Genomic DNA, 115,343 nt, shown 5'->3' with positions numbered 1-115,343 from the left:
AGCGATTAATCCAATGGGTGCAGCTGTAGGAGCGGTCCCGCTTGGTATCGATGAATCGGTCGAACTTAATTACGGGGAAACATATACGCTGAAGGTGGATTCAGGAGATGTGGACCATGGGAATTTTGGAGTGCTTGCATTGGATGGACCGGGTGCAAAAAATTATGAACAAACGTTAAAGTACGGTTTTGATGAGCAGTTGGAAGTTGGTGATGTTATTGAAACAGAAAGCGGTAATATGGCTGGTCCAACTAGTGAAGGGGTCGATTATCGTATTGATCAATGTCCAACGCCAGAGGGAGATTATACCGACCGGAATTGTCCACGAATTATTCTGGTTGTTGTCTACAAACCGCATGATGTACACAATGGTAAATTGAACAGTGTGGAGGTAACGGGATTTGCATATTTTTATCTGAAAGAAAGAATGTCAGGACACGAAGATGAAATAAATGGTGTTTTTATAAAGCGAACGGGAAGAGGAAGTACGGTTGATGTTCCCGCAACCGATAACGGGGCATACACAGTCAGTCTGACAGAGTAGGTGAACTAGATGAAAGCTAAAAAGATACTGTTATTGGCACTTCTTTCTGGAATTATTACAACAGGAATTTTTTATCTGGTTGTTATCCAGAATTCCTCTGCAGATTCTGCACAAGCTGAAAAGCCTGAGATGGAAACAGTGGTTGTTGCCAGTACCGATATAAAACAGGATGAGAAACTAACCGAAGAGAATACCACTGTGAAGGATATGGTAAAAGCGGATGTCCATTCGGATGCTGTCAGGAATAGAGAGGAAATTGTTGGAAAATACACTGCATCAGCTATAAAGTCGGATGAAGTTCTTTTACAGCATCGTATACGGGAGCAAGGTGAAACGACGGAATTTTTATCCCGGAAAATAAACGAAGAGATGCGTGGGGTATCCATTAATGTAAAATATGATGCTTCTGTTTCCAATCTTACTGTACCGGAAGATTATGTGGATGTATATTTAAATACAGTAGAAAAACCAGATGCTACACCAATTATGGTTAAAACCGAGTTGTTATTTAAAAAATTGCGTGTCCTAGCTGTAGGTGAACGGATTATTGAAAAGGGAAAAACTGAAGGAGAAGAAAAATATATAACCGTTACCTTGGAGGTTACACCAGAACAGGCGCTGGAATTGATAAATTCCGCACAGGTTGGCACTTTCCACTTAGCCCTTCACAGCAGGCTAAAATCAGACGAAAAAACAAAAAAAAATGATACTGATGAAGAAAGTGCAAATGCTGAAACAGATCAACCAAATGAACACTCTAAAACGAGTGAGGATAAAAAGGATTCTCAGGCTAAAGAATCTGCAAAAAAGGAAAATAAAAAAACAGATGATAATAAGAATGACGATAATAAATAATGTGAGGCCATGCAGGGAGAACACAGCGTAGAAGGAGGGATCGCAGTGGACGGATTTACAACAAGTAACAGACAGGTAGTTGCGGTATGCAGTCCGACAGGCGGGCTTGGCCGTACGATAATCACTGCTAATCTCGCCATTTTTCTGGCGATGCGTTACACGCGTGTAAGTGTGATGGATGGGGACTTTCAGTTCGGGGATTTAAGCATGGCTTTTAACCTTGACCCGGAACTGACCATAAAGGAACTTGTTGAAAATGATGATTACCGTAATGTTCCCAAATACCTAACTTCCCATATGACTGGAGTTAATCTGCTTGCCGCTCCGAAGCGTCCTGAGTTTGCCGATGTGATTCAACCGTATATGGTTTCTTCTGTCCTTAAGCAATTGCAGAATAGTTCGGATGTTATTTTAATTGACGCTCCAGCTGGGTTTAACGACCACTCGCTCCGGATTATGGAAGAAGCAGATATGATTTTAATTGTTACAAATCCGGGGTTGGCAGCATTGAAAAGTATTCGGTTAATGATAGAGACGCTTGAAACATTGGGCTTAAAAGAAAAGATACAGCTCGTTGTGAATCGTTCAACATTGCCATCGGTTATTAAAAAAACTGAAGTGGCCAATTTAACTAAATTGGAACCGGTCTGCTATTTATTGGATGATTCCAAAAATGTTCCATATTCCATGGATGTTGGTATACCGCTAATCCGAACTAAACCTGATACGGAATTTTCAAAAGGAATTGAGGATATGGCGAAGAAACTGTTTATGCTTGAGCGGGGTACTAAGGATAGAAAGCTGGAAAAAAAGGGGCTGTTTTCATCTTTGAAAAAGGATAAACAGTCTGGAGGGAAGAAACATGAGTCTGCTGGAAAAGCTAAAGGAAAAAAACAGCGATATGTACCAGGAAGTCAAACCTGAACCGAAAAATGACAAACATGAAGAAATTACTTTTGCAGTGAGTACTTCCGATAAAAAAGAAAATGAGAAATCAGAGCCGCGACCAGAGATTCCTGATAGATCAGAGGAAGTTTATAACCTGAAGCCTGTTTTGTCAAAGAAATCCAATCAAAAGAAGTCAACCCAAAGTGAGAATACAGAAAAGGAACGGGAATTCAAAAGCCTCGTTTTCAAGCATATTTTGCGAGAGCGCAGAGATGATGATGTTGAATCTGTCATTGATGACCTTGGTGAAATTATGCAAGAAATTTATGAGGAGAATCCTTGGCTTAAAAAGGGGCACGATCTGGAGCGGTTAAAATTTGAAATTCGAAATGACCTTACCGGGTATGGACCAATTACCCCCTTACTGGAAGATGATAGTGTTACAGAGGTTATGGTGAACGGTCCGAATAAAGTTTATGCCGAACGTGATGGAAGGCTTGTCCTGACTGATGTCATGTTCCGGGATAATGATCATGTGATGGCTGTGTTGGAAAAGATTGTTGCACCGCTTGGCCGCCGGATTGATGAAAGCAGCCCGATGGTGGATGCACGTTTGCAGGATGGTTCACGTGTAAATGCAATTATTCCGCCGCTTGCGTTAGTAGGCCCAACCATCACGATTCGTAAATTTGCCAAGGAACCTTTTACAATTCATGACTTAATTAATTTCGGGACATTGACCGAGGAAATGGCTGTATTTTTGCAAGCGTGTGTCGATGCAAAACTTAATTTATTTATAAGTGGTGGAACAGGTTCAGGGAAGACAACCACATTAAATGTTTTGTCATCGTTCATATCAAATTCTGACCGCATTGTTACGATTGAGGATGCTGCTGAGCTCCAACTCGGTCAGGAACATGTTGTTTCACTGGAAACCAGACCGCCGAACATGGAAGGGAAGGGAGCTATTTCCATCAGGGATCTGGTTCGGAACTCGTTAAGAATGCGTCCTGACCGAATCGTAGTTGGTGAGGTTCGAAGCGGTGAAGCATTGGACATGCTCCAGGCGATGAACACCGGGCATGATGGTTCGTTGGCAACCGGTCACTCGAACAGTCCACGTGATATGGTATCCCGACTGGAAACGATGGTGTTAATGGCGGGGATGGATTTGCCGGTTAAAGCGATCCGGGAACAAATTGCCGGTGCGCTCGATGTCATTATCCATCAGTCACGGCTGCGTGATGGTACTCGGCGAATCACTAATATTACGGAAGTCCAAAGCCTGGAAGGTGATATCATTGTACTTCAGGATATTTTCACATTCCGGCAATCGGGTGTTGGTAAAGACGGGAAAATCCAGGGTAAGCTGGTGCCTACTGGTGTGCGGCCAGGCTTTTATGAGCGCATGAAAGATGAAGGTGTGGAGTTACCGCCAACTATTTTTGTGGAAAAATCGGAGTGATGACGATGGTTTGGGCATTGTTTATAAGTATGTGTTTAACCATTTTTCTTTTTCTGCTTGGAATAAGCCTTTTGAAAAGGCCGGTTGATGAACAGTATCGTGAGAAAAAATCTCGTTCTTTTCCGGAAATGTTAAAAGATGCGAATCAGGCTTTAAAAAATATGTTAATTCGTAAAAAGAAACCCGGTAAAAAACGAAACTCACTGCAGGAACAGCTTAGTATAGCCGGTGTATTAGCAAAGCCGGAAGAATTCACTATTTTTCGATGGATGTTTGCTGTGATTGCGGCAGGAGTTCTGCATTTGGTTATGGGTAATATGATGATGCTGCTGATTGGGTTTTTGGCAGGATTTGTTTTTCCAATGGTGTGGTTGAAAGGTAAACAGAAAAAACGCATTAAAGCATTTAATGACGGGTTGCCTGGTATGATTACTTCGATTATCGGGTCACTCCGGGCAGGTTTTGGATTTTTACAGGCATTGCAGATGGTTGCCAGGGAATCGTATCCTCCCATTAAGGATGAAGTCGAGCTTGTGCTGAAGTCACTGCAGTATGGAACGAGTATGGATGATGCTCTGCTGGAATGGAAACGCCGTATGCCAAGTGCGGAACTTGGATTGCTTGTCGATGCAATTATTATTCAGCGTCAATCGGGTGGTAATCTTGCCTATTTGCTCGACAAAATTCTTGAAACAAACCGTGCTCGTACAAAAATTGAGAATCAGATTAAAACATTGACAGCTCAGGGAAAATTATCTGGACTAATTATCAGTTTGCTGCCGATCGGACTTGGTATTCTTATTTTTATTATAAATCCGGAATATATTTCGACGCTTTTCACCAATCCGATTGGAATGCTGATGTTGGGAGTTGCGGGAGTCGGCTTTATTATCGGTTTCATATTTGTTCGTAAAATCACGACGATTGAGGTGTAGGGATGCTTGTACTTTATATTAGCTTATTTATAACCGTAAGTCTGTTTTTATATGGCATCACCAGTATTTTCAGAAAAGAACGGGATATAGTCCAGCAACGGATTGATACGTATTTAATAAAAAATCATAATGAAGCTGCTGCAACCGAAGCGTCTTTTAAAGAGCGCATTCTTGTTCCTGTTTGGGCTGACTTAAAAAAGAATTTCAGAAAAAAGCTAGGCAGAGAAAAGGCAGCGAAAATGGAGCTAAAACTCTTGCAGGCTGGTGAGCCATTTGGGATGGGGCCGGTTGAGTTTAAAATTATTCAGATGCTGCTGATTATTTTGCTGACTGTGGTTGCCGTAGTGTACAGTCTCGCCCTACAATTTAATGGGGGCATTGTGCTTTTGGCAGCTGTTATTGGATGTGCTGTTGCTATTCAGCTGCCAAATTCCTATTTGAAAATAAAGATTGATAAACGAAGCCGCCTGGCAATCAAAGAACTTCCGGATGTACTTGATTTGCTGACAATCAGTTTGGAAGCAGGGCTGGGTTTTGATTCAGCGGTAAGCCAGGTGGTTAAAAAGAAAAAAGGTATTCTTGCTGAAGAGTTTAAAGTGATGTTGGAAGAGATGCGTTTAGGAAAAATCCGCAAAAATGCGTTGAACGATTTAAGCAGGCGTATCCAATTGGAAGAATTGAAAACAATCGTTTACAGTATTGTCCAGGCAGAAAAGCTTGGTGTCGGAATGGTCTCGGTGCTCCGCGTGCAGACGGAAGATATGCGAGAGCGGCGCCGCCAACAGGCAGAGGAAAAGGCAATGAAAGCTCCTATTAAAATGATGTTCCCGCTTGTAATCTTTATTTTTCCAACATTGTTTATTATTTTGCTGGGACCGGCAATTTTACAGTTCATGGCTAATTTTTAAGATTGGTCCAGACAGTGTAGAAAGAAGAATTCGCGCGACACCCAATGTGACGCGCGATTGCCATTGAATTATTCATCATCTTTACGATCCGTATCAGAAATTTCCTCACTGAATTCTGTTTGCAGTTTAGACTGTTCGACATCTCTTTCCTCATCCGTTACAAATCGGTCACGGTCATCAAGCACTTCACGTTCCATGTATTTATGGAAAAAGTATTCACCAACTGCAATGATGATGGCCGTAATGACTGCTGCGGTTCCAATCTGGAGATTTTCCTCAAACAAGAGCGGGCCGAGAAACCAAATTCCTACGAACGTAATACCTAAATCCGCTAGTGTTGCACCCCAGTTTTCGAAACGGGGGAGCAGAAAAAGATCTCCAATGATATACGAAATGACGGTTAGCAGTACACTGAGCATGAGAATATTTCCAAATTCAACCCCGTAAAAAGCTCCGAGTACCAACCACAAAACGGCTGTGCACATAATGAACTTAATAATTAATGCCTTTACATGATCCATTTTTTTACTACCACCTTTCTGATTTTGCCCTTATTTTGCCCGGAATGTTAATTTTTATCAGAGAAATATTAATTGAAATGGATTCGGCGTTTGAAACGATTAACGCAGTAAAATATTTAAAAGCAGGTGGCAGCGAAATATGAAAGCTTAAGTTCGTGACGGGGTTGGAAAACGACATAAATATGATTTAGACATTGTAATAAGCTTGTAATAAGCTCAATATAAGAAGGATAAAAAGTAGGTAGTGGTTTTTAAAAATCGAACACTTGTTTTATTTCTGAATTGTGGTACAATAAAAGAATCCCCTGTAAGAAAGGGGGTGATGGGTATGGAGACGGTGCTTTTTTTGACAACGGCGCTCATCAATTTAACGGTTGCGATGATTAATTTCGTAATGGTTATATTGAATCGACGTGAAAAACAAAAAGACTCCCGCTCAGAAAAGCGAAAGTCTTAAACACCCTGGGAGCAGAGTGAATACTCTGTTCCCATACCCATATTCTATTCACAGTATATAACAAATATACGAATTATACAAGGAAAAGAGGCTGATTTTAATGTTATGGACAGCTTTGATTGTTTCGCTTGTTGCCTTAGTCATATCCATATACACATTGAGATTGACACTGAAAAAATAATGCTGTTGTTAAATGATAGCGGTTGATTTGTGCAGATCCTTTTTTCGTGAAAATAAATGTTTCGTAACAAAAACACCGCACTCCAACGAAGAAGTGCGGTAACGACTCAACTATTGGCCTTAATTAAAATTCGGCGCGAACTCATTCCGTACCGCGCATTATCCATATTTGGAAAAAATTATGCGTCTCGCCGATAAGGAAGGGATTGTGGTTATTGATGAACCACCTGCTGTGGGAGTGCATCTGAACTTTGCTGCAGTCCTATTTGACCCACGGGCGTTCCGTAATACATGGGAGCACATTTAAACGTATGAACATCATCGGGATGTAATGAAAGATATTAAAAATAAACTAGAAAATGAGGATGTTCTGTAGTAGGGCAACCTTTTTAGTGATGATACATGTGAACGCGGAACTGAGTTTGAGAGATTGGAGAGTACTTTCGAGAGTTCGAAGCCCGCTTTCATCTTTATAGCTGAAAGTGGGGTTGTCACAGCAAGAACGGCCCCACTTCCAGTACAATCTTCCTTTTTACATATGTGCTTTCCCAAAAGCGTTATTCTTCTGAGACTTTAACCAATTGTTTCCCCAGATTATCTCCTGAAAATAAGCCAAGAAACGCATCGGGAACATGTTCAAATCCCTCTACAATGTTTTCTTTGTACGTAAGTTTTCCTTCTGCCAGCCATGTTGAAAGGTCACGCATACCTTCACCAAATTGTTCGCTGTAATCGCCAACGATAAAACCTTTGATCAGGGAGCGGGATTTAATCAGCTTCGGCTGAATTCTTGTTCCGAAATCGCCGTCTGTCCGGTTATAGGATGAAATGGCACCACATAATGGTATGCGTGCAAAATCGTTCAGATGGTTCATAACGTCATCGGAAATGGATCCGCCGACATTGTCAAAATAAACATCAACACCATTTGGACAGGATGCAGCAATTGCTTTGGACATGTCGTCTGTTGTTTTATAGTTAATTGCTTCATCAAATCCGAGTTCTTTTTTCAAAAAGTCTGTTTTGGCATCTGTCCCGGCAATTCCGACAACGTGTGTGCCTTTCAGTTTGGCAATTTGTCCGGTAATCATACCAACAGCACCGGCTGCACCTGAAACGACAACAGTTTCACCTTCTTTCGGCTGACCAATGTCGAGCAAGCCAAAGTAAGCGGTCAGTCCGTTGATTCCGAGCACACTTAAATAGGCTGGGAGCGGTGCACCGTTTTCGTCTATTTTACGTACATTGTTAATGTCTGCGGTATTGTATTTCTGCCAATCAAGCATACCGACAACTTTATCGCCAATATGAAGTTGATCTGATTTCGATTGCAGCACTTTTCCAACAATCCGCCCGTTCATGGGCTCGTTCAGCTTGAATGGTGCAACATAGGACTTTTCATTGCTCATTCGTCCCCGCATGTACGGGTCAACGGAAATATAAAGTGTTTGAATCAGAACCTGTCCATCTTCAGGATGTGGAAGTGGTGCATTCTGAAATGAAAAATGCTCCATTGTTGGCATGCCAGTTGGTCTTTTGGCAAGGAGAATCTGCTGATTTTGCAAGTTGTGTGTCATATTAACAACCTTTCTAACAATATATTTACCACTATTGTATTCCTGAAAAAACATGGCCGTCAAAGTAAGCAGTTTTTGCTGCTTGAACCCAAAATTCCGGAGTGCCGTTCCAATAACGTATACCCCCGAATAATGATAGAAATTGACGAAAAACAATGGTATACTGTAAAAGTGTATGAAAACAGATTTTGGAGGTAATAGAATGGCAAATGAACCACATGGCGGTACGTTAATTAACCGCGAACTGGAAGGACAGCAAAAAGAAGAAGCGATAAAAAAAGCAGAATCACTCCCATCACTGACGGTGAATCCGTGGGTCGTTTCCGATATTGAACTGATTGGTATTGGGGGATTCAGCCCACTGAAAGGATTTATGAGTCAGGCTGATTATGAGAGTGTTGTTAATAATTACCGTTTGGCCGATGGAACGGTTTGGACAATTCCAATTACATTGCCGGTAACTGAAGAGCAAGCTGATGAACTGAAAATTGGCGATGAAGTTGCGCTTAAAGGGGAAGATGGCGTTATTTACGGAACCATCCAGCTGGAAGAGAAGTTTACATATGACAGTAAACTTGAAGCACAAAATGTTTATGGAACAACGGAAGATAAGCACCCTGGTGTCAAAAAGCTGTATGAGCGCGGTGATGTTTACCTGGGTGGACCTATTACACTGCTGCAGCGTCCGGATCATGGTGAATTTAATGCATTTTACATGGACCCGACAGAAACACGCAAAATGTTCGATGATTTGGGATGGAAAACAATTGTCGGGTTCCAGACACGCAATCCAGTACACCGTGCCCATGAGTACATTCAAAAGTGTGCCCTGGAGGCAGTTGACGGTCTTTTGTTGAATCCGCTTGTTGGTGAAACAAAATCCGATGATATCCCTGCCGATGTACGGATGGAAAGCTATCAGACCATCCTGAAGCATTACTATCCGGAAGATCGTACACGCCTGGCAATTTATCCGGCCGCAATGCGTTATGCTGGACCAAAAGAATCTGTTCTGCATGCGATTGTGCGTAAAAACTTCGGTTGCACACACTTTATTGTCGGCCGTGACCATGCTGGTGTAGGTGATTATTACGGCACTTATGAGGCACAGGAATTTATTTCCCGTTTTGAAGAAGAACTGGGCATTCAAGTATTTAAGTTTGAGCATGCTTTCTTCTGTACAGTATGCGGAAATATGGCTACCGCAAAAACTTGCCCGCATGATAAAGAAAACCATGTCCACTTGAGTGGTACAAAAGTTCGTGGATTGCTGCGTGATGGAGAGCGTCCTCCAAAAGAATTTTCACGTCCTGAAGTTGCCGACATTCTAATTAAAGGAATGAAGCAAAACTAAAAGGGGAAAACTCCCATGACTTTTCAAATGATATTTGTTTTGATCTTAATAATTGCCATGCTGGGGGCGCTGCTGTTGGATGTAGCGCGCCCAGATATGGTTGTATTTTCTGTATTGGTTATTTTGCTGATATCGGGAATTTTAAGTCCGGACCAGGCATTGAGTGGTTTTTCCAATGAGGGAATGCTGACAATCGCGCTCTTGTTTATTGTTGCGGGTGCGGTTCAAAAGAGCGGGCTTATTGATCAGATGATGACAAAATGGCTCAAAAACAGTAAAACACAAGCAGGTTCGATGGTGCGTTTTTTCGTGCCAGTATCTGCTTTTTCCGCTTTTTTAAACAATACTCCGATTGTTGTCACGTTCACACCAGTAATTAAGAAGTGGTGTGAAGACCGGGGAATTGCACCGTCCAAGTTTCTGATCCCGCTATCGTATGTAACAATTTTGGGTGGAACGATTACCTTGATCGGTACGTCCACCAATCTGGTTGTGCATGGTATGCTGACCGGAACGTATGGGATGGAAGGATTTTCACTGTTTACGCTTGCGGTCGTCGGGATTCCGATTGCAATTGTCGGGATGATTTATCTATTTACGATTGGTCACAGACTTTTACCGGATCATAAAGGATTCAGTCAGCGTGTAAAAGAGGATTCCAAGGAATATATTGCGGAAATGCATGTCTCACGTTCATTTCAGCATATCGGCGAAACTGTTAAAGATGCAGGACTTCGTGATTTGAAGGGGTTATACCTGGTTGAAATCATTCGCGGATCGGACCATATTTCCCCAGTAAAGTCAACCACAGTCATCGAAAAAGGGGATCGGCTGATTTTTACCGGGTTGATTTCAACAATTGCCGATCTGGAAGAAATAAAGGGGCTTGAACTGGAAACCGGTACCAATATCGGATTGAATGATCTCAAAAACGGAACATCCAATCTGGTGGAAGTGGTTGTTTCACATGACTCATCACTTACAACGAAGACGATTAAACAGTCCCGCTTCCGATCAAAATTTGATGCCGGGGTCATTGCTGTCCACCGTAACAATGAGCGTATTAAGAGTAAAGTCGGTGACATCGTGCTCAGACCTGGCGACACATTACTGTTGCTTGCGGGAACCGACTTTTTGGAAAAAAATCAGCAGTCGAACGATTTTTACGTGGTATCGTCTTTGGATACTCCGGAAAAACTGAAAAAAAACCCTGTAAAAGGATGGTTTTCAATCGGTTTGCTGCTTGTTATGATTGCTTTTGTTACAGCAGGTGTTTTCAGTATGTTCAAAGCAATGGCGCTGGCAGTGCTTATATTGCTGGTTACAAAAATTGTCTCACCGCAGGAGGCGAAGCGCTATATTCAATTCGATGTCCTGCTTTTAATCGCCAGTGCACTTGGAATTGGTGTAGCGATGCGGGAAACCGGACTTGCGGAGTGGATCGCAACAGGTTTGGTCAGTTTTGGAAAACCACTGGGAACGTTGGCGATTATTTTTATGATCTATTTTTTAACGAATTTGTTTACCGAACTGATTACAAATACTGCAGCTGCGGTATTGATGGTTCCGATTGGGATGTCACTTGCCGAACAGCTGGAAGTCGCGCCGATGGGGTTTGCGGTAACAATTGCAATTGCCGCCTCAGCAAGTTTTATTACCCCGATTGGCTACCAGACAAACTTGATCGTGTATGGTCCAGGGGGCTATACGTTCAAGGATTATATTAAAGTGGGGACGCCCTTAAGTATTCTGGTTATGATCACGTCGGTTTTAATCATTTATAATGTGTGGTTTTAGGAGGAAAAACGATGGCAAAATCTGATAATATCGTATGGCACGATTCAAAAGTAACAAAAGAAGACAGACAGAAATTGAACAACCATAAGAGTGCAGTTATTTGGTTTACTGGTTTATCCGGGTCCGGAAAATCAACCGTATCTGTTGAGCTGGAAAAAGAACTGCATGCACAGGGTGTACGCACTTATCGTCTGGATGGTGATAATGTTCGCCATGGTTTAAATAAGAACCTTGGCTTCAGTCCGGAAGACCGTAAAGAGAACATCCGCCGCATCGGGGAGGTTGCCAAACTGATGGTTGATGCAGGCCTGTTCACACTTACAGCATTTATTTCCCCATATCGTGAAGACCGTGATGAGGTTCGTGAACTGCTGGAAGATGGCGAGTTCATTGAAATATTTGTTAACGCCAGTGTTGAAACGTGTGAATCCCGTGATCCAAAAGGCTTGTACAAAAAAGCACGCGCCGGTGAGATCAAAGGCTTTACCGGAATCGATGCTCCATATGAAGCGCCGAAAAATCCGGAAGTGACCGTTGATACGGATAAACAGAGCCTGGAAGAGTCCGTTCAGCAGATTGTTGCTTATTTGAAAGAGAAAGGATATGTAAAATAATGGCTGAAGTTAGTTTGAAAAAGCTGTTGGACATTTCCTTGAAGGCAGGACAGGAAATTTTGGATGTTTATCAAAAAGACATCGAGGTTGAGGTCAAGGAAGACGACTCTCCGCTGACTCAGGCTGACCAGCGTTCACATCAGGCGATCATGAAAGGGTTGCAGGACGCATACTCCGGTATCCCTGTTCTGAGTGAAGAGGGACGCGATATTTCGTATGAGGAACGAAAAGATTGGAAGCAGTTCTTTTTGGTTGATCCACTCGACGGTACAAAAGAATTCATCAAGAAAAACGGTGAGTTCACGGTGAATATTGCGTTAATCGATGGAAAATATCCGGTCATGGGTGTCATCTATGCGCCGGTGCTGGATACGTTTTATTTTGGGCGTGAAGGATTAGGCGCGTTCAAATTGGAAGGTGCATCGACGGCGGACATCACCGGTGAAGATGATTTGGTTGAAAAAAGTGTTCGTCTTCCTGAAGTAAAAGAAGGCAGTATCGTCAATGTGGTGGCCAGCCGCTCCCACATGTCCACTGAAACCGAAGAATTCATTGACGGATTGCGTGCAAATCATGAAGTCGATGTTGTTTCCGCCGGGAGTTCACTAAAATTTTGTCTGGTTGCTGAAGGAAAAGCCGATTTCTATCCGCGCTACGCCCCAACAATGGAGTGGGATACTGGCGCCGGACAGGCGATTGTCGAATCAGCAGGCGGACAGGTGTTGCGGCACGAAGATAAGCAGCGCTTTCACTACAATCGTGAAAATTTGAAAAATGGATGGTTTTTGGTTAAACGAAAAGCGTAATTAAACTTGATGATGGGCCTTGTTACGAGGCATATAAAAAACCTGCACTTCTCAATAGATGTGCAGGTTTTTCCAGTATTAAAAATCCCGTTGGAAAATACGCATCATAACTGCATCATGATAGGTGCCATCGACAAAAAAGTGTTCTTTTAACTCTCCTTCAATTTGAAAACCAATTTTTTCATAAATGTGGATGGCTTTTTCATTCTTTTTGGCAACAAATAAAAAGATTTTATGCAGATTCAGCTGTTGGAACCCGTATTCCAGTGCGAGCTTAGTTGCTTTTCCTGCATAACCGTTTCCCTGAAATTCTGGGTCAATCATGATGCCAAACTCAGCATTACGGTGTCTTTCCTCCATATCGAACAGTCCGACATAGCCAATTTTTTCGTTATCTAACGCAAGGATGAACTGCCGATGCTGGGTGCTGTTCTGACTTTTTTCATGTGCTTCTTTCAGTTTTTCCATGGACATGTATGGCTCCTCAAACCAGAACTTCATCACATCGGGGTCATTATTAAGTTTGTGCAAAAATTCCAGATCGGTCTTCTCAATTGTTCGTAATCGTAATTTTTGTTCCATTGGTTCTCGCTCCCCGCTATTTTTCTTACCATTTTATCGTATCAGAACACAGAAAGCGAGTCATGAATTGTTATCTTGGCGGACGGTTTTGATGTGCTTTATTGTCTTCGCGCATTGCATTCAGTTCCTTTTTGCTTTTGTTCTTTTTCTTCTTGCCTTTATCCTGGCTCATATAAAATACCTCCTTTTTCATTAGCATGAGCAAATTCCGGTCAAATAATTATGCCGAAACGTGGCAAAATAAATTAGTATCACCAAGCTTTTAGGTGAGCCATCGTTGCACTTATGCAGTAAGAAAGGATTTTATCCCTTCTTAACTGCTAAAAAAGGAGGCTATCCCAAGTGTCAGAGCAAAATAAAAATCGCAATAAAGATAAGGGTAAACAGCGAAACGTCATTAAATATGATACAAGTCCAAAGCAGCACAATGAGGAGTTTGCTGAGGACAAGGAATTTTTGAATCTGGATAATAAGCGGAATAAAAGAAAGCGGTAATGTTAAAAGCTGCACATTGCGAAAGGCATGTGCAGCTTTTCTGATCAATCCACTTTTAAAATGATTTTGCCGATGTTTTTGTTGCCTTCCATGTGCTCATGTGCCTGCTGGACTTCGTTAAACGAAAATATCTGATCCACGATAGGACGGACTTTTTCGTACTTGAAGAGTGGCAGTGCTTTAGAGACAAATTCTGCGGTTAGATCCGCTTTATACTGGTCATCTCTTGGGGTAAGAAGGGTGCCGGTCAGCTGAATCCGTTTGGACATCAATTCCCACAGGCTGACTTCTTCCAGTTGTGCACCGCCCAACATGCCAATCAGGATCCAACGGCCGTCTACTGCAATACTGTTCATGTTTTTTCGCCAGTATGAAGCGCCGATAAAATCCAGAATGACGTCTGCACCGTGATTTTCAGTTGACTGTAGAACGTCGTCGTCAAATGTCTGTTCTTTATAATTAATGCATACATCTGCTCCCAATGATTTGGTAAAATCCAGCTTTTCCTGTGAACCAGCCGTTGTCAGTACCTGTGCATTGCTTATTTGTTTTGCCAATTGAATGGCTGCTGTTCCAACACCACTTCCCCCGGCATGAATCAATACTTTTTCACTTTCTGCCAGTCTACCATGCCAGAACAATGTCTGATAGGCTGTCAAAAATACTTCGGGAATTGCCGCTGCCTGTTCGAACGACAGGTTTTCCGGAATTTTCATCGCACGGTTGGCCGGCATGACAGCATACTCTGCATATCCGCCCCCGTTAACAAGCCCCATCACACGTGTACCCGGCTGAATGGTGGTTTCAGTTCCAGCTTGTTCAACTATGCCGGCAACTTCCACACCTAAAATCGGGATATTCAAATAACCTGATTCGCTTTGCCTATTGATGATGTCCGTCCGGTTGACTGCTGCTGCTTTTATCTTGATAAGCAGTTCATTTTGATTTGGTTCTGGTTTTGGTCGCTCTGTAACGGCTAATTGTTCCGCGCCGCCAGGTTGATTTGCAATGATTGCTTTCATGATTTTCCTCCTTCTTATTTTTGCGTTTGAATTGCCTTTCGTGCCAGTCTGTCTGCGTTGCCATTCTGTTTTTCCGGGATCCATTTTATAAAAAAATACGGAAAAACGTCTGCTGCTGTGCGTATTTTTTCCAACAGGGGAAGAAAGCGCTCGTTTTTTGTGAAGTCTTTTTCAATTGTATCGACCGCGAGCTTGGAGTCGGATCGGAATGACAAAATTTCATCCGGGAATTCTTTCAGACATATTTCCAGCGCGTTTACGATTGCATAAAATTCAGCCTCATGATTGGACATAATGCCAAGGGGAAGCGAATATTCATATGTCCTCTCAGCATCTTTTATATAAATACCCGCTCCACTGAGTCCAGGGTCACCGCTTGAAGCACCATCTGTATAAACTTCAATCAATATGTGAACCCCCTTTACTAAACCAATTGTATAAAAAAATTCTGTTGATGACCAGAAACTGCTTTTTGAGTGAAACGGAAAAAGAAAATAAACAAAACTGAAAAATTCACAAATGTGCGGGTAAAATGATCTTTTAACGGTGAACCGGACGACAATATAAATTGTCAACAACAAAAAGCCTTTTTTTGGAGCAGAAAAATAAGACAAAATGGATTTTTAACAATTAGCCTTTCATTTTGATTCAAGGTATAATGAAGTCAATAGATATCGGAAATCGCAAATTATCACTGGAGGTGAGAATGTGAATGAGTCATTGAAATTATTACTTGAGGAAATCTCTAATTTACGGACCGATGTGGGTGATTTAAAGAAAAACATAATCAATTTACGTACAGATATAAACGGAGTACAACGTGAAATGACCGGAATGCGCAAAAATATGTATGTCCTTCAGGGTGAAATGACCGAGCTGCGTTCAGACGATAATGGTATTCAGGCAGGAATGTCAGTCATGCGTTCGGATGGAACTGGTCTTCAACCCGAAACGTCAGAGATGCATGAAGTTGTGAATGGCCTGCAAAATGAAATGAATGGACTGAAAAATGATGTTGGGGATCTTTACGGGGATGTAGGTGAGCTCACAGACAGTCAAACTCGGATTGAAAATACCCTTGATAACCTGCAAAAAAATTTGATGAATCGTGTTGGGGATTACACTGAAGACCTTATCGATCTTATTGATAACAGGACGGAAGCTCTAAACAAACGGGTTTTTAAGACAGAGGTAAAAATAGAAGCGTTAAATAAACATTAAAAGGCTGGATGGGGAGGAGGTTTTGTTTTGGACAACAACGTATTTTTGGAAACGATTCTGCAGCAGCAAAAAGAATTTCAATCAGAATTCAGAACCGCAATGAAAAACCAGGACGAACGTTTTGACAAATTGACGGTAGAAATGAACGATCGTTTTGCAGCGCAAGATAATCGAATTGAGAAACTGACAGTAGAGATGAACAATCGTTTTGCGGCGCAGGATAATCGAATTGAGAAACTGACAGTAGAGATGAACAATCGTTTTGCGGCGCAGGATAATCGAATTGAGAAACTGACAGTAGAGATGAACGATCGTTTTGCGGCGCAGGATAATCGAATTGAGAAACTGACAGTAGAGATGAACGATCGTTTTGCAGCGCAAGATAATCGCTTTGAAAAATTGACAATAGAGATGAACAACCGTTTTGTAGCACAGGGTGACCGATTTGGGAAGCTGACCGAAGAAATGAACGAGCAGTTTAAATCCATAGATGAACGATTTGCAGCGCAGGATAATCGTTTCAACAGGTTTGCAATGGATGTATTCAAGGAATTTGAAAAACATGAAAAACGGTATGATGAGTTGGATCAGAAGATAGAACTATTAACAACTCAAACCACATATGCCATTGCAGAGATTTCGAATAAAGTAACTGAAATAGGTAAAAAACTTGATGATACAATTGTCGCGAGATATGAAATGAATTTTGTTAATGAAAAAATCAATCATCTGGAAAAAGAGATTTACCGGCTGAAAAATAATCAATGAAATTCTTTTAAATAATCCTCCATTGAACAAAATAAGGTAAAGGATGGAGGTTATATAATGGAAAATGAAAATCAGTCTCTAAGCAAAAAAGATATTCTGGATCAGAGCAGACGCTCCGGAATGTCATATAATGAGGCAAAAGAATTTATTGCCCGAACAACCGGTGGACACGGTACGGAAATATACAGTGATACCGATGCCGAACATGTTAAAAGGAAAAATCGGGAGTCCATGAACAATCGAAAATCATAAATGTTGGAGCTCTTTCTTAGAAGGGGCTCTTTTTTGATGGATGCTAATTTGATTACAGAACAGCCGCGTTCAGTTCTGTTCTCGCGTTTTTTTGAAATGGGGCTGTAAGGCATATGGAAAATTTTGAACCCGCCGAACTTTTAAGGAAACCCACCGAACAAACGCTGTTACCCGCTGAATAAAAGCCCAAACCCGCTGAACAAAATCTAAACCCCGCCGAAAAAAGCGCCAAAGCCGCTGTATAAAAACAAATTATCGCCGTAAAAAGCACAAAGAGTCACCGGATTAGGCAATTATTTTCTGAATGGAACCAAAATCCCCTTAGACTTCCGATCAAATAGCACCAATCCAGGGCAGCATACAAAGCACAACAGCTGGACAAAGAATTACGAACCCAGGCACACGCTTTTGTACGGAGCAAAATGTAAGCTATACTGGAGTAAATCGTTTGAAAAATTGAAAAGGGTGGGAGTTAACTTGGTAACAGCAAATTCAACAATTGGTATGATCGGCTCCGGAGTGATGGGGAAAAGTATGGCGCGGAATCTGCAGCAGGCAGGATATTCGATCAATGTGTATACCCGGACAAAGCGGAAGGCCGAGGAACTGCTGGACGCTGGTGCCGGTTGGAAAGAGTCAGTGGCTGATTTAGCAGCTGTATCGGATATCATTATTACCATGGTAGGCTATCCGACAGACGTGGAACGTGTTTATTTTGGCAGTGATGGCCTGATTGAAAATGCCAAATCGGGTGCGTATATAATTGATATGACCACATCAAAACCTGCACTGGCTCAAGAAATTTACCGGAAAGCAAAGGAACGGGGCATTTATGCAATCGATGCACCTGTTTCCGGCGGGGACATCGGCGCGAGAAATGGGGAACTGGCTATTATGGCAGGTGGTGATCAGAAAATATTTGATGATATTTACCCTGTTTTTGATGTTCTTGGTGAAAATATCATGCTGCAAGGTGAGGCAGGTGCCGGGCAGCACACGAAGCTGGCAAATCAGATTGCAATTGCCACTAACATGATTGGGGTTTGTGAAGCGATTGTTTATGCTAAGAAGGCAGGGCTGAATCCATCTCGGGTTCTTGACAGTATATCAACTGGAGCAGCAGGCAGTTTTTCATTATCGAAGCTTGCACCGCGAATGCTGGAAGGAGATTATGCGCCGGGTTTCTATGTGAAGCACTTCATTAAAGATATGACAATCGCACTTGAATCGGCTCAGGAAATGGGCTTTTCTACACCGGGCTTAGCGCTGTCACTTGAACTGTATAAGCAACTTGCCGAAAAAGGCGAGGAAGACAGTGGTACACAGGCACTAATTAAATTGTTTGAGGCGTAAACGAAAAATGGGGCTGACTGTAAAAGCAGTCAGCCCCAATGTTTTTAATTTATATGATTATAACGCTTCCTCTGTTTTATCGTTGGAAATGGTTTGTTTTTTGTCAGGCATCAGCAGACTGAAAATAATTCCGAAAAACGCAGCGATGAAAAATGTCGTGAACTTGGAAGTGATGATACTTTCAAGTGGCGTGCTGATCCAAATGACAGTGGAAATCAGTCCAGCCAGGATAGTTGCAATTACACCGGCGCCGGAATATCGTTTCCAGAAAAAAGCCATCAGAATTGCTGGTGAAAGTGTACATCCGACCCCTGCCCATGCCCAGCTTACTACCAGGTAGAGCAAGGATTCCGATACAAGTGCTATCGTCATCCCAATCAGTCCGAAAAAGATAACGGAAATCCGGGAAACCCAAATCAATTGTTTTTCCGTTAAATTAATCCCCATTGATTTGTTAATGATATCTTCACTTACCGAACTTGTCACAACCATGAGCTGTGAATCAGCAGTTGTGATGATTGCGGCAAGAACTCCTGCCAGCAAAATACCGGCTATCCATGGCGGCATCAGTTCCAGAATCATTGTGGGAAGAATGATTTCAACATCTGCAAACGAACCCTGGCTGTACATGGTAATCGCGCAAATACCGATCATAAATGCACCGCTGTATGCCAGGATTGTCCAAATTATCGCTACAATACTGCCTTGCTTAGCTTCTTTGTCATTTTTAAGTGCCATGAATCGGGTACTCAACTGTGGTTGTCCACCCAAAAACCCGAAAAACCATGAAAAATTGTTAAAGAATAAAACACCAATTGCGAAACCGGTTAATCCGCCAAACCAGGAATTAAACGAACTGCCTGCATCTGCGAGGGATTGACTAATCGACAAATCATTCGTGTTAATGTAGATCAGTGCAACAATCGGTAATACTACCAGTGTAACCAGCATCATGATACTTTGAATCATGTCTGTCCAGACGACTGAAATAAACCCTCCTGCAAAGGCAATTGCAATGATGACGACGGTTGAAAGGACTACACCTGTTACAGGTGACATATCAAAGGTGGTGAAAAGCATTTTACCGGCACCTGCCATTTGTGCCCCTACATAGAACATTAAAAATCCTGCAATAAGAAGGGTTGACAGCCATCTGATTGTATTGGCTCTTTCGCTGAAACGGGCCGCCAAATAATCGGGCAATGTCAGCACACCGTATTTGTCGGTTTCCCGCATGAATTTTTTGGCAAGAAACAACCAGGCAAATATGATTCCGGAAGCAATTCCTGCTGCCACCCAAATACCGGATAATCCGGACATGAAAACAAAACCGGTATACCCCAATAATAACCAGGCTGACTCACCTGTTGCACGTTCAGAAAAGGCGAGAGCCCAGCCGGGTAGTTTTTTCCCGCCCAACAGAAAGTCTGAATGTGTTTTGCTTTTTTTGCTGAAAAAATAACCAATCCCCAAAATTGCTACACAATACAATATGAACTCAGTAATAATAATGCTCATTGTTATCCTCCTCAAATTGGGTGTGTTATGTTAAAGATGTTCCAATTCCTTTTTCTATGGCACGCTGATAAATAAGGTTAGCGGTTACTGTGTCGAATAACGCCATACCTGTTGACTTGAAAACGATTGTTTTGTCATGTTGGGAGGCTATTGATGCATTGGAAGTTATCAAATGTGCCATTGTTTTAACCGATGATCCGGAAATCCAATTCTCGGCAAGTGGTGTTGAGATGTCACCGGATTCCGTGATGGCATCTTCCGTGTCAATGAAAATATCGTCGGCTAGCTGGTAGAGTGACCGGGGGAATTCGCGCATTGCAGGCTGAAAAGACCCAACGCCAATTATTAACTTTTTTTTAAGTAAATTCTTATCGTCCGGCAGTACCGGTGTTTTTGAGGTGGTCGCCGTAATAATAACGTCAGCTTTATCAATGGCAGCAGCAGCTGAATCCATTGTATGGATATGAATCTCATGACCTATCCATTGCTGCAGTGAATGTTTATAGGCGGGAATTTTTTCAGCTGTTCGGTTAAATACATAAATGTCAGTAACCTTGCGCTCGGTGCAGGCTGCGATTGCCTGATATAACCCCTGTACTCCGGTTCCGATAACTGCTATGGATGAGACGTCCTTTCTTGCCAGATGCCGGACTGCGGAACCGCCAATTGCCCCGGTTCTGAAGCCTGTTATGAATGATCCATCCATTAATGCCTTTATTTCACCGTTTTCCTGGCTGTTTAAAATGACAAGACCGTGCAAGACCGGGCTTGTGGTATTGTTTGGAAATGATGATACCAGCTTCGTAGCTATCACATCATCGGTAATACATGGCATAAGCAGCAATGTGTTATCATCATCCGTAACTTGCATGCGTGTTGGCATCGTAAATTGCTTAGACTGATAGATTTCATATGATTGATCGATGGCGTTAATCATGTCCTTCATGGAAACAGCGTCCCGGATGTTTTGTTCGTGTAAATATAACATCGTATCTTCCTTTCTTTTGAAAAGATTACATTAAACAATGGCGCCTTCAATTAGCAGATCTTTTTCAATGAATCGTTCAAACCGGAGCGGAGACAAGTCCAGTGTTTGGTATTTTCCAGTCATGATCAGTTCAGCCAACCCTTTACCAACTGCCGGGGCTTGCTGCATACCATGTCCGCTGAATCCGCATGCCATGAAGTACCCGTTTATACCCGGATGCTCGCCGATAATCGCATTCTGATCCTCGGTGTTATGGCTGTACATGCCTGCCCACCCGCTGACGATTTTTGCACGCATAAAATTGTCAATCCTGTTGCCAAGTACTGGCCAAAGCTCTTCCATGAAAAAATCACGCGACCACCTGAAATCGATGCCTGGTTTTACTTTTTCCGAGAATCCGGCAATCAGACTTTTTCCTTCATGCCGAAAATATACACCGGCTGGGTCAACCGTTAATGGCAAATCGTGTGTCAGCGGATTAGCAATATCGAATTGAATAATTTGCCGCTTCAACGGAGTAATAGGGATGGGACAGTTAAGTCGTGCGCTTAAAGCAGGTGCCCATGGTCCGGCGCAATTGATAACAATCGGTGCCTTATATGTCTCACCGGTGGCCAGTTTCACCCCGGATACACCATTCTCATCCTGTAAGATGGTTTCTACTTGTTCATATTGGTAGTTTGCACCAAGCTGCTTTGCTTTTTTGGCATAGCCCTGCATGACGGAGTAAGGGTCAAGATAGCCATCCTCTGGACTGTATAATCCGCCCTGGAGATCATTTATGTTTAATTCCGGGATGATGGTCAGTAATTCCTCGGGGGATAGAAGGTTGGAGTCAACACCATATTGCCGCTGCAGTTTAGCCTGGTTTTCCAATTGGGTCATATTCTCATTTTTTGCTAAAAACAAATAACCGCGTTGTCTGAAATCAATTTCCGATTTTTCGCCGTTAATGGCCATATCATCCGGGAAGGTTTTATACTTCTGAAGACTGTATCTGCTAATTTGAATATTGATTGCCGTCGTAAAAAGTTGTCTTATTCCGCCTGCACTTCTAGGTGTTGAGGAAAATTCATAAATCGGATCTTTTTCAAAAACGGTAATTTTACCGGTATATCCATCATTTAAGAGATTGTAGGCTACGCTGGAGCCAATAACGCTTCCGCCTACAATGATGATATCAGCTGCTTTTTTCATGTACTCACCTCATTAAAAAGTTTATCGATAATTGCTAAGATTTTATTTATTTATAACGTACTTTTGATCGCTGCGTCTATGGGCAGCTTATACAAAAAATAATGCCTGTTAGATGCGATACCGAAATTATTTTACGTATGTTACTATAGAATTAGCTGCAAATGATGGGAGGGGGAACCGTGTGGAGGGGTTTGTTCAATTTGCACAAAAAACAGTGAAAGCGGTTTCAGACATTATTCCATTTTCAATAAGTGTCAGCAATGATGAGGGAAATATTATTGGCGATTCTGATTCATCACGAATCGGAACCATGCATAGGCCCTCTGTGGAAGTTATCGAGGAGAATAAGGTAATCCGATTTACGGAAGAAAAAGTTGCATCGATGGAAAACGTATTGCCCGGCGTTGCAGTTCCGCTCATTTTTGATGACAAGCCGGTTGGGGTGTTGGGTATCATTGGAGATCCGGATGACGTGGAATCATATGCTCATCTGGTTAAACAGTACGTGGAGATGATGTGGCAGGAAACCCTTCATGTTCAACTGGAGAATTTGAATGCAATGACGCTTGAATCCTTTGTTCAATATGTATTGCTAAATGAATCGGTCAGCCAGGAGCAGGTAAATCATTATTGCAAATTGCTCCGGATTGAACATGATTGTATGCGATTATGTATTGTGATAGATATTGGAAATCACTTGTTGGACCGGATGGATGCCGGTCAAAAAATACCCTCCTCTGAAAGCTTGAAAAAAACATTATTGAATTGTGTTGTCAGAGCCTTTGATGGGAACGGAGACAGTGTCTGCGCATTTTTAAATGCACAGCAAATTGTTTATTTGAAGCCGTTGGACGATGAGGACAGCTACCGTTATTTTATGGATGAGTTTCGTAACAGGGGTCACCGCCTTCAGGAGATGCTGCAGGTGTATGGTATTGATCATGTAACGATTGCTGCCGGAAATTGTTGTACATCTCTTGAATGTGTCTTTCAATCTTACCGGGAAGCGGCGCACTTGATGTCGTATGGCCGCAAGCAATCCATCACACCCGGTATTTATAATTATTATGATTGGGACGTGTTGATTAACATGCTGCCGCACCATATTGATACAAATATTAAAGAAATTTTAATGCAGCGCCTGAGACCGTTGATTGATGATGAATCTTTCATGCAGCTGAAAAACGATTTTCTAATGTACTGTAACTATAATATGAATGTCAGCAGGACCGCCGAAGCGTTGTTTGTGCACCGGAACACATTAATCTACCGTCTGAAAAAAATCAATGCTGTCACAGGCCTTGATACAGGCAGTTTTGAGCATTGTACACTATTATACTTTGTGTTAAAAGAATAGATTTCCGATTCAGTGGATGAGAAAATAAAAAAATTTTGTTATAAGGAATGTGATGGTTATGCTGGAAGTTATTGTTCAAAACAGACAGGAAGCAGTCGAAGCAGAAAAACTTGGTGCGGACAGAGTGGAACTTGTGTCAGCTATTCAGGAAGGGGGGCTGACGCCAAGTTTTGGTACATTAAAGCAGGTGCTAGGCAGTGTCAGTATACCGGTACAGGTGATGATTCGTCCACACAGTTATGACTTTCATTACACTGCCGAAGATATGGAAGTTGTCAGGGAAGACGTACAGGCGGTATTGGATTTGGGCGGAAATGGTATTGTATTTGGCGCCCTAAACCGTGATTACACCGTGAATGAACAGGCACTTACTGATATTATAAATATGGCAATAGGGTTGGATATCACCTTCCACCGGGCGTTTGATGAAGCTGATTCACAGGAAAAGGCGTATCGAACGCTCGCAAAATACAAATTAGATGTGAAACGCATATTGACATCCGGCGGCGAGAATGATTGTGTGCATGGAAAAGAACAGCTAGGCAGGCTTGTTCGGTTATCAAAACAGCTGGAAGGGCCGGCTATTATGCCGGGAGGAGGTCTTTCATCCGAAAATATCCGCAATGTTCATCAAACTGTCGGCGCCCATGAATATCATTTTGGCAAGGCTGTACGGATAAACAGGTCTTTTCGAAGTGGATTTGATCAGGAGATCATACAGCAAGTCAAAGGCACAATGGAGACAGGAAAATAACTGACATATCGAGGGGATGCAAAATTGCCGGTGGCTGCATATTGACATGGCAGGTGTGATGGCCGGTAATGAGCACGGCTATTATACGGAGGTGGCATCCGGATTTGGCACCAGGCAGCTTGTCGACTATGCAGCGGATGTGACGGAGTAATTTTATTAACAGGTTGTTTAAATTGGTATATTTAGGGAAGAGATAAATAGACTGATGAATAATGAGTCCATTTCTGGCAGTTTAGAAAGTAAAAATCTTTTCTTACTGCATAAGTGCAACGATGGCTGTCACCTACAAGATTGTGACAACCGAGTTTTCTAAATGAAAAGGAGCTGGATATTTTGTCTGAAGATACGATAAAATTACTTAAGAAAGAAGAAGTTGCAAACGATACGATGGCTTTTCACTGGGAAATGCCGGATGGTTTTGAGTTCAGGGCAGGACAGTTCGGTGAATTTACCCTCATTAATCCGGGTGAAACAGATGAGGAAGGAAATACCCGTCCATTTTCGTTTGTATATGCACCATCTGAAAATGAGCTTGTGACGGCAACGCGCATGCGGGATTCCGCATTTAAGCGTGTGCTCAAGGATATGCCGGAAGGAACCGAGGTGAAATTTGACGGGCCGCACGGAAATTTCACCTTGCATAAAACAGAATCAACACCGGCTGTATTTTTAATCGGCGGGATAGGAATTACTCCGATCAGGAGCATGATTGCTGAAGCAACGAAAAACAAGACATCCCATGATATGACCTTGCTTTATTCCAATCATACTCTCGATGACGCGCCATTTATGTCCGATTTTGAAAAGTTTGAGGAACAAAATTCAAATTTCAAGTTTGTTCCAGTGATGACGCAGACTGATTCGGATGAATGGAATGGTGAGAGCGGCCACATTGATGAGGAAATGTTGAAACGATACGTGTCGGATGTCAGTACACCAATTTATTACCTTGCCGGCCCGCCGGACATGGTAAAGGCCATGTATAAACTGCTCGTTGATGCTGGTGCGAATGAAGATAATATCCGCGCTGAAGAATTCTCCGGGTATTAAAGTGAAACAAAATATAGCAAAAATACCATAGCGCCGGGCGCTATGGTATTTTTTGCGTCCGGTTTGATCTGGGTTGTCTTCATTTAGGGTAGTTCAGGACACTGCGACAATTTCCTGCAGGACTTTCACGTCCAAAGCAACCTCTGTTACCATGACCACTGTTTTAGCTGTGGGAGTATCAGGTCTATATAATTCTTGCGTGCATAGAGTAGTAAATGTGCATTTTATTTGAAGGGAGGATGGTTTATGGCAGATGGCAAACATTATTTGGCAGTGGATGTGCCGATACGGAATGTTTGGACGTTTGTATCGGATATGAATAACCTGGCACCGTTAATTCCCGGATATGTCGAACATCAAATCCACAGCAGTACACGGTCTGTCTGGCTTGCAAAAGGTGAGGTAGGCTTTATCGAAAAAACTGTCCGGATGCAGCTTGATATTACTGAATGCAGCGAACCGGAACTGATAGCCTTTACGTTAAAGGGATTAAATGAGAATTTCTCCGGTGATGGCTACTTCAGGGCGAAAAAAATACATCAGCAAAAGACAGTAATCACTGGCTGCCTGCGGTTAAAAGCAAATGGCTTGACAGCACCAATGATGAATTCTGTACTCAGGAAAATCGTGCCGAAAGCTGCGGAACGTTTCACAAAGGCAGTTGCAGAAGCCATAATCGACAGGAAACCGGCTGTCATATCTTAACATGTTTAATGAAAAGAAATTTGTGATAAATCCTTTAGTAGGTATGCAAATAAGTTTTTCTGCCTAACAATAGGAGGGTTTTATGTGGTAGTGTCCTATAAACACGAACCATTTACAAATTTTGCAGATGAGGAAAATCGTCAGGAATATGAAGATGCACTGAGCAGAATACGCCGGATGGATCTTGGGAAAGAATATCCGCTCGTTATTGGTGGTCAGCGTATTTTTACCGATGATAAGCTGGACTCATACAATCCATCCAATACATCCCAGTTGGTCGGATCTGTATCCAAAGCGAAAAAAGCCCATGTTGATCAGGCAATGGATGCCGCATATGATGCGTTTCAGACATGGCGTGGATTTTCACCGGAAGAACGTGCGGACGTACTGTTTAAAACGGCCGCGATTGTACGTCGCCGCAAGCATGAATTTTCCGCTATGATGTCCTATGAGGCTGGTAAACCGTGGGGTCAGGCTGATGCGGATACAGCGGAGGCAATTGATTTTATGGAATATTACGGCAGACAGATGATTGAGCTTGGTAAAGGCAAAGAAATTAATGACCGGCCGTTTGAAAACAATTCCTATTTTTATCAGCCGATTGGCCCCGGTGTCGCAATTCCGCCATGGAACTTTGCGTTTGCCATCGTGTGCGGCACAACGGTTGGACCAATTGTGGCAGGAAATCCGGTACTGCTGAAGCCTTCCGAAAACACACCGGTAATTGCGTATAAACTTGTCGAAGTGCTGGAAGAAGCCGGATTGCCTGCCGGTGTTGTTAACTTCCTGCCGGGTGATCCGGAAGAGCTTGGTGATTATTTAGTTGACCATTCCAGAACACATTTTATTAATTTTACCGGTTCAAGACAGACTGGTACGCGAATTATGAAACGTGCCGCTGAAGTGCAGGAGGGGCAGAACTTCCTGAAACGCGTTGTCGCTGAAATGGGCGGTAAAGATACCATTGTTGTGGATAATGAAGCAGATTTGGATTTGGCAGCAGAAGCGATTGCCCAATCAGCGTTCGGGTTTCAGGGACAAAAGTGTTCTGCTTGTTCACGTGCCGTCATTCATGACGATGTTTACGATGAAGTACTGAAAAAAACGATTGAGCACACGAAAGGAATTTCAGTCGGTGATCCAGCTTCAGAAAATCCGTATATGGGCGGTGTCATAAACCGGAAGCAATTTGATAAAATCAAAAATTATATCGAAATCGGCAAAAATGAAGCCCAACTTGTATATGGCGGTGAGTCGGATGATTCCAAAGGGTATTATATTTATCCGACGATTTTTTCTGAAGCAGCGCCGGATGCAACCATCATGCAGGAAGAAATTTTCGGACCGGTTGTTGCGTTTTCCAAGGCAAAAGATTTTAATGAATTACTGGAGATTGCCAATAATACCGATTACGGCCTGACGGGTGCGGTTATTTCCAACAATCGTCAACATCTGAACCGTGCACGTTATGATTTCAACGTTGGAAACTTGTATTTCAACCGTGGCTGTACCGCTTCGATTGTCGGCTACCATCCGTTTGGCGGGTTCAAAATGTCAGGAACAGATGCAAAAGCCGGCGGCCCGGATTATCTCTTGAATTTTTTGGAAGCAAAAACCGTTTCGGAAACATTATAAGACTGAGTAGGGGGGTCATTAGCCAAATGGCCTCTCTTTTTTATGAAAAACTTTTTTCTGGTAACCCTAACAGTACAAATCAATTCATTTACATATTGCATAGGATACTTTATAATCAATTAGGCATTAATCCGATAAATTTACTGGGGGTAATCAAATGAAAAAAGTATTATATATTGTTTTGCTGGCAGTACTGATGCTTATTCTCACTGCATGCGGCGGCGAATCCAATGAGGGAAGCAAGCAGTCTGACAGTGCACAAGATTCTTCCGGTAATCTGTATGATCATGTGATGGAAACGGGCGTGCTGACGGTTGGAACAGAGGGAACATATGCACCATTCACATTTCACAATTCACAGGATAAATTAACAGGTTACGATGTGGAAGTGATCCGTGAAGTTGCCGAACGAATGGGTTTTGAAGTAGAGTTTATGGAAACAAAATGGGATGCGATGTTTGCCGGTTTGAACTCGGAGCGGTTTGATGTCATCGCGAATCAGGTGGGCATTAATAAGGAACGGAAAGCAAATTATGACTTTTCCATTCCTTACACGTATACATCTGCTGTGGTTGTTACACCAAAAGACAACAACAGTGTCGACTCATTTGATGACATAAAAGGGAAAAAGTCCGCACAGTCGCTTACAAGTAATTTTGAAAAGATTGCTGAAGAGCATGGAGCGGAAATTGTTAATGTGAAAGGCCTGGCACAATCGATTGAATTGATTAAGCAGGGAAGAGTAGATTTGACGGTAAATGACCGGCTCGCTGTTCTGGATTATATTCAGAAGCAGGGAGGAGAGCAGATTAAAATTGCTGCCAAGCAGGATGACGCAACCAAAACAGCATTTACCTTTAACAAAGGGAACGAAAAACTGGTGAACGCAGTCAATAAACAATTGAAAGCCATGAAAGAAGATGGCACGCTTAAGAAAATAGGAAAAGAATGGTTTGGTGAAGATGTTTCTGTTAAATAATATGCTGTTGACAATCGATGCAACAATGGGCGGCTGGGAGTTATTCAAAAACTCGCTGCTGCCGATGATTACGGGCGGGATAAAATATACAATCCCGCTCACCTTAATTGCGTTCACGATCGGTCTTGCACTGGCATTGTTACTTGCGATTATGCGTCTTTCCAATTCATCAATTGTTCGTGCGCCGTCAGTGGTAATCGTATCGGCTGTACGCGGGACACCATTGCTTGTACAGCTTTTCATCGTGTTTTATGGACTGCCAAGTCTAGGGATGACGATTGATCCGTTCCCAAGCGCCATCATTGCGTTTTCCATTAATGTTGCTGCGTATGCATCCGAAATTATTCGTGCATCCATTTTATCGATTCCAAAAGGCCAGTGGGAAGCGGCCTACACAATCGGGATGACCCGGAACACAGCATTGCGGCGGATTATCATCCCGCAGGCTGCAAGAGTTTCCGTGCCACCATTGTCCAATACTTTTATCAGTCTGGTAAAAGACACATCACTGGCATCCCTGATTCTGGTAACCGAACTGTTCCGGAAAGCACAGGAGATTGCCGCAGTCACGTATGATTTTATGCTGATTTATATCGAAGCAGCTATCCTGTACTGGGTGGTCTGTTTTCTGTTGTCCATTGTGCAGCAGGCAATTGAGACTCGTCTCGAACGGCATGTATCGTCTTAGGAGGTGAAAAACCGGTGTATTTAAATGTTGACGGTCTGTCTAAGTCATTTGGCGACCTTGAAGTGTTGAAGGATATTGATCTGTCGATTGAAAAAGGGAAAGTTTTATCCATTATCGGTCCATCCGGTTCAGGGAAAACAACCTTACTGCGGTGCTTAAATGCACTTGAGCTGCCAAATAAGGGAAAATTTACCTTTCACGATGATTTTAAGGTTGACTTTTCAGGAAAAATATCCAAAAAAGAAGTGCTGAACCTGCGCCGGAAATCCGGGATGGTGTTTCAATCCTATAATCTGTTTCCACATAAAACCGCACTGGAAAATGTGACAGAGGGTCCGGTGATTGTGCAAAAACGCAATAAGGAAAAGGAAAAAAAGTATGCGCTGGAACTGCTGACAAAGGTTGGCTTGCAGGACAAAGCAAATTTGTATCCACATCAGCTTTCTGGCGGTCAACAGCAGCGGGTTGGCATTGCACGCGCTTTGGCAATTGAACCGGAGCTGATGCTGTTTGATGAACCAACATCAGCGCTTGACCCGGAGCTGATTGGTGATGTTTTATCGGTCATAAAAGATCTTGCCAGTGAAAACTGGACAATGGCGGTCGTGACCCATGAATTGCAATTTGCTGAACAGGTTTCTGATGAGGTGATTTTCATGGACGGCGGTTACATTGTCGAGCAAGGTCCGCCTGAAGAAGTATTGAAGGCACCAAAAGAAGAACGAACCCAGCAATTTCTGCAACGAATCCTGAATCCGTCCTGATATGTAAAACCACCTTCCCTGCGGCCGCAGAGAAGGTGGTTTTTTGTTGGGGGTTACTTGATTCAATACATGCGACCATTATTAAAGTAAAAAATTCGCTTTTAAGCATGTGACATGGCGTTTTTGATGAATCGATAAACTTCTTCGTCGACTCCATAATTTTCAACCGGGGTGTCAGGATTCTCTTTATAAAACTGCTCAGCAGCTTTAACAATATTTTCATCTCCACCGGTAAACTTCTCGGTCAATTCTTTCCAGCGCCTGGCAAGTTCAATGGCTTTTGGATTATCAGGTGCAGTGCCTTTTCTTATTTCCTCACGAATGTTGGACACGATATCGGACATTTCTTGTTCATGTTTCCTTTTTTCTTCCGGGCCATATTGATCTCCCAGACTTTTCATTTTGTTCAGTTGTTCTTGCGTAAAATAGTTATCCATATTGATCACCTCAATCAAGTTAATTAAATGTTTTACGGAAACATCCTGCTTGGTTTTAAGCAATTCATAAATGATAGTAAGCTGACTGCGCAATTGCTCCTGTATGCGAATTTGATCATTCAAGCGTTCCAATTGCAACTGAACAACCTTCGTCGGCTCAAAATCCGGGCTTTCTATCATCTGTTTGATATCCTCCAAAGGAAATCCAAGCTGTTTGAGCGACATAATTTGTTGAAGCCTGGCAATATCCGCTTCATTATAGATTCGATGCCCAGCGCCTGAACGCTGGGATGGAGTTAACAGACGAATTTTGTCATAGTGATGCAGAGTACGAACCGTAAGCCCTGTCTGGTTTGCTAGTTCTCCCACTTTCCAACCTGTTTTTGAATTCATAATCATCTCCTCATTCCCGCGGGTATTTTTACCGGTAACTTTACTATACATCCTGACGTTGGGTAAGGAGTCAAGAGTTTTTACAGATTTTTTTAGAAAACACAAAAAAGTGCAATTCCCATTATTAGGAATTGCACGTGTTATGGAGCATATCGGGCTCGAACCGATGACCTCATCGCTGCCAGCGATGCGCTCTCCCAGCTGAGCTAATGCCCCGTTGAGTCCGATATTTATTATATGCTTTTTGAGATAATTTTTCAAGGAATTTTTTTAAAAAATAGCGTTGTACGGAAAAAAAGCACTTGCTGAAAAGAGCAATCTCTCAGAAAAAATACGGTCTTATCGAAAGTCAGGAATATCAACCACACAGGCCAAACATCAACCGTAAGCAAGGAAACATCAACCACACAGGCCAAACATCAACCGCAAGCAAGGAAACATCAACCGCCCAGGCCAAACATCAACCGTAAGCAAGGAAACATCAACCGCCCAGGCCAAACATCAACCGTAAGCAAGGAAACATCAACCACACAGGCCAAATATCAACCGTAAGCAAGGAAACATCAACCGCCCAGGCCAAACATCAACCGCAAGCAAGGAAACATCAACCGCCCAGGCCAAACATCAACCGTAAGCAAGAAAACATCAACCACAAACATTCGTTTTTAAAAAATTTCCCGGTATTACTGCGATCGGTACCGCTTCCAATAAAAAATATTAAAAAAACGGTTGACCTGGTGCCGAAAACAGTATATGATAGTTCGCAATATAATTTTTTGCAGATAAGTATAAACCTTTCTTACGGGTTTTTCCAAAAATCGATGAAGAGAACGAGGGGCAGTTGTTATATTCACAGAGATTCGGGGAGGCTGGAATCCCGAAAATATATGCTGCGCCAACACCATCTCTGAGTGCCGGACCGAACGGGGCCCCCGAACTAAGGGGTTCCTCAAGTAGATCCGACCGGGTGCAGGCATGTGCACCTGTTATCAAAACTTGACTGTAATTTGAATGCAGTCACACGAGATAACATTTGTGAGAATGTTATAAAACCGGGTGGAACCGCGAAAAGTGGACCTTTTTCGTCCCGATAATTCTGAAATGACAGAATTATGGGGGCGTGAAGGGTCTTTTTATATTTTATAAATGGGGTGAAAAACATGGAAAAAGGAATTTCTGTTGGTTTAATGGGATTTGGAACAGTTGGTATGGGAGTTTTCCGGTTGATTGAAAACCACCGGGAAAAATTGCAGCATCAGCTGGGCTGCAGTATTTCAGTCAAACGAATTTTGGTTGTTGATCCGGATAAAAATCGGGATATTCAGGTGGATCCGGATTTAATGACGGTCCATGCTGCAGATATATTGGAGGATCCGGAAATAGATATTGTGATTGAAGTGATGGGCGGCATTGAGCGGACGCGGGAATTATTGAACAGAGCATTTCAGAATAAAAAGCACGTCGTCACTGCCAACAAGGATTTGATGGCATTGCACGGGAATGAGCTCGAGGATGCTGCATCCCGAAATAACTGTGATTTATTTTACGAAGCAAGTGTTGCCGGCGGGATTCCGATTATCCGTGCAGTGAAGGATGGTCTTGTGGCTGATGAAATCAATAAAATTATGGGGATAGTCAACGGTACAACCAACTATATTTTAACACGGATGGATGATGAGGGTCTGTCCTATGAAGATGCACTTCAGGAAGCAAAAGAGCTTGGGTTTGCTGAAGCGGATCCATCAGGTGATGTGGAGGGACTCGATGCTGCCAGGAAAATGGCTATTCTCGCCAGACTTGCCTTTTCGGTGCCTGTAGAGCTTTCAGATGTGGAAGTGAAGGGGATCAAGGATTTCCCAGTCGATGATCTGAAATTCGGCAAACAACTTGGGCTGACAATGAAACTGATTGGGTTCACACATGTTCGCGATCATGAAGTTGAGGTGAGTGTGGAGCCGGCATTTTTACCTGAAAAACACCCGCTCGCTGCAGTGAAAAATGAGAACAATGCGGTTTTTGTAAATAGTGCGGCTGTGGGAGAGACGATGTTTTACGGTCCTGGTGCCGGAAGCCTGCCGACCGCAGCGGCTGTCATGTCAGATGTTGCTGCAGTGGTAAATAACATTTCATCCGGAGTGCCCGGGCAAAGTTATTTGGAACCCTGCTATGAAAAGAAAATTCTTGCATCCAATCAGCGTTTCGGCAGTTATTATGTCAGGCTTCATGTGAAGGATGTCTCCGGCACATTTACGGTTATTTCGTCCATTTTTAATGAACTTGATATAAGCTTTGAACGGATTTTGCAGGTGCCGAAGAAAAAGGATAACGGTACGGCAGAAGTCATCATCGTAACACATGAAACAACAAAGGATAATATGGGGCAGGCACTCAGCAATTTGCAAAAATCAGATGTTGTGGAAGAAGTAAAAAGTTCCTATCGAATTGAAGGAGGGGTAGAACGATGAACTGGCGCGGCATCATTAATCACTATCAAGAATTTTTACCTGTATCAGAAACAACTCCCGGATTGACACTTCATGAGGGAAATACACCGCTTATTTATTTTGAAAATTTGTCTGAGGAATTGGGGATCACCTTATATGGCAAAGTGGAAGGAGCCAACCCGACCGGTTCGTTTAAAGACCGGGGGATGGTGCTCGCGGTTGCCAAGGCAGCGGAGGAAGGAAGCAAATCGGTCATCTGTGCGTCGACCGGCAATACGTCTGCGTCAGCCGCAGCATATGCTGCCAGAGCAGGAATGCACGCGCTGATTATTATCCCTAAAGGAAAAATCGCGCTCGGAAAACTGGCTCAGGCAAAAATGTATGGCGCTGAGATTATTGAGATTGAAGGGAACTTTGACGATGCACTGAGAATGGTCCGGAAAATAACGGAGCAGACACCGGTTACGCTGGTGAATTCAGTGAATCCATATCGGTTGGAAGGACAAAAAACAGCGGCATTTGAAGTGTGTGATTACCTTGGATCAGCACCGGATATTTTGGCAATCCCAGTTGGCAATGCAGGTAACATCAGTGCTTACTGGAAAGGGTTTAAAGAATACAACAAAGCTAAAGGAATGGGACTTCCCCGGATGTTCGGTTTCGAGGCAGAAGGTGCCGCGGCTATCGTGGGTAATCAGGTGATTGACGATCCGGAAACAGTGGCAACCGCTATCCGCATCGGCAACCCTGCCAGCTGGGAACTAGCAGTCGCTGCACGCGATGAATCCGGTGGAAAAATTGATGCAGTAACAGATGCAGAAATTTTAGGGGCGTTCCAATTGTTGACACGGAAAGAAGGAATATTTGCCGAGCCCGGATCATGTGCATCTATCGCCGGACTAATCAAACAATGCCGGGCAGGAGCGATTGAAAAGGGAAGTACGGTCGCAGCGGTATTGACAGGGAACGGCTTGAAAGATCCACAGACCGCAATGGACCAGGTGCATGTCGATCCGGTTTCACTGCCAAACGATGAAGATGCTGTGGTCGATTATGTGCTTGGGAAGGTGCGGTCATGAAAAAGTTCAGCATGTCCATTCCGGCCTCATCAGGGAACTTGGGGCCGGGTTTTGATTCCACCGGTATGGCATTGAGCCGTTATTTAACACTGCATGTGGAAGAACAAGAGCAGTGGGAATTTAAACATGAATCACCATTCTTGCCGGTGGTTACAGATTATACAGAGCATCTTATTTATCAGACCGCAGAAAAGATTGCCGGGCGCTACCGGAAACAGCTCCGGTGCTGTAAAGTGACAATCGAAAGTGACATCCCGCTGGCGCGCGGATTGGGGAGCAGCGCGTCAGCTGTTCTGGCGGGGGTAGAATTGGCAAACCAGCTGTGCGAATTGAATTTGAGCAGCGAGCAAAAATTGTACTATGGCACAGAAATGGAGGGTCATCCGGATAATGTGGCACCGGCATTGTACGGTGGGATTGTTTTCAGTGCGGTAACAGCGGGTGGGGAAATCGAACACTTGAAAACCGGTTCCCGTGGACTTGAGCTAGTTATTTTTATTCCGGAAACAGAATTGAAAACAGCGCAGGCACGCCGTTTAGTTCCTGATACGTTTTCCAGAGATCTTGCTTCGTCCGCCAGCGCAATCAGCAATGTAATGGTTGCGGCGATGTTATCAGGCGATTATCCGCTTGCCGGCAGAATGATGGAGCAGGATATGTTTCATGAACCATACAGGGCAGAAGTAATTCCGAATTATAAATTGATTCGCGGTAACGCTAAAAAGAAAGGTGCATATGGAACGGTTATCAGTGGTGCGGGCCCATCGATGATCTCGTTTGTGCCGGTTGGTGAAGGAAAGCGGCTTCGCGGGATGATGAAGGGAATACTTCCTGATTATGAGATCGCGGTGTTAACAATTGATGAAGCAGGGTTACAGGTTGAAAAATAGTCTGGGTTGAAGATGGTGCCCAGGCTATTTTTTTTGCGCTTCAGGAATTTATAAATTTTGTACATGAGGATTAGCTCCTAGTCTGCTGCCTGAACACGGTGAACGGTGAAAGTGCCGGATGCAATGATTCCGAATTTCATTTCATTAAGCCCCCTCAGCATTGACAAATTATGAAAATTCATTATATACTTTATTCAACAATGTTGAATGTAACGAAACTAAAATAGAATATATATGTTGAATGTTGAATAAAGTTTTGTAAGCGTATTCAGCGGGAGGGATTGGTATGACGTCACGTTTATCAGGTTTTTATAAATTATCACCGGAACAGCGGTTGGAAAAAGTTGCTGAACACCTCGGCGGCAAGTTGACTGAAAATGAGAAAGACATCTTAACCGGAAAGCAAGGATTCACTACTGAACAGGCGGATCATATGGTGGAAAATGTGATTGGCTGTTTACCGGTTCCACTGGGGGTTGCGGTGAATTTTAAAGTGGATGGTGACGATACTTTTGTTCCAATGGCGACAGAGGAGCCGTCAGTGATTGCTGCCGCAAGTCATGCAGCCAAGTTTACGTATGACACGGGTGGTTTTACGACGTCATACTCTGGATCAATCATGCGTGGTCAGATGCAGGTAACCAGATTGGAAAATCCGTATACAGCAATGGCCAAGATTTATGAAAACAAAGAGGCGATTATCGAGCTTTGCAATGCCCAGGACCGGACACTTGTCTCGTTTGGCGGCGGAGCAAAAGATCTTGATATCCATGTAGTCCCGGCAAATGGTGAAAAAATGCTTGTCATCCACCTGCTGATTGATACGAAAGATGCAATGGGTGCCAATGCGGTGAATACGATGGCAGAAGCGGCTACTCCATTAGTCGAAAAAATAACTGGTGGTGAGGTGGTATTGCGTATTTTATCCAACCTGGCTGATAAACGGATTGTGCGTGCCCGGGCGACGTTTCAAAGCCCATTTGATGGGGATGAAGCGAAAATGGAAAAATTTTTAAGTGCCTATCAGTTGGCGGTTGCTGATCCGTATCGTGCAGCAACGCATAACAAGGGGATTATGAACGGTATTTCTGCAGTTGTGCTGGCGACCGGAAATGATACACGGGCAATCGAAGCAGGTGCACATGCCTATGCAGCCGCTTCCGGAAATTATCAATCGCTGACCCACTGGGAGCGGGATGGTGATTCGATAACCGGAATGGTTGAAATCCCGCTGGCGGTCGGTCTTGTTGGCGGTGCTACACAATCACATCCGGTCGCAAAACTTGCAGCAAAAATTTTACAGGCAAAAACTGCGGAACGAATGGCGGGTATTATGGCATCTGTCGGTCTGGCGCAGAATTTTGCCGCCTTAAAAGCGTTGGCCGGAGATGGGATTCAAAAGGGACACATGAAACTGCATGCGCGTAATATGGCAATGACGGCAGGTGCAGATGGCAGCCAGCTTGATGAGGTTGTCCGGATTGCTTCTGAACAAGGGAAGTTTGGTTTTGATGAGATAAAAGGGATTATTCAGTCACTTAACCAAAGGGAGGAATAAGTATGTTACAATGGCCAAAATATGTTCAGTTGAAAGAAGTTGGTCCGCGTGACGGGCTGCAGAATGAAAAGGTCTGGGTACCGACGGAAGATAAGATTGCCTGGATTAACAAGTTGTCGGAATCAGGAGTAAGAGAAATTGAATTTTCGTCGTTTGTTCATCCGAAATGGATTCCGGCGTTGGCTGATGCCCGTGATGTTGGCATGCAGATAAAGCGGAATCCGGATACAACCTATTCCGCACTTGTTCCTAACATGAAGGGACTTGAAAACGCTTTGGAAGCAGGAATTGATGGTGCTTCAGTATTTATGTCGGCAAGTGAGACGCATAACCGGAAGAATATTAACAAGTCGATTGATGAAACATATCCGGTGCTTGGCGAAGTCATTCAAGGGGCGAAAAGTGCCGGGAAACAGGTGACCGGTTATGTGTCCACTGTGTTTGACTGTCCGTATGAAGGGAAAGTTAATCCGGACCAGGTTCTGCGCGTATGTGATAGGCTGTTTGAAAATGGTGCGGATAACCTTTCATTGGGCGATACAATCGGTTCAGCCGTTCCTTCACAGGTGGAGGCGCTGCTGGAGGCAGTGCTGGCTCGTTTTCCGGAAGATAAAATTATCATGCATTTTCATAACACACGGGGAATGGCGATTGCGAACATCATGACATCGCTCCGTTATGGCATCACCCGGTTTGACAGTGCCGTTGGAGGGCTTGGCGGATGTCCGTATGCTCCGGGAGCGGCAGGCAATGTGGCAACAAATGATGTGTTATATTTATTGCATGGACTTGGAATTGAAACATGTATTGATGAAAAAAAAATAGAAGAGGCGGCATTTTTCATCCAGGACAAATTGGATAAAAAATTGCCAAGTAAGTCATTGGCATATGCTGCGAGCGCCAAATGAACGTCTCGTAAACATTCAGGAAAGGGTCAGCCAAATTCCAAATCAGTATGTTCAGCAGAAGGGGTTTTGCAAATGGGGGAAGAGAATAAAAATTACGTGGATATTTGGGGGGACAATGTCAAACTTAGAGATCTCGGCATATCCATGCTGTTGTGCATTGTGTTTGCGCTTGGCGGCTATCTCCTGGCACCGAATGAGCCGCCACGGCCGCTTATCTATGGACTCATCGGTGGGGCGGCCGGGTTTATCATCAGCAGTATCATCATTAAACCGAAACGCAGGATCACTGCAATGGAAGGGGAAAAGGAATAACGATGGATATGATGCTGATTTTGCAGATGGTGTTGGCAAGTATCGGCGGTGCAGTGTTATACACAATTATCGGGATAGCGCCGGGAACCGATGAAACTGCTGTGCTGGCACCGGTTACCATTGCATTGGCACTGCTGGAGGTGTCCCCCTATATTATATTGGCATTTTTTATTTCCGCGATTGTTGCCAAAAAATTAACCGACTCGATTCCAGTGGCAGTCGCAGGAATACCAGGAGGCGTAATGGCTGCGCCGATGGTCGAACATGCAATGGTACTGAAAAAACATGGTCTGCCGGAAGTAAGCATTAAAAAAATGGCTTCAGGCTCTGTTATCGGAACTTTTGTTTCCATTCCGGTCAGCTTTTTGATTGCCAGCCTGATTATCCCGTATGCGGAAGAGATCAGTAAAATTGCCGGACTGATCTTCTTCCTGGGAGCAGTGTTTCTGGCACTGATGACGCGCAACAGAATATTATCGTTAGCAATTATTATTCCATTTGCTTTACTGATTCAGGGATTGCGTCATTTGTACTGGGGCTTGGATATTGTTCCGGAAGATACCACTGTCTTTGTATCGTTTTTTCTGGGAATTACGATTGGTCCGATTGCTTTTACCTTGTTTGAGCTGTTGAGCAGAAACAAGCGCCAAAAAATGTCCGGACTTGGCGACAAAGAGATTACCCTGAAAAAAGCAGTGAAGGAAAAGGGGATTCCAAATCCGTTTAAAATTTTGACGGGCAGAGAAACCGGTTCAGCGGCGATGGGGAGTTTTATCGGGTCTGTAACGTTTTTTCTTTCCCCTGTCGGAATGACCGTTTTTCTCGGGGAGGTCCTTTCCAGACATATTAAGGACCCTGTTAAACGTGCGTCCAGGGCAATTTCCACGATGGACGGCCTGACGAACGCGTCGTATATTTCCGGGACACTTATTCCGCTGATTGCGATTGGACTGCCATTGTCGCCGATGGCAATTGGTCCTGCAGCGGGTCTGTTCAATGCACCGCCTGTTTTTACACCTGAACATAATATTCATCACATCCTCTCGATGGGTGAAATCATGACAGCAACAATTATTGGTGCAGTATGTGCGCTTGTCATCACGTATTTTGTTACAATAAAATATGCAAGCCAGATTTGTGCATTCGTATTTCGGTTCGTTCCACATGAAGCACTAATTGGACTGTTTGCCGGTCTAGTTGTTATGCTTGCGTTCATGGACGCCGGTGTACTGAATATTTTCGGAACAATTGTCATAGCCCTCGTTGCCGGCTTTCTGCACAAAAAAGGTGTCAACTATGGTGTGATGTTTATGATTTTATATGCCGCACCATGGATGCTTGGTTTGTTCAGCTGAAAAATGTACTGCAGGTTCGCAAATGATCGGAATAGGAGAGGATTGCAATCAAGCTGGATTATATCGGGAAAAAAATTAAGCAATTACGGTTGAAGCAAAAAAAGACGCAGCAGCAAGTAGCAGATGAATGTGCCATATCCAAAAGCTTATTGTCAAAAATCGAAAACGGTCAAACCTCTTCTGCCATTGCAACGCTTTCGAAAATAAGTGATTCGTTGAATGTCCCGCTTACCTGGATTCTTGATAATCAGGAAGAGCAGGACCTTGTGCTGCTGCATAAACAGGAGCGGGAGGCCAGAGTCGGCGATGAAAATATGGGGTACTCCTATGAACTGCTGGCAAACCGTTCGCAGTTCACTGGGATTGAGCCGACTATCGTTCATGTTACGCCAAAGGATACGAATGTGCGGCATGAGGCATACACCCATACACAGGATGAATTTATTTTTATACTGGAAGGATCTATCTACCTGTTTTATAACGGAACCAGACATTTTATGGAAAAAGGAGACAGTGCATACTTCAGAGGTGAAAAGCAGCATTTGTTTATTCCGGTTGATAATGACCCGGCCAAAGTGCTGACCGTGTTTATAGACTGAATTGTGCCGTGCCATTCGACAGGTGCCAGCGCCTGAATTTTGTCGAAAAATATTTAGTGTAGGAGGGGACTTGGATGAAATACAGTATTTGCCAAATGGAAGTGATTCCGGGAAAACCTGATGCGAACAGGGAAAAGGTCACTGAATGGCTGGAGAAAACCGTTGCTGATGAAAATCCGGATATTGTTGTACTGCCGGAAATGTGGACGACTGGTTATACATTGCCGGAACTGCCGCAATATGCCGATATTGACGGGGAACCGACGAGTACCTTTTTGTGCAATTTGGCAAAAAAACATAGTGTGAACATTATTGGCGGCTCGTTTGCGAATAAGAAGGACGATAAGATATATAATTCCGGCATCGCAATTGATCGGAGCGGCATGGTTGTCTATCGTTATGACAAAATTCATCTTGTCCCGATGCTTGATGAGCCTACATATCTTGCCGGCGGAGAAAATCACGCGGACGTTTTTGAACTGGAAGGTGTGAAAATGGGGCTAATCATCTGTTATGATCTGCGTTTTCCTGAGCTGATGCGAAAACTGGCACTTGACGGGGCGCAGGTTGTTCATGTTGTGGCGGAGTGGCCGGCAGCACGTAAAGAGCACTGGCGGGTACTGCAGCAGGCACGGGCAATCGAAAATCAGATGTTCATTGTGTCGAGCAACAGCACCGGTGAATATAACGGTGTGCAATATGCCGGAAATTCGATGGTGATTGATCCCTGGGGAACGATTCAGGCAGAAGGCGACGGTGTCAGTGAGCAAACAATCCATTCCACAATTTCACTCGATGTTACCAAAAAAGTCAGGAAAGAAGTGCCTGTTTTTTCAAGCAGGGTTCCGGAATACTATTAAAAAATTTAATAAACTTTGTCAATCATGCAGGTGCAGTCGGTTTATCCGGATCATCTGTATATTTTTTTTGAAAAAATAGCTTTTCAAGTGCAAATGATAGTGGTAAAATTTTATATTAAATTATTCGAATATTGGTAGTTTAATAAGTTACGGGGGGAGGCAATATCATGAAAACACTTGAGAAGGTCAGCACATTTGCGGGAAACACATTCGCTTTTTGGGTGATTCTGTTCGGGGTACTCAGTTTCTTTTTCCCGGGTGGGTTTACCTGGATTGCACCATATATCGCATTATTGCTTGGCGTGATTATGTTTGGCATGGGGCTTACACTGTCACTGGATGATTTCAAACGTGTATTGAAAGCACCGAAAGTAGTAGTTGCCGGGGTAGTTATGCAATATACCGTAATGCCACTGTTGGCGTATGGACTTGCAACAGCATTCCAGCTCCCGCCCCAAGTGGCTGTCGGCGTAATTCTGGTCGGCTGCTGTCCGGGGGGAACGGCTTCAAATGTCATGACATTTTTGGCAAAAGGAAATACTGCAATGTCGGTTTCCATTACGGCCGTTTCAACCGTATTGGCCCCGATTTTAACGCCGGCATTAACACTATTATTTGCCAGTCAGTGGCTGCCTGTATCTGCGGGGGACATGTTCCTGTCGATTGTAAAAATAGTTTTGGTGCCGATTGTGCTTGGTATTGTGATCCGTCTATTATTCCGGAAACAGGTGGAGAAAAGTGTTAAGGCACTTCCGCTTGTGTCGGTGATTGGGATTGTTGCCGTAGCATCGGCTGTTGTTGCACTCAATACAGAAAATATTGCAACAACCGGGCTGCTCATTTTCACAGTAGTTATACTGCACAATGTGCTTGGGCTGTTAGTTGGGTACTTAATTGCCAGGCTGTTTAAATTTGACTTTGCCAATCAAAAGGCATTGTCGATTGAGGTTGGCATGCAGAATTCCGGACTCGGTTCAACGCTGGCCGTGGCACACTTTGCCCCGATTACCGCGGTGCCAAGTGCATTGTTCAGTGTCTGGCACAATATTTCCGGGCCGATTTTGGCTACCTGGTGGGGAAAAAGAAGTGATGATAGTTCCGAAAAGGTTGAAGACAACAATAAAAAAATAGTTTGATAAAAACGGAAGGGTGTGGACAACGATGACAAAAGATTTACGCATAAAAAGCAGTGTGTTCAGCGAGAGTTCACTGAGAGCGCCGAACCGGGCAATGCTGCGCGCAGTCGGTGTGAAAGATGAGGATTTTCAGAAGCCGATGATTGGTGTTGCCAGTACATGGAGTGAGGTTACCCCGTGCAACATTCATCTGAATGATTTGGCGGCTAGTTCAAAGAAAGGTGCCAAAGAAGCTGGCAGCGTACCGTTCATGTTCAATACAATCACTGTTTCTGATGGGATTTCGATGGGGACACAAGGAATGCGCTATTCATTGCCAAGTCGTGATATGATCGGTGATTCGATCGAGGCGGTTGTCGGCGCGGAAAATCTGGATGGGTTAGTTGCAATTGGGGCGTGTGATAAAAATATTCCCGGCTGCATGATTGCCATCGCCAACAGTGACGTGCCGGCCATATTTGTCTATGGCGGGACGATCTCCCCGGGTTCTTACCGCGGGAAAGATATTGATCTTGTATCGGTATTCGAAGGTGTCGGCAAGCATAATAATGGCGACATTGATGATCAGGAGTTGAAAGGCATCGAATGTCATGCATGCCCTGGCGCAGGTGCGTGCGGCGGAATGTATACTGCCAATACGATGGCCTCCGCGATGGAAGCTATGGGGATGAGTCTGCCGGGAAGCTCGTCCAATCCGGCCGAATCAAAAGAAAAGGCAGCGGATTGCCAAGCAGCAGGTGAGGCTGTGTATCATTTGCTGGAACGCGGTATTTATCCGAAAGACATTATGACGAAAAAGGCATTTGAAAATGCGATTACCGTCGTGATGGCGCTTGGCGGATCCACGAATGCTATTCTTCATCTGCTGGCAATTGCGCATGCAGCTGATGTGGACTTGACGATTGACGATTTTAACCGGATGCAGGAGAAAGTTCCGCATCTGGCAGACATGAAACCGAGCGGCCGATATGTGATGCAGGATCTGCATAATGCCGGTGGAGTTCAGGCTGTCATGAAGCTGCTTTATGAAGAAGGGTATTTACATGGTGATTGTTTGACGGTAACGGGCAAAACAGTAGCCGAAAATCTTACGGAGGCACCCTCACTCCATGAGGAACAAAAAGTTATTATGCCGTTCAGTGATCCGAAACGTGCGGATGGTCCACTGATTGTTTTGAAAGGGAATTTGGCTCCGCATGGGGCAGTCGCAAAGGTTTCCGGTGTGAAAGTAAGCCGCCATACCGGCCCGGCAAGAGTGTTTAATACGGAAAATGAAGCGGCGGAGGCAGTTGGCGCAAACAAAATTAACGAGGGGGATGTGCTGGTTATCCGTTATGTCGGTCCAAAAGGCGGACCGGGAATGCCGGAAATGCTGTCCATTTCTAGCCTGCTTGTCGGAAAAGGGCTTGGTGAAAAAGTCGCTTTGCTGACAGATGGTCGGTTCTCCGGGGGCACGCATGGTTTGGTTGTCGGTCACATGGCACCAGAAGCGCAGGATGGTGGACCGGTGGCATTTCTGCAGGAAGGGGATATGGTCACCATCGATTCGAACAAAAAAGAGATCTCGATGGATGTGTCAGATGAAGAGCTGGAACGCAGAAAAGCGAACTGGACAGCACCGCCATTGTACAAAAAGGGTGCACTTGGAAAATACGCACATATGGTTTCCTGTTCGTCAAAAGGCGCAGTGACCGATTTTAAATAGTTTTATGGAATGAGCCCCGGTATCTTGCCGGGGCTTAATTGTTTTTCCTTGGTTTATGAACGTCATCACTTTTGGAAATTTACATTCCGTACAAAAGGTTTGAATAAAGGTGGCAGACCGAATAGTCGGCCGTTCTTGTAACAGAAATGTAATATATTCATATATTTATTCACACAACAACATTGTAAACGCATTCAATATTTTCCACTTATCAAAAGTATCAAAAAACTTTTTGAAAACTGTTGACTCTTTAAGCAAAACATTATAACATTGTCGGCAATATTAAATTTTCAGACTCTTGGTTATCAATTATAAAAATTAACTCGATGACGGGAAAAAAGGAGCATATCACATGCATTAACAGAGAGCCGGGGTTGCTGGAAGCCCGGAAGTGCATGATGTTCCGACATCTTCCCCGAGTGCCGGATTGAACGGGAATTATCCCTATTAGGTTCGGCCGGGTGTTCACTGGAATACCTGTTATCAAATGGGCTGGCTGACAGCCTGGTGAGGCAGTGTTCGCGAGGATGCTGTAAATGTGGGTGGTACCGTGAAAAGAGACTCTTTTCTCCCCTGACATTCTGCCTTGAAGGCGGATGTGTGTGGAGAGAAGGGTCTTTTTTTCGGCAGTTAAGAAAGTATAAAACTTTCTTACTGCATAAGTGCAACTAAGGCTGTCACCTAAAGGCATGGTGACAACCAAGTTTTCTAATAAACAACGTAAGTAAGGATCAAAGCAATGTGCTGCAATGCTGAACAGCCGGCGATGATTCAATAAATTAGCATAAGGAGGCATGTTGAAGTGAAAGTGGAGGCGAAACCTGAAATGGAATTTGCAACTGAAAAAAAGACGGGGGCAGATGTATTGATTGATGCCCTTGTGGAGGCGGGTACTGATACAATTTTCGGTTATCCGGGCGGAGCGGTTCTGCCAATCTATGATGCCTTGTATCGCAGCAGCGCATCGTTTGAGCATGTACTGTGCAGGCATGAACAGGGTATGATTCATGCAGCTGAAGGATATGCACGAGTTACCGGGAAACCCGGTGTTGTGCTGGCGACATCCGGGCCGGGAGCGACAAATTTAGTTACCGGAATAACGGACGCAATGATGGACTCGTTGCCGCTGGTGATTTTTACTGGTCAGGTGGCAACCGGCGTGATTGGAACCGATGCATTTCAGGAAGCGGATGTGCTTGGGATCACAACGCCAATCACGAAGTATAACTACCAGGTTAAGGAGCTGGCAACGCTCCCTAGGATTGTGAACGAGGCTTTTCATATCGCGTCTTCAGGTCGTCCGGGACCGGTAGTTGTCGATATCCCAAAAGATATTTCCGCTGGTGTATCGACAAAAGGGTTGTCCAATGAATTCCGGTTACCCGGATATAAACCGACAAAGAGTCCCAATCCGCTCCAGGTTGAAAAACTGTCCGAAGCTTTAAAACGAGCTGAACAGCCGGTTGTTATCGCCGGTGCCGGTGTTCAATTTGCCGGTGCAGCAGATGAATTAAAACAGTTTGCCGAAAAATGGCAGCTGCCGGTGGCAACAACGTTACTCGGGCTTGGAACGTTTCCGGGGACAGCGCCACTTTCGCTCGGGATGGCAGGCATGCACGGGACATACGCAGCCAACATGGCAATCTATGAGAGTGATTTACTGATTAACATCGGTGCCAGATTTGATGACCGGCTGACCGGGAATCTGAAACATTTTGCACCGGATGCGAAAGTGGCCCATATCGATATCGATCCTGCTGAAATCGGTAAAAATGTTGCAACGGAAATTCCGGTAGTTGCCGATGCGGCTGAGGCATTAAAGGTTCTGCTGGGGAAACAGGCAGCCACAACTAATCGCGAAAGCTGGCTGCAGCGGATTGAGAAAAATAAAGCAGCGTACCCACTTTGGTATGATCGTTCAAACAAAGAAATTTCGCCACAGTGGCTGACAGAGCAAATTTACCGGCAGACGGAAGGGAAGGCAATCGTGACAACGGATGTTGGACAGCATCAAATGTGGGCCGCACAGTATTACACGATGGAGAAGCCGAACCGTTGGGTAACGTCAGGAGGCCTGGGAACAATGGGTTTTGGCTTTCCGGCAGCAGTTGGCGCCCAGCTTGGTGCACCGGATGATTTGGTTGTAGCAATCGTTGGTGACGGTGGTTTTCAGATGACAAGTCAGGAATTGGCTGTTGTTAGTGAACGGAACTTACCGGTAAAAGTCATCATTGTCAATAACCAGGCACTTGGCATGGTGAAACAGTGGCAGGACAGCTTTTATAACAAACGCTACTCAGAATCGATTTTTCCGTCGAACCCTGATTTCGTTAAATTGGCTGAATGCTACGGTATTCATGGAGTAAGGGCTGGAAAGGAATCGGAAGCGGCAGAAGTGTTGCAGGAAGTGTTTTCACATAATGGTCCGGTGGTTGCCGATTTCCGGGTTCTCCCGGATGAATTGGTTTATCCAATGATTGCACCAGGCAATGGAATTCACGAAATGACAGGGGTGAAAAGATGAGACGAATTATAAGTGCTACCGTTCAGAATCGCGGTGGAGTATTAAACCGGATTACCGGGATGCTCCACAAGCGTCAATTCAACATCGAGAGTATCTCGGTCGGCACATCGGAAACAGAAGGTGTATCGAAAATGACGTTCGTTGTTGATATTGGTGATCATCAGAAACTGGAACAGCTGACAAAGCAGCTCCATAAACAAATCGATGTGCTGAAAGTTTCGGATATTACCGATAAAGCGATTGTTGCCAGGGAATTGGCCCTCATTAAAGTAAAAGGAAGCGGACAGCTTCGGGCGGAAGTGCAAGGAATTATTAATCCATTTCGCGCTTCCATCATTGATGTATCCAGAGACAGTCTGACTATACAGGTTACCGGGAAGCCGGATAAGGTGGAGGCGCTCATCGCCTTGCTTCGTCCATACGGGATTAAGGAGCTGTCCCGAACTGGAGTTACCGCATTCCTGCGCGGGCAGCAGCCGCAGCAGGTAGCTGAGATGAACAGTTTTCCGGTGTAGAAATCATACGTTTGCAGATAGAACAACGAAATAGCTGACAGAAGCCCAAAATCCTGAGTGAATAACACACAGGAGAGGCTATCAAATAAAAGTTTAAACCAAAATTAGGAGGATGTTTAAAATGGCAAAGGTACTTTATGATCAGGACATAAATAAAGAGGTATTGCAGGGTAAGAAAATTGCAGTTGTTGGATATGGTTCACAAGGGCATGCACATGCACAGAATCTGAGGAACAGCGGTTATGATGTAGTCGTTGGACTGAGACCCGGCAAATCACAGCAGAAAGCGGAAAATGATGGATTTGACGTAAAATCCGTGGCAGACGCAGTTAAAGAAGCGAATGTAGTCATGGTGCTGCTTCCGGATGAACATCAAGTAGAGGTGTATAAAGAAAGTATCAAACCAAATCTTCAGGCCGGAAATGCAATGGCGTTTGCGCACGGCTTCAACATTCACTTTAATCAGATTGTACCGCCGTCCGATGTTGATGTGTTTCTTGTAGCACCAAAAGGACCGGGACATCTGGTGAAGCGCACATATGACGAGGGTGCCGGAGTACCTGCATTGTATGGTGTGTTCCAGGACGTTACCGGGAATGCAAAAGAATTGTCCCTTGCATATTCGCAAGGAATCGGTGCAGCACGGGCAGGCGTTTTGGAAACTACTTTTCAGGAAGAGACGGAAACTGATTTGTTCGGTGAGCAGACAGTACTTTGCGGGGGACTTACCAATCTGATCAAGTCAGGCTTTGAAACACTGACCGAAGCAGGATATCAGCCAGAAGTTGCCTATTTTGAATGTATGCATGAAGTAAAACTGATTGTCGATCTGCTTTATGAAGGCGGGCTTGAAAACATGCGATATTCTATTTCTGATACAGCACAATGGGGCGATTTCGTATCCGGTCCACGCGTGGTAAATGAAGAAACAAAGGCACGGATGCAGGAAGTCCTTTCCGAAATCCAATCGGGTGAATTTGCCAAAGGATGGATCTTGGAAAATCAGGCAAACCGTCCGCAGTTTTACGCAACCAATGCAAAAGAAAATGCGCATCCAATCGAAAAAGTTGGAAAGGAGCTCCGTGCCTTAATGCCTTTTGTCAAACAGCCATTGCAAACGAACGATGAAAAACAAAAGGATGTGAAAGTTCATGCCACAAATTAAAATCTTTGACACAACGTTGAGAGATGGGGAACAGTCGCCAGGAGTCAACCTGAATAAACTGGAAAAACTGGAAATTGCCAAACAGTTGGAACGTTTGGGAGTTGACCGGATGGAAGCTGGGTTTCCAGCTTCCTCCAATGGTGACTTTGAAGCGGTAAAGGCGATCGCGGATACAGTCAAGGAAACTTCTGTAACAGGATTGGCGAGAGCAGTGAAATCAGACGTAGATACGGCCTGGGAAGCATTGAAAAATTCCGAAGAACCGTGTATTCATATTTTCCTGGCAACATCGCCAATTCATATGACCCACAAGCTGAAAAAGACACCGGAGCAGGTAATCGAAACTGCAACCGAAATTGTCCGATATGCACGGCAGCGATTTCCGCAGGTGGAATGGTCAGCAGAGGACGCCTCCCGCTCTGATTGGGACTTTTTGGCACAGATTATTGAACAGGTGATTGATGCCGGCGCAACCGTCATTAACCTGCCGGACACTGTCGGCTATACGACACCGACCGAATACGGTAAATTGTTCAAGTACATTAAGGAAACCGTACCGAATATTGAACAGGTGGATTTGTCCTGTCATTGTCACAATGATTTGGGCATGGCTGTTGCAAACTCGATCGCCGCGGTTGAGAATGGCGCAACACAAGTGGAAGGAGCAATCAATGGTATTGGCGAACGGGCCGGCAATGCTTCGCTGGAAGAGGTCGCCGTCGCATTGAAAATCCGTTCTGACTTTTATCCGTATACCACCGGACTTAAGCTGAATGAGATCAAACGGACGAGTGATTTGATTGCAAAGTTATCCGGGATGTATGTGCAGGCAAACAAAGCAGTTGTCGGCCGCAATGCTTTTTCACACGAGGCAGGCATTCATCAGGATGGGGTCTTGAAAAATAAGGAAACGTACGAAATTATTACACCGGAAATGGTCGGTGTCCAGTCAAATACCTTGTTTCTTGGCAAACACTCCGGCCGCCATGCATTTCAGGATAAAGTGAAGTCACTGGGCTTTGAACTTACGGAAGAAAATCTGAAAAAGGCATTTAAACAGTTTAAATTGCTTACAGACCGGAAGAAAGAAGTAACCGATGATGATATTTTCACCATTCTGATGGAAATCCGGACTGATCAGGCGGGAGTTGCCAAATACAGCCTTGACATGTTCCAAGTTCAGTACGGAACAGCAAACATTCCGACAGCAACCGTTGCTTTGACGGCACCGGATGGAAGCAGGATACAGGAAGCACGAACCGGTCAGGGCAGTGTGGAAGCTTTGTATAATACGCTTGACAGTTTAATAGAAGAGGAACTGAAGCTTACCAATTATCAGCTGAATTCGGTTGGCAGCGGTAAGGATGCACTTGCCGAGTCACATGTCCAGCTTGAAGTAAACGGCGAATCGATGAATGGCCGGGGTACAGCACAGGATGTTGTCGAGGCTTCAGCAAATGCATTTTTAAATGCGGTGAACCGCTACATGATTCAGTTTCATCAATCAAAGCCGAAAGAAACGGCTGCCAAAGGAGGATTTTAAATGAATAAACAGGTTGTTTTGCTGCCAGGGGATGGGATTGGCAAGGAAGTAATGGAGTCAGCCAAATTTGTACTGAATACGGTTGCTATAGAATTTGGTCATCGTTTCGCATTTCATGAACATGCAATCGGAGGTGACGCGATTGATCGTTATGATACACCGCTTCCAGATGAAACGCTAAAGGCCTGTCAACAGGCTGAGGCAGTGCTGCTCGGCGCAGTTGGCGGGAAAAAGTGGGATAATCTTCCGGCACCTAAGCGACCTGAAAAAGGATTGCTCGGTATTCGCAAGCAACTGGGGTTGTTCGCGAATCTGCGACCAATCAAAAGTTTTCCGGCACTGGCACATGTTTCACCGCTAAAAGAGGAAGTAATCAGTGGCAGTGACATTCTGATCATGCGCGAACTGACCGGCGGACTTTATTTCGGGAAGCCGAGCGAGCGACGTAAAAATGGTGATGCTGCAGTGGATACCTTGTCCTATGAACGTTGGGAAATTGAACGCATCGTCGATAAAGCTTTTCAAAGTGCCCAAAACCGCAAAGGTAAAGTGACTTCTGTTGATAAGGCCAATGTACTGGAATCAAGCAGGCTGTGGCGTGAAGTGGTTGAAACAAAACAAGAACAGTATCCGGAAGTAACGGTGGAGCATATGCTTGTTGATGCCGCGGCCATGAAACTGGTGACAAACCCGGATCATTTTGATGTTATTGTTACTGGTAACTTGTTCGGCGATATATTAAGTGATGAGGCATCGGTTTTGACCGGATCACTTGGAATGCTGCCATCAGCAAGTCTTCGCTCGGACGGCGTCGGATTATATGAACCTGTCCACGGGTCAGCGCCGGATATTGCCGGAAAAGGGATGGCCAATCCGGTCGGTATGATTTTATCAGCAGCCATGATGCTTCGTCACACATTCGGGATGGAAGAAGAGGCTGCTGAAATTGAAGCAGCAGTCAACCGGACATTGAATGACGGCTATCATACTGCAGACTTAAATCATGCAGGAGGGAAACTTGTCGGAACGAAGGAAATGACGGAACTGGTTGTGGATAATCTAACGACGAAAAGTGTTTCGGACAGTATTTGCAGCTCATATTTTTAAACAGAAAGGAGGAAATTTACAATGGGTAAACCGGAAACGATTGTCGAGAAAATATGGAATAAACACATGGTGCATCGGGAAGATGGGAAGCCGGACCTTATGTATATTGATTTGCATTTGGTCCATGAGGTTACCTCACCACAGGCTTTTGAGGGATTGCGTCTTAATGGAAGAAATGTGCGCCGGCCGGATTTGACATATGCAACGATGGATCATAATGTGCCGACGAAAAACCGTGATACGATCAAAGATGAAATTTCGGTAAAACAAATGGACACTCTGAAAAAGAACTGTCAGGATTTTGGTATCACACTTGCCGACATGTATCATCCGGAACAGGGAATTGTGCATGTTATCGGGCCGGAACTTGGATTGACACAGCCGGGTAAAACGATTGTTTGCGGGGACAGTCACACGTCGACACACGGTGCCTTTGGTGCATTGGCTTTCGGGATTGGCACAAGTGAGGTGGAACATGTGCTGGCAACGCAATCACTGTGGCAGGAAAAACCTTCAACGTTGAATGTCCACGTTGAAGGTGACCTTGGTCCGGGTGTAACCGCCAAGGATCTGATTCTGGCGATTATTTCGAAATTCGGAGTGCGATTTGGCACCGGATATGTTATCGAATATACCGGGGAAGCGGTCCGCAACCTGTCGATGGAAGGACGGATGACTATCTGCAATATGTCGATCGAAGCTGGCGCACGAGCAGGTCTGATCAGTCCGGATAAGAAGACGGTCGAGTTTTTGCGTGGACGGGCGAATGTGCCGGATGGTGAGCAGTTTGACACGCTTGCCGATGAATGGCTTGATCTTCGGACAGATGACGGAGCGGAATATGATCACACGGTGACAATTAAGGGTTCCGAAGTGGAGCCACAGGTGTCATGGGGAACGAACCCCGGCATGTGTGTGCCTGTCAGCGGTTCGACGCCATCACTTGCAGAAGCGGATCATAAGGACGATACAGAACGGGCACTCGACTACATGGGACTGAAAGAAAAACAGCCGATCACTTCGATAAACATTGACCATGTATTCATCGGATCATGCACTAATTCACGGCTGGGTGATTTGCAGAAAGCTGCGGAAGTTGTACGTGGTAAAAAGGTAAATCCGAATGTGCGGGCCATTGTTGTTCCCGGGTCATTCCTGGTTAAATTGAATGCGGAAGAAGAAGGACTGGACCAGGTTTTCAAAGATGCTGGATTTGAATGGCGGGAAGCTGGCTGCAGCATGTGTCTGGCGATGAATGATGATGTCGTTCCGCCAGGCGGCCGTTGTGCATCAACATCGAACCGTAATTTTGAAGGACGCCAGGGAAATGGTGCGAGAACCCATCTGGTCAGCCCGGAAATGGCAGCCGCTGCAGCGGTTGAAGGACATTTTGTTGATGTGCGTAAATATACAGGAGTTCTGCAATAGGAGGTGGCAATCATGGAAGCAATTCAGGAGCATACAGGAAGCGTGTTGCCGTTAAATCGGTCCAATATTGATACGGACCAGATCATTCCGAAACAGTTTCTGAAACGGGTGGAACGTACAGGGTTTGGAAAGTTTCTTTTTTATAACTGGCGGTATGATGAGGATGGCAAGGAGCGGGAAGATTTCAATTTGAACAAACCGCAATTTGCCGGTTCGTCCATTTTGCTGGCAGGGGAAAACTTTGGCTGCGGCTCATCACGTGAGCATGCGCCATGGTCGTTACTGGATTACGGGTTCAAAGTTATAATTGCACCGAGTTTTGCCGATATTTTTTATAATAATGCATTAAAAAATGGCATCATCCCGGTGAAAATGGATGAAGCACAGGTCAATGATTGGCTGGACCAAGCAGAATCAAACGGTTTGATTCTGGATGTGAACCTGGAAACAGAACAGATTACCGATGAAGGGCAGGTTATTCCATTTTCCATCGATCCTTACCATAAGGAAAAGCTGATGAATGGGTGGGATGATATTGCCTTGACGTTGAAATTGGAAGAAAAAATCAATCAATTTGAAATAAAAGGAGTGTAAAACCTTGGGAATTGCTTAACAGGGGAGACGGTGCACCAGGCATGGAAACAATTGGAGCCATTTGTGCATCGTACTCCATTATTGTCATCAACCACAACAAATAAACGGGTAGGAAAAAATGTTCATTTTAAAATGGAAAACCAGCAGAAAACGGGAGCCTTTAAGTTCAGGGGTGCAACGTATAAATTGATGCAGCTTCCAAAAGAACGTTTGGCAAATGGCGTGATTACCGCATCAGCCGGCAATCATGCACAAGGGGTGGCTTATGCGGCTGCCAAACTGGGCGCTGAAGCTACTATTTTCATGGCAGAAGCGACACCAGTTGCCAAAATCAATGCAACAAAATCATACGGGGCCGAGGTTGTGCTTGTAGGTGAGTCGTTTCAAGAAGCATATGAGGCATCACTTGAACGACAGAAAGAAACCGGTGCAGCGTACATTCACCCATTTGATGATGCAGATATTATTGCCGGGCAGGGAACGATTGCCATGGAGATGCTGCGTCAGGAAGACCGATTGGATACGATTATTGTGCCGATTGGCGGTGGCGGGTTAATCAGTGGAATTGCCACTGCGGCAAAACATGTCAATCGTTCCATTAAGGTAATTGGTGTGCAGGCGGCTGGTGCAGCTGCAATGTACTCCAGTTACCATCGGGATACGGTGAAAAAACTGGATACTGTAAGCACGATCGCAGAAGGCATTGCGGTCAAACAGCCCGGCAGTCACACATTGCCGATTATCCGTGATGTGGTGGATGATATAGTGACCGTAAGCGATGAGGAAATAGCTGCGGCAATCGTTTATATGCTGGAACGTAACAAAACATTGCTGGAAGGTGCGGGAGCCGCATCACTTGCTGCATTGTTCAGATATTACGATGACATACCCTCCCGTCATTGCGGGATCGTCGTCAGTGGTGGGAATTTGGATATCAGCAGGCTCCCGGAAATTCAAAAACTGGCAGAAGCAAGACGTGTGTTAGCTTCCTGAGATGCCCTTTACAACCGCACAAATCATCGATATGATAACACCAACCAGGGGGGAGCAGCTTGCGAAATTTTGAACAATCTGAAATGCTGAAACGATTGCCGGAACAGTTTTTTGCCAAATTGGTGAAAAAAACACAGGATAAAATAAACCAGGGATATGATGTCATTAATCTTGGTCAGGGGAATCCCGATTTGCCGACACCTGATCATATTGTCAGGGCGGTGCAGGATGCCGCAGCCAAGCCGAGGAATCATAAATATACACCATTTCGCGGGTTTCCATACCTGCATAAAGCGATTGCTGATTTTTATCAACGGGAATATGATGTATCAATTGACCCGGAAACGGAAGTCGCGGTTTTATTTGGTGCAAAAGCAGGATTGGTGGAAATCAGTCAATGTTTGCTGAACCCGGGTGACCTGGCTTTACTGCCGGACCCGGGATATCCGGATTATTTGTCAGGAACGGCAATGGCGAATGCGGAGACGGCATTTATGCCATTGCTAGCAGAAAATGAATTTTTGCCCGATTATGATACTTTGTCAGAGGATGATCTGGATCAGGCCAAGCTGATGATGCTGAATTACCCGAACAATCCGACTGCTGCAACAGCCACCAGGGAATTTTTTGATGAGACGGTTTCGGTTGCCAAAAAACATGATATTTGTGCTGTCCATGATTTTGCCTATGCAACCATTGGATTTGACGGGGAAAAACCGGTCAGCTTTTTACAGTCGGAAGGGGCGAAAGATGTCGGTATCGAGGTTTATACCTTGTCCAAGGCATACAGTATGGCCGGATGGCGGGTTGCCTTCGCAGTTGGCAATCGGTCTGTGATTGAAAATATTAATCTGATTCAGGATCACATGTATTGCAGTCTGTTTGGGGCGGTTCAGGAAGCGGCAGCTGAGGCTTTGCTAGGGGATCAAACCGGTGCCAGGGAGTTAGCGGATACATACAAACAACGACGTCAGCGGTTTCTTGAGGCGTTGGAGCTAATTGGGTGGGAGGCGGAAGCGCCAAAGGGCACATTTTTTGCCTGGCTTCCGGTTCCACAAGGGTATACATCCGAGGAATTTGCTGACCTGCTGCTTGAGGAAGCACATGTTGTCGTTGCTCCGGGCAATGGCTTCGGCGCAAAAGGGGAAGGCTATGTCCGCGTGGGACTGCTTGATAACGAGGAGCGGCTGGAAGAGGCAGTTGAGCGGATTGGTCAATTGGGAATCTTTCAATAGAAAACTTCGGCATTCGCCATATGTCAGGCTGGGTGCCGAAGTTTTGTTTTAGAGTTCAGTATAGCAGTCAAGTGCTTGCCACTGTTGCTTTTATGTGCCAAATTTTTTTATTTCCACGTATCCTTCAACACCCGCACCCAATTTTGATGGGTAATTTTACGTAGTTCTTCATCATTAAATCCATGTGCATGCATTCGTTTAACTAATTTTGGGAGTCCGGCTGCATTTTGCAATTCATCGGGAACGTGAGTACCATCAAAATCCGATCCGAGTGCAACATGGTCAACCCCGAATTTTTCAGCAATGTATGCAACATGCCGGACGATTTCATCAAGTGAAATATCTGTACCGACTCCACCATCTTCCCGGAGCATATTCACTGCATAGTTAACGCCGACAACGCCATTCGACTCTTCAATCGCTCTCAACTGTTTATCAGTCAGATTCCGGGAAATTGGACATAGTGCATGTGCATTGGAATGTGTAGCAACAATCGGGGCATCTGTAAGATTGGCAACATCCCAAAAACCTTTTTCATTCAAGTGGGTGTTATCAACCATAATTCCGAGCTTATTGCATTCCTGGACAAGCTGTTTTCCTGCTGCAGTCAGACCGCCGCCAATGTCCGGTGATGCCGGATAACGGAAAGGAACGCCCTCTCCAAACACATTTTGCCGGCTCCAGACGATACCAAGTGACCGAAGTCCTGCTTGGTGCAGAACGTGCAGCGTGTTAAAGTCTGTATCAATCGCTTCTGCACCTTCAATATGAAAAACAGCTGCAACAATGTTTTTTTCAAGACAATACGCTAATTCGTCGGCTGTTCGTACTATTTTAAATTGCCCGTTTGACTCCATTTCCGTTTTATACAGTTTTGCTGCCAAAGCATTTGTGTGCCTGATGGCGTATGATTGATCAATTTGTGGTGGGAGCGGGATATCATATCCGCCTTCCGTCAAAAACTGTTCAGGTTCCACCTGATAATTTTCATTTGGGGTAAATACCGCAAAAAATCCACCGCCGAAATTTCCTTGTTGTGCTTTTGGCATGTCGATATGCAAATTGGTTTCGGAAAAAAAGGACTGTTTTTTGTCTGCTTCCGAATAAAGTCTTAAAATGGTATCATTGTGTCCGTCAAAAACCGGAAAGCTGGTCATATAAAGCTCCTCCCTTATCTGTTAATGTTTCTCACCTTTGTAGCCTTTTCTGAAAATCTCCTGTACGCTGTGAACCGTGACATAGGCATCTGGATCGATATCCTCAATAATTTTTTTCAGCTGAACGATTTCCTGCTTGTTGATGACAAGGTACAGCACTTCCTTATCGACTTGGGAATAGCCGCCGCGGCCTTCAAGAACGGTAATTCCACGGGCCATTTTGGTAGTGACCTGATTAAGCACCTCGTCCGGCTGACTCGATATAATTAGTACGGATGTCCGTTCATTGGCACCCTCGACAATCACATCGATTACTTTTGCACCCAAATAAACGGAAACGAGTGTATACATTGCTTTTTCCTGGCCGATGATAAAAGCGGAACCGACAATGACAAGAATATCAATAACAAGCATGCCTTTTCCAATGCTCCAGCCAAGCAGCTGATTGGCAAGCCGAGCCAAAATCGCGGAGCCGCCGGATGTCCCGCCGGCCCGGAAGATAAATCCCAGCCCGACTCCGACGGTAAGTCCGGCAAACAAAGCCGCCAGAAGTGTATCATCATTTATTTCTTTTCCCCAGTCCACTGTAATGTGAAGAAAGAGGGAAGAGAATAGAATAGAGATAATTGTATACATGATAACGCGTTTCGTGAAAAATTTATACCCGATAGCAAGTAACAGACTGTTAAGTACCAAGTTGACAATCCCGGGAGACCATTCAAACAGGTAATACGTAACAATGGTAATACCAATCACGCCGCCTTCCGATAAGCGGTTCGGAATGGCAAAATAATTGATTCCAATCGCAAAAATAAACGAGCCGATTACAAGGAGAAGCACATCTTTAGTCGTCCTGTTTACCATATAGAATACACCTCTTTTCATCATGATGCAGATGTGGACAATATATAGAAAAATCCTTTTTTTGGCAACCACTCTGCTATTAAATTTTACTTGAATGAATACTGATAAAACAGGATTTTCGTGGCTGCGGAATTTTTTAAAAAAATATCAAAAAAGGTATTGCTATTTTTATGCTTCCATACTAAACTATACTTTGTTGTTAAACATAAACTGATTTTTAGACAGGGGGTATTTCTTTATGAAAGGTAAAGGAAATACAGCTAAGCGGAGATCAGTGGATATACTGTGGTATATACCCCTCGTAGCATTTGTGCTAGCCACCTTAGCTTTGAATTTCAATTAATAAACATGCAATCAATAGCCTGGTAACGGAATGTGTTGCCGGGCTTACGAATAGTTAAAAAAGCGAGCTGATATACTCCGCAAACGTGCGAACTCACGCTCAAATGTGCGAACTTATCAAGAAAACGTGCGAACTTCCGCTCAAACGTGCGAATTTAGCAGGGATTGAGCTCGCAGTTTTGAAGGAATATTTTTCAGCAAAAAGACCATAAATTGACCAAAAAACCGGGCATTCAGACATGCCCGGCTTCTTTATGCACCATTCTATTATTCACCATCATAGGTGATGACGCGGCCCCACAGGTCATTTGTGCCCCAAATACCGCGGCGCAAAGTTTCCAGTTGTACAATTTGGCTGTGGTCGACAAAGACGTTAACATCAGGACCGTAATTTTTGATATACCAGGCAAACACGTCCGGATCGGCTGCTTCAAACATAACGTTTTCGGTGCCGAGTTCACGGGCGAACTGGGTGGCGATTCCAGTGCGCCATTCCCGGACGCTTTCCGTAATGCCTTCCGATTCGATCATGAGCATATAGGCACCGGCATCCAGACAGCGTTTGCCAATTTCAATTGCCTGTGAAGGATCAGTAATGCCCAAAGCTTCATTTTGTTCAACAGAGTTAGTGCCGCCGGATCCGAATTGTACACCAATTTCCGGTTTGGCAAGCAGTCCAGCATTTTGCACTTTTTCAACGAGCCGAATAATATCATCGGCAGGCATCGTAATAAAGCCGGTTGAAATTTCAATTATATCAAAGCCGACACGTTTGCATTCACTGATATAATGATCAACTGCTTCAGGCCCCTGTGTCAACACAGTTTCGATGAATCCGCCTGTGGAAACTTTCACATCATATTGATGCGCCAGATCCAGCAGCTCACATAACTGCTCTTCCCGATACAAGGTAAATGCCCCGCCGGAAAACTTCAGAATGTCAACATAATCGCCCATTGTTTCCAAAATATCTTGCAAATAACGTTTCCCCATGACCGCATAATATGGTCCGCGTATTTCAGTAATACCCCGTTTACGTGGTTTTTCCTGACGTTTGTTCATACGGATTTGTTGAAAAGCTCTTTGATTACTCATGTTATTCCGCCTCCCTGATTTTAACTTGACCTAGCAGTTCGGTCAGCTCACTGATTTTCACATTCTCCAGATTTTTGACGGTGTCGGCAATTCTTGCGGCCAAGTCACTGTCAATCTTGGCGGTCAAACCGTTATATTTTTCCATTAATACATCCCAGCCGGCTGGTTGTGTCTTGAATCCTTGATAATCGTTTTTTTCAACTGTGAAGATGTGTCCGTCATTCGTTTCCAATTTGATCTTGCACGCCATTTCATCTGGAAAACGATCACTGTATTCCTCACTCGGTTTGACATCTACTTTTTGTAACAGCTGTTGGATGTCATCCTGCTTGATGCGCTCCGGTTCATATTGCTCCGGCATGACCTGACCGTCCAGGTATGCTGCAGCAAGCATATATGGCAGTGAGTGGTCTGCTTCTTCTTTATAGCGTATCAATTTCTTACCGCCTTCTTCACCGCCGCCGATAATGTTGTAGGCAACGTCAAAGGTTGTCAGTCTGATTTCCTTAATATCTTCCGGTTTGATTTGTTCGCGGTCACGCAGCTCGAGCAGTCCTTCGATTGATGACTGGGAGTGAATTTCCGCATTAAACCGTTTAATGATCGTTTCTGTTACGCGTTCGAGATTTTCATTTGACCAATCCAGTTCAAATTCTCCGGCGATGGTGTCCATAAAGCCCTTGTTTCCTTCAAAAACTTCACGTGGTCCTGTAATGCCATATTTGGCAAGCATTGCAGCGTGAACTGCTCCCATCGCGGTATTCGGATAGGCAAGCCCTTTCCAGTTGGATAGTTCACCGGTTCGTGTAACGCGAAGTGAATTATAGCCAGTTCCAGCAATAGCTGCTGCATTGGCAATCTGACTGCTGTTAAGTCCCATTGCCCGTGCTGCTCCAACTGCGGCACCATACTCACCCTGTACGGTATGGTCAAATCCGTGATCCCTGACCGGGGCGACATCTGATAAGCGGCACTGTACCTGATAGGCAAGCGCTAGTGCCAGCAGGAAATCACGGCCATCTGCGTCAGCATACTCGGCTGACGCCAATACCGGTGCTATATTGTCGGACGGATGTCCTGTTTCGTTTTTTGCCAGGTAAGAGTCGTTAAAATCCAAGTATCGTACTGCAGCACCGTTATAAAGTGTTGCATAGTCCGGTGTTGTTTTTCCGCCGCCAATTAATGTGACGAGCGGTTCCCCTCCAAGGTCTTTGGTCATCCGGCGAATAGTTTTCACGGGTTTTCCTTCCAATGCTCCGATTGCACAGCCAATTGAATCAAGCATCCGGCCTTTTAATGCCTGCATCGCTTCCTCGGAAAGATCTTCCCAGCGGACGTCATGTGCCCAATCTGCAAGCTGTTCTGCCATCGTGCGTCGATTTGACATGTGAATCACCTCCAAGTAATTTCCCTTTGGCCAATTGGGAACGGAAAACAAGATCTCTTGCTTTCTTCACTTATTATAATACGCGCATAAGTGATAAAAATAAATTATTTAATACTAAAAAAGTGATATTAAAAAGTTATATAATGCGATAAGATATATTTTTGGGCATTAAAAAAACCTGCAGACCGTCAAGGCCATACAGGCTATTATTAATGTAAACAATCTGTCAGACAGACTCGCGCAAACGTATCTTTTGAATTTTTCCGCTTGGTGTTTTTGGCAATTCATCCAGTATTGTAATGGTTTTTGGACAGTCGCCGGAGTCCAGTTTTTCCCCGGCATATTTGAGCAGTTCCTGTTCGGATGCGGACTTCTCATCATGCAGTGTGACAATCGCATGCAATACTTCGCCGAGTTTTTTGTCCGGGCGGGCGAGAACGGCTACTTCCTGAACAGCCGGGTGTTCGTAAAAAATTCCTTCCACTTCAACTGTTGAAGCATGCTTATCGGTATCCGGAGATTCCTTTTTATTAACAATACGGATGCTGCCATGCTCATCAATGGTGCCTCTGTCGCCGGTGTGAAGCCAGCCGTTCACGATGGTCTGATCCGCTTTTTCACTGCTGTTGACCACACTTGGGCTTTTGACTATAACTTCTCCGATTTCCTGACCATCGCGGGCGACATCCTGACCAAATTCATTGACCACACGTACTTCAGTCTCACTCATATTCTTAACTCTCCTTTGCTTACTGCCATTATAGCACAATGATGAAAGCGTTTAACCGATAAAATCGAGAAACTCCCGGTACTGGCTGCAACCGGGAGTTTTCCTTATTGCGCTTTTGAATAGACTTGTGATCCAACAGGAACAATCCAATTAAATGGATCCTCGACCCTTCCGTATTGAATGCCGGTCAGTGTGTCGTACAGCTTTTTGGCTACTGGTCCAGTTGTAAAATTGTTCACCTGCATGTCTTCTCCTTCCCAGGTCAACTGACCGATAGGGGAGATGACAGCAGCTGTTCCGGAGCCGAACGCTTCTTCGAGTAATCCGTCTTTGTGTGCCTGCCGCAGTTCCTCCATGGAAATCCGCCGTTCATTAACCGGAATATTCCAATGGTTTAACAGCGCAATTACCGAGTTTCGTGTTACACCTTCCAAAATGCTTCCGTTCAATGCAGGGGTAACGATTTCGCCGTCAATCTTAAAAAATACATTCATGCTGCCGACTTCTTCAATATATTTCTTTTCGACTCCATCCAGCCACAAGACCTGAGCAAATCCGCTGTCTGAAACAAGCTCCTGTGCTTTGAGACTGGCTGCATAGTTTCCGCCGGTTTTAGCTTCACCTGTTCCGCCTCTTACCGTACGGACATATTGGTTTTCCACAGCAATTTTGACTGGATTAATTCCTTCTTTGTAATACTGGCCCACTGGAGAAAGTATAATCATAAATTTATAATGACGTGATGGTGCTACACCGATATATGGTTCGGTGGAAATTACAAATGGGCGAATATACAAAGATGTTCCTTTTGCTTCAGGTATCCAATCCTTTTCCAGCTCAACCAGTTGCTGGATTGCACGTAAGGCAAACTCTTCCTCTATCTGGGGAATGCAAAGCCGATCATTGGAGTGGTTGATTCGTTTCAGATTTTTTTCAGGGCGGAACAATTGCGGCTCGCCGGCTGATGTCTTATACGCTTTTAATCCTTCAAACACGGACTGACCGTAATGGAAAACCATGGCAGACGGATCGATTTCCAGTTTCTGATACGGTACGATACGGGGATCGTGCCACCCCGCCGGTTCTGAATAATCCATGACAAACATATGGTCCGTAAATGTTCTTCCAAACTGCAACTCATCTGACTTTGGTTTTTCTTTTCGTGATGTGCAAAGATTGACTTGTATGGACCGATCTTCCATGTTGTTAACCCCCTCGGTGTAAAAATTTAATAACAATGATAATTCATATTTCCACTTAATGCAATAGATAAACATCAAAAGTTTCAAATTAATTGAAAATTGTGCTTCTGCCTGGTTAATCATGCTTGGAACACCAACTGAATTTTTTACGGAAATCTGATACTATGCTCAGAATACATTCAGGCTTACTTCGCCAACTTTATCAAACTTAACCCGATATGTTCCTTTTTCCAGCTTCTTTGGCAAAATAAAAGTGCCGGCGGAAATGATCATTCCTTTTTCAATTGTACGACCGCTCTTCGCCAGCTCCTTAACAAGCCATGCCACTGCATGAACAGGGTTGCCGAGTACTTCTGTTGCCGGTCCTTCAGCGAGTGGTTCGCCGTTAAGTGTCAGTTTGGCATTGATACTGCCGAGCTGTTCGTATGTCAGGCCATTCACCGATTCGCCAACTGTTATTTTTCCTGCGACAGCGCTATCAGCAATTACTTGCCCCATACTTGTTTTTGGAAACCAGTCTGTGAAGCGGGAATCGGGAATTTCCAATCCGGGTGCGACGCTCATTTTTTGTAGGATTGACTCATGACTGTCGGCCGTTGACAGTTCTTCATTCGCGATAAACATCAGCTCAACTTCGATAAGCGGTGACAGCATATCATCCAGTTTAATTGTTCCATTTGAAACGCTTGACTGTGTTAATGCTCCGTACAGTGGTGTCGTGGAATCAAATAATCGCTGTGTTTCCTCACTCGTCAAGCTTATCTTGTAGCCGGCCAGCTTATCCTGATTCCGTAACGTTTTCATTTCGGTTAACTGGTGCTGAACTTCATATGCATCTACTATGCTGATATCTTTTGAAATATCTTCTTTGGAAAGCGGTTTTTGAATATTGTGAGCATGAAATAGTGTTTCAGCCAAGTTGGTTATATTGGTCATCATTGTTCCTCCCGATAATGTTATTTTCCAATTATTATATCAGATTATTAATATTTCGGGGGGGAAATAAAGTCACTGAATCCAGCATGGGATTGCCCTGATATGATAGAATATTTCTAACAGTTAAGAGAAATGGAGGATTAGCATGTCTGATTCGTTTGAGGTCATGAAAGAAGCTGAAGATTTTTATTTTCAGGGGAATAGTACAGGGGTGCTCGTTATTCATGGATTTACCGGGTCCACCCAAAGCATGCGTTTCCTGGGTGAAAAACTGGCGGAAGAAGGTTTCACCGTGTATGGACCGCGTCTGAAAGGACATGGTACGGATCCGGAAGAAATGGAGCAGTCGGGGTACCGGGAATGGATCAAATCAGTTGGCGAAGGGCTGGAAGTGTTGAACAAAACGTGTGATGAAATTTTTGTGACCGGACTTTCGATGGGCGGCACACTGACATTGTATGTAGCTGAGCATGCCAATGCTGGCCGGATTAAAGGTATTATGCCGATTAATGCGGCAATTCATATGCCTGAAATGATTGAATCATATGAATCGCTCAAAGATACGGATACGCGGTTTGTCGAAGGGATTGGTTCGGATATTAAAAAAGAGGGTGTTGAAGAACTGGCGTATGATCAAACACCGGTGAAGTCGATGAAGGAGTTAATTGCGTTGTCGATGATCGTCCGCGGAAATTTGGAAAAAATTACAGCACCGGCAATGATTTTTTCGTCAGCGACTGATCATGTTGTGCCGCCGGAAAACTCTCGGGAAATCTATGACTCCATTTCATCCGAGGATCGTGAACTGGTCAAGCTGGATAACAGTTATCACGTGGCGACACTGGACAATGACAAAGAACTGATTACGGAAAAATGTGTGGCGTTTGTGAATCGATTGCGCTCTTGATAATAAAAAACCAGTATTCAAGGTTAATTGAGTACTGGTTTTCCCTAAAAAAGAGGAGGAAGTGGGATTCGAACCCACGCGACGCTTACACGCCCTAACGCATTTCGAGTGCGTCCCCTTCAGCCGAACTTGGGTATTCCTCCATTTTGGGTGGTGCTGGTGAGAGGATTCGAACCTCCGACCTCTTCATTACGAGTGAAGCGCACTGCCAACTGTGCTACACCAGCGTAAAATGTCCATAGAAAATAATACTCCTTTTTAGGAAATTCATCAAGGGGGATGCACAGAAAATTTTATCCAATAGTTGAGCAAGAACCGGAATTATGATTATGATAAGGATATTGTTCGACAAAATTCGGGTTGTGACCATTGTCATTTGTCGAAACAGGAGGGGATAGTTATGATTAATAATCTGCAGGATACGGTCACACTTCATAATGGTGTAAAAATGCCGGGTTTTGGTCTCGGGGTTTATAAGGTGGAGGATGGCGATACCGTCGTCCATTCAGTGAAAACAGCGATTAAATCTGGGTACCGGAGTATTGATACAGCTTCATTTTATGATAATGAGCACGGCGTTGGACAGGCAATCCGCGAATCGGGTATTCCCAGGGAGGAACTTTTCATTACTTCAAAAGTATGGAATGACCAGCAGGGATATGATGCCACATTACAGGCGTTTGAACAAAGTCTGGAAAAATTGGGGCTGGATTATTTGGATTTGTATCTCATTCACTGGCCGGTGAGCGGAAAATTTCAAGATACATGGAAAGCACTTGAAAAGCTTTATCACGATGGCAAGGTCCGGGCAATTGGCGTTAGTAATTTTCATGTTCGTCATCTGAAAAGTCTGATGGAAACAAGTAATGAGAAGCCGGTCATCGATCAGGTGGAATATCATCCGCATTTGACACAGCAGGAATTAAGGGACTTTTGCAACCAGGAAAATATTCAGCTTGAGGCGTGGTCACCACTAAAACGGGGACGTCTTTTGGACGAGCCGGTGATGAAAGAAATCGCAAAAAAATATCATAAGTCAGTCGCACAAGTAATACTTCGCTGGGATATACAGAATGGTGTAATTACCATCCCAAAATCGGTCCATGAACACCGGATTATCGAGAACGCGGATATTTTTGATTTTTCTCTGACGGTAGAGGAGATGGAACAAATCAGTGGATTGAATATCAATGACAGGAGCGGCTCAAATCCGGATGATTTTTAATAACGTCAGAAAGTATAAGTTATCGTTGACCTTAAAAAAACATTGGCCCCGCTATAGGACGAGGCGAATGGCTGGTTTTTCTAATCATTCTGAAAATATTTTTGACCAATTACATTATATTTGGTAAATTAATAATAATACAATAAATAGTAACTGCGAAGTCTGATTGACCTTGTTGATGAAACAGGGCAAGTACTTGGATATAAACCAGTTATATGAGCGAAAGACAAAATAGGTGCGTTTGTCTGTTCATATTGCTGGTTTTTTATTTCATTGAACAGGAGGAATTGTGTATGGAAAATTTACGTGAATTGGATAAACGGCATTTTATTCATCCAACATCATCGATTCAGCAGCAACAGGAAAATGGCCCGAAAGTGATTATGGAAAAAGGGGAAGGCATCTATCTATATGATAAAAGTGATAACGCATACATTGATGCGATGTCTTCTTTGTGGAATGTCAATATCGGCCATGGGAGGGTGGAGCTTGCCGATGCAGCCGCAGAACAAATGAAAAAACTGGCTTTCAGTTCCGCATTTTCGACATTCAGTCATGAGCCAGCCATCAAACTGGCTGAAAAAATTGCGTCCATTTCGCCTGCAAACCTGAATGCAGTCTTTTTTACTTCAGGTGGATCGGAAGCGAATGATTCGGCTATCAAACTGGTGCGGCATTACTGGAAAATTCAAGGGCAGCCAGAGCGCCAAACGATTATTTCATTAAAACGCGGGTATCACGGTGTAGCTGCCGCATCAACCAGTGCAACCGGAATTCCACAGTTTTGGGGTATGGCAGGTCACATGATGACAGGCTTTACACATGCGGAAACACCTTATGGAAGCAGCACGGATTCAGCTATTGCGTCGCTTCGTGAAACGATTGAAACCGAGGGGGCGGAAAACGTAGCAGCATTTCTCGTGGAACCCGTGCAAGGGGCTGGAGGCGTCCTGATTCCTCCGAAAGATTACCTGGAAAAAGTACGACAGGTTTGTGATGCGTATGGCATTTTGTTGATTGCCGATGAAATCATTACCGGTTTTGGCCGGACAGGAAAAATGTTCGCAGTGGAAAATTATGGCGTTCAGCCTGATCTGCTGACATTTGCCAAAGGGGTTACGAGCGGTTACATACCACTTGGCGGTGTATTGGTATCTGATCCTATTCACGAGGTGCTGAAAGAAATGTCGGAAGGGACTCTGTTTCATGGATTCACCTACAGTGGACACCCAACAGCCGCCGCCGTGGCGTTAAAAAATATTGAAATTCTTGAGCAGGAGGGTCTGGTGGAAAATTCACGGGAAATGGGCGAAGCTTTACTGCAGGGATTTCAGAATATAAAAGAAAAACTTAATATCGTGGGCAATGTTCGCACTATGGGTCTGCTTGGTGCGGTGGAACTCGTACGCAATCCGGGGACAAATGAACGCTTTACTTCTGATCAAAAGGTTGCACCAAAGGTCATTGACGCTCTTCATCAGCGCGGGGTTATTTGCCGACCGGTCACCTACGACAACACGGACATTATCTGTTTTGCACCGCCGATTATCATCAATAAGGTACAAATTAATACGTTGGTTGATAAGCTGTACGATGCGATACATGCTGTTGAGAAAGAACTTGGGCAGGTTATGTAAATAATTCACTGGGCGCAAACATATGTTTAAACATCATTCACATGACAAGGAGGAGAGGAAATTGGAGAATGAACAAAAGCTGTTGAAAATCCTTGGAAATAAAGATGTGCTCGCTCTCGCATTTGGAGCAATGATTGGCTGGGGTTGGGTAGTAACGACCGGCTTGTGGATTACGGAGGCAGGTTCACTCGGTGCGATATTGGCTTTCGTAATTGGCGGAACGGTTGTTGTATTCGTCGGCTTAACGTATGCCGAGCTGTCATCGGCGCTGCCGCTTGCAGGAGGAGAACATGTTTACAGCTTTAAAGCAATGGGAAGGATTGCTTCATTTATCACAACATGGGCAATTATTTTGGGGTATGTATCTGTTGTCGCATTTGAAGCAGTGGCACTGCCGACAGTTTTTGATTATTTGATTCCCGGTTACAGCATGGGACATTTGTATACGATAGCAGGCTGGGATGTGACGATTACCTGGGCCGGTGTAGGAATAATTGGTTCGGTGTTGATTGCCTGGATTAACTACCGGGGTATAAAGTTGACTACCGCAATCTCTTTTATTCTGACATTGCTGATTCTGATTGCCGGAATTCTCTTGATAACCGGCAGTACTGCAAATGGAAACCCGCAGAATATGCAGCCGTTATTTGAGGAAGGAATAGCAGGGTTATTGACGGTGATCATTATGACACCCTTCATGTTTGTCGGTTTTGATGTTATTCCTCAGGCTGCCGAGGAAATTAACCTGAAGCAAAAACGAATCGGACAGTTACTCATCTTTTCCGTTATTCTGGCGATTGTCTGGTATGTCGCCGTAATATTCGGTGTTTCGCGAATAATGAATCCTGCCGAATTGGCTGAGTCGAACCTGGTCACCGCGGATGCCATGGCTCTAGCTTTTGGTGACAGCCGGATGATGGGTAATATTCTCGTACTTGGTGGCATCGGCGGTATATTAACAAGCTGGATCGGCTTCTATGTTGGCGGCAGTCGGGCGATTTATGCACTAGCTCAAGCCGGGATGCTTCCAAAAAGTTTGGGTGAGCTTCATCCGAAATATAAAACACCGCATAAAGCCATATTGCTGATTGGATTTTTCTCAGTAATTGCCCCCTTGTTTGGCCGCCCTGCACTTGTGTGGCTTGTTAACGCAGGTGGTCTTGGACTTGTGGTGGCATGGCTGATGGTGGCGGTCTCATTTGTTATTTTACGAAAAAGGGAACCTGAGATGAAACGTCCGTTTAAATTGCCGGGTGGAACAGCAATTGGCTGGATTGCAATTGTGCTGACAATTGGAATAGCCGTCCTTTATATGCCTGGAATGCCATCAGCTCTTGCCTGGCCATATGAATGGGCGATTATAGGACTTTGGGCTGTGTTGGGATTTATTTTTTATAAATATTCCGTTGCAAAATACGGAAAGGATTATGCTGATGAACATATGAAAAAAGAGATTGATCGAATTGCGTAATATAATTTTTTAAGCCCAGTTGAGCAGTGCATTATAGGCACTGCTCATCACTTTGTAAAAGATTTAAAATAATGTAATTTTTATTGACAATTTCGTAATGAACAGAGTATTATAGAGTAAAGACAATGTCGACAATCGACAAGCTCTTATTTGTGTTCCAAATTTATACATGACACATTTACTATAGTAAGAGGTTTATTTTAATTAAAAGTTGTCAAATACAACATTAAGGTTACCCTCCTTGTAAAAAAAGTAACCGCTTTCAAAGATTTGCTACAAGAATGCACGAAGGAAGTGATATTGATGTTAACTTTTTCTGTTTCGGAGTTTAAGGAGAGGATGGCACGGACGAAACAGCGCATGTTGGATGCCGGGGTTGATATGCTGATGATCACCGATCCTGCGAATATGAACTATCTTACCGGCTATGATGCCTGGTCCTTTTATGTTCATCAAATGCTGATTGTAATGTTGGATGAAGAGCAGCCAATATGGGTAGGGCGCGGTCAGGATGCAAGTGCAGCTGAGTATACGACGTGGCTTGATGGCGGACATATAATACCTTATGGTGATCACTATGTACAATCGGCAGTACGGCATCCAATGGATTTCGTCTGTGATTTATTAAAAGAAAGGAAACGTGATAAACAGACAATCGCGGTGGAACTTGATGCGTACTATTTTACTGCAAGGTCATATATGCAGTTAACACAAGGTCTTCCGGATGCGAAATTTAAAGACGGTACAAATATGGTTAACTGGGTACGGATAATCAAGTCAGATCAGGAAATAAGCTATATTAAAAAAGCAGCTGAAATTTCCGAAAAGGCAATGCATGTGGCTTTTGAAACAATTAATGAAGGAGTCCGTGAGTGTGATGTTGTAGCAGCAATTTCACACGCACAAATCAGAGGTACAGAAGATTTCGGAGGGGATTATCCATCCATTGTTCCGTTGCTGCCTACGGGTGAAAAAACATCAGCAGCACATCTGACATGGACGGATGACAGATTTAAACATGGTGATCCTGCCATTATTGAGCTGGCCGGTTGTTACAGGCGTTATCATTCGCCATTGGCCCGGACCGTGGTAATCGGACAGCCTAATGATGATATGAAGTATGTGTCTGATGTTGTGGTGGAAGGTATTAATGCTGTGCTTGATGCAGTTAAGCCCGGTATTTCGTGTGAGGAACTTGAAATAATCTGGCGTCAGGTTATTGAACGACGCGGTATTAAGAAAGAATCACGTATGGGGTATTCGATGGGACTTAACTACCCGCCGGATTGGGGAGAGCATACAGCGAGTCTCCGTCCAGGTGACAGAACAATTCTGGAGCCTAATATGACATTCCATTTGATTCCGGGTATTTGGATGGATAATATGGGTGTCGAAATCAGCGAATCATTTCTTGTGACCGAAACCGGATGTAAGGTTCTTGCTGATTTCCCACGTGAGTTGTATGTGAAACCGAATATCCGTCTTGCTTGATTAATAGGATTTTTAGATTAATAATGAGGTTGGAACAAAAAGTGTTTTATCAAAAGAAAAGAAGAATTAATGTGATAGGCTCAGCCGCTCCGGAAATATACTTCGCTTTCACTTTCGAGCATAAGTGCGACATCAGCTTTAGAAAACTTGGTTGTCACCAAGCCTTTAGATGACAGCCATAGTTGCACTTATGCAGTAAGAAAGTTTTATACTTTCTTATCTGCCAAGAAAAACACTTTCGCTGTGTCTTCTTTACCGCGGGCGGCTGTTGAGCCCTCCTCGTGCTTGGTGCTCGTCGTGTTGCAAGCATATTCGGGGAAGCAGCACTCCTCGCAACTCGTAGCAGATTCGGTAGAAGTAGTGCTCGTCGCACTGCGGGGTCTCATCTAGGCCTTTCCTCCCGCGGGAGTCTACGTATATTTCCTCCGCTAGTTCCTTGAATTGTTCGTCTTTTAATTTTTACTTTCTGATTACCCAACCTCATTGTATTTTACAACAACCCTATTTATCTTTCCAAACACTCTCATCAACTAGATTGGCAGGTTTTTCACCGTTCAATCCGGCTTCAAGATTATCTGCTGCCAACTCCGACATTTTCAGTTCAGTTTCCACGGTGGAAGAACCGACGTGCGGAGTAGTGACAACATTTTTCATCTTTAAAAGTGGGTTGTCAGCATTGATTGGCTCCTGTTCAAATACGTCAAGTGCGGCAGCGGCAATTTCACCTTGTTCAAGTGCTTCAATCAGATCCTCTTCGACAACTGTTTTTCCGCGTGAGCTGTTGACGAAAATAGCAGACTTTTTCATCCGCTGAAATTCTTTTTTACCTAGCATTCCTTCCGTTTGTTCAGTCAATGGTGTAATCATGCAGACAAAATCAGATGTCTCGAGTAATTCATCCAGTTCACAGTACTTCGCCCCAAATCGCTCTTCGGCATCCGGTTTGCTGGAGCGGCTGTGATACCGGATTTCCATGTCAAAGCCGAAATGTGCCCGTTGTGCAATGGCACTGCCAATTCGGCCCATCCCGATAATTCCCAGTGTTTTATGGTGTACATTCGTGCCGAAAAGTTCCGGACCGACTGCTTCGGAAGTCCAGTTGCCGTTTTTTACATAGTTATCCAATTCGGGAATTCTTCTGGCCGCAGCAATTAAAATTCCAAAAGCAGTATCAGCTACCGTGTCCGTCAGCACGCCCGGAGTGTTGGTTGCCATTACGTTTTTTTCTTTGAGTGCATTCAGATCCAGGTTACTGTAACCGACCGAAACATTACTGATGATTTTCAGGTTGGGAGCGTGCTCCAGCAACTCACGGTCAACCGGCAGCTCCAGTCCTATGATTCCGTCCGCTTCATGAAGAAAGTTAAGAAATTCGGAGTCGTTTTTCGTGTCGACATTTTTAAAAAACTGTACATCATATTGGTCCTGAAGTCGTTTCAGTACAGGCTTTTCCACCCGATTATATGCCAGTATCTTCTTCTTCATTGTTCTCCTCCCCTTTTTGCCAAAAAATGAAATCAGAATTAATTCAAACGTAGCCGTATAATGGCGGGAAGTCAACCAAAAAATATATAAAAACCGCACCGTGTTAGCAGCAAGTGGTGTGTTTTTTTTGAAAAGTCTGCTATCACTTAATTAAAAGATTTAAAATTATTAGATTGCAATTGACAATCCGAATAGTCTGAATTATGATGGAACTATAAGTTAATGTCGACAATCGACATAAAACATATGCAGAAAAAATGCAGAAGGGGAGTCCGGTAATGGGCGATGATAATATTATCGTGCAAAAACCACTGAGTGAATTGATTGCCGATCAGTTAAAAAAGGATATCTGGAGTGAATCAATCAAATTTGGCGACCGTCTGCTGGAAACAGATTTGGCTGAGCACTTTGATGTCAGCAGAAGCACGATACGGGAAGCATTTAAAATTCTGGAAACAGAGGAGTTGATCGTCAGTAAAGCTCGAAAAGGAACGTATGTAGCGGATTTTACCGAACAGGATTTAAATGAAATTATCGAATTGCGTACACTTATTGAATCACAGGCGTTTAAAAAGGCAATGCCCAAACTTGATGAACAACAACTTGAAAAGCTGAAAAAGATTACGGAACAAATGAAAATAAAGGCGGATGAACATGACTGGAACGGATTATTTGACCTGGATATGGAGTTTCACAGTTTTGTTGTGAACTTATGTGGGAATGCAAGAATTGTAAGGATTTATAATTCACTTCAGGTGCAAATCCGGACCTTTCTCATGCATTTGGATCAATATTATTCAAGTCCGCAGTCATTTTACCGGGAACATGAGGAATTACTCCAGACGCTGATTTCAAAGGATAAGGATGCTGTAGTGAAAAGGGTCAGCAACCATATTGAATATGTCGAGGAGAAACTGCTCGGGGTAAATGATGAAAACCGTGTGAATGCCAATTAGATTCCGTTATATTTCCGGGAATCTGAAACTATAAATATATCAGGGAGGCTGATCGAGATGAGTAGAAAATTTGCAGATGTAAAAACCGAATTGCCGGGACCAAAGGCAAAGGAACTGCTTGATCGCAGGCATGATATCGTTCCACAAGGGGTAGGTTATGGAATTCCGACATTTGTGGAATCTGCTAAAGGTGCACTGTTAAATGATGTTGACGGCAATAAATTTATCGATTTTGCCGGAGCTATCGGCTGTATTAACGTCGGACACAGTCATGGTACGGTGACGGAAGCACTGCATGATCAGGTTGACCGTTATATTCATACCGGTTTTAATGTCATGATGTATGATCCATATATTGAATTTGCGGAGAAGTTGGCAGCGCTTGCACCGGGGAGCTTTGATAAGAAGGTAATGTTTCTGAACAGTGGTGCTGAAGCGAATGAAAATGCAGTCAAAATTGCCCGTAAATATACGAATCGTCAGGCGGTTGTTTCATTTACCGGCGGTTTTCACGGACGTACATTGATGACCATGACCATGACCGGAAAAGTAAAACCGTACAAATATGAATATGGACCGTTTGCACCGGAAGTTTACCATGCGCCATATCCATATCATTATCGCCGGCCTGAATCGATGAATGAAGAAGATTATTCGGACTACATGCTGCAGCAAGTTGAGGACTTCTTCGTTAAAGAAGTTGATCCAACGCAAGTGGCAGCATTCATCATGGAACCGGTTCAGGGCGAAAGCGGATTTATTGTTCCGGATAAAAAGTTTGTGCAGGGCGTTTATGACCTGTGTAAACAACACGGCATATTGTTCATTGCCGATGAAATCCAGACAGGGTTTGGACGTACGGGGAAATATTTCGCAATGGAGCATTTCAGAGTTGAACCGGATCTGGTTGCGATTTCCAAATCGATGGCTGCCGGCCTGCCAATCAGCGGTATTATTGGCAGAAAAGAAGTAATGGACGGTGCAAATCCCGGTGAATTGGGCGGCACATATTGCGGAAGTCCGCTTGGCTGCCGTGCCGGTATTGCTGTGCTTGATGTGATGGAAAAAGAAAATATTCCGGCACGCGGAGAAAAAATCGGAAAGCGTGTCATGGAAAAGTTCAAAGAGATGTATGGAAAATATGATGTGATTGGTGATTACCGCGGTCTTGGTGCCATGTGTGCATTGGAACTGGTGAAAGACAGGGAAACGAAAGAGCCGGCAAAAGAACAGACTGCACAGGTTTTACAGGAGGCTCACAAACGCGGCTTAATTGTGCTGAAAGCAGGTGTTTATGACAATGTTGTCCGTCTGTTGATGCCTTTAGTGATCACTGACGAACAGCTGGAGGAAGGATTGGAGCTGTTGGAAGAATCAGTTGAAGCAGTAATGGCTGGAGCAACGAAATAAACAGAATTGGAGTGTTGTAAAAATGGCTGACGTAAAAAACTATTTGATGCATATAAATGGAGAATGGGTCGGAGATGAACTGGAAACAAAGGATGTTACCAATCCTGCAACCGGAGAAGTTATCGGCACGGTGCCAAATGGCGGTGAGTCCGAGGGTGCCAAGGCTGTGGAAGCAGCCCATAACGCTTTTGATTCCTGGTCAAATCTGACAGCTTATGAACGATCCGGCTATTTGAAAAAGCTGAATAATCTAATGCTCGAACATGAAGATGAGCTTGCTCGGATGATGACACTGGAAATGGGAAAGCCAATGAAGGAATCTCGTGGTGAGGTAAAATATGCTGCCTCATTTCTTGAGTGGTTTGCTGAGGAGGCAAAACGCGTCTATGGTGAAACGATACCCACGCATGCAGCTGATAAACGGCTGCGTGTATGGAAAAAACCGGTCGGGGTTGCAGCAGCGATCACACCATGGAACTTCCCGGCCGCCATGCTGACCCGTAAAATGGGTCCAGCGCTCGCTGCGGGCTGCACATTCATTATGAAGCCATCCGGTGAAAGCCCGCTTACAGCAGTGAAATTGATGGAGCTTTGTGAGGAAGCTGGAATTCCAAAAGGTGTCGTAAACTTGGTCACTGGGTCTTCATCCAAAATAACGAAAGCATTCATGGGGGATGAGCGTGTCCGCAAGATAACGTTCACTGGTTCAACTGAAGTCGGTAAAACGCTGATTAAGCAAAGTGCAGATTACGTGAAAAATGTTTCCCTGGAACTTGGCGGTCATGCACCATTGCTTGTTTTGGATGATGCCGATGTTGATATTGCGGTCAAAGGGTTGATGGCATCAAAATTCCGCAATGCCGGGCAAACTTGTATTTGTGCTAACCGGATTTACGTACAGGATGGTATTTATGACCAGTTCGTTGAAAAAATCACGGAAGCTGTCAAAGGCCTGAAAGTAGGAAATCCGGAAGAAGATTCTACTGACATTGGTCCGCTGATCAATCAGGATGGACTGGATAAAGTGAAACACCACGTCAAAGATGCGGTTGAAAAAGGTGCCGAAGTCCATTTCGGCGGAGAGTCCGAGAATAACGGATTGTACTTTGAACCAACCGTATTGTCAAATGCGAACCCATCCATGGTAATGATGCAGGAGGAAACGTTCGGGCCTGTCATTCCAATTCAAAAAGTAGGTTCTGAGGAAGAAGCTATTAAACTGGCAAATGATACACCATTTGGCCTTGCTGCATATGTCTTTACGGAAAATGCAGCACGAGGCACAAGGGTAATCGAACAGCTTGATTATGGTATTGTCGGCTGGAACAATGGTGCTCCGTCTGCTGCTCAGGCACCATTCGGTGGTATGAAGGAAAGCGGACTTGGGCGAGAAGGCGGACATGAAGGAATGGATGCCTTTGTTGAGTCACAGTACGTTTCCATGGGCATGGAATAATACCCTGCTAATCGTTGGGAGCGGCTCAGTTTGTAGGTACAGAGGGGACGGATTTCAATGAAGGAATTGATTGAAAGCAAGCATGCGCCACAGCCAAGCGGACCGTATTCACAAGGGATAAAGTCCGGTGATTTTATCTTTGTTTCCGGTCAGGATGGTGCCTCAGGCGGGGATACCATCGCCGGGCAAACTGCTGCCAGCCTCAATCAAATTAACAGTATTCTGGCTGAAAAAGGTGCCGGGCTGGAAAAAATCGTTCACATGACGTGCCATCTTTCCGAATTGAATGAAACAACTGCCGAAGAATTTAATCGTGTTTACGCGGATTATTTTAAAGAAGTGGCAAAAAAGCCAGCTCGAATTACGACGGGAAGTCAACTGCTGGGTGCAGCGAAAGTGGAAATTACCGCAATCGCAGAATTGAGTTGATTGGGGCAGGGGGCAGTCGATACAGCCCCCTGTCTTTTTCAACCGCGGATAGAATTAGAACTACATGGACTTTTGGAAAGGGGGGCATCCGATGAATAGTAGAGAACAAGCAGAAAAATTGATATCACAGCTTTCTGCATGGCGGCGGCATATTCATATGAATCCTGAATTGAGTTTTGACGAAGTGGATACCTCCCGCTTTGTTGCACAAAAATTGCAGGAGATTCCCGGAATGAAAGTGGAAACCGGTGTCGGGTTTCCAACTGCAGTGGTTGGCACACTTTCATCCGGAAGCGGCCGCACAATAGCCATCCGTGCTGATATGGATGCTTTGCCGGTACAGGAAGAAAACGGGCATGGTTTCAAGTCCAGAAAAAAGAATGTTATGCATGCATGTGGACATGATGCACATACAGCTATAGGTTTGGGGGCAGCAACGTTGCTTGGCGAACTTTTTCAAAATGGTAAGCTGACAGGAACAGTAAAATTCCTGTTCCAGCCCGCTGAGGAACGTGCAGATGATTTAGGGTCTACAGGTGCACCGTATTTGATCCAGTCGGGTGTGCTGAAAGATGTGGACCGTGTCATTGCGTTGCATATGAGCCCTGAGGATTTGTTTGGCGAGGTGAAAGTGCATGATGGCTATAGCATGGCAGCCGGTGATGTGTTCGAAGCAAAAATCCACGGATCAGGCGGTCATGGAGCATACCCGCACCTGGCATTGGATCCGATGTGGATGCTTGGTCCCGTATTTTCGACGGTCCATGGTATTGTTTCCCGCAGGATATCGCCGTTGGACGCCGGTGTGATCAGCATTGGCAGTATTGAAAGCGGCTTTGCCAGTAATGTGATTCCATCAGACGTAACAATAAAGGGTACAATACGCAGTTACCGTCCGGAAGTCCGTGATGTGCTGCACAAAGAATTAGATAAGGCTTTTTCACTGGTGAAACCACTCGGAGGCGAATATGACTTGTCGATTCGGGCAGAAGATCCAGCATTGGCAAATGATCCGGCCGTAAACCAGGCAATCCGTAAAGTATTCAATGATCTTTATCCGGATTATACGATTAAAAACATGCCATTTGGACTCGGTGGTGAAGATTTTGCGCACATGACCAAAACCGTTCCAGGTGCAATGTTCTTTCTTGGATGCGGTTTAGATGATGGGGAAAGTCGCAACCTGCATACTCCAAATTTTGATATTGACGAACGGGTGTTGCCGGTCGGCGCTGCCATTTTTACTGAAGCAGCCAGACAGTTTTTAACCAAAACCGACTGAATGTTGATGCTGGAGACCAAAATATGATCCTTAAATAGAATGGTATATCTATCTTATTCAAAAAGGAGGGATAGATTGGCAGATAAGGAGCTTTCGTTAAAGGATATCTGGCTGGCGAAGAAGCTGATTTCACCATACGTACCGAAATCACCGCTGATTTATTCACCAGCACTTTCTGAGGCAGCTGGTGCTTCCGTTCACTTGAAACTTGAAAACATGAACCCGAGCGGCTCATTTAAAATAAGGGGAGCGGCAAATAGGATTCTCAGTTTATCAGAGAAGGAAAGAGAGCGGGGTATAACCACTTTTTCAACCGGGAACTTCGGTTTGAGTGTTGCCTATATGGCAAAAAAACTCGGAATTAAGGCAGTTATTTGTATCTCTAAACGGGTTCCAAACGGGAAAGTGGAGGCACTACAGACTTCCGGTGCTACGGTTGAAATTTATGGAGAGTCACAAGACGACGCTGAAGCGCGCAGTTATGAACTGGAAAGGGAAGAAGGGTTTACTGTCATTCACCCTTTCGATGATTCGCACATTATTGCAGGCCAAGGTACAATCGGATTGGAGCTGTTTGAAGATTTGCCGGAAGTGAATACAGTACTCGGCGGACTGTCCGGCGGTGGACTGCATTCTGGTCTGGGTGTGGCCTTGAAGGAAACAAACCCGCGCATTTGGCTTGTTGGCTTGTCAACGGCAAACGGTGCAGCGATGTATGCCAGTCTTCAGGCAGGAAAACCGGTGGAGATTGAGGAAAATAATACACTTGCCGATAGTCTTCTTGGCGGGATTGGCCTGCATAATCAATATACGTTTCAGATGGTTCAAAAATATGTTGATGAGCTTTTATTAATGAATGAACAGGAATTTGCCGACGGGATGACTTTCATGCTTGATCAGCACAAAATGATCATCGAAGGGGCGGCGGCTTCCGGAATTGGAGCACTGCTGCATCAGAAAGTTAAGCCGGGTTCACAGGTTGCAGTGATCGTCACGGGAAGCAGTGTTGACACCACTGTTATTCAAAAGCTGATGAAGCAATCCGAAAATATGCAGGGAGGTTTTTTGCATGAGTAAAATATTATTCAATAACGAGATTATCGAGCGTAATAATATTGTAGATATTGAAGATCGAGCCTATCAGTTTGGTGATGGGATTTACGAGGTTATCGGCGTGTACAATGGTACGCCATTGATGCTTGATGAGCATATGGAGCGGCTGAAAAGAAGTGCCCGCGAAATCCGGCTTAACCTGCCTGAGCCGACTGCAAACTTGAAACGCAGACTGGAAGAACTCGTCTCTGTCAACGATTTGGAAGAAGGGATCATTTATATGCAGATTTCCAGGGGGATTGCCTCAAGGGAACATTATTTCCCGGGTGATGATGTACCACCTGTGACAGTTGCATATACAAGGGAAGAAGATAGAATGACCGATGTGGAGGATCAAGGTGCAAAAGCTGTGCTTGCAGATGATATCCGCTGGCTCCGTTGTGACATTAAGACATTGAACCTGTTGCCGAATGCGATGGCCAAACAGGAAGCAGTGGAAAATGGTGCTGTTGAAGCTATTTTGCACAGAGGGAATACCGTGACCGAAGCAAGTGCATCGAATGTATTTATGGTAAAAGATGGTGCATTATATACGCATCCAGCTGATAATTATATTCTGAATGGCATTACCCGAAAAAAATTATTGCAATTAGCTTCTGAACTGGGAATTAAAACACATGAAGAAACATTTACCGTTGATGAACTGCTCGCAGCCGATGAAGTGTTTGTTTCGGCGACAAAATTGGATGTCATCCCAATTTTAAAAGTGGATGATCATACGATTGATAACGGCTTACCGGGAAACATCACGCAAAAACTGGTCAAAGCATTCCGTTCGTTGTATGAGCAGGACCCTGAAAGCAAGGCGTAAGCAGATATATTCCGAGAATGGCCGGAGCCGATTTTCCGGACAAAATAATTTCTTCTTTATCAGGTCAAAAAAAGGGGGAATGGTGTATGCAGCATACTGCAATGATAACATCACATAATCCAACGGTGGCGGAAGTGGATCTCAGGGCATTTCACGAAAACGTCCAGAATATGAAAAAGCTGATACACGATGATTGTATGCTAATGGCGGTCATCAAGACAAATGCATATGGGCATGGAGTCGTACCGATCGGCAAGGAAGCTGTCAGAGCCGGGGCAGACCGTATAGGTGTTACGGCAGTAGAGGAAGGGGCATTGCTGCGTGAAAGCGGAATTGATGTTCCAATTCATCTGCTGGGTTCCATTACCTTTGAACAGGCCGGTGATGTGATTGAATATGAATTGACACCGTTTGTTGCATCTGCTGAATTGGCAAAAACCATGAGTGCAGAAGCGATAAAGCGAAATATAACCGTGCCACTGCATGTCAAAATGGACACAGGTCTGCACCGGTTTGGGATGGATCCGAATGAGATGCTGTCCTTTTGTGAAACGTGCTATGATCTTCCCGGTATTTGCTGGGAAGGTATTTATACACACTTTTCCAGTGCCGATGAAGGGGAATGGGAAAAAACAAAACGGGAATATCAGCTGTTTCGCGATACCGTAGCAGAGCTCGAGAATAATGGCTTCCATTTTCCAATCAAACATACGGCGGCATCGACTATCACAATTGAGCGGCCGGATTTGCATCTTAATATGGTACGGCCTGGCATTGCATTGTTTGGCTATGCCCCTGCATTACGTCACCGAAAAATGGTTTCGTTAAAGTCAGTTATGCGGTTACGATCAAAGCTTGTCCGGGTACGGGAACTTCCGCCTGAAACCCCTGTTGGTTACGGCGGCAGTTATGTCACCAAAGGCAGGGAAAAAATTGCAGTTGTTCCAATTGGGCTTGGTGATGGGTATCATCTTGCGCTATCCAACAAGGGACAAATGCTTGTCAGGGGACAACGGGCCGGTATTGTTGGGGCTATCTCACTGGATCAGACCCTGATTGATGTCACGCATATTGATGGCGTTACGGAGGGTGATGAAGTCATTATAATGGGCAGACAGGGTGAAGATGAAATCTTAGCACCGCAAATAGCGGACTGGATGGGCAGTAATGTTGATGAAGTGCTGGCAAGTTTGATGATGCGGGTTCAACGTGAATATATTTAGCAGCTAAAAAGAGTAAAATTTTCTTAATGCATGAGTACAACGAAGACCGTCACCTAAAGGCTTGAAGACAATTAAACTTTCTAATAATGTCAGAAAGAATAAGTTATGGTTGACCTTATAAGAAAAACTTCGGCACGCGCTATAAGGCGAGGCGAATGCCGAGTTTTTCTAAAATTCCGATTAGGGAAGGAAGTTTCAGATGGACTTTTTATCAGTTGTACCACCACTTGTTGCTGTCGTTTTGGCGATTGTTACGAAGCGGGTTTTGCTCTCATTGTTTATCAGTATCTGGGTTGGTGGAATGATCGCAGCGGGCGGTGATCCGTTTGAGGGTGTCGGGATTACCTTCACCTGGATGAAGGATGTCATGACGGATCCGTGGAATGCCCGCTTTCTGGTTATGACCGCGCTGCTGGGGACTGGTGCAGCATTCATGTTCAAGACTGGCGGATCTGATGGTCTTATCAAACTGCTGGAAATGAAATTGACCACTAAGAAACGTGTGCAGTTTTTGCCGTATGTATTGGGGATTGTTATTTTCTTCAATGATTACGTGAACTCGGTAATCGTCGGGAATGCTTCCAAAGATATAACAGCCAAGCATAAAATTTCGCGGGAAAAACTAGCGTACATATTGGACTCAACAGCTGCTCCCATGGCAACACTCGGCCCGGTTTCAGATTGGATTGGCTTCCAGGTTTCACTAATTGCCGCTGCGTTTGCCGGTATCAGTATAACCGGAGCCGAACCGTATTTTGTATTTTTGCAGTCGATTCCATGGAACTTTTATGCGATTCTTTGTCTGATAGCTGTTCCGATGATAATTGCGATGAAGGATTTTGGCCCGATGGCAAAAGCGGAACAGAGAGCGGAAACAACCGGTCAGCTGATTCCAGAGGGTTCCACTCCATTGTCATCTGTGGATCAGGATCTGGGCAAGCCATTTAAGAAAGAAGGAAGTGTATGGAGTTTTATTATTCCGCTTGTTACATTAATCGGGGTAAGTGTCTGGGCGTTGTGGTTCACAGGTGGCGGTGCTGACGGAAAGTCCATTATGGATGCCCTGGCTGATACGAAAGTTGCTGTTTCGCTGACATGGGGCGCATTTGCGATGACGCTGGCTGGTATGATCATTGCACTTTTTCAGGGAATGGATTTAAAAACGTGCGAGGATACGCTTCTGGGCGGGATTCGCACGATGCTGCCGGCACTCATTATCATTGTCCTGGCATGGTCAATCGGTACGGTAACCTCGGAACTGGGAACTGCCGAATTTGTTGTCAGTGCAACGGAAAGCTGGATGACTGCAGCACTCATTCCGTTCCTGGTGTTCATTATCGGCATGTTTATCTCGTTTGCAACGGGAACATCGTGGGGTACGATGTCGATTTTAACCCCGATTGCTATTCCGCTAGCCTACAGTTTTGGCGGCTTGGATCTTGTGCAAATCGTAATTGGTGCCGTGTTTGCAGGAGCCATTTTCGGTGATCATGTTTCGCCAATTTCCGATACAACCGTCATGGCATCCATATTTGCCGAATCGGATCATATCGCACACGTCAATACACAAATTCCGTATGCATTGATACCTGCAGGAATAGCTGCCGTACTTTTTCTTTCCTATTCCATTGTAGGAAATGGATTTGTTCTACTGATTGCAGGAATTATTATTCAGTACTTCCTAATTAGGTATCTTGGGAATCGGCATAAACAAAAAATAATAGATGAGCAGAAATTGCAAGCCTGACAGGAACAGATCGCAGTTAAGAGGAGGCAATGTATGAAGACGATTAATATAGCACTTGTTCCGGGGGATGGGATTGGACCGGAAGTCGTTGCAGAAGGAGTAAAAGTATTAAAGGCGATTGAAAGAATGGATGAACATCTTTCGTTTTCGTTTACGGAATTTCCGTGGGGGTGTGAGCATTATCTGCAGGAAGGAAAAATGATGGCTGATGATGGGATTGAACAGCTGAAAGCATTTGATGCCATCTATCTTGGCGCTGTGGGGTATCCTGGTGTACCGGACCATATTTCACTGTGGGATCTTTTGCTGAAAATCCGGAAAGAATTTGATCAATATGTGAATCTTCGTCCGGTAACACTTTTGGATGAGTCATTAACCCCTTTAAAATCCCGAACGGAAAAAGATATTGATTTTCTGGTAATCCGTGAGAATAGTGAAGGCGAATATGCAGGAGCCGGTGATCGATTGTTTGCAGGAAAGCCGGAAGAAGTTGTTCTGCAGACTGGAGTTTTTTCCCGGAAAGGTACGGAGCGGATCATCCGTTATGCATATGAGGAGGCACAGCGCACAGGAAAAACACTCACCAGTGTCAGTAAAGGAAATGCATTGAACTATTCGATGGTATATTGGGATGAAGTGTTTGAGGAGGTCGGTATGGAATATCCGGATGTCGAAACCTATTCCTATTTGGTCGATGCCGCTAGTCTGTATTTTGTCAATGACCCCGGCAGGTTTGAGATTGTTGTTACGTCAAATCTCTTTGGGGATATTTTGACGGATTTGGGTGCCGCATTGACTGGCGGATTGGGACTGGCAACCGGGGCAAATGTGAACCCGGAAAAGGAGTTCCCATCCATGTTTGAGCCTGTGCACGGATCTGCACCGGATATTGCCGGCAAAGGACTTGCCAATCCGCTCGCTGCAATCTGGTCTGTCAGTCAGATGCTGGACTTTTTCAATGAGGAACGATGGGGCGCGGAAGTCCTTGAAGTCATCCGGGAAATAATTAAGGAAAAAGATAATCTTACCCCCGACCTTGGTGGGAAGGCGTCGACTGCTGATGTAGGCGGCAGCGTTGCAAGTATGCTGGAGAGTCGAAAATAGAAGGTAATATAAAAGGATAGCCCGTATAGAGCAGGCTATCCTTTCGTTTATTCCATCCTGTTTAATGCATGATCCCCTAACTGTGTAATCACCATGTCATCCATTGGCGGATTGTGAATTCCGGCGCGGACGTCGCGGTAATAGCGTTGGAGTGGATTTTTTGCTGATAAGCTGCGTGCTCCGGCAACCCTCATTGCAAGGTCAACAATTTCCACTGCCTGGTTTACGACCGATACTTTGACTGCTCCCAGTTCAGGCTGCATATTTGCCCTTATTTCCGCACTGCTTGCATCCCATTTTGCTGCAACACTGTACAGAAAGCTGGAACTTTGCATGATACGAAGTTCCATTTGGCCGAGCTTTTCTTTCACATTCGGCAGTTCCGAAATAGTCCCGTTAATGCTGTTAGGTGAATATTCCGAAGCAAACTTTGTCGCATATTCCTGTGCGGCACGGGCGATGCCAAGGTAACACGCCGGGATGTGCAGCAGCCAGCCGGCAGGAGCTTTCTTTCCTGGGGTCAGATAGCCGATCAAATCATCTTCGTTAACATGCACATTTTCAAGAACAAGGTCATGGCTTCCACTTGCTTTCATGGCGGTGGAGTCCCATGTTTCATCAACACTTACGCCTTCCAGTTCGCGTCTGATTAAAAAGTTACCAACTTGATCCGAGTCTTCAATGGTTGCACTCACAACTGCATACGAAAGAATTGGTGCCATCGTTGTAAATGTCTTTCGGCCGGTAATCACCCAGCCGTCACTGGATTGTTTGGCGGTTGTTTCAGGTTTTCCACCGCGTGTCGGACTACCTGTCGCAGGTTCTGTTGCCGCATTGTTTAACAACGCCCCGGTTTCTTTGACGTCATCGGCAAACGCCTGAAACTTCTTCCGGTCCCATGTTTCATTTTCACCAGTATGTTTCGTGATTCCCATATGCCAGCCAATAGAAAGAGATGTTGCACCATCAGCCTCCGCAATGATTTCCTGATGCCGCAGCATCTCACACAGGGAAATGCCGATCCCGCCGAACTTTTCCGGAATGGTCAGTGCCGGATATCCGATGTCTTTCAGGTCGTTGAAGTTATCAAATGGGAATGTTCCTTCCCTGTCGTGTATTGCGCCCCGCTGATTGAATGGTTTTACCGTCTCCCGCATCAGCTCAAGACGTTCTTCCATCGTATTTAAATCGGTTAATTTTTTCATTATAAATCACTCACTTTTATTCCAATTAATGATGTCGGATTTACATATCTATTATTCCATTTACGTTTTTTAAGTTCAAGAAAAGAAACTGGAGTAGATTGCTAATTGTGAAAAACGAGCATATCCGCCCCGGAACCAAGCATATCGGAACTGAATTCGAGCATATAAGGTGTGAAAACGAGCATAAATTCCTTGCCCCGCTTTTTAATGGAGAGAAGCGGAATTACTTGCCGGATTTTCAAAAATCGCACATAAAGCTCCCGAAACCGCACATTTCAAGTCTGAAACCGCACATAAAGCATATAAAAGCGCACATATCACATGCGAAATCGCACATAAATCTAATTCCTCAGCTTAATAGAATCATATACAAAGCGGAACCCGGATCAGTCGGATTCTACTTTGTATAAGTATATTTTCCATGGTGAATCAGCTGTTGTGAAGCTGCGTTCAAATCGTAAATTGTTTTGTCGGTGGTTCTGAATCGGCAATGCTGAGAGAACGTAATCACCGCCGAGATTCCTCAGTGCTGATGTGTTAATTTCAAGGTTATCCAATACTTTATTGCTGTTTTTGGTAAATAAATAATGTTTGCCGAGTTCAGCGACGTACATATACAGGCGGCTTCCCCATGTGTCAAAGTAATTTTCGAGCGTGTTATTTTTCTCCAGTTCCGGCGCAATGATTTTCCGGAACTTTTGCTTATAGGAAAGCGGGAGGCTGTTGTTGTACGTATCGAGCGTGTAAAAACCGTTGTACTGGGAAATTGTCGGGTGCATGGCAATGCTGACAACACGATATTCTGATGGTTCTTTCCCGATATAGTCCTTAATGTTTTCAAACAAATCAACTGAATAAAACTCAGAAAATGTTGGTGTATCGATTCTGCTGTATTTAATTTCCTCGTTCAGTCCTGCCAGAATTCCAAGTTGGGCTACTATAAGAACGGAAGCAAGCACCTTTCCGTATGGCAAGTGTCTCCATAAAATCCACAATGCCAAGGCAAAACAGATGTACCAGATCACAGGGTCAAGAAAATGGATGCGGCTGAAATTAAACGTGTTGGCAATCATGAAGTTATCTTTGACAATCCGCCAGCCTTCCCAGTACCAAAAGGCATACCAGAGGGACAGAAGTGCATTGAATAAAAACAGTCCGATCAGCAGCTTGGGTTTGATATGACGCCAGGCTGCTACCAGAAATGCCAAAATAATTGCAGGAATGATAATGTTCCTGTGGACAGCCATGTCATGTGTATGCCCATTAATAAAATTGTCCACAAACAATTCAAGCGTATCGGCTAAATTGTTGTGGCCGAGGTTAAGGTTTTCCCTGTGTGATGTGAATCCGTCACTGAAAAACATGTTATAAATCAAGATATAATTTTTGACCAGGTACAGTGCCGTCATCGATGCGATAGCGGTAAAAAATGCCCAGTTGCTTTTTTTCAGGCGAATCCAGTCAATCAGCCAAAATACACCCATCAGACCAAGAAAAAACACAAAGGTCAGGATAAAACTTGAGAAGAATGGCAGCAGAAACAAAATCACCCAATTATATTTCGCAGCATTCCAGCCATGCCCCCGAATGTTCAGGAAAACATGCAGTGCGAGCGGTAATCCCGCGATTGACAACAGTCCGGACGGCCAATACGGCAGCAGGGCAAACCCTAAAGCTGTTCCGACCGTTATCCAAGGCTGATGAACTTTGCGCTGCAACAATAAATACATGCCAAAAAATGCAGCAAACCGCATAATGGATTGCCCGATAATATATGCAGTCATTGGCTCAAAAAGCACATAAAGCCACACCACTATATCAAGCGGGGAAGCCAGTGTGCTCCGAGGCAGCCCATTAATGACATTCGGCAAGGAGGATTCCATTGAAAAAAACTGCCCGCTTTCAGCAAGGAGCTTATACCAGACAATATTCGAATCAAGGTTGTCATGGACCCGGATATGTGTATCTTCTCCCAGGATGAAATACGGCAGCAGGTAAGCGGTTATAATCAGACAGGCAAACAGAACGAGTTTATGTTCTGAAATAGCTTTTGACATGGCTCGCCACATAATCGACGGTCTCGTCTCCTATCCCGTAATATAATGGTAATCGTACAATCCGTTCACTTTCCATGGTTGTATGTTGATCTTTGCCTGCCATTTCACCATACAATTGCCCGGCATGTGAAGAGTGAAGCGGTACATAATGGGTAACGGCCATAATGTCGTGTTCAGCCAGATAGTCAATCAGATCCGGACCATCATCTGTTTTGATATAAAACATATGGGCATTATGTGTGCAGCTGTCCGGAATAAATGGAATGCCGATTTCATCCACGTCAGTAAGTGCGTTGAAATAGCTTTCCCAGGAATGCATCCGGTCGGTCAAAATATGTTTGGCATTGTGCAGCTGTACAGATAAATAAGCTGCATTGATGTCACTCAGCAGATAGGAGGATCCGATATCCCGCCAGGAATATTTGTCGACCATTCCACGAAAAAACTGCTGTCGGTTTGTGCCTTTTTCCTGTATGATTTCAGCCCGTTCAATCATATCGATATCATTAATGATTAACGCACCGCCTTCACCGCATGTGTAGTTTTTGGTTTCATGAAAACTGATGGTGCCGAAATGGCCGATTGTGCCGAGAGGTTTTCCTTTATACGAACTCATCAGTCCTTGTGCGGCATCTTCAATGACCCATAAATTGTCACGCTGGGCAATATTCATTACAGCATCCATATCACAGGCGACACCTGCATAATGGACAACGACGATTGCTTTTGTTTTACTGGTAATCGCTTGTTTAATTGCAGAAGGGGAGATGTTCATTGTTGCCGGATCCACATCTGCAAATCGAATCGATGCCCCCCTTAGTGCAAACGCATTTGCAGTAGATACAAAGGTATAGGACGGCATAATAATTTCATCACCTGGTCCTGCATCAATGAGCAATGCTGTCAATTCCAGTGCCGCTGTGCATGATGGAGTAAGCAGTGCCTTTTCACAGTTCAGCTGATTTTCCAGCCAATCCGTGCATATTTTGCCAAAGTGGCCATTTCCGGAAAGTTTATTATTTTGCAGTGCTCGGCTGATTGTTTCATCCTCTTCTCCTAAATAACATGGTTTGTTAAACGGAATCATATTTTCACCTCACAATGATTGGCTCGTAACGATAATGCCCGCTACAATCAGGGCTAGCCCTAGTACCTTTTTTCCTGTCACCGGATCACCGAACAAAAAGACAGACAACAGAAAAACGAGTACAAATGACAAGCTCATAAACGGATAGGCGTAACTGATATTGAACTTGGTCATCGCTGCCATCCAGAACAAGGATGCAACAAATGCTGACAGAAAGCCTGACAGAATCCATGGATTAAGCAGGAGCTGAAGCAGAAACAGCAGCTTGTCCATCCATTCCTGGGGCAGACTGCCGTATTGGTCAATTTTCCACTTCAGCACCAGCTGTCCGTAGACGGTAAAAAAAATCGTTCCAAGGATATAAACGTACCCCATGTTCACACTCCCGGACCAGATAATTTATGGTACACATCAACGGTATCGGAGAGCCTGAATCCAAGAGCATAAAATAGATTCAACGACGCCACATTGGCCGCTGAAATTGATGTGCGGAGCTGCTCGTAACCCAGATTAAATTGTTCCAGGCAAGCATGGCTGGTCAATGCTTTGGCAAGTCCTTGCTTACGGAATTCTTTTTTAATTCCAAGCAGTAAGACTTTATCATGGTGATAGCCGTAAAAGCCTACGGTCCGGTCGTTGACTTTCAAGGCAAAAATAGTATCCTCCTGTTGCAAGTCTTTTACCCAGTTTGAATATCGCAAGTCAGCCAGGTGGTTAGGAATGTGAAAATCCCGGTGGAATCGGCCATGCATGAATGCCTCATCGGCAATTTGTGCAATTTCGTCACTATCATACTCCCGTGAGACAGATATTCCTTCTTGTTGGTAGATGGTTAAACTTTTTCGCTCACAAACTGGTTCGATTAATGTGTCCATGTAATAGAATCCATGTTTTAACAGCAACTTCGGACTTTCCAGCGGATTCACTTTGATTGTGAAATGCCCGTCGATTGTGTCAGTTTTTCTTAGTGTTTCCTCTGAGTGGTCGAGTATTTCATACGTGTCAATATTGAAGTTCCGTTTATCCCATGGTGTTTTGCGTATTGTTTCCATATCATCATCTCCGTTCTTTCATGTCGTTGGTCGTTTCACGTATCAGATAGAGTGGGCGGGCTTTTGCTTCATTAAAGACTTTTCCGAGATACAGTCCCAGCACACCGAAATTGAAAAAAATCAGTCCGCCGATAAAGTAAATGGAGACCATGACACTGGTCCAGCCCTGTACCGGCTGTGCCAGGAAAAAATACCGGATGAATAAATACAATCCGTATAAAAAAGAGCCGAGCGCTATCAAAAATCCAAACTGAATGGATAATCGTAATGGTTTATTCGATTGGGAGATGATGGCGTCGGTTGCAAGGGATACCAGTTTATTTATGTTGTAGGAAGACTTTCCTTCCTTTCGGGCGCTGTGTTCCACTTTTACAGTGCCGGTCTTGTAACCCATCCACTGAATAAACAGCGGGAAGAAACGATTTTGCTCCTGCATTCTTCGGAATCCATCGACAACTTTTTTGGAGCTGATGCTGAAATTGGCAATCGTATGGTCAGAAGTACGTCCGGTAAAATAATCGTACACCCGGTAAAACAATTGTGATGTTTTGCGTTTGAACCAATTATCCTGTCGTATTGTCCGGTTGCCAAAAACGACTTCAAAACCTTCCTGTGCTTTATCGTATAATGTTTTTATTTCTTCCGGTTTATCTTGCAGGTCACAATCCATGACGACAATCCAGTCTCCCGCTGTGAAGTCGAGGCCTGCTGTTATGGCATGGTGCTGTCCGAAATTTCTGGCCAGATCAATTCCTTTGATCCGATCATCACTGGCTGCAAGTTGTGTGATGGTTTGCCATGCATCGTCGGGACTGGCGTCATTGACAAAGATGATTTCAAAGTGGGCTGGTATTTGTTCCATCGTTTCCGTAACCCGCGTGCAAAGGTCTTTTAAACACGCTTCACAGCCATAAACCGGGACAACTACAGAGATTAAAGGGTGGGTTGTTCCCATTTTTTTACATACCATTCTACCGTATTCTGCATTCCCGTCTTCAGGTCCGTTTCTGGTTTCCAGCCCAGTTTGTTCCGCAATTTTGAATCGTCCACCGCATATCTTTTGTCATGGCCAAGCCGGTCCATGGTAAATGTTATCAATTCCTTATAGCTGTAGGCTTCCGGTTTCAAGTGATCCAATATATCACATATGTTAATGGCAATTTCCATGTTTGTTTTTTCATTCCGTCCGCCAATATTGTAGGTTTCCATTTGTTTGCCATGGTGAAAAATAACATCCAGTGCCCTGCAGTGGTCATCAACATATAACCAGTCCCGAATGTTTTGTCCATCTCCATAAATGGGAATGGATCTACCGCGTAGTGCGTTCGATATGATTGTTGGAACGAGTTTCTCTTCATTCTGGTGTTTTCCATAATTGTTGGAACTGGATGAGATCACAACATTCATACCATATGTCGATCCGTAGCTGTTCACGAGCAAATTGGAGCTTGCCTTTGACGCACTGTACGGATTACGCGGGTTGTATGGTGTTTTTTCGTTAAATTTCCCTTCTGCACCCAGTGATCCATAAATTTCATCGGTGGAAATATGATGGAAGCGCCGGTCGGTAAGCGCTCCCTTTTCTCGCCAGGCATCACGTGCTGCCTGGAGCAGTACATTCGTGCCGAGAACGTTGGTTTCGATAAAGGATGACGCATGTTCAATCGATCGGTCAACATGTGATTCGGCAGCAAAATGGATAACACCGGTAATATCGAAATTGGCAAAGACCTCCTTTACCAGCTGTTCATCCGTAATATCACCCCGGATAAAATGATAATTTTTCAAATGTTCCACTTCACCCAGATTTTCCGCATTTCCGGCATACGTTAATTTGTCCAAATTGATAATGCAGTCGTCCGGGTGGCTTCCCAGATAATACGTGATAAAATTTGAGCCAATAAATCCGGCACCGCCTGTAACAAGTAGTGTGCTATTCATTTTCAACCATTCCCAACATTGGATTTCGATCAATTTCTTCCCAGTATTGCTCTGTATGTTTCCGTTTGGCTATTTCAATTAAATAACGGCCGTAATCAGTTTTTTCCATTGTTTTTCCTTTTTTAAATAATGCATGCTGGCTTATATACCCCATGTAATAGCTGATTTCTTCAAGGCAGGCAAGCTTGAAGCCTTGGCGCTGCTGCGTGATTTTTACAAACTCGGCAGCTTCAAACAGGGATTCGTGTGTTCCGGCATCCATCCAGGCAAATCCTCTGCCAAGCAGCTGCACGTCAAGCTGGTCACGTTTCAGGTATTGGTTGTTCAAATCGGTGATTTCCAGTTCACCCCGCTCGGAAGGTGTCAACTGTTTAGCGATGTTTACCACCCGTGAATCAAAGATATACAATCCTGTAACCGCAAAATCTGATTTCGGATCAGCCGGTTTTTCCTCCAGCGAGACTGCTTTCTGCCTGTGATCGAACTCGACAACCCCAAAACGCTCGGGGTCTTTTACACGATAACCGAAAACTGTTGCATACCGGTGATTTTCCAGTGCACGCCGGAACAAGGTGGTGAAACCCTGCCCGTAAAAAATATTATCGCCAAGAATCAGTGCCACATCATCATCCCCGATAAAGTCTTCCCCAAGGATGAATGCTTCCGGAATGCCGTTTGGTTCAGCCTGTTCCATGTGTGTCAGGTTGATGCCGTATGCAGAACCATCACCCAGAAGCGCTTCAAACCGCGGTTTATCTTCGGGAGTGCTGATGATCAGAATGTCTCTAATACCGCCGAGCATCAAGACTGAAAGCGGATAGTAAATCATCGGTTTATCAAAGACGGCAAGAAGATGTTTGTTTATGCTGTCAGTACTTGGTGACAGCCTGGTACCGCTTCCACCCGCAAGTATGATACCTTTCATATAAATCATCCCCTACAATTGGTTAGTTAACGTAATAAACCTTTCCATATATTCTATTACCGGATTTCAGGCAAATAATCTTACAATTCGATTTCAATTTAATTACTTACTTTATTTTACAATTTGTTCTGATGGGGTATAGGGATAGTAATAATGCTGTTTTTTGATACATTAAAGGATTCACCTCAGTTACAGACACCTTATTTCTATTTTCATCTAAGTATTTAATTCTGGTTCAATTGCAAAAGTCCTTCAAAAAACAGTGAAAATGAAAGATTCGCAATCTTATGGAATATGCTAAAACAGAATCATAGAAATGGAGGAGGGTGTGTATGAGGCAAAAAGTTGGTGTGCTTATATTGCACGGTGCAGGGACCCCGGATCGTGATTTTGCCAAAAAATTGATTCAGCGGATTTCAGAGGACTTCCGGAAGAAATGCGGTTTAGATGAAGTGGATCTGGAGTTTGAACCAGTTTTCTGGTCGGCTGTGTTTGAGAAGGAACAGCATGAGCTCTGGCAAAATATGCAAGAGGAGGCGGATCTTGATTACAGGAGACTGCGACAGTTTGTCATTGAGTTTTTGTCTGATGCGGTTGCCTATCAGCCGACAAACGCAGGCGGGCAAAATTACGACAGAGTGCATTCACTGGTTGCAAAATCCATCCGGCAACTAAAAGATCGGGCGGGAGAGAATGCACCGCTCTGCGTTATCAGTCACAGTCTTGGGTCCATTGTAGCAAGTAATTTTTTCTATGACCTGCAGCACAGACGGAATAACATCCGAGCGTTGACGAAGCAAAGTTCCGATGAGACTCCCATCGAGCAGTGCGAAACGATGGCACTGTTTTATTCATTGGGCAGCCCAATGGCACTATGGTCGCTCCGCTATATCGATTTTGGATCGCCGATCACTGTACCATCTCCCGGCATTGCAAAGCATTATCCTGGATTAACCGGTGAATGGGTGAATTTTTATGACAAAGATGATATTTTGGCCTATCCGCTTAAAGGTCTGAACGATGCATACAATCAGGCGGTGACAGCTGATATGGAAGTGAATGCCGGCGGACTGTTCACAAGCTGGAATCCACTGTCACATGCTAAGTATGATACGGATGAAGAGGTAGTTGGAAGGATTACTGATGGGCTGATAACAGTTTGGAAGACGGTAAATGCAAATCGCTGAATACTCTCTAGCCCTTTTAAAGCAGGATTTCAGCACTAAATGCAGAATTAATGATACAACAGGCTGATTAAACAGGGGGAGAGTTCATGGAGACAATAGAGAATGAAGTAGGTAAACCTGTAAAAAAACGAAAATGGAAAAAGATCACCTTGATTGTGCTTGGGGTACTGTTGGTAATTGGCAGTATTCTTTTCTTTATTGTAAATGCATTCATAAACCGTTCACTGGCACAGACGGAAGGAACGATTGAACTGCCTGCTCTTCGTGAGGAAGTCACTGTGATAACGGATGAAAATGGGGTTCCGCATATAAAAGCTGAAAATGCGCATGATTTGTATTTGGCGCAGGGTTTTATTCAGGCGCAGAGCCGAATGTTTCAAATGGAGTTATCACGCAGACAGGCATCCGGTACGTTAAGTGAAGTTGTCGGGGAAGCAGTTGTTGATCAGGATAAATATTTTCGCACACTCGGGTTGAGACGGGCAGCGAAGCAATCATATGCGGTGTATTCAGATGAAGATAAACAGATTCTGCAGTGGTTCAGTGACGGGATCAATGCCTATATCAGCCAGGCTAAGGCAAATAACAGTTTGCCGGTGGAATTTATGCTTATGGGAACGGTGCCGAATAAATGGACGCCGATTGATTCGTTGACAATCGGAAAATATATGGCGTTTGATCTTGGTGGACATTGGGAAAGACAGGCATTCAATTATTATGTACGAAACAATTTTACAAAAGAGAAGGCGTATGAACTGTTCCCTGGCTATCCGGAAAATAAGCCAACGATTATTGACGAAGCAGAAGTGGATATTGCCGAAAGTTTTGCAAAAGCGGTCATTCCGCATACATTTAATGGAAGCAATAACTGGGTTGTCAGCGGAAAGAAAACCCAATCCGGGATGCCGCTGCTTGCCAATGATCCGCATTTGGGTCTTGCAACACCTTCGATCTGGTATCAGATGCATCTGGAGTCCCCGGAAGTAAACGTAAGCGGAGTTATTTTTGCCGGTGTTCCCGGAATTATTCTCGGGCATAACGAGCGTATCGCCTGGGGCGTGACAAATACGGGTCCTGATGTGCAGCAGCTTTATCTGGAGAAACGCAATCCGGACAATCCACAGGAATTTTTGTATGAGGGTGAGTGGGAGAAAGCCAAAGTTGTTGAAGAACCGATTCATGTAAAAAATGGCGATACAATTGAATATGAGGTGGTTGTAACACGCCATGGTCCGGTGATTTCCGAATTTGCCAATGAAAGTGCACAGGATACGGTGCTGTCACTGCAGTGGACGGCACTTGAACCAACAACCGAACTCGCTGCGATTCTGGATATTAACCGGGCATCAAACTGGAAGGAGTTTGAAAAAGCACTGGAAAACTTCCTTGTCCCGGCGCAGAATTTTGTGTTTGCATCAAAAGACGGTACGATTGCTTATAAAGCAAACGGGAAAATTCCAATTTATAAAAACGGTGATGATGCACTGCTTCCATTGAAGGGGTGGCAAAAAGAAAATGACTGGAAAGGGTTTATCCCGTTTGACGAGTTGCCGACTGTCATTAACCCGGAAAAAGGGTTTATTGCAACTGCAAATAATAAAATCATTGGTGATGAATATCCGTACCATATCAGTAATGTTTGGGCACAGCCATACCGCTATGAACGCATTACCGAAGTGCTTGAAGCGGGTGCCGATCTAACCGTAAAAGACATGATGGCGCTGCAGATGGATCAGACGAATTTGCAGGCACGTGAATTTGTGCCGATTTTCATGGAAGCTTTGGAAGGTGTGGAATTGTCCCAAACAGCGGAGCAGGCCGTAAAGCTGTTGAAAAACTGGAACTTTAAAGACAGTGTAGATTCCCCGCAGCCATTGGTATTTCATCGCTGGATGGAGGAAATTGAGGCGATTTTATATGAAGATGCTATTCCGGAAGATGTGATGGATTTGTTTGGGGGCAAAGGCCAGACGACGGATAAAATTCTCAGACAAGGTAATGAGTCCGTGTGGATCCAGGATAATGGCGGGATGCAAACTGTACTGCATCAGGCATTACAACAAGCATTGCAGCCACTGACGGAAGTGTACGGAAACGATATGACATCGTGGGAGTGGGGGAACTACCATAAAGTACAGTTTTATCACCCGCTCTCCGCCATAAGTCCGGTACTGGAATTCTTTTTTAATCGTGAGGATCCGATTCCTGTAGGCGGAAGCAGTGTAACACCGATGGCAGCCAGTTATGACCCGGAAACTGGCATTGTCGATCATGGAGCATCTTGGCGGTTTGTGATCGATGCGAAAAATATGAAAACAGGTTACCATATTGTCGGACCCGGTCAGGCCGGACATTTTAAAAGTGAATGGTACCATGATCAAATGGATGATTGGGTGGAAGGCAATTATCATATGACGATAACAGATGGGATGGAAGGAGCTAAACTGCAGTTGACACCATAAGTGGATTCTTTATCGTGTAATGGATAAATTTCCATCTAAAGATACATCCTAGTGATATAACATGTAAAAGGGTGGTATCGAATGGATGTAGCAAGTATCCTGATAGTTATTGGATTTGTTGTCATTGTACTAATTGTCCTTATACTGCTTGTAGCAGGCATACGTCTGCTTAAGGAAGATCGGACACAGAGGCAGCATCCAGTGTTACGCAATTATCCGGTACTGGGCAGGGTCCGCTACTTTTTGGAAAAAGTTGGTCCGGAATTACGCCAGTATCTTTTCAATAATGATCGAGAAGGGAAACCATTCTCACGGAATGAATATGCCCATATTGTCAAAAAAGCCAAATATAAACGTGATGTTATGGGCTTTGGTTCGCAACGGGATTTTGAAGAAGCAGGATATTATGTTCGCAATTCCATGTTTCCGAAATTGACGGAAGAACTGAAAATAGACCGTGATGTTAAACAAACGACAGGGCGGTATCTATTGATAAAAGATCCATTATTTACACAACGCAAGGAAGAATGGGAGCAGGATGAATCACCAGCCTACCTGTTGGATGAAGAAGATACGATTGTCATTGGGAAGGATTGCCGTTATCCATTTAAAGTAAGGGGACAAATCGGCATGTCCGCGATGAGTTACGGCTCACTTGGAGACCGTGCAATTACCGCGCTTTCCGAGGGTCTTGGTATTGCGAAAGGTACGTGGATGAATACAGGTGAGGGCGGGCTTTCCGATTACCATTTAAAAGGCGGCTGCGACCTTATCATGCAGATAGGGCCGGGGATGTTCGGTGTGCGGGATAGAGAAGGGAATTTTAATTGGGATGAATTGCTGGAAAAAAGTAAAATACCGCAATTGAAAGCATTTGAAGTAAAACTTGCACAGGGAGCGAAAACACGCGGTGGACACGTCGACGGAGAAAAAGTAAATGAAGAAATTGCCCGGATTCGGATGGTCGAGCCCTATGAATCAATCGACAGTCCGAACCGTTTTCCCGAATTTGACGATATCCCATCATTATTTGAGTTTATCGGAAAAATCCGTGAACATACTGGTAAGCCAATCGGAATGAAAATTGTAGTGGGAAGTCACTTTGAAGCAGAAGAATTGGCCAAAAATATCAAAGAACTTGATACCGGGCCTGATTTCATTACGATTGACGGCAGTGAAGGTGGAACCGGGGCATCCTATCAGGAACTGGCAGATAGTGTTGGGCTTCCTATCCGTTCAGCATTACCCCTGGTGGATTATGAGCTGAAAAAATATGGTGTCCGGGACAAGGTGAAAATATTTGCCTCAGGAAAGTTGTTTTCTCCAGACCGGGTAGCAATTGCGCTTTCCATGGGAGCTGATCTGGTAAACATCGCACGCGGCTTTATGATCACAGTAGGCTGTATACAAACGCTTAAATGTCATTCCAATGCATGCCCTGTCGGTGTTGCAACAACAGACCCGGACTTGCAAAAAGCACTTGTCGTGGATGAGAAGAAATATCGCACAGCCAATTATCTGATAACCATGCGCAAAGGGCTATTCCGAATCGGGGCAGCAGCCGGACTGGAATCTCCTATTCATTTCAGCAAGGAAAATATTGTGTATAAGGATGATAAGGGCAAAACATGGGCCTTGGACGACATTTACGAATCGATGGTACAACATGATGGAAAGGGCTCCGCAAATGCATAAATGAGATGGCTCCAGTTTTTGCTGGGGTCTTTTTAATTTAGCGGAGCCGGTTTAGAATAATTGCTATTCAGGCTTTTCAATCCTATAATGAAACAAACATCCAAGGATAAAGGGGGAGTGGGGTTGCCAATTAATGTTTCAAAAGAATTGCCAGCAAGCGATTCTTTAAAGCTGGAAAAAATTTTTGTCATGGATGAAGATCGAGCAAGGACACAGGATATTCGTCCTCTCAATATATTGATATTAAATTTAATGCCTGAAAAAGAAAAAACCGAATTGCAGTTGCTACGACTGCTCGGTAATACACCGCTGCAGGTTAATATCAGTTTTCTCAGAACGAAAAGCCATCGGTCAAAACATGTCAGCCGTCATCATTTGGAAAATTTCTATACAACGTTCGAGCATGTTAAAAACCGCCGATATGATGGGCTGATCATTACTGGTGCTCCGATAGAACATCTAGATTTTCAGGATGTGAACTATTGGAATGAACTGACGGAAATCATGGATTGGGCCAGTGACAATGTAACGTCAACACTACATATATGCTGGGGAGCACAGGCGGCACTGTATCATCATTATGGAATTGAAAAATTTGCGATGCCGAAGAAAAGCTTTGGCATTTTTAAACATCAAATTTCTGATCCAACGGTAAAACTGGTGCGTGGATTTGATGAAATTTTCCATGCCCCGCATTCAAGATATACCAATATTTCCAAAGAAGCAGTCGAAAATAATGCTGATTTAACACTGTTGTCCGTTTCAGAGGAAGATGCACCGTTTATTATCATGTCCAATGATGCCAAAAACATCATGATAACCGGGCATTTGGAGTACGATGCGACAACACTTGCAGAAGAATATAGACGTGATATCGGCAGGGGAGTCGAAATCGATATCCCGGTGAATTACTTCCCGGATAATGATGTTAACCAACGTCCGCCTAATATATGGCGGTCACACAGCCACTTGCTTTTCTCCAATTGGCTGAACTACTATGTCTACCAGCAGACGCCGTTTGAGTGGGAGTAGGCTTGTTGAATTTTCTTGTTATACTAATAAAGAGGCTGGGACAAAAAGTGTTTGTGTGAGCCGCTCCGGAAACATACTTCGCTTTCCGCGGACGGCTGGTGAGCCTCCTTGTGCATACGCACTTCGGAGTCTCACCTATGCCTTTCCTCCCGCTGGAGTCTACGTATATTTCCTCCGCTAATTATCCTTTGGTTACACTTACTGATTTGTCACAGCCGTATTAAGTTATTTTAATTCTTTAAATCCCGAGCTTTTTAAGCCCATTGGCAATTCCGTCGTCTGTAACGGAGGTTGTTCGGTGTTTGGCGTATTGAAAAAGATCCGGATGTGAATTGTCCATTGCAAAACTTTCCCCCACAGCAGCCAGCATTTCCTTATCATTCATGCCGTCACCAAAAGCGATTGCCTCTTCCGGTTTAATATCCAGCAGCTGCAGAACTTGTTCAACAGCTTGTCCTTTATTGAAATTTTGGCGAATCACATCATAGCAATCTTTAACACCTGCAGTCTGGACAGGTGACAGGTGTATCAAATCATCGATATTATACCACTTTTCTTCAGCGGATTTTACATTCATTAATGTAGCACCAAGAATGTGATCGGTTTTTTCGCCGGTGAATAATTCATTTTTTTTCAGCTGAAATGCTTCGATGAATTGTTTCACACAGGGGTTTGTTAAGGATGTGAAGTAGTTGGCGTCGTCAGTATATAATACCGCCTCATGGCCATGTTCATAGCCGATATCCAGAAACTTTTGGACGATATCCTGTCTGAGCGGTTCATTTAAAATTGTCTTTCCTCGATGTACGGCATGTGCGCCGTTATACCCAATGTAGGAATGGACATCCAGTTTAGCGGCAAGCTGATCCAGCTCATGAAGTGGCCGCCCTGTTGCGAAAAACACATGAACTCCCTGCTCGGTTACACTTTTGATTGTCTGTTTTGTTGAATCCGAAACGGTGTGATCCGGTTTTAAAATAGTTCCATCAATATCAAGAAATAAAATTTTATACGTCACATGCGTCACTCCTGTCGTAAAGTCTCTTTGCATTGTAGCATATTCAGTATGGTGATGTATGCAAATGCATTTTTTTACATGGGTAATTTTATTGATTTTATCCGAAAATAAGAGGGAGACAGATTATATCTGTTTCAAAATCAGGGGGAGTGATCAGCGATGTCCGATAACAATAACAATGATTTGCTGGTACCCGGAGCAAAGGGTTCAGTAAAGAATTTAAAAGAGGAGATTGCCAATGAACTCGATGTTCAGCCCGGTGCTGACACAACTGCACGTGAAAACGGGGCAGTCGGTGGAGAGATGGTAAAACGCATGATCAGAATCGCTGAATCAAGTATGTCCAATAAGAACAGATAGACGAATAATTGGATACACGAAGTTCCTTTATGCATGGCCCTTGCTGCAATTTGCAGCGAGGGCTGCTTTTTAATCGCTTAGCGTACTATGAAATTTTGTAGATGTGGATAATGCACTTGCTCCTAATCAGCCACGTCCAGCTCCAGCGCCCAGCGACTAGCAAACTTCACACTTCCTCACTCCGATAAGTCAACATCGGTTCGCTTTCAGCTTACCGTGTTTCCTTTATCTCATTGCGGAGTGCTCCAGTTTGTACGTCGCTAAACGGGCTCTTCCGCTTTTGTTCTCCACTACAACTTTTCACTTTCTGACTCCAGCCATTCTTTGATCGTGCCAACAACTGATTCGACCGTTCCTTCCTCGAATGGTGACTCAAGATTAGCCGCTTCAACAAGATTGAGGAATGATTTGGATCCGCCAAGCTTACATAGTTTCAGGTAGTCTTCCCATGCTTTGGAGCCTTCTTCGCGCGACCGTTTCACAGATTTGAGCCAACGTATAGTCGATGTAATAAAATGGTACGTCATAAATATGTCCCTGCCGCTGCCAGAAACCACCAGCTTCCAGGTATGGGTGTCCGTCATAGTCCCGGTGTGGCAGATAGGTCTCTTCAAGCCGTTTCCATGCCTGTTTTCGCTCAGCTGGTGACCAGTCCGGATTTTCGTATACAAGGTGCTGAAATTCATCGACTGCAACACCATACGGCAAAAATTGCAGTCCATCCGCCAGATGGGAATACTTATATTTATCTGTGTCTTCTTTGAAAAATAATTCCATCCATGGCCAGGTGAAAAATTCCATGCTCATCGAATGGATCTCTGCCGCTTCATATGTTGGCATCAGATATTCCGGAATCCCGATGTTGCGGCTGGAATAAAATTGGAAAGCATGTCCCGCTTCATGGGTCAGTACATCAATATCAGCTGACGTTCCATTGAAATTGGAAAAAATAAATGGTGATTGATAATCCTCAACGAATGTGCAATAGCCTCCAGCTTCTTTCCCTTTTTTCGCTTCCAAATCCATCAAATGGCGATCCATCATATACTGAAAAAATTGGTCTGTCTCATCGGAAAGCTCCCGATACATTTTTTTCCCGTTGGCAATTATCCATTCCGGGTTTCCTTTGGGAGTCGCATTGCCGGCAGGAAATTGAAATGCTTCATCATAGTATTTCAATTTTTCCACACCAATTCGCTCCGCCTGTTTTTTGTACAATCGGGTAACAAACGGGACAATCGATTCGCGGACCTGCTTGCGGAATACCTCCACCATATCGGAGTCATAATCAATTCGCAGCATGCGGACATAACCGAGCTCAACAAAATTTTTGTATCCGAGTGTTGTTGCGATTTCATGGCGGGTTTTGACAAGCTGATCATAAATATCATCGAATTTTTCGGCGTTCTCGGCAAAAAATCCGGTACTTGCTTCAACGGCTTTTTTGCGGATGGAACGGTCTTTATGCTGTGCAAACGGACTGAGTTGAGCGAGTGTGTACGTGTCACCCCGGAAGTCCACTTGTGCGGATGCAACCAGCTTTGAATATTCCGATGACAATTTGTTTTCCTTTTGCAGCAGTTCCATTACTTCCGGTGAAAATGCTTTTATTTCATGGTCTGCAATTTGAAACAATTGTGGCCCCCATTGTTCCTCTAATGCATCACGGAAAGGTGATTTGACCAGCTCTTTGTAAAATATGGTATTCATCTCTACTATTTCCGGCTCAACTTCATCAAAAAAGTCCCGTTCCGTCTGATAAAATTCATCGTTTGTATCGATTGACGCACGGATGTACACCAGGTTAGCAAGCGTGGACAGCGTGTTTCTGAAATCGTTAATCGCCTTGATGGCTTTATTTTGTTCTTTGATCGATGCCGCATTTGTAAAAGCGGACAAAAGACTGTTAAATTTTTCTTTGGTATCTTTCATGTCGGGCCGTTTATATGTATATTCCTCAAAAGTTTTCATTGATATTCCTCCTCGTATATATGTAATTTTCGATATTTATTTAAAAAATCCTTTTCGGGATAAGAAATTTATTATAAGGTTAAAGTCGATGGACATAATATTTTAGATAGTTGCAGAAACTGTCAAGGAGGGGAATGGTATGAAGTCGAAGTTCGATATACCAGAGGAAAAGAAAGAGGAAATGGCTGAAACGATCAGAGGGTACTTTGAAACAGAACGAGGGGAAGATATCGGGAATCTTGCTGCAATCATGCTTTTGGATTTTATTGTCGAGGAGATTGCCCCGGCATTTTATAATCTCGGGGTGGAGGACAGCCGTATATATATAAATGAAAAACTTGATGATCTGTACGGTATCATGAAGTAAAGAGGTATGAATTAAATTGACTTTATAATTGTTACTAGGTAAACTGGAAGTAAATTTGATATAGAAAGATGAGGTGATTTTGATGTTTGGTACTGCCCTTCTTATTGGTCTGGTAGCGTTAATTGTTTTAATGGTTTTAAACATCATCATCAGCAAGGCTTCATCCTACAGTAAATATACAATATACATACCAGCAATTATTGTATTTGCTATTGGAATGATTTTGATATTTATTTCAGTAACCCAAAATATTGTGGTATCAGGATTAGGTCTTGGCGGATGGGGGATTGCATTCCTGTTCGCTGCAGCAGTAACAGCAGTTTCCACTTCGATTGTGGACTCGGGTCAGCACTCTTAATCAAAGCAACCACTCAATACAGTGGTTGCTTGTTTTATGGTAATATCGACTGTACAAAAACAGGTAATTGGATTGCGGGCATTAAATGGCTCTTTTGGGTGTTTTTCCCAGTTTCATTTTACTAAGCTACTTGGTCAGGAATGTATTTCCATTCCGTTGTTCCACTTTTTGTTCCTTCATCAGTTTCCCGAGTGCACGTTTGAATGCAGCTTTGCTGATGTTGAATGTTCCCCGGATATCCTCGGGATCACTTTTGTCACTGAAAGGCATGATTCCGCCATTTTGTTCCAGATGCATTAAAATATTGTCGGCATCCTCAATCCGGCTTTCTTTTTTGATCGGTCTGAGCGAGATATTAATGGACCCATCCTCTTTAACATCAATAACCCGCCCTTTGACCAGTTCACCAAGCCTCGGTTCCGTTTTACGTTCGGTATGGTGGATAAAGCCTCTGTAGTTATTTGCCGTGATGACAGCGGCTCCTTCTTTACTTGTTCGATATACCCTTCCGCTAATTGTCTTGTTTAAAATTGCTCCAGGAGCAGTTTCCCAAAGATGATCAAAGGCACTTTCCGCAGCAGGAATGGCAAGTAGTCGCCCTTTCCGGTCCTTTCCGAGTGTAACAAACAGTTTGTCTTTTTCATCCGGCCAGACTTTTTCAAACAGCGGCAGGTCGTCCATGGAGACAAGTATTTCCTTCGTAGTTCCGATATCGACAAACACACCCAGCCCGGGCATTTTTTCAACAACGTCTGCCCAGCCGTATGTATCCCTTGAAATAAAAGGGATTTTTCCGGTTGCAACGGTTTGTCCTTTTTTGTCGGTGTACAGGAAAATTTCTATGTGCTGTCCGGGTTCCAGCTGATTATCGATTTCGTTATGGTGTAGCAATATGTTTCCTTCCAGTACGTATCCGGTGTCGATTTTACGAATGACTTCAAGTGTCTGTATCATTCCTGGTCTCATTAGAAATCAGTCCTTTTGGTTTTGAATTGGAAAAGGGGTACCCTCACTAAAAGAGTACCCCTTTGATTTACAAAGTAACACATAAGTTTTATTTTCATGTTTTATTTCCCGACTGCATCTAATCGGGTTGGAAATCGTTCATTTCAGTTGATTTCATTTGCCGCGGTAAAAGTTCCACTGGTGTTTTCTAACTTAAGCAACGTCAGCCCTACCTGCTCTGACGTCCTTGCGACCCCGAAGCCGCGCCAGTGTGAATAAGCATCTACAAAAATCACAAGCAGAATGCCAAAAATTACCACTTACTTGCTACTTTCAAAATGTACCAATATTAATACTCTCATAAAAAGAACGATGTGTCAAGCTCCTGTTTTGAGTCAACTTATTCGAGCGCTGAGTGGCTGTATGATAGACTAATATAAGGTTACCGAACGCTGGGATCCAGTTGTTGGGGTAAAGGGACGTGGAAATGCAGGAGATTACCGGAGTGGCTGAGTAAACCATTTCAAGTTAATATTATTTAAATGGAGAGAGAAAGATGGCATTATTTTTTCAGGTTGTGCTGCCGATAATGGCCGTATTCGGTTCGGGCTATTTATTGCAGCGGATTCGAATTCTGGATGTGAAGTCACTCGCGACCACATCGATTTACATTTTTTTACCCGCACTTGTATTTACATCATTATATGAATCAAATTTTAATCAGGGGTATACCGTCATCGTCGTTTTTGCGTTGTTTTTACTGGTAATGATGGTTGTCATGAATAAAATACTTGCTCGGATCTTCAAATGGAAGGAGTCAGTGGAAAGCGGCGCGATTTTGACAACTGCATTTATGAACGGGGGAAACTATGGGGTCCCGGTAATGCTTTTCAGTTTAGGGGAAAAAGCATTGCCATATGCGGTGTTTTTTATGGTGTTTCAGTCACTTGTCATGAACGTGGTAGGTGTTTATTATGCTTCAAGAGGCACAAGTGGTGTTGTGCGTGCAGTAAAAACTGTGTTCAAAATGCCGGCAACATATGCTGCTATGTTGGCATTTGTATTTCAGGCAATACCTTGGGGAATACCGGAACCTGTTTTTTCAACCATTTCGATGCTGGGGAATGCCGCTATACCGCTTATGATGGTTATGCTTGGCATGCAGCTTGCTTCGATTACATCCCTTAAATTTAATTGGCAGGTTATCACCTCATCGGTTATTATTCGTATGCTTGTTTCACCGCTGCTGGCATTTTTGTTTATTTGGATTGCCGAACCGGATCCCATGATTGCGGCAATTCTTGTAATTGTTGCAGCCATGCCAAGTGCAGCGACAACGACCATGTTTGCGATTGAGTTTGATACTGAACCTGATCTGGTTTCCAGCATTACGCTGGTTACAACATTGGTCAGTATTGTATCAGTTACGGTTTTGTTGAACCTGATCGCCTGATGTTTGCTTTTCTGTGTGAAGGGGAAACTTAATGGAAAGTACGATGGAAGGGTGTCATAATGATACGCACAATTTTAATGATAATCGGTGCGATTGTAGTCATAGGCTGGATAATTTCAATTTTATAAGTTCAAACATCGCTGATGGGAGACATCTCATCAGCGATGTTAAGTATATGTCAAATTGACATCATATATCATTTAATATATGATTAGCATATTATGAAAAAAGAAACGAAACAGCAAAAAGTGTATAAAGGTTTGAAAAAAAGAATTATTGAGCGGATTTATGTACCGGGGCAACGTATTGTCATTGACCAGATTGCCAAAGAAATGGAAACAAGTACAATTCCAGTCCGGGAAGCAGTCCGTCAGCTTGAATCAGAACGGCTTGTCGTTTACAGGCAGAATGTGGGACCGGTTGTTTCAGAGGTAAATGAAAATGATTATTCTGATACACTGCGGGTCCTTGCGTTACTGGAGGGGTATGCGACAGCACTAAGTGCTGAACGTTTTCCGCGGGAGAAATTGGTGGTATTAAAAGATTTAAATCAACAGATGAAGGAGGCTCTGGATAATATCGATATTTTGAATTTTGGAAAGCTGAACGCCGAATTTCATCGTGTGATATGCGAAGAGTGCAATAACAATTATTTACTCGAAGCGGTCCGTGATACTTGGAACAGGCTTGATTCAATCCGTGGACTGGGTTCAATGCTGTATTCGCTTCGTGTAAAAGAATCGATCAAGGAACACACTGAAATTATACGATATATTGAATATGGCGGGTCTTTTTCTGAAATCGAAGAACATTCACGGATGCACAAAATAAAAACGGCGGAAGACTTCGAACGCCGACGCCAGAAACAAATGGAAGCTGACAATCCCGTCGGATAACTTCACTAGAAAAGTTATCCGTCGGGGTTTTATTTTTTTCAATTCCCGATAGAACGGCAGATTTCGCTGATAGGACTCAATTTTCACCGATAAGACAGCCAAATTCGCCGGTAGAAATTAGTTGAAGCATTAATCCCAAAAACTATAAATTCAATCCCTAATCCCATTTGACATTATATATAAAATCATATACGATTTAACTGTTCAGAAAATTTAACTGTTCAGAAAATTTATAGAAATCCAACTGTGGAGGTATGCTTTAATCAATTAAAACGGAGGGAAAAACGGATGGCGTATGGGGAAGCAAGAACACGATTCAGAGGCTCAATATCACCAGTGGTCACACCGTTTCATGAAGATGAGCGCATTGATTTTGATACATTCACGGAACTGATTAACTGGCATATTGAAAGTGGCAGTCACGGAATTTCTGTTACGGGAACATCCGGCGAGCCAAGCTCGATGTCAGTTGACGAACGGATAAACGTGATGGAGACAGCTGGCAAAACAGTAAACGGCCGTGTCCCTTTTATCCCCGGAACCGGCTCAACCAACCACCAGGAAACATTGCGAATGACAAAAGCTGCACAGGAAATGGGAGCAGACGGTGCTTTGGTGATTGTTCCGTACTACAACAAGCCTAACCAGCATGCATTGTATAAACATTTTAAGGCAATCGCTGATTCAGTGGACATCCCGATTATTTTATACAATATTCCAGGTCGAACAGCGGTAAATTTGAAAGCGGATACAATTGCTGCACTGGCAAAAGATTGTCCGAATATTATCGGCGTGAAGGAAGCAAACAAAGATTTTGAGCATGTAAATAAAGTGCTTCTGAAAGCAGGACGTGATTTCAATCTATATTCCGGCATTGAAGTACTTTGCTACCCGATGCTGGCCATCGGCGGGGCGGGTCATATAAGTGCAACGGCTAACGTGGCACCAACAGAGGTAGCTGATCTTTTCAATAAATGGGAAGCGGGCGATGTAAACGGAGCTCAGGATTTGCACTATCACCTGATGCCGCTGAATGACGTGCTGTTTCGGGACACGAACCCGGCTCCGGCCAAAACAGCGCTCAGCATGATGGGTAAAATTAAACCTGTACTCCGGAAGCCACTTGATGTGCCGTCTGAGGAAGTTCAGGAGGAAGTCCGTTCCACTTTAATATCATACAATCTAATTTAATTAAGAAGGTGAGTTGATTGGAACATAAGCAAGTCGAGGATGTGAAATTATACATCAACGGAAATTTTACGGATGCAGCAAGTGCAGAATACTTCAATAACGACAATCCGTTCACGAATGAGATCACGAACCGGGTGGCCAAAGGTGACAAGGCAGATATTGAAAAAGCAGTCGAGGCTGCCAATCATGCATTTTGTCATGGACCATGGGGACGTATGAAGCAGAAAGAACGGATGGCATACATCGAAAAAATCGCTGACCTGATTGCAGATGAGGCGGAGGAAATAGCAGTTCTTGAGTCGCTGGATACTGGTCTGCCCATCAGCCAGACACGCAAGATGACCGCACGTGCAGCGGAAAATTTCCGCTTCTATTCCCGTATGGTCCAGTCGCGGATGCACGGGCATGCCTATCAGGTGGACGATGAGTTCATTAATTATACCGTTTACCAGCCGCTTGGTGCGGTAGGATTGGTCACGCCGTGGAATGCACCATTTATGCTCACAACGTGGAAAGTTGCACCAGCCCTGGCAACAGGCAACACCGTTATTTTAAAAGCTGCAGAGCTGTCACCGCTGAGTGCCAATCGTCTGGCGGATATTATTGACCGGGCAGGCTTACCTGATGGCGTATTCAATGTCATTCACGGATACGGCGAAACAGCTGGTGCTGCGCTTGTAAAAAACGAAAAAGTGAAAGCAATTTCATTTACAGGTGAAACAGTTACCGGTAAATCCATCATCAAAAATGCCGCTGATTCACTGAAAAAAACATCAATGGAGCTTGGCGGGAAATCACCGTTGATTGTGTTTGAGGATGCTGACTTCGACCGTGCACTTGATGCAGCAGTCTGGGGAATTTTTTCCTTTAATGGCGAACGCTGCACTGCAAATTCACGTGTGTTTCTTCATAAAAACATCAAGGAAAAATTTATAGATGCACTGCGGCAGCGGGTGGAAAAGGTTAAAATGGGTGATCCAATGGCCCCGGCTACACAGTTGGGCCCATTGATTGATAAAGGGCATTATGAAAAGGTAACAGGATACATTGATCTGGCAAAGGGAGAAGGATGTGACGTTGTACAGGGAACGGTGCCACCGGAATTAATAGCAGGGAATTTTGTCCCGCCAACATTATTTTTGAATGCCAGCAATGACATGCGGGTCAGCCAGGAGGAAATTTTCGGACCAGTCATGTCGGTCATCGAATTTGAAACGGAAGAAGAAGTAATTGATATGGCAAATGGAACTGAGTACGGTCTGGCGGGTTATGTCTGGACAAATGATTTAAAACGGGGGCATCGAGTCGCACAGGCAGTTGATTCCGGAATGCTCTGGGTGAATGCACAAAATGTTCGCGACCTGAGAATTCCGTTCGGCGGGATGAAAGGAAGCGGTGTAGGACGTGAAGGCGGACACTTTGCGATTATGGAATTTTATACCGAGCCAAAAGCAATTCATGTTGCGATTGGAGACCACCGGATACCGGAATTCGGAAAATAACAAGGAGGGGAAATGATGCCGGCAAAAACGGGCAAGGAGTATATTCAGGGGTTAAAAAAAGCACAGAATAATGTGTACATTCATGGGGAGCGTGTGGATGATGTGACAACACATCCCGCATTCAAAAATGTGATTCAATCAATGGCAGATTTGTATGATCTACAATACGAAAAACCGGATAAAATGCTGTACACTTCACCAACGAGCGGTAATCAAGTGGGAATGACTTTCCTGCAGCCGCACTCTGTTGAAGATCTGATAAAGCGGCGGGAGGCCATGCAGGAATGGGCGATGACAAGCGGAGGAATGATGGGCCGTTCACCGGATTATTTGAATGCTGAAGTGATGGCAATGGGCATGAATAATGAATTGTTTGCTGAAGCGGATCCATACTTTGCGGAAAATGCCCGCAATTTTTATGAATACGCTCGGGAGAATGATATCAGCCTGACACATACATTGATTCATCCCCAAGTAAACAGGGCGAAAATGCAGCATGAACAGAAGGATGCAAATGTTGCACTGCACCTTGTGGAAAAGCAGAGTGACGGAATTATCGTGGATGGTATCCGGCTTCTTGCGACACAGGGAGGTATTACGGATGAAATTCTTGTGTTTCCGTCAACCGTGAAAAAATCGGGGGAGCATGATGATCCGTATTCATTGGCGTTTGCAGTGCCGAATAATACACCTGGTTTGAAGTTCATCAGCCGTGAAGCTTTTGATTACGGTAAAAATGAATGGGATCATCCGCTTGGATCCAGGTTTGAAGAAGGAGACGCAATTGTGTCGTTCGAAAATGTATTTGTCCCTTGGGAGCGTGTGTTTGTCTGCGGAAATTCCTCTGTTTGTAACCGGACGTTTCGGGAAACAAATGCTGTCGTCCATATGTCCCACCAGGTTGTTGCTAAAAATGTTATCAAAACTGAGTTTCTGCTTGGTGTTGTCTTGAATGTGATGGATGCGATTGGCATTGACCAATTTCAGCATGTGAAAGACAAGGGGACTGAAATTATGCTGCATCTGGAAACCATTAAATCGCATCTGTTCCGGGCAGAACACAATGCAAAACTTGATCAATCAGGGACAATGACACCGGATTTTGATGCACTCAATGCTGCGCGTAACTGGTATCCAAGAATCTACCCGCGGATGACGGAAATTGTCCGGATTCTTGGTGCATCCGGATTGATGGGGATTCCGACTGAGGCAGATTTTCGTCATGAAGAAATTGGACCGATTATTCATCGTGGACTGCAGGGTAAAAATCTGGAAGGAGAAGAGCGTGTTCAGTTATTCCGCCTGGCATGGGATATGACACTGAGTGCATTTGGCTCCCGCCAGACACATTATGAGTATTATTTCTTTGGTGATCCGATCAAAATGGGGATGGCGTACTTTGATGGATATGAAAAAGATTCCTATAAAAAATATGTCCAGGATTTCCTTACCAGAAACCGCGGCGTGAACGTGTAGAGCTGATATCAGGTTGTGAAAAATAACTGTTTTCGTATGATTGTTATTTGTGATGATAAATCCATAAACTGCGACATAACATGATGTTCTACCACCGCTGCGGAAAGCATCCGCCCGGAGCGATCCCGGACGGCAGGGCGAGAACGGGCGAATTATAGAAAATATTCCAACAGTTATATCGCAGTTTCGTTCAATTATGATGTTAACTTAAACAAAAGGGGGAGTATGATGAATGCAAATATTATCAGGTGTGCGCGGGCCATTTTACATGTAACCGATCTTGAAGCATCACGGCATTTTTATGTGGATGTGCTTGGCTTCATAGAAACGGAAGCAGATGATAGACATATATATTTGCGTGGACTTGAGGAGCATACGCATCATAGCCTGGTCCTGAAAAAAGCTGATGAGCCGTGTGTGGAAGTGCTGGGTTACAAAGTTTTTTCAAGCGATGATTTGAAAGCGCTATCTGTGATGTTTGAGCAAAAGGGGTTTGCAACAAAATGGCTGAAAAAAGGTGAACAGCATGCAATTGGTGATGCGTTTCGTGTGCAGGACGTCAATGGAATGCCACTCGAGTTTTTTGCTGAAATTGAACCAGCAGAACGGATGCTGCAGCGCTATGACATGTATAAGGGAGCGAGGATGCAGCGGATTGATCATTTTAATTGCATGGTTTCCAATGTGGAGCAAGGGTATGATTTTTACCAAAACAAGCTGGGATTTGCCTGTTCCGAGTACACCGAAACCGAAAACGGAAATATCTGGGCGGCATGGCTGCATCGCAAACAGACCGTACATGATTTGGCGCTTATGAATGGCAAGGGACCAAGACTTCACCACATTGGATTTTCGCTCCCTGATCCGTTGGCGATTATTCATGCGTGCGATGTGCTTGCTGCAAGTGGTTACGGGGATAAAATTGAGCGCGGTCCTGGGCGTCATGGTCTATCCAATGCATTTTTCCTCTATTTACGGGACCCGGATGGACATCGGATTGAGTTGTATAATGGGGATTATTTAACAAGCGATCCTGATTTCAAGCCAATCCGCTGGGCAATCAATGACCCGATGCGGCAAACATTCTGGGGTCATGAAGCACCGGATTGCTGGTTTAATGAAGCATCATCTGTTCTGGACATTTTGACCGAGGAGAAAATGGATCAGGAAGCCGCCAAATTGAAACAGCACAAACCGACGTTTGTTATTTGAAAAGGAAAGACCGCAATCATGGTACTGATAAATTCGAGCAATCGCCTGACGTTGGAATTGCATACGTCTGCTTCCAAAGTAGATTTTTATTCTTAGCAGTTAAAAAAATTAAATAATGAAGGGCTTAGCTTAGTGTTGTCTTTTGCAGAAAGAGTTTTCATACAAAAGTATAAAATCCTTTCTTACTGCATAAGTGCAACTAAGGCTGTCACCTAAAGGCTTGGTGACAACCAAGTTTTCTAATAAATTCATAATTTAAAACAATAGAAAGGATGTTGAGCAAATGGACGATCGTACATTCAGATCTGCGATGGGGAAGTTTGCGACAGGGGTTACGGTGATTACCACGGAAGTAAATGATGAGCCATATGGAATGACCGCAAACGCATTTATGTCCGTATCGGTTAATCCAAAACTGGTTCTTATATCGGTTGATGAAATGGCACATATGAACAATTATGTACGGGATGCCGGAAAATTTGCTGTCAGTATACTGAATGAAGATCAGCAGGATATGTCCGCGTATTTTGCCGGACAGGTAGAGGAGTATCGGTCGGTTGCATTTGACCGGTTCAATGGTATGCCGACGATACCCGGTTCGCTGGTCAATCTTACCTGCAATGTCCACGATTCGGTCATAGCCGGTGACCATACATTATACATTGGTGAAGTAACCGATATATCGATTAGTGAAGGCGGGCCGTTAACGTTTTTTTCCGGAAAATATAAACAGATAAATGGTTCTGTGGAAGTAAAGGAAGTATAACAGTGTACCGTTTATTTAACTGTCCGTGTTAATAAATGCGGTTAGGAATAGTGAATTTGAAGGAGGTGCTACAGTGGCTGATGTTAAGTTTCATGATATAGGTGAAGGAATGAATGAGGGGGAAATCACAACTTGTTTTGTGAAAATCGGTGATGAGGTGACGGTTGATCAGCCGCTGGTTGAACTGCAAACCGATAAAATGGTTGCGGAAATCCCCTCGCCAGCTGCAGGGAAAATTACAGCAATCCATTTTGAAAAAGGGGAAGTTGTGACGGTTGGAACGGCACTGATTGAAATTGATGACGGGTCTGATACGGTAGCTGACATTACTTCTGCCGCTCCGGAAAAAAAGAAAGCTGTGCAACAGGGAAAATCTGAACCGGACATGAAGGATAGAAATACTGTAACCAAAACGTATAACCGGATTCTGGCGGCGCCGTATACACGGAAAGTCGCCCGTGATCATGATATCAATATTGAACAGATTGAGGGAACCGGTCCTGGGGGAAGAGTGACCGAGGAAGATGTTCATAATGCAATTGAAGGTGGGACTGATTTTGCTGCTAAGCCGGGGCAGGAACCAGAAGCAGATACCATTCCGTACACAGGTATACGAAAACAAATTGGTGATAACATGACCAAAGCCATCACGACCATTCCGCATGTCACGCATTTTGATGAAGCAGATTTAACGGAGTTACTCGAATTCCGCCAGCAATTAAAGCAGGAGGGTGAATCGATTTCCGTTGCAGCCTTTTTCCTGAAGGCGGTAACGATTGCCTTAAAAGAGCATCGTATTTTCAACGCGCAACTGGATGAGGAAAACAAGGTCATCAAACTTCAAAAGAGCTGTCATATCGGAATAGCAACCAACACAGACAGAGGTTTGCTCGTGCCGGTGTTACGGGATGCGGATCAAAAACCCATTCGTCAGATCAATACGGAAATGAAGGAACTGACGCAGAAAGCTGTGGACGGAAAGCTGCGTGCGGAAGATATGAAGCATGGCACGTTCACCATCAGCAATGTGGGACCAATTGGCGGAACTTGGGCGACACCAATCATCAACCAGCGGCAAACCGCAATCATGGCGCTTCATAAAACAAAAAAGACTCCGGTCGTGCTGGAGAATGATGAAATTTTCGTTCGACAAATGATGACCATGTCGCTTTCATTCGATCATCGCGTGGCAGATGGCGTTGCTTCCGTTGAATTTATCAATCGATTTATTGAACTGCTTGAAAAACCGAACAAAATGTTATTGGAGCTGGTATAAATGGTTGTCGGCGAATTCGCGGAACAACGTGACCTTGTCATTATCGGAAGTGGTCCGGGTGGTTACCAGGCTGCTATCCGCGCCGCCCAGTTAGGTAAATCTGTCACGTTAATCGAAAAAAATAAACTGGGCGGGGTCTGTTTAAACCAGGGGTGTATTCCGTCTAAAGTTTTCACGCATGCCGCTGCAAAACTGGCTTCGGTGCCTGTTATGGACGAAATGGGAATTGGAGCAATGGAAACAGCAGTGGATTTTTTCACGTTGCAGCAGTATAAAGCAAAGATTGTTGACCGGCTGCAAAGTGGTGTGGAAGCCTTGATGAAATCAAATGAAATTGAAGTACTAACAGGCAAGGCAAATTTTATCAATGATCATAAAATCGGGGTGGAAAATGGCCATCAATTTAATTTGTACGAATTTTCCAATGCAATCATTGCAACTGGGAGCCATTCAAACTGGGCAGGACCGGAACATGAACGGGTACTGTTGCCGGAATCAGTTTACCAATTGGACGAAATTCCGGAGTCATTGGTGATTTACGGAAATGATTACCGGGCACTGGAAGCAGCATTCAGTTTTAAACTGTTGGGATCAGATGTGAAACTCTTCTATGAGCATGCATTTCCATTTGATGATTCAATCAACCGAGAGCTGATACGGATGCTGAAGAAGGCAAAAATTAAAGTGAAGCATGGTTATAAATTGCAAGATGTACATTCTGACAAAGAGAAGGTTTCCGTTCATTTTTCCAAAGAGAAAGAAACAGTGGATGAAAAAGCTTCGTATCTGCTTGTTTGTACGGAACAAAAACCTAACACTGAACATCTGGGGATCGACCGGACGGGAGTTGACCTGACGGCAGCGGGATTCATTCGAACAGACCATCAGGCGCAAACGACTCTTTCCCACGTGTTTGCTGCAGGGGATGTAACAGGCGATGGTTTTACTGCTGTCAAAGCCATCAAACAAGGAAAAGTCGCCGCAGAAACAATTGCTGGGCTTAAAAGTGAAGTTGATTTAACGCTGATACCTTCAGTTGTACATACGATTCCGCCAATCGCAACGGTTGGTCTCACAGAAAAAGGAGCCAATGCAGCAGGATACCAGACAGAAACAAGCAGCTCATCGATGAATGGAAACAGTTATGCGGCAATTACAAATGCAAGAGGGGGTCTTGTAACAGTCGTAAAAGAGAAAGAGACTGATATATTACTTGGTATACACATGATTGGCTCCAGTGCCATTGAGCTGATCAGTACAGCTGTTACTGTATTGGAAATGGCTGGCCGAGAGGAAGATCTGGTATTTCCGTCCTATCCACACCCAAGTTTTAACGAAGGATTGCTGGAGGCAGTCGAAGGTTTGTCAGGCATGGCCATTCATGCACCCAAGAAGCGCTAAACAGTATTTGTAAATCATATGCAAGGAGGGATAGGTTGGACAGTCCATTATCCGAAACAGGAACCGTTTATGGTGTTTTGTTTAATTTTCAGGGCGAGCTGGATGCCATGGAAGATGCATTACATGAAAAACCGTACAACCAGCCGCCGAAACGACCGATACTTTATATGAAGCCGAAAAACACCCATAACCATCATCAGGGTGAAGTGGAGATGCCACAGGGAGAGAAGGTGCTTCAGGCAGGTGCTGCACTCGGCATTGTTTTTGGCAGGAAAGCGACTAATGTTCCGGCTGAAAAAGCGATGGACTATGTATCAGGTTTTACCATTGTAAATGATCTCAGCGTTCCTCATGACAGCTATTTTCGTCCGAATATCAAAAATAAAGTCAGGGACGGATCATGTCCAATCGCTCCTGTCATTGCAAAAGAAGCGATCCATGATGAAGCAATGCTTCCTATCAGGGTTTTTGTTAATAATGAAGTGGTTCAGGAAAATAACACGGCTAATCTTGTACGGCCGATGGGAGAGCTGGTTGCAGATATCAGCACTTTCATGACGTTTTCCAAAGGGGATATTTTGCTTGCCGGTGTCCCGGAAAATTCTCCACTCGTTCGGTCAGGGGATCTTGTCCGGGTTGAAATCAGTACGGTTGGTTCGCTGGAAAATAAAATCGTTCCCGCGAAAGGCGGTGGTTTATAATGCGGCATGCACGTGTAGCCTGCTTTGGCGAAATTCATGACGCGGTTGAAACGGGCGGCAAAATTCAGCTTGATGATGGCAGGATGGTGGAGCGGTCCGATGTCACTTGGCTTCCGCCGATTGAGGCAGCAACAATTTTTGCACTCGGTCTGAATTATGCTGACCATGCCAGTGAAATCAGTTTTAACGCACCTGAAGAACCACTGGTTTTTTTGAAAGGGCCAAATGCACTGGTGGGACATGAAGGACAGTCACGAAGACCGAAAGATGCGACCCATATGCATTATGAATGTGAACTTGCGGTTGTAATAGGAAAAAAAGGCCGCAATGTGAGCCGTAGTGAGGCATATAACTATGTGGCAGGATATACGGTCGCCAATGATTATGTGATACGGGACTATCTGGAAAATTATTATCGCCCCAATCTGGCTGCCAAAAATCGTGATAGCCTGACACCAATCGGACCGTGGCTTGTTGATAAAGAAGGCGTGGCGGATCCGATGCAATTGACTCTCCGGACGTATGTCAATGGTGAGCAGACACAGGAGGGCTCAACAAGCGACATGGTGTTTGACATACCGTACTTGATTGAGTACCTAAGCAGTTTTATGACGCTTCACGAGAATGATGTTATTTTAACAGGTACCCCCAAAGGAACGGTGCATGTATATGAAGGGGACGAGGTCATTACGGAAATTGAAGGTATCGGATCGCTAAAAAATACAGTAATCGGTGATGCGGAATTTAACAGATAGGGAGGCCTTTACATGCCACATATTATCGTCGAATACACAAACAATATTGCAGGTGAGGCGGAAATCCCCGCTTTGCTGAAAAAAATAAACGAAACATTGATTGCTCAGGACGGCGTTTTTCCAACCGGCGGAATTCGTGCCCGTGCCATAAGGCTGACAGATTACTATATTGCCGATGGATCAGCCGATGATGCATTCGTTCATACAACATTAAAAATTGCTCCCGGTCGGTCGGGTGAAGTGAAAAAGAAAACCTGTGATGATTTATTCCAGATGATGGAGGAACATTTCACGGAGCTTTTCCAAAAACGCTACATTGCGCTGTCGATGGAGCTCGCTGAATTTAGCGAAGGGTCAACGTATAAAAAGAACACTATTCATAAACGGTTCACATAGTTTAGGGTTCCCCGGATTGCCTTTTGGCGGTCCGGGAGTTTTTTTATTGATGGAATGCGGCAGTAGTCCCCGCTGAATAAACTGCAGAACCCGCTGATCATTGTCCTGTACTACTGTTGGATTACCAAATTTCCTCGACAGAGCGCACACCTCTGTAAAATCATATACTGCCAAAGCCGCTCAAACT

At 44.2% G+C, this 115,343-nt stretch carries 108 protein-coding genes, 3 tRNA genes and 2 pseudogenes (1 of these 113 only partly in view); 81 read left to right on the top strand and 32 right to left on the bottom strand.

The features are described 5' to 3' along the window. The 6 genes in view from ABD010_RS01950 to ABD010_RS01925 are tightly spaced (at most 45 nt apart) and all read left to right on the top strand, a layout consistent with a single transcriptional unit that may run on beyond the window. Positions 1-544: the 3' portion of a pilus assembly protein TadG-related protein gene (locus ABD010_RS01950; RefSeq protein ID WP_343809792.1), read on the top strand. The gene continues 374 nt to the left of window position 1, outside the view; only the last 544 of its 918 coding nucleotides appear in the window; its start codon lies off the left edge, out of view; the stop codon is at positions 542-544. A 9-nt stretch (positions 545-553) separates the two neighbouring features. Beyond that, on the top strand, positions 554-1,399 hold the full coding sequence (cpaB, locus tag ABD010_RS01945; RefSeq protein ID WP_343809790.1) for a Flp pilus assembly protein CpaB: 846 nt from the start codon (positions 554-556) through the stop codon (positions 1,397-1,399). Positions 1,400-1,444: 45 nt separating this feature from the next. Beyond that, entirely contained in the window at positions 1,445-2,323 is an 879-nt protein-coding gene (locus ABD010_RS01940; RefSeq protein ID WP_343809788.1) for a CpaE/TadZ family protein, read from the top strand. Then, positions 2,262-3,752: a TadA family conjugal transfer-associated ATPase gene (locus tag ABD010_RS01935; protein ID WP_343809786.1), complete on the top strand. Its 1,491-nt coding sequence runs from the start codon at positions 2,262-2,264 to the stop codon at positions 3,750-3,752. Before ABD010_RS01940 ends, ABD010_RS01935 begins: the two co-directional genes overlap by 62 nt. Then, positions 3,752-4,687 carry a type II secretion system F family protein gene (locus ABD010_RS01930; protein WP_343810165.1) on the top strand — a complete coding sequence of 312 codons (936 nt, stop codon included), beginning with the start codon at positions 3,752-3,754 and terminating at the stop codon, positions 4,685-4,687. Before ABD010_RS01935 ends, ABD010_RS01930 begins: the two co-directional genes overlap by 1 nt. A 2-nt stretch (positions 4,688-4,689) precedes the next feature. Continuing rightward, complete coding sequence (locus ABD010_RS01925) at positions 4,690-5,595, top strand: type II secretion system F family protein (RefSeq protein ID WP_343809784.1); 906 nt, start codon at positions 4,690-4,692, stop codon at positions 5,593-5,595. A gap of 68 nt (positions 5,596-5,663) precedes the next feature. On the opposite strand, the gene ABD010_RS01920 is transcribed toward ABD010_RS01925, so the two are convergent. Then, complete coding sequence (locus ABD010_RS01920; RefSeq protein ID WP_343809783.1) at positions 5,664-6,116, bottom strand: YndM family protein; 453 nt, start codon at positions 6,114-6,116, stop codon at positions 5,664-5,666. Positions 6,117-6,444: 328 nt separating this feature from the next. Here ABD010_RS01920 and ABD010_RS01915 point away from each other — a divergent pair, with 328 nt between their 5' ends. After that, positions 6,445-6,573, top strand: a complete 129-nt coding sequence (locus tag ABD010_RS01915) for a hypothetical protein (RefSeq protein ID WP_343809781.1) — start codon at positions 6,445-6,447, stop codon at positions 6,571-6,573. Between the two features lie 313 nt (positions 6,574-6,886). Next, positions 6,887-7,057: pseudogene (locus ABD010_RS01910) on the top strand (glycoside hydrolase family 2 TIM barrel-domain containing protein); the annotation flags it as partial. 253 nt (positions 7,058-7,310) lie between these two features. On the opposite strand, the gene ABD010_RS01905 reads toward ABD010_RS01910, so the two are convergent. Then, complete coding sequence (locus tag ABD010_RS01905; protein ID WP_343809779.1) at positions 7,311-8,330, bottom strand: NADP-dependent oxidoreductase; 1,020 nt, start codon at positions 8,328-8,330, stop codon at positions 7,311-7,313. A gap of 202 nt (positions 8,331-8,532) precedes the next feature. Here ABD010_RS01905 and sat point away from each other — a divergent pair, with 202 nt between their 5' ends. From sat to cysQ, 4 genes are read left to right on the top strand one after another with little or no spacing between them, the layout of a single operon-like run. Continuing rightward, positions 8,533-9,684, top strand: a complete 1,152-nt coding sequence (sat, locus tag ABD010_RS01900) for a sulfate adenylyltransferase (RefSeq protein ID WP_343809777.1) — start codon at positions 8,533-8,535, stop codon at positions 9,682-9,684. A gap of 15 nt (positions 9,685-9,699) precedes the next feature. After that, the gene (locus ABD010_RS01895) at positions 9,700-11,481 is read left to right on the top strand and encodes an SLC13 family permease (RefSeq protein WP_343809775.1); all 1,782 of its coding nucleotides are present in this window, start codon (positions 9,700-9,702) and stop codon (positions 11,479-11,481) included. A gap of 11 nt (positions 11,482-11,492) precedes the next feature. After that, positions 11,493-12,095 carry an adenylyl-sulfate kinase gene (gene cysC / locus ABD010_RS01890; RefSeq protein WP_343809773.1) on the top strand — a complete coding sequence of 201 codons (603 nt, stop codon included), beginning with the start codon at positions 11,493-11,495 and terminating at the stop codon, positions 12,093-12,095. Further along, complete coding sequence (gene cysQ, locus ABD010_RS01885) at positions 12,095-12,901, top strand: 3'(2'),5'-bisphosphate nucleotidase CysQ (protein WP_343809771.1); 807 nt, start codon at positions 12,095-12,097, stop codon at positions 12,899-12,901. The genes cysC and cysQ overlap by 1 nt, the downstream gene beginning before the upstream one ends. Positions 12,902-12,979: 78 nt before the next feature. Here cysQ and ABD010_RS01880 read toward each other — a convergent pair whose 3' ends face one another. Next, complete coding sequence (locus ABD010_RS01880) at positions 12,980-13,483, bottom strand: GNAT family N-acetyltransferase (RefSeq protein WP_343809769.1); 504 nt, start codon at positions 13,481-13,483, stop codon at positions 12,980-12,982. A gap of 342 nt (positions 13,484-13,825) precedes the next feature. Here ABD010_RS01880 and ABD010_RS01875 point away from each other — a divergent pair, with 342 nt between their 5' ends. Further along, the gene (locus tag ABD010_RS01875) at positions 13,826-13,978 is read left to right on the top strand and encodes a hypothetical protein (protein WP_343809767.1); all 153 of its coding nucleotides are present in this window, start codon (positions 13,826-13,828) and stop codon (positions 13,976-13,978) included. Positions 13,979-14,022: 44 nt separating this feature from the next. Here ABD010_RS01875 and ABD010_RS01870 read toward each other — a convergent pair whose 3' ends face one another. Next, a complete protein-coding gene (locus tag ABD010_RS01870; RefSeq protein WP_343809765.1) occupies positions 14,023-15,000 on the bottom strand; it encodes an NAD(P)H-quinone oxidoreductase in 978 nt (325 codons plus the stop codon). Positions 15,001-15,014: 14 nt separating this feature from the next. Then, the gene (locus ABD010_RS01865; RefSeq protein WP_343809763.1) at positions 15,015-15,407 is read right to left on the bottom strand and encodes a reverse transcriptase-like protein; all 393 of its coding nucleotides are present in this window, start codon (positions 15,405-15,407) and stop codon (positions 15,015-15,017) included. A gap of 301 nt (positions 15,408-15,708) precedes the next feature. Between ABD010_RS01865 and ABD010_RS01860 the strand changes: the two genes are divergently transcribed. The 4 genes from ABD010_RS01860 (at position 15,709) to ABD010_RS01845 (ending at position 18,594) form a co-directional block, all read left to right on the top strand. Beyond that, positions 15,709-16,221 carry a hypothetical protein gene (locus ABD010_RS01860; protein ID WP_343809762.1) on the top strand — a complete coding sequence of 171 codons (513 nt, stop codon included), beginning with the start codon at positions 15,709-15,711 and terminating at the stop codon, positions 16,219-16,221. A 27-nt stretch (positions 16,222-16,248) separates the two neighbouring features. Further along, on the top strand, positions 16,249-16,989 hold the full coding sequence (locus tag ABD010_RS01855; protein WP_343809760.1) for a hypothetical protein: 741 nt from the start codon (positions 16,249-16,251) through the stop codon (positions 16,987-16,989). Positions 16,990-17,046: 57 nt separating this feature from the next. Beyond that, a complete protein-coding gene (locus tag ABD010_RS01850; RefSeq protein ID WP_343809758.1) occupies positions 17,047-17,241 on the top strand; it encodes a hypothetical protein in 195 nt (64 codons plus the stop codon). 477 nt (positions 17,242-17,718) lie between these two features. After that, entirely contained in the window at positions 17,719-18,594 is an 876-nt protein-coding gene (locus ABD010_RS01845; protein ID WP_343809756.1) for an NAD(P)-dependent oxidoreductase, read from the top strand. 57 nt (positions 18,595-18,651) lie between these two features. Here ABD010_RS01845 and ABD010_RS01840 read toward each other — a convergent pair whose 3' ends face one another. From ABD010_RS01840 to ABD010_RS01830, 3 genes are read right to left on the bottom strand one after another with little or no spacing between them, the layout of a single operon-like run. Beyond that, positions 18,652-20,112, bottom strand: a complete 1,461-nt coding sequence (locus tag ABD010_RS01840) for a sodium/proline symporter (protein WP_343809754.1) — start codon at positions 20,110-20,112, stop codon at positions 18,652-18,654. Positions 20,113-20,137: 25 nt separating this feature from the next. Further along, positions 20,138-21,100, bottom strand: coding sequence for an ornithine cyclodeaminase family protein (locus tag ABD010_RS01835; protein ID WP_343809752.1), 963 nt, complete (start codon positions 21,098-21,100; stop codon positions 20,138-20,140). A gap of 30 nt (positions 21,101-21,130) precedes the next feature. Continuing rightward, positions 21,131-22,297 (bottom strand): NAD(P)/FAD-dependent oxidoreductase, encoded by a 1,167-nt coding sequence (locus ABD010_RS01830; RefSeq protein ID WP_343809750.1) that lies wholly within the window; start codon positions 22,295-22,297, stop codon positions 21,131-21,133. A 181-nt stretch (positions 22,298-22,478) separates the two neighbouring features. Between ABD010_RS01830 and ABD010_RS01825 the strand changes: the two genes are divergently transcribed. The 9 genes from ABD010_RS01825 to ABD010_RS01785 all read left to right on the top strand — a co-directional run bounded on the left by ABD010_RS01825 (position 22,479) and on the right by ABD010_RS01785 (position 30,229). Beyond that, on the top strand, positions 22,479-23,654 hold the full coding sequence (locus tag ABD010_RS01825; RefSeq protein WP_343809748.1) for a CdaR family transcriptional regulator: 1,176 nt from the start codon (positions 22,479-22,481) through the stop codon (positions 23,652-23,654). A gap of 58 nt (positions 23,655-23,712) precedes the next feature. Further along, positions 23,713-24,408 carry a copper homeostasis protein CutC gene (locus tag ABD010_RS01820; RefSeq protein WP_343809746.1) on the top strand — a complete coding sequence of 232 codons (696 nt, stop codon included), beginning with the start codon at positions 23,713-23,715 and terminating at the stop codon, positions 24,406-24,408. Positions 24,409-24,424: 16 nt separating this feature from the next. Next, positions 24,425-24,559, top strand: a complete 135-nt coding sequence (locus tag ABD010_RS01815) for a hypothetical protein (RefSeq protein ID WP_343809744.1) — start codon at positions 24,425-24,427, stop codon at positions 24,557-24,559. 182 nt (positions 24,560-24,741) lie between these two features. Continuing rightward, positions 24,742-25,458, top strand: coding sequence for an FAD-dependent oxidoreductase (locus ABD010_RS01810; protein WP_343809742.1), 717 nt, complete (start codon positions 24,742-24,744; stop codon positions 25,456-25,458). Between the two features lie 246 nt (positions 25,459-25,704). After that, a complete protein-coding gene (locus ABD010_RS01805) occupies positions 25,705-26,163 on the top strand; it encodes an SRPBCC family protein (RefSeq protein ID WP_343809740.1) in 459 nt (152 codons plus the stop codon). A gap of 84 nt (positions 26,164-26,247) precedes the next feature. Then, positions 26,248-27,798: an L-glutamate gamma-semialdehyde dehydrogenase gene (pruA, locus tag ABD010_RS01800; RefSeq protein WP_343809738.1), complete on the top strand. Its 1,551-nt coding sequence runs from the start codon at positions 26,248-26,250 to the stop codon at positions 27,796-27,798. Positions 27,799-27,955: 157 nt separating this feature from the next. Next, positions 27,956-28,777: an amino acid ABC transporter substrate-binding protein gene (locus ABD010_RS01795; protein WP_343809736.1), complete on the top strand. Its 822-nt coding sequence runs from the start codon at positions 27,956-27,958 to the stop codon at positions 28,775-28,777. Then, positions 28,761-29,465 carry an amino acid ABC transporter permease gene (locus ABD010_RS01790; protein WP_343810163.1) on the top strand — a complete coding sequence of 235 codons (705 nt, stop codon included), beginning with the start codon at positions 28,761-28,763 and terminating at the stop codon, positions 29,463-29,465. Before ABD010_RS01795 ends, ABD010_RS01790 begins: the two co-directional genes overlap by 17 nt. 14 nt (positions 29,466-29,479) lie before the next feature. Continuing rightward, a complete protein-coding gene (locus ABD010_RS01785; RefSeq protein ID WP_343809734.1) occupies positions 29,480-30,229 on the top strand; it encodes an amino acid ABC transporter ATP-binding protein in 750 nt (249 codons plus the stop codon). A 101-nt stretch (positions 30,230-30,330) separates the two neighbouring features. Here the strand turns inward: ABD010_RS01785 and ABD010_RS01780 are convergent, their stop codons facing one another. Beyond that, the gene (locus ABD010_RS01780; RefSeq protein ID WP_343809732.1) at positions 30,331-31,059 is read right to left on the bottom strand and encodes a MerR family transcriptional regulator; all 729 of its coding nucleotides are present in this window, start codon (positions 31,057-31,059) and stop codon (positions 30,331-30,333) included. A gap of 143 nt (positions 31,060-31,202) precedes the next feature. Continuing rightward, positions 31,203-31,275 (bottom strand) — tRNA-Ala (locus tag ABD010_RS01775). An 86-nt stretch (positions 31,276-31,361) separates the two neighbouring features. On the opposite strand from ABD010_RS01775, the gene ABD010_RS01770 reads away from it, so the two are divergent. The 21 genes from ABD010_RS01770 (at position 31,362) to ABD010_RS01670 (ending at position 55,009) form a co-directional block, all read left to right on the top strand. Continuing rightward, positions 31,362-31,529, top strand: coding sequence for a hypothetical protein (locus ABD010_RS01770; protein WP_343809730.1), 168 nt, complete (start codon positions 31,362-31,364; stop codon positions 31,527-31,529). Between the two features lie 690 nt (positions 31,530-32,219). Further along, positions 32,220-33,524: a homoserine dehydrogenase gene (locus ABD010_RS01765; protein ID WP_343809728.1), complete on the top strand. Its 1,305-nt coding sequence runs from the start codon at positions 32,220-32,222 to the stop codon at positions 33,522-33,524. After that, positions 33,521-34,582 (top strand): threonine synthase, encoded by a 1,062-nt coding sequence (gene thrC / locus ABD010_RS01760; protein WP_343809724.1) that lies wholly within the window; start codon positions 33,521-33,523, stop codon positions 34,580-34,582. The genes ABD010_RS01765 and thrC overlap by 4 nt, the downstream gene beginning before the upstream one ends. Then, the gene (gene thrB, locus ABD010_RS01755; protein WP_343809722.1) at positions 34,579-35,472 is read left to right on the top strand and encodes a homoserine kinase; all 894 of its coding nucleotides are present in this window, start codon (positions 34,579-34,581) and stop codon (positions 35,470-35,472) included. Before thrC ends, thrB begins: the two co-directional genes overlap by 4 nt. 286 nt (positions 35,473-35,758) lie before the next feature. After that, positions 35,759-37,030 (top strand): hydroxymethylglutaryl-CoA reductase, degradative, encoded by a 1,272-nt coding sequence (locus ABD010_RS01750; RefSeq protein ID WP_343809721.1) that lies wholly within the window; start codon positions 35,759-35,761, stop codon positions 37,028-37,030. A gap of 2 nt (positions 37,031-37,032) precedes the next feature. Next, on the top strand, positions 37,033-37,938 hold the full coding sequence (locus ABD010_RS01745) for a hydroxymethylglutaryl-CoA lyase (protein ID WP_343809719.1): 906 nt from the start codon (positions 37,033-37,035) through the stop codon (positions 37,936-37,938). A 72-nt stretch (positions 37,939-38,010) separates the two neighbouring features. Then, positions 38,011-38,250, top strand: coding sequence for a hypothetical protein (locus ABD010_RS01740; RefSeq protein WP_343809717.1), 240 nt, complete (start codon positions 38,011-38,013; stop codon positions 38,248-38,250). A 2-nt stretch (positions 38,251-38,252) separates the two neighbouring features. Then, positions 38,253-39,605, top strand: a complete 1,353-nt coding sequence (locus tag ABD010_RS01735; protein WP_343809715.1) for a tripartite tricarboxylate transporter permease — start codon at positions 38,253-38,255, stop codon at positions 39,603-39,605. Between the two features lie 41 nt (positions 39,606-39,646). After that, positions 39,647-40,204, top strand: a complete 558-nt coding sequence (locus ABD010_RS01730; RefSeq protein ID WP_343810161.1) for a helix-turn-helix domain-containing protein — start codon at positions 39,647-39,649, stop codon at positions 40,202-40,204. A gap of 74 nt (positions 40,205-40,278) precedes the next feature. Then, a complete protein-coding gene (locus ABD010_RS01725; protein ID WP_343809713.1) occupies positions 40,279-41,064 on the top strand; it encodes a carbon-nitrogen family hydrolase in 786 nt (261 codons plus the stop codon). Between the two features lie 167 nt (positions 41,065-41,231). Continuing rightward, the gene (locus ABD010_RS01720) at positions 41,232-42,200 is read left to right on the top strand and encodes a bile acid:sodium symporter family protein (protein ID WP_343809711.1); all 969 of its coding nucleotides are present in this window, start codon (positions 41,232-41,234) and stop codon (positions 42,198-42,200) included. 25 nt (positions 42,201-42,225) lie between these two features. Continuing rightward, positions 42,226-43,905 carry a dihydroxy-acid dehydratase gene (gene ilvD, locus ABD010_RS01715; protein ID WP_343809709.1) on the top strand — a complete coding sequence of 560 codons (1,680 nt, stop codon included), beginning with the start codon at positions 42,226-42,228 and terminating at the stop codon, positions 43,903-43,905. An 802-nt stretch (positions 43,906-44,707) separates the two neighbouring features. Next, positions 44,708-46,429 (top strand): biosynthetic-type acetolactate synthase large subunit, encoded by a 1,722-nt coding sequence (ilvB, locus tag ABD010_RS01710; protein ID WP_343809707.1) that lies wholly within the window; start codon positions 44,708-44,710, stop codon positions 46,427-46,429. Continuing rightward, on the top strand, positions 46,426-46,944 hold the full coding sequence (ilvN, locus tag ABD010_RS01705; RefSeq protein ID WP_343809705.1) for an acetolactate synthase small subunit: 519 nt from the start codon (positions 46,426-46,428) through the stop codon (positions 46,942-46,944). Before ilvB ends, ilvN begins: the two co-directional genes overlap by 4 nt. A 121-nt stretch (positions 46,945-47,065) precedes the next feature. Then, positions 47,066-48,109 carry a ketol-acid reductoisomerase gene (gene ilvC, locus ABD010_RS01700; protein WP_343809703.1) on the top strand — a complete coding sequence of 348 codons (1,044 nt, stop codon included), beginning with the start codon at positions 47,066-47,068 and terminating at the stop codon, positions 48,107-48,109. Beyond that, positions 48,096-49,652 (top strand): 2-isopropylmalate synthase, encoded by a 1,557-nt coding sequence (locus tag ABD010_RS01695; protein ID WP_343809701.1) that lies wholly within the window; start codon positions 48,096-48,098, stop codon positions 49,650-49,652. The genes ilvC and ABD010_RS01695 overlap by 14 nt, the downstream gene beginning before the upstream one ends. Beyond that, the gene (gene leuB, locus ABD010_RS01690; protein WP_343809699.1) at positions 49,653-50,759 is read left to right on the top strand and encodes a 3-isopropylmalate dehydrogenase; all 1,107 of its coding nucleotides are present in this window, start codon (positions 49,653-49,655) and stop codon (positions 50,757-50,759) included. Positions 50,760-50,780: 21 nt separating this feature from the next. Continuing rightward, positions 50,781-52,187: a 3-isopropylmalate dehydratase large subunit gene (gene leuC, locus ABD010_RS01685; RefSeq protein ID WP_343809697.1), complete on the top strand. Its 1,407-nt coding sequence runs from the start codon at positions 50,781-50,783 to the stop codon at positions 52,185-52,187. Positions 52,188-52,199: 12 nt separating this feature from the next. Beyond that, the gene (gene leuD / locus ABD010_RS01680) at positions 52,200-52,781 is read left to right on the top strand and encodes a 3-isopropylmalate dehydratase small subunit (RefSeq protein ID WP_343809695.1); all 582 of its coding nucleotides are present in this window, start codon (positions 52,200-52,202) and stop codon (positions 52,779-52,781) included. Positions 52,782-52,811: 30 nt separating this feature from the next. Then, complete coding sequence (gene ilvA / locus ABD010_RS01675; protein ID WP_343809693.1) at positions 52,812-53,774, top strand: threonine ammonia-lyase; 963 nt, start codon at positions 52,812-52,814, stop codon at positions 53,772-53,774. A 59-nt stretch (positions 53,775-53,833) separates the two neighbouring features. Beyond that, complete coding sequence (locus tag ABD010_RS01670) at positions 53,834-55,009, top strand: pyridoxal phosphate-dependent aminotransferase (protein WP_343809691.1); 1,176 nt, start codon at positions 53,834-53,836, stop codon at positions 55,007-55,009. 107 nt (positions 55,010-55,116) lie between these two features. Here ABD010_RS01670 and ABD010_RS01665 read toward each other — a convergent pair whose 3' ends face one another. The 7 genes from ABD010_RS01665 to ABD010_RS01635 form a co-directional block, all read right to left on the bottom strand. Next, complete coding sequence (locus ABD010_RS01665; protein WP_343809690.1) at positions 55,117-56,166, bottom strand: dipeptidase; 1,050 nt, start codon at positions 56,164-56,166, stop codon at positions 55,117-55,119. A 21-nt stretch (positions 56,167-56,187) separates the two neighbouring features. Next, positions 56,188-57,030 (bottom strand): YitT family protein, encoded by an 843-nt coding sequence (locus tag ABD010_RS01660; protein ID WP_343809688.1) that lies wholly within the window; start codon positions 57,028-57,030, stop codon positions 56,188-56,190. Between the two features lie 609 nt (positions 57,031-57,639). Next, complete coding sequence (locus ABD010_RS01655; RefSeq protein WP_343809686.1) at positions 57,640-58,467, bottom strand: phosphosulfolactate synthase; 828 nt, start codon at positions 58,465-58,467, stop codon at positions 57,640-57,642. Between the two features lies 1 nt (position 58,468). Next, positions 58,469-59,854, bottom strand: a complete 1,386-nt coding sequence (locus tag ABD010_RS01650; protein WP_343809684.1) for an MmgE/PrpD family protein — start codon at positions 59,852-59,854, stop codon at positions 58,469-58,471. 226 nt (positions 59,855-60,080) lie between these two features. Beyond that, entirely contained in the window at positions 60,081-60,584 is a 504-nt protein-coding gene (locus tag ABD010_RS01645; protein WP_343809681.1) for an AMP-binding enzyme, read from the bottom strand. Between the two features lie 104 nt (positions 60,585-60,688). Next, positions 60,689-61,786, bottom strand: a complete 1,098-nt coding sequence (locus tag ABD010_RS01640) for a branched-chain amino acid aminotransferase (RefSeq protein WP_343809680.1) — start codon at positions 61,784-61,786, stop codon at positions 60,689-60,691. A gap of 168 nt (positions 61,787-61,954) precedes the next feature. Then, positions 61,955-62,725 (bottom strand): 2-keto-4-pentenoate hydratase, encoded by a 771-nt coding sequence (locus tag ABD010_RS01635; protein ID WP_343809678.1) that lies wholly within the window; start codon positions 62,723-62,725, stop codon positions 61,955-61,957. Positions 62,726-62,867: 142 nt separating this feature from the next. Here ABD010_RS01635 and ABD010_RS01630 point away from each other — a divergent pair, with 142 nt between their 5' ends. After that, positions 62,868-63,629 carry an alpha/beta hydrolase gene (locus ABD010_RS01630; RefSeq protein ID WP_343809677.1) on the top strand — a complete coding sequence of 254 codons (762 nt, stop codon included), beginning with the start codon at positions 62,868-62,870 and terminating at the stop codon, positions 63,627-63,629. A 53-nt stretch (positions 63,630-63,682) separates the two neighbouring features. Here ABD010_RS01630 and ABD010_RS01625 read toward each other — a convergent pair. Both ABD010_RS01625 and ABD010_RS01620 read right to left on the bottom strand, forming a co-directional pair. Next, positions 63,683-63,772 (bottom strand) — tRNA-Ser (locus ABD010_RS01625). A gap of 8 nt (positions 63,773-63,780) precedes the next feature. Next, positions 63,781-63,856, bottom strand: a tRNA-Thr gene (locus ABD010_RS01620). Between the two features lie 173 nt (positions 63,857-64,029). On the opposite strand from ABD010_RS01620, the gene ABD010_RS01615 reads away from it, so the two are divergent. The 4 genes from ABD010_RS01615 to ABD010_RS01600 all read left to right on the top strand — a co-directional run bounded on the left by ABD010_RS01615 (position 64,030) and on the right by ABD010_RS01600 (position 69,453). Then, entirely contained in the window at positions 64,030-64,854 is an 825-nt protein-coding gene (locus ABD010_RS01615; RefSeq protein WP_343809675.1) for an aldo/keto reductase, read from the top strand. A 293-nt stretch (positions 64,855-65,147) separates the two neighbouring features. Next, positions 65,148-66,491, top strand: coding sequence for an aminotransferase family protein (locus ABD010_RS01610; protein WP_343809673.1), 1,344 nt, complete (start codon positions 65,148-65,150; stop codon positions 66,489-66,491). Between the two features lie 61 nt (positions 66,492-66,552). After that, positions 66,553-67,962, top strand: coding sequence for an APC family permease (locus ABD010_RS01605; RefSeq protein ID WP_343809671.1), 1,410 nt, complete (start codon positions 66,553-66,555; stop codon positions 67,960-67,962). 303 nt (positions 67,963-68,265) lie between these two features. After that, positions 68,266-69,453, top strand: a complete 1,188-nt coding sequence (locus tag ABD010_RS01600) for a M24 family metallopeptidase (RefSeq protein ID WP_343809669.1) — start codon at positions 68,266-68,268, stop codon at positions 69,451-69,453. Positions 69,454-69,954: 501 nt separating this feature from the next. Here ABD010_RS01600 and ABD010_RS01595 read toward each other — a convergent pair. Further along, positions 69,955-70,938, bottom strand: coding sequence for a 2-hydroxyacid dehydrogenase (locus tag ABD010_RS01595; protein WP_343809667.1), 984 nt, complete (start codon positions 70,936-70,938; stop codon positions 69,955-69,957). Positions 70,939-71,216: 278 nt separating this feature from the next. Here ABD010_RS01595 and ABD010_RS01590 point away from each other — a divergent pair, with 278 nt between their 5' ends. The 10 genes from ABD010_RS01590 to ABD010_RS01545 all read left to right on the top strand — a co-directional run bounded on the left by ABD010_RS01590 (position 71,217) and on the right by ABD010_RS01545 (position 82,469). Further along, positions 71,217-71,894 carry a GntR family transcriptional regulator gene (locus ABD010_RS01590; protein WP_343809665.1) on the top strand — a complete coding sequence of 226 codons (678 nt, stop codon included), beginning with the start codon at positions 71,217-71,219 and terminating at the stop codon, positions 71,892-71,894. 57 nt (positions 71,895-71,951) lie between these two features. Further along, a complete protein-coding gene (gene gabT / locus ABD010_RS01585) occupies positions 71,952-73,304 on the top strand; it encodes a 4-aminobutyrate--2-oxoglutarate transaminase (RefSeq protein ID WP_343809663.1) in 1,353 nt (450 codons plus the stop codon). 22 nt (positions 73,305-73,326) lie between these two features. Continuing rightward, positions 73,327-74,760 (top strand): NAD-dependent succinate-semialdehyde dehydrogenase, encoded by a 1,434-nt coding sequence (locus ABD010_RS01580; protein ID WP_343809661.1) that lies wholly within the window; start codon positions 73,327-73,329, stop codon positions 74,758-74,760. 57 nt (positions 74,761-74,817) lie between these two features. Then, positions 74,818-75,189 carry a RidA family protein gene (locus ABD010_RS01575; RefSeq protein ID WP_343809659.1) on the top strand — a complete coding sequence of 124 codons (372 nt, stop codon included), beginning with the start codon at positions 74,818-74,820 and terminating at the stop codon, positions 75,187-75,189. Between the two features lie 91 nt (positions 75,190-75,280). Further along, positions 75,281-76,471 carry a M20 metallopeptidase family protein gene (locus ABD010_RS01570; protein ID WP_343809657.1) on the top strand — a complete coding sequence of 397 codons (1,191 nt, stop codon included), beginning with the start codon at positions 75,281-75,283 and terminating at the stop codon, positions 76,469-76,471. A gap of 75 nt (positions 76,472-76,546) precedes the next feature. Continuing rightward, the gene (locus ABD010_RS01565; RefSeq protein ID WP_343809655.1) at positions 76,547-77,548 is read left to right on the top strand and encodes a pyridoxal-phosphate dependent enzyme; all 1,002 of its coding nucleotides are present in this window, start codon (positions 76,547-76,549) and stop codon (positions 77,546-77,548) included. Beyond that, positions 77,541-78,395 (top strand): D-amino-acid transaminase, encoded by an 855-nt coding sequence (dat, locus tag ABD010_RS01560; RefSeq protein ID WP_343809653.1) that lies wholly within the window; start codon positions 77,541-77,543, stop codon positions 78,393-78,395. Before ABD010_RS01565 ends, dat begins: the two co-directional genes overlap by 8 nt. Before the next feature lie 86 nt (positions 78,396-78,481). Beyond that, complete coding sequence (alr, locus tag ABD010_RS01555; protein WP_343809651.1) at positions 78,482-79,618, top strand: alanine racemase; 1,137 nt, start codon at positions 78,482-78,484, stop codon at positions 79,616-79,618. Between the two features lie 199 nt (positions 79,619-79,817). Next, positions 79,818-81,365, top strand: a complete 1,548-nt coding sequence (locus ABD010_RS01550) for a Na+/H+ antiporter NhaC family protein (RefSeq protein ID WP_343809649.1) — start codon at positions 79,818-79,820, stop codon at positions 81,363-81,365. Positions 81,366-81,398: 33 nt separating this feature from the next. Continuing rightward, positions 81,399-82,469 (top strand): tartrate dehydrogenase, encoded by a 1,071-nt coding sequence (locus ABD010_RS01545; protein WP_343809647.1) that lies wholly within the window; start codon positions 81,399-81,401, stop codon positions 82,467-82,469. A 47-nt stretch (positions 82,470-82,516) separates the two neighbouring features. Here the strand turns inward: ABD010_RS01545 and ABD010_RS01540 are convergent, their stop codons facing one another. The 9 genes from ABD010_RS01540 to rfbA all read right to left on the bottom strand — a co-directional run bounded on the left by ABD010_RS01540 (position 82,517) and on the right by rfbA (position 90,736). Continuing rightward, positions 82,517-83,674 carry an acyl-CoA dehydrogenase family protein gene (locus ABD010_RS01540; RefSeq protein ID WP_343809645.1) on the bottom strand — a complete coding sequence of 386 codons (1,158 nt, stop codon included), beginning with the start codon at positions 83,672-83,674 and terminating at the stop codon, positions 82,517-82,519. Between the two features lie 101 nt (positions 83,675-83,775). Then, a complete protein-coding gene (locus ABD010_RS01535) occupies positions 83,776-83,925 on the bottom strand; it encodes a hypothetical protein (RefSeq protein ID WP_343809643.1) in 150 nt (49 codons plus the stop codon). 135 nt (positions 83,926-84,060) lie between these two features. Beyond that, complete coding sequence (locus ABD010_RS01530) at positions 84,061-85,731, bottom strand: DUF6044 family protein (RefSeq protein ID WP_343809641.1); 1,671 nt, start codon at positions 85,729-85,731, stop codon at positions 84,061-84,063. Further along, complete coding sequence (gene rffA, locus ABD010_RS01525; protein ID WP_343809639.1) at positions 85,706-86,818, bottom strand: dTDP-4-amino-4,6-dideoxygalactose transaminase; 1,113 nt, start codon at positions 86,816-86,818, stop codon at positions 85,706-85,708. Before rffA ends, ABD010_RS01530 begins: the two co-directional genes overlap by 26 nt. Before the next feature lie 9 nt (positions 86,819-86,827). After that, entirely contained in the window at positions 86,828-87,193 is a 366-nt protein-coding gene (locus ABD010_RS01520; protein WP_343809638.1) for an EamA family transporter, read from the bottom strand. Positions 87,194-87,195: 2 nt separating this feature from the next. Next, positions 87,196-87,870 carry a GNAT family N-acetyltransferase gene (locus ABD010_RS01515; protein ID WP_343809637.1) on the bottom strand — a complete coding sequence of 225 codons (675 nt, stop codon included), beginning with the start codon at positions 87,868-87,870 and terminating at the stop codon, positions 87,196-87,198. Between the two features lie 4 nt (positions 87,871-87,874). Continuing rightward, on the bottom strand, positions 87,875-88,825 hold the full coding sequence (locus ABD010_RS01510; RefSeq protein WP_343809635.1) for a glycosyltransferase family 2 protein: 951 nt from the start codon (positions 88,823-88,825) through the stop codon (positions 87,875-87,877). Then, positions 88,804-89,811, bottom strand: coding sequence for a dTDP-glucose 4,6-dehydratase (rfbB, locus tag ABD010_RS01505; RefSeq protein WP_343809633.1), 1,008 nt, complete (start codon positions 89,809-89,811; stop codon positions 88,804-88,806). The genes ABD010_RS01510 and rfbB overlap by 22 nt, the downstream gene beginning before the upstream one ends. Further along, the gene (gene rfbA, locus ABD010_RS01500; protein WP_343809631.1) at positions 89,804-90,736 is read right to left on the bottom strand and encodes a glucose-1-phosphate thymidylyltransferase RfbA; all 933 of its coding nucleotides are present in this window, start codon (positions 90,734-90,736) and stop codon (positions 89,804-89,806) included. The genes rfbB and rfbA overlap by 8 nt, the downstream gene beginning before the upstream one ends. A 332-nt stretch (positions 90,737-91,068) precedes the next feature. Here rfbA and ABD010_RS01495 point away from each other — a divergent pair, with 332 nt between their 5' ends. From ABD010_RS01495 to metA, 4 genes are all read left to right on the top strand, one after another. Beyond that, on the top strand, positions 91,069-91,923 hold the full coding sequence (locus ABD010_RS01495) for a chemotaxis protein (RefSeq protein ID WP_343809629.1): 855 nt from the start codon (positions 91,069-91,071) through the stop codon (positions 91,921-91,923). 86 nt (positions 91,924-92,009) lie between these two features. Then, a complete protein-coding gene (locus ABD010_RS01490) occupies positions 92,010-94,385 on the top strand; it encodes a penicillin acylase family protein (protein ID WP_343809627.1) in 2,376 nt (791 codons plus the stop codon). An 81-nt stretch (positions 94,386-94,466) separates the two neighbouring features. Then, positions 94,467-96,080: an FMN-binding glutamate synthase family protein gene (locus tag ABD010_RS01485; protein WP_343809626.1), complete on the top strand. Its 1,614-nt coding sequence runs from the start codon at positions 94,467-94,469 to the stop codon at positions 96,078-96,080. A 123-nt stretch (positions 96,081-96,203) separates the two neighbouring features. Next, positions 96,204-97,112, top strand: a complete 909-nt coding sequence (metA, locus tag ABD010_RS01480; protein ID WP_343809625.1) for a homoserine O-acetyltransferase MetA — start codon at positions 96,204-96,206, stop codon at positions 97,110-97,112. 238 nt (positions 97,113-97,350) lie between these two features. On the opposite strand, the gene ABD010_RS01475 is transcribed toward metA, so the two are convergent. Then, entirely contained in the window at positions 97,351-98,130 is a 780-nt protein-coding gene (locus tag ABD010_RS01475; protein WP_343809624.1) for an HAD family hydrolase, read from the bottom strand. A 159-nt stretch (positions 98,131-98,289) separates the two neighbouring features. On the opposite strand from ABD010_RS01475, the gene ABD010_RS01470 reads away from it, so the two are divergent. Continuing rightward, entirely contained in the window at positions 98,290-98,490 is a 201-nt protein-coding gene (locus tag ABD010_RS01470; protein WP_343809623.1) for an alpha/beta-type small acid-soluble spore protein, read from the top strand. Positions 98,491-98,780: 290 nt separating this feature from the next. Here ABD010_RS01470 and ABD010_RS01465 read toward each other — a convergent pair. Then, positions 98,781-100,461: pseudogene (locus ABD010_RS01465) on the bottom strand (M3 family oligoendopeptidase). A gap of 139 nt (positions 100,462-100,600) precedes the next feature. Between ABD010_RS01465 and ABD010_RS01460 the strand changes: the two are divergent. After that, positions 100,601-100,828: a DUF2164 domain-containing protein gene (locus tag ABD010_RS01460; protein ID WP_343809621.1), complete on the top strand. Its 228-nt coding sequence runs from the start codon at positions 100,601-100,603 to the stop codon at positions 100,826-100,828. Positions 100,829-100,910: 82 nt separating this feature from the next. Then, a complete protein-coding gene (locus tag ABD010_RS01455) occupies positions 100,911-101,186 on the top strand; it encodes a hypothetical protein (protein ID WP_343809619.1) in 276 nt (91 codons plus the stop codon). A gap of 126 nt (positions 101,187-101,312) precedes the next feature. Here ABD010_RS01455 and ABD010_RS01450 read toward each other — a convergent pair whose 3' ends face one another. After that, positions 101,313-102,140, bottom strand: coding sequence for a CvfB family protein (locus ABD010_RS01450; protein ID WP_343809617.1), 828 nt, complete (start codon positions 102,138-102,140; stop codon positions 101,313-101,315). A 547-nt stretch (positions 102,141-102,687) separates the two neighbouring features. Between ABD010_RS01450 and ABD010_RS01445 the strand changes: the two genes are divergently transcribed. The 12 genes from ABD010_RS01445 to ABD010_RS01390 all read left to right on the top strand — a co-directional run bounded on the left by ABD010_RS01445 (position 102,688) and on the right by ABD010_RS01390 (position 115,156). Beyond that, a complete protein-coding gene (locus ABD010_RS01445; RefSeq protein ID WP_343809615.1) occupies positions 102,688-103,584 on the top strand; it encodes an AEC family transporter in 897 nt (298 codons plus the stop codon). 221 nt (positions 103,585-103,805) lie between these two features. Then, complete coding sequence (locus ABD010_RS01440) at positions 103,806-104,480, top strand: GntR family transcriptional regulator (RefSeq protein WP_343809613.1); 675 nt, start codon at positions 103,806-103,808, stop codon at positions 104,478-104,480. A gap of 288 nt (positions 104,481-104,768) precedes the next feature. After that, a complete protein-coding gene (gene hpaI / locus ABD010_RS01435; RefSeq protein ID WP_343809611.1) occupies positions 104,769-105,671 on the top strand; it encodes a 2,4-dihydroxyhept-2-ene-1,7-dioic acid aldolase in 903 nt (300 codons plus the stop codon). A 17-nt stretch (positions 105,672-105,688) separates the two neighbouring features. Continuing rightward, the gene (gene hpaE, locus ABD010_RS01430; protein WP_343809609.1) at positions 105,689-107,173 is read left to right on the top strand and encodes a 5-carboxymethyl-2-hydroxymuconate semialdehyde dehydrogenase; all 1,485 of its coding nucleotides are present in this window, start codon (positions 105,689-105,691) and stop codon (positions 107,171-107,173) included. A gap of 15 nt (positions 107,174-107,188) precedes the next feature. Next, positions 107,189-108,649, top strand: a complete 1,461-nt coding sequence (hpaB, locus tag ABD010_RS01425; RefSeq protein WP_343809607.1) for a 4-hydroxyphenylacetate 3-monooxygenase, oxygenase component — start codon at positions 107,189-107,191, stop codon at positions 108,647-108,649. 228 nt (positions 108,650-108,877) lie between these two features. Next, the gene (hpaD, locus tag ABD010_RS01420) at positions 108,878-109,861 is read left to right on the top strand and encodes a 3,4-dihydroxyphenylacetate 2,3-dioxygenase (RefSeq protein WP_343810159.1); all 984 of its coding nucleotides are present in this window, start codon (positions 108,878-108,880) and stop codon (positions 109,859-109,861) included. A gap of 283 nt (positions 109,862-110,144) precedes the next feature. Continuing rightward, a complete protein-coding gene (locus ABD010_RS01415) occupies positions 110,145-110,627 on the top strand; it encodes a flavin reductase family protein (RefSeq protein ID WP_343809605.1) in 483 nt (160 codons plus the stop codon). Between the two features lie 73 nt (positions 110,628-110,700). Further along, positions 110,701-111,903: a dihydrolipoamide acetyltransferase family protein gene (locus tag ABD010_RS01410; protein WP_343809603.1), complete on the top strand. Its 1,203-nt coding sequence runs from the start codon at positions 110,701-110,703 to the stop codon at positions 111,901-111,903. Continuing rightward, on the top strand, positions 111,904-113,304 hold the full coding sequence (locus ABD010_RS01405) for a dihydrolipoyl dehydrogenase family protein (protein ID WP_343809601.1): 1,401 nt from the start codon (positions 111,904-111,906) through the stop codon (positions 113,302-113,304). It abuts the gene before it with no gap. Positions 113,305-113,339: 35 nt separating this feature from the next. After that, on the top strand, positions 113,340-114,005 hold the full coding sequence (locus tag ABD010_RS01400) for a fumarylacetoacetate hydrolase family protein (protein ID WP_343809599.1): 666 nt from the start codon (positions 113,340-113,342) through the stop codon (positions 114,003-114,005). Beyond that, a complete protein-coding gene (locus ABD010_RS01395) occupies positions 114,005-114,760 on the top strand; it encodes a fumarylacetoacetate hydrolase family protein (protein ID WP_343809597.1) in 756 nt (251 codons plus the stop codon). Before ABD010_RS01400 ends, ABD010_RS01395 begins: the two co-directional genes overlap by 1 nt. Positions 114,761-114,772: 12 nt before the next feature. Continuing rightward, positions 114,773-115,156 (top strand): 5-carboxymethyl-2-hydroxymuconate Delta-isomerase, encoded by a 384-nt coding sequence (locus ABD010_RS01390; protein WP_343809595.1) that lies wholly within the window; start codon positions 114,773-114,775, stop codon positions 115,154-115,156. Positions 115,157-115,343 lie beyond the last annotated feature (187 nt).

The organism is Virgibacillus siamensis, assembly GCF_039522605.1.
Classification (GTDB): Bacteria; Bacillota; Bacilli; order Bacillales; family Amphibacillaceae; genus Lentibacillus; species Lentibacillus siamensis.
The sequence above is the reverse complement of the archived record's forward strand: the minus strand, read 5'-3'. Positions and strand labels throughout refer to the sequence as shown.

What these genes read in the sequence shown, in the direction of transcription:
- cpaB (WP_343809790.1), top strand. Translation starts at nt 554, where the DNA reads ATGAAAGCTAAAAAGATACTGTTATTGGCACTTCTTTCTGGAATTATT.
- ABD010_RS01935 (WP_343809786.1), top strand. Translation starts at nt 2,262, where the DNA reads ATGAGTCTGCTGGAAAAGCTAAAGGAAAAAAACAGCGATATGTACCAG.
- ABD010_RS01930 (WP_343810165.1), top strand. Translation starts at nt 3,752, where the DNA reads ATGACGATGGTTTGGGCATTGTTTATAAGTATGTGTTTAACCATTTTT.
- ABD010_RS01925 (WP_343809784.1), top strand. Translation starts at nt 4,690, where the DNA reads ATGCTTGTACTTTATATTAGCTTATTTATAACCGTAAGTCTGTTTTTA.
- ABD010_RS01920 (WP_343809783.1), bottom strand. Translation starts at nt 6,116, where the DNA reads ATGGATCATGTAAAGGCATTAATTATTAAGTTCATTATGTGCACAGCC.
- ABD010_RS01915 (WP_343809781.1), top strand. Translation starts at nt 6,445, where the DNA reads ATGGAGACGGTGCTTTTTTTGACAACGGCGCTCATCAATTTAACGGTT.
- ABD010_RS01905 (WP_343809779.1), bottom strand. Translation starts at nt 8,330, where the DNA reads ATGACACACAACTTGCAAAATCAGCAGATTCTCCTTGCCAAAAGACCA.
- sat (WP_343809777.1), top strand. Translation starts at nt 8,533, where the DNA reads ATGGCAAATGAACCACATGGCGGTACGTTAATTAACCGCGAACTGGAA.
- ABD010_RS01895 (WP_343809775.1), top strand. Translation starts at nt 9,700, where the DNA reads ATGACTTTTCAAATGATATTTGTTTTGATCTTAATAATTGCCATGCTG.
- cysC (WP_343809773.1), top strand. Translation starts at nt 11,493, where the DNA reads ATGGCAAAATCTGATAATATCGTATGGCACGATTCAAAAGTAACAAAA.
- cysQ (WP_343809771.1), top strand. Translation starts at nt 12,095, where the DNA reads ATGGCTGAAGTTAGTTTGAAAAAGCTGTTGGACATTTCCTTGAAGGCA.
- ABD010_RS01880 (WP_343809769.1), bottom strand. Translation starts at nt 13,483, where the DNA reads ATGGAACAAAAATTACGATTACGAACAATTGAGAAGACCGATCTGGAA.
- ABD010_RS01870 (WP_343809765.1), bottom strand. Translation starts at nt 15,000, where the DNA reads ATGAAAGCAATCATTGCAAATCAACCTGGCGGCGCGGAACAATTAGCC.
- ABD010_RS01850 (WP_343809758.1), top strand. Translation starts at nt 17,047, where the DNA reads ATGGAAAATGAAAATCAGTCTCTAAGCAAAAAAGATATTCTGGATCAG.
- ABD010_RS01840 (WP_343809754.1), bottom strand. Translation starts at nt 20,112, where the DNA reads ATGAGCATTATTATTACTGAGTTCATATTGTATTGTGTAGCAATTTTG.
- ABD010_RS01835 (WP_343809752.1), bottom strand. Translation starts at nt 21,100, where the DNA reads ATGTTATATTTACACGAACAAAACATCCGGGACGCTGTTTCCATGAAG.
- ABD010_RS01830 (WP_343809750.1), bottom strand. Translation starts at nt 22,297, where the DNA reads ATGAAAAAAGCAGCTGATATCATCATTGTAGGCGGAAGCGTTATTGGC.
- ABD010_RS01820 (WP_343809746.1), top strand. Translation starts at nt 23,713, where the DNA reads ATGCTGGAAGTTATTGTTCAAAACAGACAGGAAGCAGTCGAAGCAGAA.
- ABD010_RS01815 (WP_343809744.1), top strand. Translation starts at nt 24,425, where the DNA reads ATGCAAAATTGCCGGTGGCTGCATATTGACATGGCAGGTGTGATGGCC.
- ABD010_RS01805 (WP_343809740.1), top strand. Translation starts at nt 25,705, where the DNA reads ATGGCAGATGGCAAACATTATTTGGCAGTGGATGTGCCGATACGGAAT.
- ABD010_RS01795 (WP_343809736.1), top strand. Translation starts at nt 27,956, where the DNA reads ATGAAAAAAGTATTATATATTGTTTTGCTGGCAGTACTGATGCTTATT.
- ABD010_RS01790 (WP_343810163.1), top strand. Translation starts at nt 28,761, where the DNA reads ATGTTTCTGTTAAATAATATGCTGTTGACAATCGATGCAACAATGGGC.
- ABD010_RS01780 (WP_343809732.1), bottom strand. Translation starts at nt 31,059, where the DNA reads ATGAATTCAAAAACAGGTTGGAAAGTGGGAGAACTAGCAAACCAGACA.
- ABD010_RS01765 (WP_343809728.1), top strand. Translation starts at nt 32,220, where the DNA reads ATGGAAAAAGGAATTTCTGTTGGTTTAATGGGATTTGGAACAGTTGGT.
- thrC (WP_343809724.1), top strand. Translation starts at nt 33,521, where the DNA reads ATGAACTGGCGCGGCATCATTAATCACTATCAAGAATTTTTACCTGTA.
- thrB (WP_343809722.1), top strand. Translation starts at nt 34,579, where the DNA reads ATGAAAAAGTTCAGCATGTCCATTCCGGCCTCATCAGGGAACTTGGGG.
- ABD010_RS01750 (WP_343809721.1), top strand. Translation starts at nt 35,759, where the DNA reads ATGACGTCACGTTTATCAGGTTTTTATAAATTATCACCGGAACAGCGG.
- ABD010_RS01745 (WP_343809719.1), top strand. Translation starts at nt 37,033, where the DNA reads ATGTTACAATGGCCAAAATATGTTCAGTTGAAAGAAGTTGGTCCGCGT.
- ABD010_RS01740 (WP_343809717.1), top strand. Translation starts at nt 38,011, where the DNA reads ATGGGGGAAGAGAATAAAAATTACGTGGATATTTGGGGGGACAATGTC.
- ABD010_RS01735 (WP_343809715.1), top strand. Translation starts at nt 38,253, where the DNA reads ATGGATATGATGCTGATTTTGCAGATGGTGTTGGCAAGTATCGGCGGT.
- ABD010_RS01725 (WP_343809713.1), top strand. Translation starts at nt 40,279, where the DNA reads ATGAAATACAGTATTTGCCAAATGGAAGTGATTCCGGGAAAACCTGAT.
- ABD010_RS01720 (WP_343809711.1), top strand. Translation starts at nt 41,232, where the DNA reads ATGAAAACACTTGAGAAGGTCAGCACATTTGCGGGAAACACATTCGCT.
- ilvD (WP_343809709.1), top strand. Translation starts at nt 42,226, where the DNA reads ATGACAAAAGATTTACGCATAAAAAGCAGTGTGTTCAGCGAGAGTTCA.
- ilvN (WP_343809705.1), top strand. Translation starts at nt 46,426, where the DNA reads ATGAGACGAATTATAAGTGCTACCGTTCAGAATCGCGGTGGAGTATTA.
- ilvC (WP_343809703.1), top strand. Translation starts at nt 47,066, where the DNA reads ATGGCAAAGGTACTTTATGATCAGGACATAAATAAAGAGGTATTGCAG.
- ABD010_RS01695 (WP_343809701.1), top strand. Translation starts at nt 48,096, where the DNA reads ATGCCACAAATTAAAATCTTTGACACAACGTTGAGAGATGGGGAACAG.
- leuB (WP_343809699.1), top strand. Translation starts at nt 49,653, where the DNA reads ATGAATAAACAGGTTGTTTTGCTGCCAGGGGATGGGATTGGCAAGGAA.
- leuC (WP_343809697.1), top strand. Translation starts at nt 50,781, where the DNA reads ATGGGTAAACCGGAAACGATTGTCGAGAAAATATGGAATAAACACATG.
- leuD (WP_343809695.1), top strand. Translation starts at nt 52,200, where the DNA reads ATGGAAGCAATTCAGGAGCATACAGGAAGCGTGTTGCCGTTAAATCGG.
- ABD010_RS01665 (WP_343809690.1), bottom strand. Translation starts at nt 56,166, where the DNA reads ATGACCAGCTTTCCGGTTTTTGACGGACACAATGATACCATTTTAAGA.
- ABD010_RS01660 (WP_343809688.1), bottom strand. Translation starts at nt 57,030, where the DNA reads ATGGTAAACAGGACGACTAAAGATGTGCTTCTCCTTGTAATCGGCTCG.
- ABD010_RS01655 (WP_343809686.1), bottom strand. Translation starts at nt 58,467, where the DNA reads ATGAGTAATCAAAGAGCTTTTCAACAAATCCGTATGAACAAACGTCAG.
- ABD010_RS01650 (WP_343809684.1), bottom strand. Translation starts at nt 59,854, where the DNA reads ATGTCAAATCGACGCACGATGGCAGAACAGCTTGCAGATTGGGCACAT.
- ABD010_RS01645 (WP_343809681.1), bottom strand. Translation starts at nt 60,584, where the DNA reads ATGAGTGAGACTGAAGTACGTGTGGTCAATGAATTTGGTCAGGATGTC.
- ABD010_RS01640 (WP_343809680.1), bottom strand. Translation starts at nt 61,786, where the DNA reads ATGGAAGATCGGTCCATACAAGTCAATCTTTGCACATCACGAAAAGAA.
- ABD010_RS01635 (WP_343809678.1), bottom strand. Translation starts at nt 62,725, where the DNA reads ATGATGACCAATATAACCAACTTGGCTGAAACACTATTTCATGCTCAC.
- ABD010_RS01630 (WP_343809677.1), top strand. Translation starts at nt 62,868, where the DNA reads ATGTCTGATTCGTTTGAGGTCATGAAAGAAGCTGAAGATTTTTATTTT.
- ABD010_RS01615 (WP_343809675.1), top strand. Translation starts at nt 64,030, where the DNA reads ATGATTAATAATCTGCAGGATACGGTCACACTTCATAATGGTGTAAAA.
- ABD010_RS01610 (WP_343809673.1), top strand. Translation starts at nt 65,148, where the DNA reads ATGGAAAATTTACGTGAATTGGATAAACGGCATTTTATTCATCCAACA.
- ABD010_RS01600 (WP_343809669.1), top strand. Translation starts at nt 68,266, where the DNA reads ATGTTAACTTTTTCTGTTTCGGAGTTTAAGGAGAGGATGGCACGGACG.
- ABD010_RS01595 (WP_343809667.1), bottom strand. Translation starts at nt 70,938, where the DNA reads ATGAAGAAGAAGATACTGGCATATAATCGGGTGGAAAAGCCTGTACTG.
- ABD010_RS01590 (WP_343809665.1), top strand. Translation starts at nt 71,217, where the DNA reads ATGGGCGATGATAATATTATCGTGCAAAAACCACTGAGTGAATTGATT.
- gabT (WP_343809663.1), top strand. Translation starts at nt 71,952, where the DNA reads ATGAGTAGAAAATTTGCAGATGTAAAAACCGAATTGCCGGGACCAAAG.
- ABD010_RS01580 (WP_343809661.1), top strand. Translation starts at nt 73,327, where the DNA reads ATGGCTGACGTAAAAAACTATTTGATGCATATAAATGGAGAATGGGTC.
- ABD010_RS01575 (WP_343809659.1), top strand. Translation starts at nt 74,818, where the DNA reads ATGAAGGAATTGATTGAAAGCAAGCATGCGCCACAGCCAAGCGGACCG.
- ABD010_RS01570 (WP_343809657.1), top strand. Translation starts at nt 75,281, where the DNA reads ATGAATAGTAGAGAACAAGCAGAAAAATTGATATCACAGCTTTCTGCA.
- dat (WP_343809653.1), top strand. Translation starts at nt 77,541, where the DNA reads ATGAGTAAAATATTATTCAATAACGAGATTATCGAGCGTAATAATATT.
- alr (WP_343809651.1), top strand. Translation starts at nt 78,482, where the DNA reads ATGCAGCATACTGCAATGATAACATCACATAATCCAACGGTGGCGGAA.
- ABD010_RS01550 (WP_343809649.1), top strand. Translation starts at nt 79,818, where the DNA reads ATGGACTTTTTATCAGTTGTACCACCACTTGTTGCTGTCGTTTTGGCG.
- ABD010_RS01545 (WP_343809647.1), top strand. Translation starts at nt 81,399, where the DNA reads ATGAAGACGATTAATATAGCACTTGTTCCGGGGGATGGGATTGGACCG.
- ABD010_RS01540 (WP_343809645.1), bottom strand. Translation starts at nt 83,674, where the DNA reads ATGAAAAAATTAACCGATTTAAATACGATGGAAGAACGTCTTGAGCTG.
- ABD010_RS01530 (WP_343809641.1), bottom strand. Translation starts at nt 85,731, where the DNA reads ATGTCAAAAGCTATTTCAGAACATAAACTCGTTCTGTTTGCCTGTCTG.
- rffA (WP_343809639.1), bottom strand. Translation starts at nt 86,818, where the DNA reads ATGATTCCGTTTAACAAACCATGTTATTTAGGAGAAGAGGATGAAACA.
- ABD010_RS01520 (WP_343809638.1), bottom strand. Translation starts at nt 87,193, where the DNA reads ATGGGGTACGTTTATATCCTTGGAACGATTTTTTTTACCGTCTACGGA.
- ABD010_RS01515 (WP_343809637.1), bottom strand. Translation starts at nt 87,870, where the DNA reads ATGGAAACAATACGCAAAACACCATGGGATAAACGGAACTTCAATATT.
- ABD010_RS01510 (WP_343809635.1), bottom strand. Translation starts at nt 88,825, where the DNA reads ATGGGAACAACCCACCCTTTAATCTCTGTAGTTGTCCCGGTTTATGGC.
- rfbB (WP_343809633.1), bottom strand. Translation starts at nt 89,811, where the DNA reads ATGAATAGCACACTACTTGTTACAGGCGGTGCCGGATTTATTGGCTCA.
- rfbA (WP_343809631.1), bottom strand. Translation starts at nt 90,736, where the DNA reads ATGAAAGGTATCATACTTGCGGGTGGAAGCGGTACCAGGCTGTCACCA.
- ABD010_RS01495 (WP_343809629.1), top strand. Translation starts at nt 91,069, where the DNA reads ATGAGGCAAAAAGTTGGTGTGCTTATATTGCACGGTGCAGGGACCCCG.
- ABD010_RS01490 (WP_343809627.1), top strand. Translation starts at nt 92,010, where the DNA reads ATGGAGACAATAGAGAATGAAGTAGGTAAACCTGTAAAAAAACGAAAA.
- ABD010_RS01485 (WP_343809626.1), top strand. Translation starts at nt 94,467, where the DNA reads ATGGATGTAGCAAGTATCCTGATAGTTATTGGATTTGTTGTCATTGTA.
- ABD010_RS01470 (WP_343809623.1), top strand. Translation starts at nt 98,290, where the DNA reads ATGTCCGATAACAATAACAATGATTTGCTGGTACCCGGAGCAAAGGGT.
- ABD010_RS01460 (WP_343809621.1), top strand. Translation starts at nt 100,601, where the DNA reads ATGAAGTCGAAGTTCGATATACCAGAGGAAAAGAAAGAGGAAATGGCT.
- ABD010_RS01455 (WP_343809619.1), top strand. Translation starts at nt 100,911, where the DNA reads ATGTTTGGTACTGCCCTTCTTATTGGTCTGGTAGCGTTAATTGTTTTA.
- ABD010_RS01450 (WP_343809617.1), bottom strand. Translation starts at nt 102,140, where the DNA reads ATGATACAGACACTTGAAGTCATTCGTAAAATCGACACCGGATACGTA.
- ABD010_RS01445 (WP_343809615.1), top strand. Translation starts at nt 102,688, where the DNA reads ATGGCATTATTTTTTCAGGTTGTGCTGCCGATAATGGCCGTATTCGGT.
- ABD010_RS01440 (WP_343809613.1), top strand. Translation starts at nt 103,806, where the DNA reads ATGAAAAAAGAAACGAAACAGCAAAAAGTGTATAAAGGTTTGAAAAAA.
- hpaI (WP_343809611.1), top strand. Translation starts at nt 104,769, where the DNA reads ATGGCGTATGGGGAAGCAAGAACACGATTCAGAGGCTCAATATCACCA.
- hpaB (WP_343809607.1), top strand. Translation starts at nt 107,189, where the DNA reads ATGCCGGCAAAAACGGGCAAGGAGTATATTCAGGGGTTAAAAAAAGCA.
- hpaD (WP_343810159.1), top strand. Translation starts at nt 108,878, where the DNA reads ATGAATGCAAATATTATCAGGTGTGCGCGGGCCATTTTACATGTAACC.
- ABD010_RS01415 (WP_343809605.1), top strand. Translation starts at nt 110,145, where the DNA reads ATGGACGATCGTACATTCAGATCTGCGATGGGGAAGTTTGCGACAGGG.
- ABD010_RS01405 (WP_343809601.1), top strand. Translation starts at nt 111,904, where the DNA reads ATGGTTGTCGGCGAATTCGCGGAACAACGTGACCTTGTCATTATCGGA.
- ABD010_RS01395 (WP_343809597.1), top strand. Translation starts at nt 114,005, where the DNA reads ATGCGGCATGCACGTGTAGCCTGCTTTGGCGAAATTCATGACGCGGTT.
- ABD010_RS01390 (WP_343809595.1), top strand. Translation starts at nt 114,773, where the DNA reads ATGCCACATATTATCGTCGAATACACAAACAATATTGCAGGTGAGGCG.